At 57.1% G+C, this 113,960-nt stretch carries 104 protein-coding genes and 1 tRNA gene (2 of these 105 cut by a window edge); 78 read left to right on the top strand and 27 right to left on the bottom strand.

Going from position 1 to position 113,960, the window contains the following annotated elements:
* The 4 genes from tssJ to NKJ21_RS16175 all read left to right on the top strand — a co-directional run.
* Nucleotides 1-189, top strand: the 3' portion of a protein-coding gene (tssJ, locus tag NKJ21_RS16190; protein ID WP_086631341.1) for a type VI secretion system lipoprotein TssJ. It extends 282 nt beyond the left edge of the window; 189 of the gene's 471 nt are visible here — the last part of the coding sequence; the start codon falls outside the window, past its left edge; its stop codon occupies nucleotides 187-189.
* 502 nt (nucleotides 190-691) lie between these two features.
* Entirely contained in the window at nucleotides 692-859 is a 168-nt protein-coding gene (locus tag NKJ21_RS16185) for a hypothetical protein (protein WP_158512113.1), read from the top strand.
* A gap of 660 nt (nucleotides 860-1,519) precedes the next feature.
* The gene (locus NKJ21_RS27855; RefSeq protein WP_072057619.1) at nucleotides 1,520-1,918 is read left to right on the top strand and encodes a hypothetical protein; all 399 of its coding nucleotides are present in this window, start codon (nucleotides 1,520-1,522) and stop codon (nucleotides 1,916-1,918) included.
* A gap of 71 nt (nucleotides 1,919-1,989) precedes the next feature.
* Complete coding sequence (locus NKJ21_RS16175) at nucleotides 1,990-3,213, top strand: GIY-YIG nuclease family protein (protein ID WP_254733001.1); 1,224 nt, start codon at nucleotides 1,990-1,992, stop codon at nucleotides 3,211-3,213.
* Between the two features lie 232 nt (nucleotides 3,214-3,445).
* On the opposite strand, the gene NKJ21_RS16170 is transcribed toward NKJ21_RS16175, so the two are convergent.
* A tRNA-Arg gene (locus tag NKJ21_RS16170) sits at nucleotides 3,446-3,520 on the bottom strand.
* Between the two features lie 89 nt (nucleotides 3,521-3,609).
* Complete coding sequence (locus NKJ21_RS16165) at nucleotides 3,610-4,539, bottom strand: formate/nitrite transporter family protein (protein ID WP_008803900.1); 930 nt, start codon at nucleotides 4,537-4,539, stop codon at nucleotides 3,610-3,612.
* Nucleotides 4,540-4,828: 289 nt separating this feature from the next.
* Between NKJ21_RS16165 and mlaA the strand changes: the two genes are divergently transcribed.
* Nucleotides 4,829-5,590: a phospholipid-binding lipoprotein MlaA gene (gene mlaA / locus NKJ21_RS16160; RefSeq protein WP_008803901.1), complete on the top strand. Its 762-nt coding sequence runs from the start codon at nucleotides 4,829-4,831 to the stop codon at nucleotides 5,588-5,590.
* Between the two features lie 61 nt (nucleotides 5,591-5,651).
* Here the strand turns inward: mlaA and fadL are convergent, their stop codons facing one another.
* The gene (fadL, locus tag NKJ21_RS16155) at nucleotides 5,652-6,974 is read right to left on the bottom strand and encodes a long-chain fatty acid transporter FadL (protein ID WP_012967490.1); all 1,323 of its coding nucleotides are present in this window, start codon (nucleotides 6,972-6,974) and stop codon (nucleotides 5,652-5,654) included.
* Between the two features lie 373 nt (nucleotides 6,975-7,347).
* Between fadL and NKJ21_RS16150 the strand changes: the two genes are divergently transcribed.
* The 4 genes from NKJ21_RS16150 to sixA all read left to right on the top strand — a co-directional run bounded on the left by NKJ21_RS16150 (nucleotide 7,348) and on the right by sixA (nucleotide 11,939).
* Nucleotides 7,348-7,632 carry a YfcZ/YiiS family protein gene (locus tag NKJ21_RS16150; protein WP_012967491.1) on the top strand — a complete coding sequence of 95 codons (285 nt, stop codon included), beginning with the start codon at nucleotides 7,348-7,350 and terminating at the stop codon, nucleotides 7,630-7,632.
* 157 nt (nucleotides 7,633-7,789) lie between these two features.
* Complete coding sequence (gene fadI, locus NKJ21_RS16145; protein WP_117123188.1) at nucleotides 7,790-9,100, top strand: acetyl-CoA C-acyltransferase FadI; 1,311 nt, start codon at nucleotides 7,790-7,792, stop codon at nucleotides 9,098-9,100.
* Complete coding sequence (gene fadJ, locus NKJ21_RS16140) at nucleotides 9,100-11,244, top strand: fatty acid oxidation complex subunit alpha FadJ (protein ID WP_254732999.1); 2,145 nt, start codon at nucleotides 9,100-9,102, stop codon at nucleotides 11,242-11,244. Before fadI ends, fadJ begins: the two co-directional genes overlap by 1 nt.
* Before the next feature lie 209 nt (nucleotides 11,245-11,453).
* On the top strand, nucleotides 11,454-11,939 hold the full coding sequence (gene sixA / locus NKJ21_RS16135; RefSeq protein ID WP_008803906.1) for a phosphohistidine phosphatase SixA: 486 nt from the start codon (nucleotides 11,454-11,456) through the stop codon (nucleotides 11,937-11,939).
* A gap of 18 nt (nucleotides 11,940-11,957) precedes the next feature.
* Here the strand turns inward: sixA and smrB are convergent, their stop codons facing one another.
* Entirely contained in the window at nucleotides 11,958-12,509 is a 552-nt protein-coding gene (smrB, locus tag NKJ21_RS16130) for an endonuclease SmrB (protein WP_008803907.1), read from the bottom strand.
* A 167-nt stretch (nucleotides 12,510-12,676) separates the two neighbouring features.
* On the opposite strand from smrB, the gene prmB reads away from it, so the two are divergent.
* Genes prmB through NKJ21_RS16100 form a run of 6 tightly spaced genes read left to right on the top strand, consistent with a single transcriptional unit; the run spans nucleotide 12,677 to nucleotide 17,233 of the window.
* Nucleotides 12,677-13,609 (top strand): 50S ribosomal protein L3 N(5)-glutamine methyltransferase, encoded by a 933-nt coding sequence (prmB, locus tag NKJ21_RS16125; protein WP_002913346.1) that lies wholly within the window; start codon nucleotides 12,677-12,679, stop codon nucleotides 13,607-13,609.
* Nucleotides 13,610-13,650: 41 nt separating this feature from the next.
* On the top strand, nucleotides 13,651-14,736 hold the full coding sequence (aroC, locus tag NKJ21_RS16120; protein WP_008803909.1) for a chorismate synthase: 1,086 nt from the start codon (nucleotides 13,651-13,653) through the stop codon (nucleotides 14,734-14,736).
* Nucleotides 14,737-14,738: 2 nt separating this feature from the next.
* Nucleotides 14,739-15,563 carry a penicillin-insensitive murein endopeptidase gene (mepA, locus tag NKJ21_RS16115; RefSeq protein ID WP_008803910.1) on the top strand — a complete coding sequence of 275 codons (825 nt, stop codon included), beginning with the start codon at nucleotides 14,739-14,741 and terminating at the stop codon, nucleotides 15,561-15,563.
* Nucleotides 15,563-16,372 (top strand): sulfite exporter TauE/SafE family protein, encoded by an 810-nt coding sequence (locus NKJ21_RS16110; protein WP_008803911.1) that lies wholly within the window; start codon nucleotides 15,563-15,565, stop codon nucleotides 16,370-16,372. The genes mepA and NKJ21_RS16110 overlap by 1 nt, the downstream gene beginning before the upstream one ends.
* A complete protein-coding gene (locus NKJ21_RS16105) occupies nucleotides 16,372-16,920 on the top strand; it encodes an elongation factor P hydroxylase (protein WP_012540963.1) in 549 nt (182 codons plus the stop codon). The genes NKJ21_RS16110 and NKJ21_RS16105 overlap by 1 nt, the downstream gene beginning before the upstream one ends.
* A 31-nt stretch (nucleotides 16,921-16,951) precedes the next feature.
* Entirely contained in the window at nucleotides 16,952-17,233 is a 282-nt protein-coding gene (locus tag NKJ21_RS16100) for a YfcL family protein (RefSeq protein ID WP_008803913.1), read from the top strand.
* Between the two features lie 61 nt (nucleotides 17,234-17,294).
* On the opposite strand, the gene mnmC is transcribed toward NKJ21_RS16100, so the two are convergent.
* Complete coding sequence (gene mnmC, locus NKJ21_RS16095) at nucleotides 17,295-19,283, bottom strand: bifunctional tRNA (5-methylaminomethyl-2-thiouridine)(34)-methyltransferase MnmD/FAD-dependent 5-carboxymethylaminomethyl-2-thiouridine(34) oxidoreductase MnmC (protein WP_038422740.1); 1,989 nt, start codon at nucleotides 19,281-19,283, stop codon at nucleotides 17,295-17,297.
* 158 nt (nucleotides 19,284-19,441) lie between these two features.
* On the opposite strand from mnmC, the gene fabB reads away from it, so the two are divergent.
* Nucleotides 19,442-20,662, top strand: a complete 1,221-nt coding sequence (gene fabB, locus NKJ21_RS16090; RefSeq protein WP_008803915.1) for a beta-ketoacyl-ACP synthase I — start codon at nucleotides 19,442-19,444, stop codon at nucleotides 20,660-20,662.
* 209 nt (nucleotides 20,663-20,871) lie between these two features.
* Nucleotides 20,872-22,053, top strand: a complete 1,182-nt coding sequence (locus tag NKJ21_RS16085; RefSeq protein WP_012540965.1) for an MFS transporter — start codon at nucleotides 20,872-20,874, stop codon at nucleotides 22,051-22,053.
* 1 nt (nucleotide 22,054) lies between these two features.
* Here the strand turns inward: NKJ21_RS16085 and NKJ21_RS16080 are convergent, their stop codons facing one another.
* Nucleotides 22,055-22,792 carry a GntR family transcriptional regulator gene (locus NKJ21_RS16080; RefSeq protein WP_012540966.1) on the bottom strand — a complete coding sequence of 246 codons (738 nt, stop codon included), beginning with the start codon at nucleotides 22,790-22,792 and terminating at the stop codon, nucleotides 22,055-22,057.
* A gap of 195 nt (nucleotides 22,793-22,987) precedes the next feature.
* Here NKJ21_RS16080 and NKJ21_RS16075 point away from each other — a divergent pair, with 195 nt between their 5' ends.
* From NKJ21_RS16075 to NKJ21_RS16060, 4 genes are all read left to right on the top strand, one after another.
* Nucleotides 22,988-23,302, top strand: coding sequence for a PTS sugar transporter subunit IIB (locus NKJ21_RS16075; protein ID WP_008803918.1), 315 nt, complete (start codon nucleotides 22,988-22,990; stop codon nucleotides 23,300-23,302).
* Between the two features lie 108 nt (nucleotides 23,303-23,410).
* Complete coding sequence (locus NKJ21_RS16070; RefSeq protein ID WP_016161599.1) at nucleotides 23,411-24,757, top strand: PTS sugar transporter subunit IIC; 1,347 nt, start codon at nucleotides 23,411-23,413, stop codon at nucleotides 24,755-24,757.
* The gene (locus tag NKJ21_RS16065; RefSeq protein ID WP_016161598.1) at nucleotides 24,744-25,055 is read left to right on the top strand and encodes a PTS lactose/cellobiose transporter subunit IIA; all 312 of its coding nucleotides are present in this window, start codon (nucleotides 24,744-24,746) and stop codon (nucleotides 25,053-25,055) included. The genes NKJ21_RS16070 and NKJ21_RS16065 overlap by 14 nt, the downstream gene beginning before the upstream one ends.
* A 60-nt stretch (nucleotides 25,056-25,115) precedes the next feature.
* Nucleotides 25,116-26,789 carry a carbohydrate porin gene (locus NKJ21_RS16060; RefSeq protein ID WP_254732997.1) on the top strand — a complete coding sequence of 558 codons (1,674 nt, stop codon included), beginning with the start codon at nucleotides 25,116-25,118 and terminating at the stop codon, nucleotides 26,787-26,789.
* 58 nt (nucleotides 26,790-26,847) lie between these two features.
* Here NKJ21_RS16060 and flk read toward each other — a convergent pair whose 3' ends face one another.
* Complete coding sequence (gene flk, locus NKJ21_RS16055; RefSeq protein WP_008803922.1) at nucleotides 26,848-27,828, bottom strand: flagella biosynthesis regulator Flk; 981 nt, start codon at nucleotides 27,826-27,828, stop codon at nucleotides 26,848-26,850.
* 110 nt (nucleotides 27,829-27,938) lie between these two features.
* Here flk and pdxB point away from each other — a divergent pair, with 110 nt between their 5' ends.
* The 10 genes from pdxB to NKJ21_RS16005 all read left to right on the top strand — a co-directional run bounded on the left by pdxB (nucleotide 27,939) and on the right by NKJ21_RS16005 (nucleotide 37,762).
* Nucleotides 27,939-29,075, top strand: coding sequence for a 4-phosphoerythronate dehydrogenase PdxB (pdxB, locus tag NKJ21_RS16050; RefSeq protein WP_022066026.1), 1,137 nt, complete (start codon nucleotides 27,939-27,941; stop codon nucleotides 29,073-29,075).
* A 63-nt stretch (nucleotides 29,076-29,138) separates the two neighbouring features.
* Entirely contained in the window at nucleotides 29,139-30,152 is a 1,014-nt protein-coding gene (locus NKJ21_RS16045; RefSeq protein WP_012967501.1) for an aspartate-semialdehyde dehydrogenase, read from the top strand.
* On the top strand, nucleotides 30,152-30,964 hold the full coding sequence (gene truA, locus NKJ21_RS16040; protein ID WP_008803925.1) for a tRNA pseudouridine(38-40) synthase TruA: 813 nt from the start codon (nucleotides 30,152-30,154) through the stop codon (nucleotides 30,962-30,964). The genes NKJ21_RS16045 and truA overlap by 1 nt, the downstream gene beginning before the upstream one ends.
* A 26-nt stretch (nucleotides 30,965-30,990) precedes the next feature.
* Nucleotides 30,991-31,650, top strand: a complete 660-nt coding sequence (locus tag NKJ21_RS16035) for a DedA family protein (RefSeq protein WP_008803926.1) — start codon at nucleotides 30,991-30,993, stop codon at nucleotides 31,648-31,650.
* A gap of 186 nt (nucleotides 31,651-31,836) precedes the next feature.
* A complete protein-coding gene (gene accD / locus NKJ21_RS16030; RefSeq protein WP_002913220.1) occupies nucleotides 31,837-32,757 on the top strand; it encodes an acetyl-CoA carboxylase, carboxyltransferase subunit beta in 921 nt (306 codons plus the stop codon).
* 75 nt (nucleotides 32,758-32,832) lie between these two features.
* Nucleotides 32,833-34,101 (top strand): bifunctional tetrahydrofolate synthase/dihydrofolate synthase, encoded by a 1,269-nt coding sequence (folC, locus tag NKJ21_RS16025; RefSeq protein WP_022066028.1) that lies wholly within the window; start codon nucleotides 32,833-32,835, stop codon nucleotides 34,099-34,101.
* Nucleotides 34,091-34,786 (top strand): cell division protein DedD, encoded by a 696-nt coding sequence (gene dedD / locus NKJ21_RS16020; protein WP_008803928.1) that lies wholly within the window; start codon nucleotides 34,091-34,093, stop codon nucleotides 34,784-34,786. Before folC ends, dedD begins: the two co-directional genes overlap by 11 nt.
* A 216-nt stretch (nucleotides 34,787-35,002) precedes the next feature.
* Complete coding sequence (gene cvpA / locus NKJ21_RS16015; RefSeq protein ID WP_002913214.1) at nucleotides 35,003-35,491, top strand: colicin V production protein; 489 nt, start codon at nucleotides 35,003-35,005, stop codon at nucleotides 35,489-35,491.
* A 33-nt stretch (nucleotides 35,492-35,524) separates the two neighbouring features.
* On the top strand, nucleotides 35,525-37,042 hold the full coding sequence (gene purF, locus NKJ21_RS16010; RefSeq protein WP_002913213.1) for an amidophosphoribosyltransferase: 1,518 nt from the start codon (nucleotides 35,525-35,527) through the stop codon (nucleotides 37,040-37,042).
* Between the two features lie 135 nt (nucleotides 37,043-37,177).
* Nucleotides 37,178-37,762 (top strand): UbiX family flavin prenyltransferase, encoded by a 585-nt coding sequence (locus NKJ21_RS16005; RefSeq protein WP_008803929.1) that lies wholly within the window; start codon nucleotides 37,178-37,180, stop codon nucleotides 37,760-37,762.
* A 65-nt stretch (nucleotides 37,763-37,827) separates the two neighbouring features.
* Here NKJ21_RS16005 and NKJ21_RS16000 read toward each other — a convergent pair whose 3' ends face one another.
* Nucleotides 37,828-37,989, bottom strand: a complete 162-nt coding sequence (locus NKJ21_RS16000) for a hypothetical protein (RefSeq protein WP_012540975.1) — start codon at nucleotides 37,987-37,989, stop codon at nucleotides 37,828-37,830.
* A gap of 45 nt (nucleotides 37,990-38,034) precedes the next feature.
* Here NKJ21_RS16000 and argT point away from each other — a divergent pair, with 45 nt between their 5' ends.
* The 5 genes from argT (at nucleotide 38,035) to hisP (ending at nucleotide 42,112) form a co-directional block, all read left to right on the top strand.
* Nucleotides 38,035-38,817: a lysine/arginine/ornithine ABC transporter substrate-binding protein ArgT gene (argT, locus tag NKJ21_RS15995; RefSeq protein ID WP_008803930.1), complete on the top strand. Its 783-nt coding sequence runs from the start codon at nucleotides 38,035-38,037 to the stop codon at nucleotides 38,815-38,817.
* A 267-nt stretch (nucleotides 38,818-39,084) separates the two neighbouring features.
* On the top strand, nucleotides 39,085-39,867 hold the full coding sequence (gene hisJ / locus NKJ21_RS15990; protein ID WP_002913209.1) for a histidine ABC transporter substrate-binding protein HisJ: 783 nt from the start codon (nucleotides 39,085-39,087) through the stop codon (nucleotides 39,865-39,867).
* A 64-nt stretch (nucleotides 39,868-39,931) separates the two neighbouring features.
* Nucleotides 39,932-40,618: a histidine ABC transporter permease HisQ gene (locus NKJ21_RS15985; RefSeq protein ID WP_004201769.1), complete on the top strand. Its 687-nt coding sequence runs from the start codon at nucleotides 39,932-39,934 to the stop codon at nucleotides 40,616-40,618.
* Entirely contained in the window at nucleotides 40,615-41,331 is a 717-nt protein-coding gene (hisM, locus tag NKJ21_RS15980; protein ID WP_002913207.1) for a histidine ABC transporter permease HisM, read from the top strand. Before NKJ21_RS15985 ends, hisM begins: the two co-directional genes overlap by 4 nt.
* A gap of 7 nt (nucleotides 41,332-41,338) precedes the next feature.
* The gene (gene hisP / locus NKJ21_RS15975; RefSeq protein ID WP_008803931.1) at nucleotides 41,339-42,112 is read left to right on the top strand and encodes a histidine ABC transporter ATP-binding protein HisP; all 774 of its coding nucleotides are present in this window, start codon (nucleotides 41,339-41,341) and stop codon (nucleotides 42,110-42,112) included.
* A 5-nt stretch (nucleotides 42,113-42,117) separates the two neighbouring features.
* On the opposite strand, the gene NKJ21_RS15970 is transcribed toward hisP, so the two are convergent.
* The gene (locus NKJ21_RS15970; RefSeq protein WP_080923861.1) at nucleotides 42,118-42,645 is read right to left on the bottom strand and encodes a GNAT family N-acetyltransferase; all 528 of its coding nucleotides are present in this window, start codon (nucleotides 42,643-42,645) and stop codon (nucleotides 42,118-42,120) included.
* Nucleotides 42,646-42,764: 119 nt separating this feature from the next.
* On the opposite strand from NKJ21_RS15970, the gene NKJ21_RS15965 reads away from it, so the two are divergent.
* Complete coding sequence (locus tag NKJ21_RS15965; protein ID WP_162822962.1) at nucleotides 42,765-42,881, top strand: hypothetical protein; 117 nt, start codon at nucleotides 42,765-42,767, stop codon at nucleotides 42,879-42,881.
* Here the strand turns inward: NKJ21_RS15965 and NKJ21_RS15960 are convergent.
* The 3 genes from NKJ21_RS15960 to yfcG form a co-directional block, all read right to left on the bottom strand.
* Complete coding sequence (locus tag NKJ21_RS15960; protein ID WP_022066031.1) at nucleotides 42,861-43,754, bottom strand: TIGR01777 family oxidoreductase; 894 nt, start codon at nucleotides 43,752-43,754, stop codon at nucleotides 42,861-42,863. The two genes, NKJ21_RS15965 and NKJ21_RS15960, sit on opposite strands and share 21 nt — an antisense overlap.
* A gap of 18 nt (nucleotides 43,755-43,772) precedes the next feature.
* Nucleotides 43,773-44,135, bottom strand: coding sequence for a dihydroneopterin triphosphate 2'-epimerase (folX, locus tag NKJ21_RS15955; protein ID WP_002913200.1), 363 nt, complete (start codon nucleotides 44,133-44,135; stop codon nucleotides 43,773-43,775).
* A gap of 65 nt (nucleotides 44,136-44,200) precedes the next feature.
* A complete protein-coding gene (yfcG, locus tag NKJ21_RS15950; protein WP_008803935.1) occupies nucleotides 44,201-44,830 on the bottom strand; it encodes a GSH-dependent disulfide bond oxidoreductase in 630 nt (209 codons plus the stop codon).
* Nucleotides 44,831-45,020: 190 nt separating this feature from the next.
* Here yfcG and yfcF point away from each other — a divergent pair, with 190 nt between their 5' ends.
* From yfcF to yfcD, 3 genes are read left to right on the top strand one after another with little or no spacing between them, the layout of a single operon-like run.
* Nucleotides 45,021-45,665, top strand: a complete 645-nt coding sequence (gene yfcF / locus NKJ21_RS15945; RefSeq protein ID WP_110193243.1) for a glutathione transferase — start codon at nucleotides 45,021-45,023, stop codon at nucleotides 45,663-45,665.
* Between the two features lie 56 nt (nucleotides 45,666-45,721).
* Nucleotides 45,722-46,273 carry a phosphodiesterase gene (yfcE, locus tag NKJ21_RS15940; RefSeq protein WP_254732995.1) on the top strand — a complete coding sequence of 184 codons (552 nt, stop codon included), beginning with the start codon at nucleotides 45,722-45,724 and terminating at the stop codon, nucleotides 46,271-46,273.
* A 57-nt stretch (nucleotides 46,274-46,330) separates the two neighbouring features.
* Entirely contained in the window at nucleotides 46,331-46,876 is a 546-nt protein-coding gene (gene yfcD / locus NKJ21_RS15935) for an NUDIX hydrolase YfcD (RefSeq protein ID WP_012540981.1), read from the top strand.
* Nucleotides 46,877-46,966: 90 nt separating this feature from the next.
* On the opposite strand, the gene pta is transcribed toward yfcD, so the two are convergent.
* Both pta and ackA read right to left on the bottom strand, forming a co-directional pair.
* The gene (gene pta / locus NKJ21_RS15930) at nucleotides 46,967-49,114 is read right to left on the bottom strand and encodes a phosphate acetyltransferase (RefSeq protein ID WP_012967509.1); all 2,148 of its coding nucleotides are present in this window, start codon (nucleotides 49,112-49,114) and stop codon (nucleotides 46,967-46,969) included.
* Nucleotides 49,115-49,314: 200 nt separating this feature from the next.
* Nucleotides 49,315-50,517: an acetate kinase gene (gene ackA, locus NKJ21_RS15925; protein ID WP_008803940.1), complete on the bottom strand. Its 1,203-nt coding sequence runs from the start codon at nucleotides 50,515-50,517 to the stop codon at nucleotides 49,315-49,317.
* A gap of 338 nt (nucleotides 50,518-50,855) precedes the next feature.
* Here ackA and yfbV point away from each other — a divergent pair, with 338 nt between their 5' ends.
* The 4 genes from yfbV to NKJ21_RS15905 all read left to right on the top strand — a co-directional run bounded on the left by yfbV (nucleotide 50,856) and on the right by NKJ21_RS15905 (nucleotide 54,473).
* Nucleotides 50,856-51,311 (top strand): terminus macrodomain insulation protein YfbV, encoded by a 456-nt coding sequence (yfbV, locus tag NKJ21_RS15920; RefSeq protein WP_239270705.1) that lies wholly within the window; start codon nucleotides 50,856-50,858, stop codon nucleotides 51,309-51,311.
* An 87-nt stretch (nucleotides 51,312-51,398) separates the two neighbouring features.
* Nucleotides 51,399-51,893 carry a YfbU family protein gene (locus tag NKJ21_RS15915; protein ID WP_012540982.1) on the top strand — a complete coding sequence of 165 codons (495 nt, stop codon included), beginning with the start codon at nucleotides 51,399-51,401 and terminating at the stop codon, nucleotides 51,891-51,893.
* A gap of 11 nt (nucleotides 51,894-51,904) precedes the next feature.
* Nucleotides 51,905-52,564, top strand: coding sequence for a sugar phosphatase (locus tag NKJ21_RS15910; protein WP_008803942.1), 660 nt, complete (start codon nucleotides 51,905-51,907; stop codon nucleotides 52,562-52,564).
* A 76-nt stretch (nucleotides 52,565-52,640) separates the two neighbouring features.
* Nucleotides 52,641-54,473, top strand: coding sequence for an SLC13 family permease (locus NKJ21_RS15905; protein ID WP_008803943.1), 1,833 nt, complete (start codon nucleotides 52,641-52,643; stop codon nucleotides 54,471-54,473).
* Between the two features lie 45 nt (nucleotides 54,474-54,518).
* Here NKJ21_RS15905 and yfbR read toward each other — a convergent pair whose 3' ends face one another.
* Complete coding sequence (yfbR, locus tag NKJ21_RS15900; protein ID WP_002913188.1) at nucleotides 54,519-55,118, bottom strand: 5'-deoxynucleotidase; 600 nt, start codon at nucleotides 55,116-55,118, stop codon at nucleotides 54,519-54,521.
* A gap of 81 nt (nucleotides 55,119-55,199) precedes the next feature.
* Nucleotides 55,200-56,417: an alanine transaminase AlaA gene (alaA, locus tag NKJ21_RS15895; RefSeq protein ID WP_008803944.1), complete on the bottom strand. Its 1,218-nt coding sequence runs from the start codon at nucleotides 56,415-56,417 to the stop codon at nucleotides 55,200-55,202.
* Nucleotides 56,418-57,293: 876 nt separating this feature from the next.
* Here alaA and NKJ21_RS15890 point away from each other — a divergent pair.
* From NKJ21_RS15890 to nuoN, 14 genes are all read left to right on the top strand, one after another.
* Entirely contained in the window at nucleotides 57,294-58,220 is a 927-nt protein-coding gene (locus NKJ21_RS15890; RefSeq protein ID WP_032740184.1) for a LysR family transcriptional regulator, read from the top strand.
* A 649-nt stretch (nucleotides 58,221-58,869) separates the two neighbouring features.
* On the top strand, nucleotides 58,870-59,316 hold the full coding sequence (gene nuoA / locus NKJ21_RS15885) for an NADH-quinone oxidoreductase subunit NuoA (protein WP_002913181.1): 447 nt from the start codon (nucleotides 58,870-58,872) through the stop codon (nucleotides 59,314-59,316).
* A 15-nt stretch (nucleotides 59,317-59,331) separates the two neighbouring features.
* Nucleotides 59,332-60,006 (top strand): NADH-quinone oxidoreductase subunit NuoB, encoded by a 675-nt coding sequence (gene nuoB / locus NKJ21_RS15880; RefSeq protein ID WP_002913178.1) that lies wholly within the window; start codon nucleotides 59,332-59,334, stop codon nucleotides 60,004-60,006.
* An 87-nt stretch (nucleotides 60,007-60,093) separates the two neighbouring features.
* A complete protein-coding gene (gene nuoC, locus NKJ21_RS15875; protein WP_008803946.1) occupies nucleotides 60,094-61,902 on the top strand; it encodes an NADH-quinone oxidoreductase subunit C/D in 1,809 nt (602 codons plus the stop codon).
* A 2-nt stretch (nucleotides 61,903-61,904) separates the two neighbouring features.
* Nucleotides 61,905-62,405 carry an NADH-quinone oxidoreductase subunit NuoE gene (nuoE, locus tag NKJ21_RS15870; protein ID WP_002913160.1) on the top strand — a complete coding sequence of 167 codons (501 nt, stop codon included), beginning with the start codon at nucleotides 61,905-61,907 and terminating at the stop codon, nucleotides 62,403-62,405.
* On the top strand, nucleotides 62,402-63,739 hold the full coding sequence (gene nuoF, locus NKJ21_RS15865) for an NADH-quinone oxidoreductase subunit NuoF (RefSeq protein ID WP_061153791.1): 1,338 nt from the start codon (nucleotides 62,402-62,404) through the stop codon (nucleotides 63,737-63,739). Before nuoE ends, nuoF begins: the two co-directional genes overlap by 4 nt.
* A 31-nt stretch (nucleotides 63,740-63,770) precedes the next feature.
* A complete protein-coding gene (gene nuoG / locus NKJ21_RS15860) occupies nucleotides 63,771-66,497 on the top strand; it encodes an NADH-quinone oxidoreductase subunit NuoG (protein WP_254732993.1) in 2,727 nt (908 codons plus the stop codon).
* The gene (nuoH, locus tag NKJ21_RS15855) at nucleotides 66,494-67,471 is read left to right on the top strand and encodes an NADH-quinone oxidoreductase subunit NuoH (RefSeq protein WP_002913156.1); all 978 of its coding nucleotides are present in this window, start codon (nucleotides 66,494-66,496) and stop codon (nucleotides 67,469-67,471) included. Before nuoG ends, nuoH begins: the two co-directional genes overlap by 4 nt.
* A 14-nt stretch (nucleotides 67,472-67,485) precedes the next feature.
* On the top strand, nucleotides 67,486-68,028 hold the full coding sequence (nuoI, locus tag NKJ21_RS15850; RefSeq protein WP_008803948.1) for an NADH-quinone oxidoreductase subunit NuoI: 543 nt from the start codon (nucleotides 67,486-67,488) through the stop codon (nucleotides 68,026-68,028).
* Between the two features lie 10 nt (nucleotides 68,029-68,038).
* Nucleotides 68,039-68,593, top strand: a complete 555-nt coding sequence (nuoJ, locus tag NKJ21_RS15845) for an NADH-quinone oxidoreductase subunit J (RefSeq protein ID WP_004201743.1) — start codon at nucleotides 68,039-68,041, stop codon at nucleotides 68,591-68,593.
* Complete coding sequence (gene nuoK, locus NKJ21_RS15840) at nucleotides 68,590-68,892, top strand: NADH-quinone oxidoreductase subunit NuoK (RefSeq protein ID WP_002913148.1); 303 nt, start codon at nucleotides 68,590-68,592, stop codon at nucleotides 68,890-68,892. Before nuoJ ends, nuoK begins: the two co-directional genes overlap by 4 nt.
* A complete protein-coding gene (nuoL, locus tag NKJ21_RS15835; protein WP_012540986.1) occupies nucleotides 68,889-70,730 on the top strand; it encodes an NADH-quinone oxidoreductase subunit L in 1,842 nt (613 codons plus the stop codon). The genes nuoK and nuoL overlap by 4 nt, the downstream gene beginning before the upstream one ends.
* Nucleotides 70,731-71,031: 301 nt before the next feature.
* The gene (gene nuoM / locus NKJ21_RS15830; protein ID WP_254732991.1) at nucleotides 71,032-72,561 is read left to right on the top strand and encodes an NADH-quinone oxidoreductase subunit M; all 1,530 of its coding nucleotides are present in this window, start codon (nucleotides 71,032-71,034) and stop codon (nucleotides 72,559-72,561) included.
* 6 nt (nucleotides 72,562-72,567) lie between these two features.
* Nucleotides 72,568-74,025 (top strand): NADH-quinone oxidoreductase subunit NuoN, encoded by a 1,458-nt coding sequence (nuoN, locus tag NKJ21_RS15825; RefSeq protein ID WP_008803951.1) that lies wholly within the window; start codon nucleotides 72,568-72,570, stop codon nucleotides 74,023-74,025.
* 54 nt (nucleotides 74,026-74,079) lie between these two features.
* Here nuoN and rnz read toward each other — a convergent pair whose 3' ends face one another.
* Complete coding sequence (gene rnz, locus NKJ21_RS15820; RefSeq protein WP_012967513.1) at nucleotides 74,080-75,000, bottom strand: ribonuclease Z; 921 nt, start codon at nucleotides 74,998-75,000, stop codon at nucleotides 74,080-74,082.
* 57 nt (nucleotides 75,001-75,057) lie between these two features.
* On the opposite strand from rnz, the gene NKJ21_RS15815 reads away from it, so the two are divergent.
* The 7 genes from NKJ21_RS15815 (at nucleotide 75,058) to menE (ending at nucleotide 82,662) form a co-directional block, all read left to right on the top strand.
* Nucleotides 75,058-75,519 carry a GNAT family N-acetyltransferase gene (locus NKJ21_RS15815; RefSeq protein WP_032730853.1) on the top strand — a complete coding sequence of 154 codons (462 nt, stop codon included), beginning with the start codon at nucleotides 75,058-75,060 and terminating at the stop codon, nucleotides 75,517-75,519.
* A 135-nt stretch (nucleotides 75,520-75,654) separates the two neighbouring features.
* On the top strand, nucleotides 75,655-76,944 hold the full coding sequence (gene menF / locus NKJ21_RS15810; protein WP_023323053.1) for an isochorismate synthase MenF: 1,290 nt from the start codon (nucleotides 75,655-75,657) through the stop codon (nucleotides 76,942-76,944).
* 82 nt (nucleotides 76,945-77,026) lie between these two features.
* Nucleotides 77,027-78,697, top strand: a complete 1,671-nt coding sequence (menD, locus tag NKJ21_RS15805; RefSeq protein ID WP_032733388.1) for a 2-succinyl-5-enolpyruvyl-6-hydroxy-3-cyclohexene-1-carboxylic-acid synthase — start codon at nucleotides 77,027-77,029, stop codon at nucleotides 78,695-78,697.
* Nucleotides 78,694-79,452: a 2-succinyl-6-hydroxy-2,4-cyclohexadiene-1-carboxylate synthase gene (gene menH / locus NKJ21_RS15800; RefSeq protein ID WP_094955064.1), complete on the top strand. Its 759-nt coding sequence runs from the start codon at nucleotides 78,694-78,696 to the stop codon at nucleotides 79,450-79,452. Before menD ends, menH begins: the two co-directional genes overlap by 4 nt.
* 14 nt (nucleotides 79,453-79,466) lie before the next feature.
* Entirely contained in the window at nucleotides 79,467-80,324 is an 858-nt protein-coding gene (menB, locus tag NKJ21_RS15795) for a 1,4-dihydroxy-2-naphthoyl-CoA synthase (protein WP_254732989.1), read from the top strand.
* On the top strand, nucleotides 80,324-81,289 hold the full coding sequence (menC, locus tag NKJ21_RS15790; RefSeq protein WP_094955065.1) for an o-succinylbenzoate synthase: 966 nt from the start codon (nucleotides 80,324-80,326) through the stop codon (nucleotides 81,287-81,289). Before menB ends, menC begins: the two co-directional genes overlap by 1 nt.
* Entirely contained in the window at nucleotides 81,286-82,662 is a 1,377-nt protein-coding gene (menE, locus tag NKJ21_RS15785; RefSeq protein WP_049157185.1) for an o-succinylbenzoate--CoA ligase, read from the top strand. The genes menC and menE overlap by 4 nt, the downstream gene beginning before the upstream one ends.
* A 55-nt stretch (nucleotides 82,663-82,717) precedes the next feature.
* On the opposite strand, the gene nudI is transcribed toward menE, so the two are convergent.
* Nucleotides 82,718-83,143, bottom strand: coding sequence for a nucleoside triphosphatase NudI (gene nudI / locus NKJ21_RS15780; protein ID WP_254732987.1), 426 nt, complete (start codon nucleotides 83,141-83,143; stop codon nucleotides 82,718-82,720).
* A gap of 133 nt (nucleotides 83,144-83,276) precedes the next feature.
* Between nudI and NKJ21_RS15775 the strand changes: the two genes are divergently transcribed.
* The 7 genes from NKJ21_RS15775 (at nucleotide 83,277) to yfaU (ending at nucleotide 90,679) form a co-directional block, all read left to right on the top strand.
* Entirely contained in the window at nucleotides 83,277-84,206 is a 930-nt protein-coding gene (locus tag NKJ21_RS15775; RefSeq protein ID WP_032733383.1) for an Rpn family recombination-promoting nuclease/putative transposase, read from the top strand.
* A gap of 274 nt (nucleotides 84,207-84,480) precedes the next feature.
* Nucleotides 84,481-85,023, top strand: a complete 543-nt coding sequence (locus tag NKJ21_RS15770) for a YfaZ family outer membrane protein (RefSeq protein ID WP_004201712.1) — start codon at nucleotides 84,481-84,483, stop codon at nucleotides 85,021-85,023.
* 102 nt (nucleotides 85,024-85,125) lie between these two features.
* Complete coding sequence (locus NKJ21_RS15765) at nucleotides 85,126-86,322, top strand: nicotinamide mononucleotide deamidase-related protein YfaY (protein ID WP_008803962.1); 1,197 nt, start codon at nucleotides 85,126-85,128, stop codon at nucleotides 86,320-86,322.
* Between the two features lie 205 nt (nucleotides 86,323-86,527).
* Nucleotides 86,528-87,313, top strand: a complete 786-nt coding sequence (locus tag NKJ21_RS15760) for an IclR family transcriptional regulator (protein WP_008803963.1) — start codon at nucleotides 86,528-86,530, stop codon at nucleotides 87,311-87,313.
* A 10-nt stretch (nucleotides 87,314-87,323) separates the two neighbouring features.
* Nucleotides 87,324-88,529: an L-rhamnonate dehydratase gene (gene rhmD / locus NKJ21_RS15755; protein WP_016161581.1), complete on the top strand. Its 1,206-nt coding sequence runs from the start codon at nucleotides 87,324-87,326 to the stop codon at nucleotides 88,527-88,529.
* A 42-nt stretch (nucleotides 88,530-88,571) separates the two neighbouring features.
* Complete coding sequence (locus tag NKJ21_RS15750; RefSeq protein WP_008803965.1) at nucleotides 88,572-89,861, top strand: MFS transporter; 1,290 nt, start codon at nucleotides 88,572-88,574, stop codon at nucleotides 89,859-89,861.
* 14 nt (nucleotides 89,862-89,875) lie between these two features.
* Complete coding sequence (gene yfaU / locus NKJ21_RS15745) at nucleotides 89,876-90,679, top strand: 2-keto-3-deoxy-L-rhamnonate aldolase (protein WP_164728645.1); 804 nt, start codon at nucleotides 89,876-89,878, stop codon at nucleotides 90,677-90,679.
* 28 nt (nucleotides 90,680-90,707) lie between these two features.
* Here the strand turns inward: yfaU and glpC are convergent, their stop codons facing one another.
* From glpC to glpA, 3 genes are read right to left on the bottom strand one after another with little or no spacing between them, the layout of a single operon-like run.
* Nucleotides 90,708-91,886, bottom strand: coding sequence for an anaerobic glycerol-3-phosphate dehydrogenase subunit GlpC (glpC, locus tag NKJ21_RS15740; protein ID WP_008803967.1), 1,179 nt, complete (start codon nucleotides 91,884-91,886; stop codon nucleotides 90,708-90,710).
* Complete coding sequence (glpB, locus tag NKJ21_RS15735) at nucleotides 91,883-93,142, bottom strand: glycerol-3-phosphate dehydrogenase subunit GlpB (RefSeq protein ID WP_164728646.1); 1,260 nt, start codon at nucleotides 93,140-93,142, stop codon at nucleotides 91,883-91,885. Before glpB ends, glpC begins: the two co-directional genes overlap by 4 nt.
* Nucleotides 93,132-94,754 carry an anaerobic glycerol-3-phosphate dehydrogenase subunit A gene (gene glpA, locus NKJ21_RS15730; protein ID WP_022064823.1) on the bottom strand — a complete coding sequence of 541 codons (1,623 nt, stop codon included), beginning with the start codon at nucleotides 94,752-94,754 and terminating at the stop codon, nucleotides 93,132-93,134. Before glpA ends, glpB begins: the two co-directional genes overlap by 11 nt.
* A 271-nt stretch (nucleotides 94,755-95,025) precedes the next feature.
* Here glpA and glpT point away from each other — a divergent pair, with 271 nt between their 5' ends.
* Nucleotides 95,026-96,372 (top strand): glycerol-3-phosphate transporter, encoded by a 1,347-nt coding sequence (glpT, locus tag NKJ21_RS15725; protein ID WP_002913019.1) that lies wholly within the window; start codon nucleotides 95,026-95,028, stop codon nucleotides 96,370-96,372.
* Between the two features lie 9 nt (nucleotides 96,373-96,381).
* The gene (gene glpQ / locus NKJ21_RS15720) at nucleotides 96,382-97,452 is read left to right on the top strand and encodes a glycerophosphodiester phosphodiesterase (RefSeq protein WP_023323046.1); all 1,071 of its coding nucleotides are present in this window, start codon (nucleotides 96,382-96,384) and stop codon (nucleotides 97,450-97,452) included.
* Nucleotides 97,453-97,788: 336 nt separating this feature from the next.
* Here glpQ and yfaE read toward each other — a convergent pair whose 3' ends face one another.
* From yfaE to ubiG, 4 genes are all read right to left on the bottom strand, one after another.
* Nucleotides 97,789-98,043: a class I ribonucleotide reductase maintenance protein YfaE gene (gene yfaE / locus NKJ21_RS15715; protein WP_002913017.1), complete on the bottom strand. Its 255-nt coding sequence runs from the start codon at nucleotides 98,041-98,043 to the stop codon at nucleotides 97,789-97,791.
* Nucleotides 98,043-99,173 (bottom strand): class Ia ribonucleoside-diphosphate reductase subunit beta, encoded by a 1,131-nt coding sequence (gene nrdB, locus NKJ21_RS15710; protein WP_004140835.1) that lies wholly within the window; start codon nucleotides 99,171-99,173, stop codon nucleotides 98,043-98,045. Before nrdB ends, yfaE begins: the two co-directional genes overlap by 1 nt.
* A gap of 101 nt (nucleotides 99,174-99,274) precedes the next feature.
* On the bottom strand, nucleotides 99,275-101,560 hold the full coding sequence (gene nrdA / locus NKJ21_RS15705) for a class 1a ribonucleoside-diphosphate reductase subunit alpha (protein WP_008803972.1): 2,286 nt from the start codon (nucleotides 101,558-101,560) through the stop codon (nucleotides 99,275-99,277).
* A 344-nt stretch (nucleotides 101,561-101,904) separates the two neighbouring features.
* Nucleotides 101,905-102,633, bottom strand: coding sequence for a bifunctional 2-polyprenyl-6-hydroxyphenol methylase/3-demethylubiquinol 3-O-methyltransferase UbiG (gene ubiG / locus NKJ21_RS15700; RefSeq protein WP_008803973.1), 729 nt, complete (start codon nucleotides 102,631-102,633; stop codon nucleotides 101,905-101,907).
* Between the two features lie 146 nt (nucleotides 102,634-102,779).
* Here ubiG and gyrA point away from each other — a divergent pair, with 146 nt between their 5' ends.
* Both gyrA and rcsC read left to right on the top strand, forming a co-directional pair.
* Complete coding sequence (gene gyrA / locus NKJ21_RS15695; RefSeq protein ID WP_008803974.1) at nucleotides 102,780-105,413, top strand: DNA topoisomerase (ATP-hydrolyzing) subunit A; 2,634 nt, start codon at nucleotides 102,780-102,782, stop codon at nucleotides 105,411-105,413.
* A 131-nt stretch (nucleotides 105,414-105,544) separates the two neighbouring features.
* Nucleotides 105,545-108,385 carry a two-component system sensor histidine kinase RcsC gene (gene rcsC / locus NKJ21_RS15690; protein ID WP_016161575.1) on the top strand — a complete coding sequence of 947 codons (2,841 nt, stop codon included), beginning with the start codon at nucleotides 105,545-105,547 and terminating at the stop codon, nucleotides 108,383-108,385.
* Nucleotides 108,386-108,430: 45 nt separating this feature from the next.
* On the opposite strand, the gene rcsB is transcribed toward rcsC, so the two are convergent.
* Nucleotides 108,431-109,081, bottom strand: coding sequence for a response regulator transcription factor RcsB (gene rcsB / locus NKJ21_RS15685; RefSeq protein WP_004201684.1), 651 nt, complete (start codon nucleotides 109,079-109,081; stop codon nucleotides 108,431-108,433).
* Between the two features lie 15 nt (nucleotides 109,082-109,096).
* A complete protein-coding gene (gene rcsD, locus NKJ21_RS15680) occupies nucleotides 109,097-111,754 on the bottom strand; it encodes a phosphotransferase RcsD (protein ID WP_109910090.1) in 2,658 nt (885 codons plus the stop codon).
* 771 nt (nucleotides 111,755-112,525) lie between these two features.
* Between rcsD and NKJ21_RS15675 the strand changes: the two genes are divergently transcribed.
* Together NKJ21_RS15675 and apbE are read left to right on the top strand one after the other, a co-directional pair.
* Nucleotides 112,526-113,617 (top strand): porin OmpC, encoded by a 1,092-nt coding sequence (locus NKJ21_RS15675; protein WP_008803977.1) that lies wholly within the window; start codon nucleotides 112,526-112,528, stop codon nucleotides 113,615-113,617.
* 103 nt (nucleotides 113,618-113,720) lie between these two features.
* Nucleotides 113,721-113,960: the 5' portion of an FAD:protein FMN transferase ApbE gene (gene apbE / locus NKJ21_RS15670; protein ID WP_254732985.1), read on the top strand. Its footprint extends 813 nt past the window's final position; the window shows 240 of its 1,053 coding nt (coding positions 1-240); its start codon is at nucleotides 113,721-113,723; its stop codon lies beyond the right edge, outside the window.

Here is a 113,960-nt window from a genome sequence, read left to right as displayed (position 1 = left end):
GCGTCAAAGGAGCTGCTGGTGATGCCCAGTGGTAGCGTGACGCTCAATATGCCCATGGATGAAGAGGCGCAGTTCGTGGCTGTGGTGGGGCTGTTTAACCGCCCCGATCAGCAGGACAACCGCGGGCGCCTGGTACTGACCCGTGACGATCTTGACCCGGACAAACCGTTCACGATTGAGCTAGTGTAAAGATCCTAGTGAAAAGATCCTAGTGGTCCTGTTTCAATGATTATGGCTGCATATGGGAATACTATTATCCCAAAACACATGGATGGCTTATGGCTATTGAAGCAAATGATATTTTAATGAATGAGGTTTAAAGGGGAGAACTATATGCAATATAGTCTACTATTAAGTTTATGTACTTTATTATATACAGCTATCTCTATAGCAGAGAGACCTAAAATAGCAGAGAATGATTTTTTTACCATTAGTGTTAGTTGTAACGGTCAGAGAGAGTGTATCTACAATCGTCAGAGTGAAATACCTGTCGTTGTGAGCCTTCGAAATATTTATTCTAAAGGTTTCTATATATCTTTGGGGTATATTGAAAAGACAGGGCCTAGTGTCAAGTTAACTGACCGCGACAATAAAAAAACATGCCACTAAAGCCAAATCTTGTCAGTTGGGATTTAAAGAAAAGAATGGTTTATATCCCTGAAGGAAAAATGTTGAATTTACCTGGGCTCTATTGGATAGAGATATTTCACCATTTATAAATGATGGTGCCGTTAATGTTGATGCTGATTTTAAGATCAGAACTAAAATATATGACATCGAGGAAAATGAAATGGGTGAGTTTATTTCGTTATCAAGAATAATAATAAAGGGAAGTGATTTGAATGAAAATAAACGCTGAGCAATTCGCATTGTTAGATTCGTACTCTACATGATTTTTATGTTCGTAAACTAGTGGGATATTGCAAATCTATTTTTTCGTGGATATATTTGTCCTTGCGTGAAAAAAATCAAGAAATTATTTCTTAAGCAGATATGCTGAAAGATTGGCTAGGGAATTAGGTATTAAAACGCGTTATCTAAGTGTTATTGACTAAACTTTTTACTCTATCGGTTTGATGCGCTTCTTCCGAACAGTGAGCTATCGGGTCTGTTCGATAGTGCGGCATAATCGGTCCGTGGGGACGGACCCGGCACAACATTGCCACCGTGACCACACAGGATTACAACTACCAGAACGCCACCACACCGATGGGTGCCTCAGTATTTGTGCGTCATTATGCGGTCACCACAGAAGTCGTGGTTGCGTACAGCAACAGTAATATTGACCTGCCGTACATCGCGTATGCACTGCACGACTCTCCGGCGTAATGGATATCCTGACCACGTTAACCGGAATAACCACACCCGCCATGTCCTGCGCACACCGGCCACCAATAAGCTGAAAACGGAAGAAGTGATAATTTATCTGTCAGTTAATCATTGCGTATTCTCTGGCGAATCAGTTAATAACTGACAGGGAACAGAACCCCAAATAACGAAATACAACACGGATATGGAAATGAAAAAATTAATTCTTCTCTTGCTTTCAGGCATTTTGTTGACCACTCAGGCTGACGCTGCTCGTGGAAGAAAGCCCTGCTCCGGTTCAAAAGGCGGGATAGCGCATTGTACATCCGATGGCCGGTTTGTCTGTAATGACGGAAGCCTGAGTCAATCAAAGCGATTTTGCGCTGGATATGGTGATTCTGTAACTCGCGAGCGGGTTAAACCTTCCACCCCCTCCCATAAAACACGAATCAAAAAGGCGACAACAGCGAAAAAGCAAGAGCCACAACGCGTTATTGAAAGCGATGAGCCGGTCGAAACACCAGCCCGCCAGCCCACCTGTGCACCTCTTTATATGGCCAGTAAGCCCGGCTTTACCCATTTACCGATTTGTTCCGGAAATCAGTATTAACAGGGAGCGGAGCATCATTTTTCTGTTATTCCGCGTAATTCATCAAGATTAAAATAAAACAGGAAGTAAATATGGCACGAAGAAAAAAGGATGATAATGTTGCAATTCTCATTTTGGTCATTATAGGCGTGATGGTCTGGGGAGTTTATGTTGCGGTAAATGCATTAATCTATCTTAATGAGCGATTCATTGAATCCGTATCGAATCCGGCAGGCGTTATTGGTTTGTTCTTTGGGTTACTGCTAGCCATTGCACTGATAATACGGATTATTATTTATCGCGGCTTTAGAAAAAAAGCCGCAGACCTGGCAAAAAAAGAGAAAGCCTTTGACGAAGTCGTCAGTACCGAAGTGGCTTGCAAGCTGTATCAGGAAAAGCAACAGCTTGCCGGTCAGTGGGATGAATTTCGCAATGCCAGAAATAAAGCCTCCAGGGCATTGCAGCGTATTGTGGACTCCGCGTATAAATTCAAAGTCAAAACACTACTTTCCGGCACCACGGTAAATAACTGGCAAAGCAAATACGACCAGCTCAGGAAGGAGAGAGACGCTTACGCGGCCATTAGCGAGAAAATCACCTTTCTGGAACTTGAAGATAACGCCGACTGGGAAGGTGTAAAGCAGCAGTTTCTGGATAAGGTCGCCCTGCTGGAAAAAGCGCAGGGAGAAAAAGAGTATCAGGCTGAGCTTAAGCGTCAGATGCGGGAAGAAAAACAGCGTCAGGATGAACTGGAGCAGCAGCAGCGCGAAGCGGAAGAAGAGGAGCAACGCCTTGCTGAGCAGCAGCGTTTATTGGAGGAAGCCCTTCTCGCCGCTGAAGGCACACACCGGGAAGAGCTGGAAAGACAGCGTCTGGAGCTGGAGCAGAAAATCCAGGAAGTACATCAGCAGTATGAACGCGCCAAATCCATGGCCCAGCTCACCAGACAGGGACATGTGTATGTGATTTCGAATATCGGCTCCTTCGGTGAAAATGTCTTCAAAATTGGTATGACCCGACGGCTGGAACCTATGGAGCGAGTGAAAGAGCTAAGTGGAGCGGCGGTACCTTTTGATTTTGACGTCCATGCCATGATTTCCTGCGACGATGCCCCCGCACTGGAAATAACGCTGCACGATCGCTTGGAAAATTATCGCATTAATAAAGTTAATCTGCGCAAGGAGTTTTTTCGGGTTGAGCTTAGTCGGATTATTGATGAAGTTGAGCGCCATCATGGTCAGGTTGAATATGTTGCCGACCCGATAGCATTGCAATATCTGCAGAGTCTTGAATATGCAGAAAGCGAAGCTGCATAAAATAGGAGGCTGGATAGTTACACGTGTGTGAAAGCGCTTTTGGCAGTGATGATATCATTTCCTGTAGCGACCGACTTGGCGTGGGAAGCAAAATGAACCCCATGAAAACACCGCTGTCTTAACCAGATAAGAGCGGAAAAAGGGCGAGGCGGAAGGACGATTGTAGATTGCAGGTAATGGCGATGTAACGCAACGGATGTCGATCGAGAGAGAAGATTATTGCGGCTGGGCATGGTGTCCCCTGCAGGAATCGAACCTGCAACTAGCCCTTAGGAGGGGCTCGTTATATCCATTTAACTAAGGGGACAAGGCGGTGCGAGTATAGCGTTTTTTGCCCGCCTGAGTAAGAGCCATACCGTCTGACTGCTTAAACCCTCGCCACTCAGGGCGCTTTTTTTATGCCCGGTCGGCGTTTTTGGCTTTCTCCGCGGCCTGGGCGCGGGCTTCCGCTTTTCGCTTGCTGCTCATATCGTTACGGATCTGCGCATGGCTCAGCAGCGCGAAGATGAAGGTCCCGCCGCAGATATTTCCCGCCAGCGTCGGCAGGGCGAACGGCCAGATAAAGTCGCTCCAGGGCAGGCTTCCGTTAAACACCAGATAAAGGATCTCGACCGATCCCACCACGATATGAGTCGTATCCGCCAGGGCGATAAGCCAGGTCATGAGAATAATCACCACGATCTTGGCCGCACCGGCGACAGGAAACATCCAGACCATTGTGGCGACCAGCCATCCGGAAATAATCGCATTAGCGAACATCTCCGTCGGGCTGTTTTTCATTACATCTTCGGCGATGCTGACAAAGGCCTGACGAGTTGGTTCATCAAAGACGGGCATAAAATTGAAGGCCCATGCGGCCACTGCGGTACCGATGAGGTTGCCAGCCAGCACCACCGACCACAACCGCATCAGCAAACCGATGTTACCTGGGGTGGGATTGTGCATCACCGGCAGAACGGCGGTAACCGTATTTTCAGTGAACAGCTGCTGGCGGGCCATGATCACGATAATAAAGCCGAAGGTATACCCGAGATTTTCCAGTAAAAACCCGCCCGGGATCCCCTCCAGTTTGACATGAAAAATCCCTTTTGCCAGCAGGGAGGCGCCCATCGACAGACCGGCCGCAATGGCTGACCACAACAGGGCCAGCGCATCGCGTTCCATCTCTTTTTCCCCTTCCTGGCGAATATGTTCATGGATGGCCATCGCCCGCGAGGGCAGGCGATCTTCATCCACTTCTATTTCCTCGCCGCGCTGTTTTTCTTCACTTTCGACTTCTCGCTCGTCATCCGCTGGTTTTAATTTGTTATTGTCTAGTTCATCCATTTCGTGGCCCTCGCTATCAATCTATATAGATATAGCGTAGCGGCTTTCCCTGCCGTCTGGCTGGGCATACTCTGAAATCGCAAAAATGGTAACGTCAGATTTTTGTTGCTCCGGTAGAATAGGAGTCCCGCGATCTCGTTATTCCCAGGCTATGATCAAATCAACAACTTGGGTGATATAGACATCGTTCAACGTGCTGTTACAATCGCTCACATCTATACGGGCGGAAACGTTGTCTTTCCGTCATGGATGGCAACTCGCGATAGCCATAAAAACCAGGGAGACACCTATGAATTATCGCCTGTCGGCGCTTGCGCTTGGCGCCACATTGCTGGTGGGATGTGCCAGTTCCAGCTCTGGCGATCAGCCGCAGGGGCGTTCAGACCCGTTAGAAGGGTTTAACCGCACGATGTTCAATTTCAACTTTAACGTGGTTGATCCTTACGTGCTTCGCCCGGTGGCGGTGGCATGGCGTGACTACGTCCCGCAGCCGGCGCGCAATGGTTTGAGCAACTTCACCAGCAACCTTGAAGAGCCGGCGGTAATGGTGAACTCCTTCCTGCAGGGCGACCCCTATAAAGGTATGGTGCACTTTACCCGTTTCTTCCTGAACACCATCCTCGGGATGGGCGGTCTGATCGATGTCGCGGGCATGGCGAATCCGCAGCTGCAGCGCGTTGAACCGCATCGTTTCGGCAGCACGCTCGGCCATTATGGCGTCGGCTATGGTCCGTATGTGCAACTGCCATTCTACGGTAGCTTTACGCTGCGCGATGAAGGCGGTGATATGGCCGATGGCCTCTACCCGGTACTCTCCTGGTTGACCTGGCCGATGTCGATTGGTAAATGGGCTGTCGAAGGGATTGAAACGCGTGCTCAACTGCTGGATTCCGACGGCCTGCTCCGTCAGTCTTCCGATCCTTACATTTTGGTGCGTGAAGCTTATTTCCAGCGCCATGACTTTATCGCCAACGGCGGTAAGCTGACCCCGGCGGACAACCCGAATGCCCAGGCTATTCAGGATGAGCTGAAGGATATTGATTCACAGTAATCTGCGAATGATAAAAAAAGGGTGAACATGTTGTTCACCCTTTTTTGTTGCGTGCGGCTTATCAGAAGCGGTAGTTGAAGTTGGCGCCGTACAGCCAGGCGGTCCCTTCGGAACGGAAGGTATACGGTCCTTCCTTAATTTCAACGTGCTGGCCGTGCATATAGGAAAGACCGACGTCAACCGACGCATCCTTGTTGAACGCGTAAGTGGTACCCGCGCTCAGCCACAGGCGATCCTGGTCAGGAATGGAGATGGAGCGGTTGTTGGCCGGCACCGGGCTGTCATCGAAAGCGATACCGGTGCGGAAGGTCCAGTTATCGTCGTAATAATACGTGGTCCCCAGCGCAAGACGGTAGGCGTCTTTAAAGCCTTCCTCTTTATAGAACAGCGTCTGGCCGTTGCTGCCGGTGGCTTTCAGCTCCTGGAACTGACTCCAGCTGGTGTAGGTCAGGCTATAGTGGACCGCCCACTGCGGTGCCACGCGGTTATAGCCCGACAGCTCCCACATTTCCGGCAGGTTAAGGGTCAGTGAACCGCCAGTGGTCTGGCCGTTAGTGCCCGCTGGCAGACCGAAGTTGCCGAGGATTTGGTTATAGGCCGCCGGCAGGCTGCTGCGGTAGTTACCGTCGAAGTCGATCTTCACCTCGGAACGGTAGGTAAAACCGTAGCGGTTGTTCTTATCCAGCTCATAGAGGATACCGGCATTCCAGCCAAAGCCCCAGGCGTTGCCGTTAAGATGGGCGATCTGCGTGTCGGCAGGGATCTTCGCCACCTGGCCTGCCAGCGCCGGCGGCAGTGCGCCAGAACCAGCGACAATCTGACCCAGGTCACCGGCATAGCGCTCGATCTTCGCCTTGGCGTAGACCGCGTCAAAACCTAAGCCAAAGCTCCAGTTGCTGTCGAGACGGTAGGCGCCGCTCAGGTTGAAGTTCGCGGTGGTCAGGTCGGTTTTACCGCCCATGCTGCCAGCCGCATAGTCATCGTTGTATTCCGTTGCCAGGCCGTAGTTGGAGGTAATGGATGCCCCCCAACCGAATTGATCGTTAATCGGCGCGACAAAGTGGAAGTTGGGAACCCACGCCGTCGGGGCGATATTGTCCGCATTCAGGCTCTTGCCGGTGGGAGAGGTGCCGGAGACATTGACACCCGGGTCAACAAAAACGGCGCCCGCCGACATAGTTGGACGGTCAAACATCATAATTAATGCCGGGTTACGACTGGCATTGCCTGCATCGTCTGCGATAGCCCCTTCACCGGAATAGGCCCGACCCAGCCCTGATGAAGAGAATTCGTTGAGCTGGAAGCCTGCTGACCAGGCCTGGGTGGAAACAAGTGCTACAGCCACTGCAAGGGCAGATTGGGTAAAGCGGGTTTTCTGGCTCATGCCCATAACCTCATTGAGTTATTTTTTTTTAAACTATGTTACATGCTGTAACAGAAGCGCGGAAGTGTAGGGTCTGTGGTACAACAGAGAAATCAGACCAGTGCGCTGAGTATAGGTCTGACCAGATGAGTTGTTGCAAGTTTGTTTATGAAGTTTTTCAATTGTGATAACAGAAACGCGATCCAGCTGGCAAAATTGTCGGGGGGAGTAAGAGGCAGAAAAGCTGATTTTTGTTTTAGATCATTTTTAAGTGTGATTTCTGTCACTTAACGCGGTGATGGCGATTCTCGGCTGGAGGCTCACCGGGGGCAGGGCGTAAAATAGGCACATTATTTGTCTGGCACCGAAGGTGCCTATACAGAGGAAATCTACGATGAGTAAATGTAGCGCTGATGAAACCCCGGTATGCTGCTGTATGGATGTTGGCACCATTGTGGACAACACCGACTGCACCGCCTCATACAGCCGCGTGTTCGCCAACCGCGCTGAAGCGGAGCAAACGCTCGCTGCGCTGAGCGAGAAAGCGCGTAATGTGCAATCTGAACCGTGCAAAATCAACCCGACCTTCACCGATGTTGACGGCGGCGTACAGCTGGATATCGATTTTATTTTTAGCTGCGAAGCCGAATCGCTGATCTTCCAGTTAGGATTACGTTAATCCCTCCGTTTAACGCCCCGTAGAAGGGGCGTTACCTTTCTGTTCAATGTGTTTTGGCTCGCAATTTTTCGCTTCCCCGATTGGCTTAATGTAAAAAATTAGTTAAGACTGTTATCAGGTCAGACCACTTGGTTGTTTTGCTTAACAGGGGAGCGTTATGAGTCAGGCATTACCGCTTATCACCCGTCAGGGCGATCGCATTGCCATTGTCAGGGGTTTACGCACGCCATTTGCGCGCCAGGCGACGGTTTTTCATGGCGTTCCGGCCGTTGATTTAGGGAAAATGGTGGTTGGCGAAATGCTCGCCCGGAGTGACATTCCCGCGGACGTCATTGAGCAACTGGTTTTTGGCCAGGTGGTGCAGATGCCGGAAGCGCCGAATATCGCCCGGGAAATCGTGCTCGGCACTGGAATGAGCGTGCACACCGATGCCTATAGCGTCAGTCGCGCCTGCGCCACCAGCTTCCAGGCCGTGGCGAATGTTGCTGAAAGCCTGATGGCCGGCACCATCCGCGCCGGTATTGCCGGCGGCGCCGACTCCTCTTCTGTATTGCCCATTGGGGTCAGTAAAACACTGGCCCGCACGCTGGTGGATGCCAATAAAACCCGCACGCTGAGCCAAAAGCTGAAGCTGTTTTCCCGTCTGCGGCCGCGCGACCTGCTGCCGGTCCCCCCGGCGGTGGCGGAATATTCAACCGGTTTGCGGATGGGCGATACCGCGGAACAGATGGCGAAAAGTTGGGGCATCACCCGGGAACAACAGGATGCGCTGGCGCATCGTTCGCACCAGCTGGCGGCCAAAGCCTGGGAAGAGGGAAAGTTGTCAGCTGAGGTGATGACGGCCTACGCGCCCCCTTTCCGCGAGCCGCTGGAGCAGGACAACAATATTCGTAAAAATTCAACCCTCGCAGATTACCAAAAGTTACGCCCTGCCTTTGACCGCAAGCATGGCACCGTCACCGCTGCCAACAGCACGCCGCTGACGGACGGCGCGGCGGCGGTGATCCTGATGACCGAGTCCAGGGCCAAAGAGCTGGGTCTGACGCCGCTGGGTTATCTGCGCAGCTATGCCTTTACCGCCATCGACGTCTGGCAGGATATGCTGCTGGGGCCCGCATGGTCCACGCCGCTGGCGCTGGAGCGGGCAGGTCTGACGCTGGCGGATCTGACGCTTATTGATATGCACGAAGCTTTTGCTGCGCAGACGCTGGCCAATCTCCAGTGTCTGGCAAGCGAGCGCTTTGCCCGTGAAGTGCTGGGACGCTCGCAGGCCACCGGTGAGGTGGATGAGAGCAAGTTTAACGTCCTCGGCGGATCTATTGCTTATGGCCATCCTTTTGCTGCCACCGGCGCGCGGATGATCACCCAGACGCTGCATGAGCTACGGCGACGGGGCGGGGGATTCGGTCTGGTGACGGCCTGCGCGGCAGGTGGTCTGGGTGCGGCGATGATCGTGGAGGCTGAATAATGGATGCTGTTTCCGCTTTTAAGCTTGAGGTCTGTGCGGACAAGATCGCGGTGATCACCATCGATGCCCCGGGTGAGAAAATGAATACCCTGAAAGCTGAGTTCGGCAATCAGGTGCGGGGGCTGATACGTCGGGTTCGTGATGATAAGTCGGTGCGCGGCGTGGTGTTTATCTCCGCCAAAGCGGATAACTTTATCGCCGGCGCAGACATTAACATGATTGCCCGCTGCCGCAGCGCGCAGGAAGCGGAAGCGCTGGCGCGCCAGGGACAGCAGATTATGGCTGAGATCCATGGCTTGTCGATCCCGGTGATTGCCGCCATCCACGGCGCCTGCCTTGGCGGCGGTCTGGAACTGGCGCTGGCCTGTCATGGCCGGATCTGTAGCGATGACGAAAAAACCCGACTCGGTTTGCCGGAAGTGCAGCTTGGCCTGCTGCCGGGCTCCGGGGGAACGCAGCGTTTACCGCGGCTGATTGGCGTCAGTACAGCGCTGGATATGATGCTTACCGGCAGGCAGCTGCGTGCGCGCCAGGCGCTGAAGGCCGGTCTGGTAGACGAGGTGGTTCCGCAGGCGATTTTATTGCAGGCGGCGGTGGAGCTGGCGCTGAAGGGGCGACCGGCCAGTCGGGATATGCCCGTACGCGAACGCGTGCTGGCGGGGCCTTTGGGCCGCCATCTGTTATTCCATTTCGTCGGCAAACAAACGCAGCGCAAGACCCAGGGGAACTATCCGGCGGTGAAGCGAATTCTGCAGGTTGTCGAGAATGGCCTGGCCCACGGTTGCAGCAGCGGTTACGCCGAAGAAGCTCGCGCGTTTGGCGAACTGGCGATGACCCCGCAGTCGCAAGCGCTGCGATCGATCTTCTTTGCCAGTACCGATCTGAAAAAAGACCGTGGCGCCGAAGCCGAGCCCGGACCGCTGACAAGCATTGCGGTGCTGGGCGGCGGCCTGATGGGCGGGGGGATCGCCTATGTGACCGCCTGTAAGGGCGGGCTGCCGGTGCGCATTAAAGATATCCAGCCGCGCGGGATTAACCATGCCTTAAAGTACAGCTGGGATCTACTGAATAAACAGGTCCGCCAGCGTCGTCTGCGCCCCAGCGAGCGCGATCGCCAGATGATGCTGATCTCCGGCGCCACCGACTATCAGGGCTTTGCTCATCGCGACGTGGTGATCGAGGCGGTATTTGAGGACCTGGCCCTGAAGCAGCGGATGGTCAGCGAAGTGGAGCAATATTGCGGGCCGCAGACCATCTTTGCGTCGAACACCTCATCGTTACCGATAGGCGATATTGCCGCCCAGGCCCGTCGCCCCGGGCGGGTGATCGGCCTGCATTTCTTCAGTCCGGTGGAAAAAATGCCGCTGGTTGAAGTGATCCCGCATAAGGGAACCGATCCGCAGGCTATCGCCACCGTGGTGCAACTGGCTAAACGTCAGGGGAAAACGCCGATTGTGGTGGCGGATAAAGCGGGCTTCTATGTGAACCGCATCCTCGCGCCCTATATCAATGAAGCGATGCGCCTGCTGGTGGAGGGCGAACCGGTTGAAGAGATTGATAAGGCCCTGGTTAAATTCGGTTTCCCGGTAGGGCCAATCCAGCTACTGGATGAGGTTGGCATCGATACCGGCACCAAAATTATCCCCGTGCTGGAGAGCGCGTTTGGAGAACGTTTTAGCCCACCTGCAAACATCATTGACGCGATTTTGAAGGACGATCGCAAAGGTAGAAAAAATAATCATGGTTTCTATCTTTATGAGACAAAAGGGCGTAAAAGCAAAAAACGGCCCGACCCGGCAGTCTATCCGCTGCTCGGCATCGACCGCCCCCAGTCGCGGCTCTCCGCGCAGCAGGTGGCGGAACGCTGTGTGATGATGATGCTTAACGAGGCGGCGCGCTGCTTTGATGAGCAGATTATCCGTAGCGCGCGCGATGGCGATATCGGCGCCGTCTTTGGTATAGGCTTTCCGCCATTTCTTGGCGGCCCGTTCCGGTATATGGATACTATCGGCGCGGGTGAAGTTGCCGCGATCCTGCAGCGCCTGGCCGCCCAGTACGGCCCACGTTTTACACCCTGTGACACTTTATTACGCATGGCCGAACAGGGGACAACCTTTTGGCCAGCGGATGAACGGCTGACCTAAGTTGTGGTCAAAGAAGATAAATCCGGCTGCGGATGACGCTGTTGATTGGCTGTTTTGTAAACAATGATTGACTATACTTACGCCATTGAGGTAAAAAACAGCGTTTCATTCGTTGAATGGATCAGGCACAATGCCCGGCCACCGGTTCACCTGCGTATTGTCTTCGCAGGCCAAACTACGGTGCTTCTGGTTAACAAAAGCGGTGCAATATGCAAGTTTTTATTATGCGTCACGGCGACGCTGCCCTCGATGCAGCCAGCGACTCAGTTCGTCCATTAACCGTATGCGGTTGTGATGAGTCTCGTCAGATGGCAACCTGGCTGAAAGGTCAAAAAGTGGATATTGAGCGCGTTCTTGTCAGTCCCTATCTGCGTGCAGAACAGACGCTGGATATTGTTGGGGAGTGCATGAACCTGCCGAAACATGTCGACGTGATGCCGGAACTCACGCCGTGCGGCGACGTAGGCCTGGTTAGCGCCTATCTGCAGGCGCTGGCGAATGAAGGCGTGGCGACGGCGCTGGTCGTCTCCCACCTGCCGCTGGTGGGGTACCTGGTCTCAGAGCTGTGTCCGGGGGAAACGCCTCCGATGTTCACCACCTCGGCTATCGCCTGCGTGACGCTGGACGCCGACGGCAAGGGTGAATACCTCTGGCAGAAAAGCCCCTGCAATCTCAAGATGGCCAACGCCATCTGACGGCCCCGGAGCCCGCCGTTAAGGCAGCTCCGGCGGTTGCCACTCCTCTACCTCAATCAGCACCAGCAGTGCGGCGTCACCGCCGTACTCTTTTGGTGCCTGGTGAAACGCCATTATATGCGGATGTTGCGCCAGCCACAGCGGGGTTTGCTGTTTGAGAATATGTTTGCCGTGCCCGTGCATCACACAGGCGCAAAACACATGTTCGCGGCGGCAGGCGGCAATCAGCGCGCCCAGTTCCTGTTTGGCCTGCTGCTGGGTGAGCCCATGCAGATCGAGAAACAGTTCCGGCGAATAATCCCCACGGCGCAGCTTTTTCAGCTCAAAATGGCTGACGTCGGCGCGGACATATTTCGTCGAGCCTTCAGTATTCAGTAGCGGCTGAAACTCATCAGAGAAATAGTGGCTGTTATCGGCCTGTTCCTGCAGCAAACGCTTCGGAGCAACCTCAGTGACTTTCTTGCGCTGCGGACGGTGAACGATGGTGTCCTGCTTGATCTTTCGCGTGCCGGTCATTAACTGACGGAACAGCGCCTGATCCTCCTCGCTTAGCGATGTCTTCTTTTTCATTGTCCACTCTCATTAATACTTTGCGCTAGTTTACCCGACTCAATATCCCTTCGGGCAAGGAAAACCTGTTTTTTCCCCGGTCACCCCACGCAAGAATGCTGATTTATCGCCGTCTTCATGGCACACTAGCCGCCGAATTTATAGCAGAGTGTGCCCTGGAGGTTGTCGTGGATAAAATTTTTGTTGATGAGGCAGTCAATGAGCTGCATACCATTCAGGACATGCTGCGCTGGGCGGTAAGCCGTTTCAGTGCTGCTAATATCTGGTACGGTCACGGGACTGATAACCCGTGGGACGAGGCAGTACAGCTGGTGCTGCCGTCGCTCTACCTACCGCTGGATATCCCGGAAGATATGCGGACTGCGCGTCTGACCTCCAGCGAGAAACACCGCATCGTTGAGCGGGTGATCCGCCGCGTGAACGAGCGCATTCCCGTCGCCTATCTGACCAACAAAGCGTGGTTCTGCGGGCATGAGTTTTACGTCGATGAGCGGGTGCTGGTCCCGCGCTCCCCGATTGGCGAACTGATCAACAATCAGTTTGCCGGGCTGATTAACCATAAGCCGCAGCATATCCTTGATATGTGCACCGGCAGCGGCTGCATCGCCATCGCCTGCGCCTATGCTTTCCCGGAAGCCGAAGTCGACGCCGTGGATATCTCCCCGGACGCGCTGGCCGTCGCCGAGCACAACGTGGAGTCCCATGGCCTGATCCATCACGTGACGCCGATCCGCTCCGACCTGTTCCGCGATCTGCCGAAGCTGCAGTACGATCTGATCGTCACCAATCCGCCGTATGTCGATGAAGAGGACATGGCCGATCTGCCGGAAGAGTATGAGCATGAGCCGGTGCTGGGTCTGGCCTCCGGTAGCGACGGCCTGAAGCTGACGCGCCGCATCCTCGGCAACGCGCCGGATTATCTCAGCGATGACGGGATTCTGATTTGTGAAGTCGGTAACAGCATGGTACATCTGATGGAGCAATATCCGGACGTGCCGTTTACCTGGCTTGAGTTTGATAACGGCGGCGACGGTGTCTTCATGCTGACCAAACAGCAGCTGATTGACGCCCGCGCGCACTTCGGTATTTATAAAGACTAAAAAAACAACACGCCAACATAACGAAAAAGATTGGAGCCGTGATGGCAGGAAATACAATTGGACAACTCTTTCGCGTCACTACCTTCGGCGAATCGCACGGCCTGGCGCTGGGCTGCATCGTCGACGGCGTGCCGCCGGGCATCCCGCTGACCGAAGCCGACCTGCAGCACGACCTCGATCGTCGTCGCCCGGGCACCTCGCGTTACACCACGCAGCGTCGCGAGCCGGATCAGGTCAAAATTCTTTCCGGCGTCTTCGAAGGCGTTACTACCGGGACCAGTATCGGCCTGCTGATTGAGAACACCGATCAGCGTTCGCAGGATTACGGCGCAATCAAAGATCTGTTCCGTCCGGGCCACGCAGATTACACCTACGAGCAAAAGTATGGTCTGCGCGACTATCGCGGCGGCGGTCGTTCTTCTGCGCGCGAAACCGCGATGCGCGTAGCGGCCGGGGCGATTGCCAAAAAATACCTTGCCGCGAAGTTCGGCATCGTCATTCGCGGCTGCCTGACGCAGATGGGCGATATTCCGCTGGCCATCAAAGACTGGGATCAGGTCGAGCAGAACCCGTTCTTCTGCCCGGACCCGGATAAAATCGACGCCCTGGATGAACTGATGCGCGGCCTGAAAAAAGAGGGTGACTCCATTGGCGCGAAAGTGACGGTGGTGGCTGACGGCGTACCGCCGGGCCTCGGCGAGCCGGTCTTCGATCGCCTGGATGCCGATATCGCCCACGCGCTGATGAGCATCAACGCCGTGAAAGGGGTGGAAATTGGCGACGGCTTTGAAGTGGTGAAGCTGCGCGGCAGCGAAAACCGCGATGAAATCACCAAAGACGGATTCCAGAGCAACCACGCCGGCGGTATTCTTGGCGGCATCAGCAGCGGCCAGCAGATCGTTGCCAACATCGCGCTGAAGCCTACCTCCAGTATTACCGTTCCCGGTCATACGATTAACCGCTTTGGCGAAGAAGTGGAGATGATCACCAAAGGGCGTCACGATCCGTGCGTCGGCATTCGCGCCGTACCGATCGCTGAGGCGATGCTGGCGATCGTCCTGATGGATCACTTTATGCGTCAGCGCGCGCAGAATGGCGATGTGACGACGACAATTCCACGCTGGTAACCATGAAAAACACCGTTATCGCACTGCTCGCGCTGCTGGCCAGCGCCGGTAGCCTGGCCGCGACGCCATGGCAGAAAATATCCCAGCCGATCGGCGGCAGTGCCCAGTCAATCGGCGCATTTTCCAATGGCTGTATCGTGGGCGCCGAGGCGCTCCCTCTGAGCGCCACCGGCTATCAGGTGATGCGTACCGATCAGCGTCGCTACTTCGGTCATCCGGATCTGGTTCAGTTTATTCAGCGCCTGAGTAATCAGGTGCACAATAAAGGAATGGGAACCGTGCTGATTGGCGACATGGGGATGCCGGCGGGCGGGCGCTTTAACGGCGGTCACGCCAGTCACCAGACGGGCCTGGATGTCGATATTTTCCTCCAGCTGCCGCAAACGCGCTGGACATCGTCTCAGTTGTTGAAGCCGCAGGCGCTGGATCTGGTCGCCAGCGACGGCAAGCATGTGGTGCCGTCGCTGTGGAGCCCGCAAATCAGCCAACTGATCAAGCTGGCGGCGGAAGATAGCGAGGTCACCCGTATTTTCGTCAACCCGGCGATTAAACAGCAACTGTGCCTGGACGCGGGCAGCGACCGCCAGTGGCTGCGTAAAGTCCGTCCCTGGTTCCAGCATCGCGCTCATATGCACGTCCGACTGCGTTGCCCGGCGGGAAGTCTGGAGTGCGAGGATCAGGCGCCACCGCCGCCCGGCGATGGCTGCGGAGCGGAGCTGCAGAGCTGGTTCGAACCACCTAAACCCGGGTCTACCCCCCCTGTGAAGAAGACGCCGCCGCCGCTGCCGCCTTCCTGCCAGGCGCTACTGGATGAGCATGTGCTGTAATGGATAGTTTTATCGAGTTGTTTGCCGTATCGCCGTTGGTGCTGGTGGTACTCTTCTTTGTCGCCATCCTGGCCGGTTTTATTGACTCACTGGCCGGAGGCGGGGGCTTATTGACTGTCCCTGCACTGATGGCGGCCGGCATGCCGCCAGCGCAGGCGCTGGCGACCAATAAGCTGCAGGCCTGCGGCGGGTCGCTATCGGCGACCCTCTATTTTGTCCGCCGTAAGGTGGTCAGCCTCGCCGATCAGAAGCTGAATATTCTGATGACCTTTATCGGCTCAACCGCTGGTGCGCTGCTGGTCCAGCACGTCCAGTCCGATATTCTTAAGCAGATCCTGCCGTTGCTGGTGATCGGCATCGGTCTCTATTTTCTGCTGATGCCGAAACTGGGCGAAGCGGACCGGCAGCGTCGGCTGTACGGTCTGCCGTTTGCGCTGGTTGCTGGCGGCAGCGTAGGATTCTACGACGGCTTTTTTGGCCCCGGCGCCGGTTCGTTTTATGCACTGGCTTTTGTCACCCTGGCCGGATTTAACCTGGCGAAGTCGACGGCCCATGCCAAGCTGCTGAACGCGACCTCAAACGTCGGCGGTCTGCTGCTGTTTATCATCGGCGGGAAGGTCATCTGGGCCACCGGCTTTGTGATGATGGCCGGCCAGTTTATTGGCGCTCGCGCCGGCTCCCGGCTGGTGCTGAGTAAAGGGCAGTCGCTGATCCGGCCGATGATCGTTATCGTCTCGGCGGTGATGAGCGCGAAGCTTCTCTATGACAGCCACGGGGCTGAGATTTTGCAGTGGTTGGGAATTCATTAATGCAACAGCAACACCATTATCAGCAACTGATTGACCTTTTCGACAGTTGCTTTGCCGAAGAATTTAATACTCGCCTGGTAAAAGGCGACGATGAGCCGATCTACCTTCCGGCCGATGACGACACGCCCTATCACCGTATCGTGTTTGCGCACGGGTTTTTTGCCAGCGCCCTGCACGAGATTTCTCACTGGTGTGTCGCCGGCAAAGCGCGCCGCGAACGAGTCGATTTTGGCTACTGGTACTGCCCGGATGGCCGCGATGCGATGACTCAAAGCCAGTTTGAGGACGTCGAGGTGAAACCGCAGGCCTATGAGTGGCTGTTCTGCGTGGCGGCGGGATTTCCGTTTAACGTCAGCTGTGACAATCTGGAAGGAGACGTTGAGCCCGATCGCATCGCCTTCCAGCGCCGGGTTCATGCTCGGGTAATGACTTTGCTTGAACAAGGGATCCCCGAACGTCCGGCGCGTTTTATTCGCGCATTGCAACATTATTATCAAACGCCGACATTGACGGCGGAACACTTTCCGTGGCCGGAAGACCTGCACTAAGGCCACACATTACATGACAAGAGGTAAGATGATGATCGCGGAGTTTGAATCACGCATTCTGGCGCTGATTGACAACATGGTAGACCACGCCAGTGATGATGAATTGTTTGCCGGCGGTTATCTGCGCGGCCACCTGACGCTGGCGGTGGCTGAGCTGGAAGGTGAGGGCGAGCATTCTGCTGAAGCGGTAAACAGTAAGGTCAGCCAGAGCCTGGAGAAGGCCATCAGCGCTGGCGAACTGTCGCCGCCGGACCAAATTCTGGTGCAGGGGATGTGGCATAACCTGTATCAACAGGCGAAAAATCAGGCCTGAGCCATATTGTAGCCCGGGTCAGGCGTCAGCCGTACCCGGGAAATTGCCTGCCCTCGTGGTTTTATTTCACCGCTTTTCCCTTCAGCAGTTTTCTCACCCACAGCCGATTCGGATTCAGCGCCGCCAGAGTATCGCTATCCAGCGGCAGCGGTTCACCGCTCATCTGCGCCGCCAGCAGCTCAGCGCTTAACGGCGCGGTGCAAAGTCCGCGCGATCCGAGCGCCCCAAGCATAAACAGGTTGTGACAGACCGGCGCGCGACCGGCGTGATCCTGCTGTTCGTGGAGGCTGGCGTATTGCGTCAATGTTGCCTCATAGTCTGGCACGTTGCCGACCATTGGCAGGTGATCGCGGGTGGCGCAGCGCACGCCGCAGCGGGCGGCATTGGCGCTGATATCCACGTCCAGCGTCCACTCCGCGTTCGGGAAACAGTCGATCAACCGTTGCCGGTTGTGCTGCTGATCTTCCTCGCTGAAGGTGGTGTCGGTCTTCCCGCGATGGTAGCTGGCGCCAATACAGTGCTGCTGATTTTGCGGATTATGCGGCGTCAGGTAGCCATCGTAGCACAGCACCTGGCGCAGGGCGGAAAGCCGCGGGGTGGTAGGTATATGACTGACCTGGCCGCCAACAGGGTAGACCGGCAGCTGCGCGGTTTGCGCAAAATCCGCGATGCTGTGGCCGTTCGCCAGCACCACCGCCTGATGATTGCGCTGCTGATTGAGCAGCCAGCCATCGCCCTCCGCGCTGAGCGTTTCAACGTGATAACCATAGTGCACGTGCAGTCCGCGAGTGGCCGCCAGCGCCAGCAATTCGGCGGTGAGCTGCTGCGGGCACAGCCAGCCGCCGGCCGGATAAGTGATGCCGCCGCAGCCGGTATCGACGCCGGTCAACCCGACAACCTGTTCCGCCGTCACCGCGCAGGCGATGTCCGGGGGTAAATTCAGCGCCAGCATCTGGGCGATTTTGTGCGCGCTTTTTTCATCCCAGCCGAGCTGGGTGACACCGCACCATTGATGATCGAACATCACCGGCAGCGCGTCATACATTCGGCGGGCGAAGGTAAAGGCTGCCGGGAAAAAGCGCGCCAGCGCCGGATCGTGCTGGCTTAACAGCGGATACAGCGCACCCTGGCGATTGCCGGAGGCGCCCTGCGCCGGGGCGTCGTCGGCGCAGTAGAGGGTCACCTGCCAGCCGCGGCGCAGCAGCGCGAGGGAGAGCAGGGCGCTGGCGATCCCGCCGCCGATGATGGCTACCTCGCGGGCATCGCTGCTACTGCGAGCGAACCAGGGGACGCGCGCAGGAAAGCTCAGCGTTTGCGCCATCTCGCCGGTCAGCATCTCCCGCTTGCGGCCGAAGCCTTTGCTTTTACGCATGGTAAAGCCGGCCTCCTGCAGGCCGCGGCGGACAAACCCTGCGGAGGTAAAGGTGGCCAGCGTCCCGCCGGGCCGCGCCAGACGTGCCATGGCATTGAACAGATCCTGGGTCCACATGTCGGGATTTTTGGCCGGGGCAAAGCCGTCAAGAAACCAGGCGTCCACCTGCTGGTTCAGCGAATCATCCAGCTCCCTGGTCAGCTCATTGATATCGCCAAACCACAAATCGAGCGTCACCCGCCCGCCGTCGAGCAGCAGACGATGGCATCCGCCGAAGGCCGACGGCCATTGCGCCTGCAGCTGGTGCGCCCACGGAGCCAGCTCTGGCCAGCGCTGGTGCGCCAGGCGGAGATCCTCAGCCTTCAGCGGATATTTTTCAAAACTGATGAAATGTAACCTTTGCAGGGTAACGTCCGGGTTATCACGAACAAAAACGTCAAACGCCTGCCACAGGGTGAGGAAATTGAGCCCGGTACCGAAGCCGCTCTCCGCGACGATCATCAGCGGGCGAGGGTGGCTGGCGAAACGCTCCGGCAGGCGATTTCCACCGAGAAAAACGTAGCGAGTCTCTTCCAGACCGTTGTCATTGGAAAAGTAAACATCGTCGAAATCTCGGGAAACAGGTGTACCCTCAGCGTTGAATTCCAGGTTGGCGGGTTGTATGGCGTTTTGTTTCACGTAAGTTACTCGAATCACAAGGCGTAGCACGATCTTAACGATGTGTGCCTGAGGGCGCAAATTTATACACAAAATGTCTGATCGGACTTGTTCGGCGTACAAGTGTACGCTATTGTGCGACACGAAACTTAAAATAGTGCGACTTACAGAGGTATTTAATGAAACGTGCAGTGATTACTGGCTTGGGCATCGTTTCCAGCATCGGTAATAACCAGCAGGAAGTCCTGGCATCTCTGCGTGAAGGACGTTCAGGGATCACTTTCTCTCAGGAGCTTAAAGATTCAGGGATGCGCAGCCACGTATGGGGCAACGTCAAACTGGATACCACTGGCCTCATTGACCGCAAAGTAGTGCGCTTTATGAGCGACGCTTCTATCTATGCTTACCTGTCCATGGAACAGGCCGTTGCCGACGCAGGTCTGGCGCCGGAAGCATACCAGAGCAACCCGCGTGTTGGCCTGATCGCAGGCTCCGGCGGCGGCTCCCCGAAATTCCAGGTCTTCGGCGCTGATGCCATGCGTAGCCCGCGTGGTCTGAAAGCCGTGGGCCCGTATGTAGTCACGAAAGCGATGGCTTCCGGCGTTTCCGCCTGCCTCGCTACGCCGTTCAAAATCCACGGCGTTAACTACTCCATCAGCTCGGCCTGCGCCACTTCCGCCCATTGTATTGGTAACGCGGTAGAGCAGATCCAGCTGGGCAAACAGGACATCGTCTTTGCCGGCGGCGGCGAAGAGCTGTGCTGGGAAATGGCCTGCGAGTTCGACGCCATGGGCGCACTGTCCACCAAATACAACGACACCCCGGAAAAAGCGTCCCGTACTTATGATGCGAACCGTGATGGCTTCGTTATCGCCGGCGGCGGCGGTATGGTCGTGGTGGAAGAACTGGAACACGCCCTGGCGCGTGGCGCGCACATCTATGCCGAAATCGTCGGTTACGGCGCAACTTCCGATGGCGCGGACATGGTCGCCCCGTCTGGTGAAGGCGCAGTGCGCTGCATGCAGATGGCGATGCACGGTGTTGATACGCCGATCGATTACCTGAACTCCCACGGTACGTCTACTCCGGTCGGCGACGTGAAAGAGCTGGGCGCCATCCGCGAAGTGTTCGGCGACAACAGCCCGGCTATCTCGGCAACCAAAGCGATGACCGGCCACTCGCTGGGCGCGGCGGGCGTACAGGAAGCCATCTACTCCCTGCTGATGCTGGAGCACGGCTTTATCGCGCCGAGCATTAACGTCGAAGAGCTGGACGAGCAGGCTGCCGGCCTGAACATCGTCACCAAACCGACTGACGCTAAGCTGACCACCGTGATGTCCAACAGCTTCGGCTTCGGCGGCACCAACGCCACGCTGGTGATGCGTAAATACAACGCCTAATCAGCATGCGAAGTGCAGAGGGGAGCCACCGGCTCCCCTTTTTCGTTATCTTGACAGGGTAAGGGCCAGCAGGCACACTGCTGGCGGATCCATTAGTCTCTCCACTAATGCGTAAGCGTTTAACGTCAACCAACGCGCCTTAACCCTGATAATCAGGTGGAGGGGGCGTGTCGCTTTGCTCGCCTTACTCTGCGAATCTGGAGTAATGCATGTCCGCAGTTACTGAAACAACATCCCATTCTTCGGCGAATTTTTCGCTTTTCCGTATTACGTTTGCCGTCTTTTTGACCTATATGACTGTTGGTTTGCCGCTGCCGGTGATCCCGCTCTTTGTCCATCAGGAGCTGGGATTTGGCAACACCGTGGTTGGCGTGGCGGTAGGGATCCAGTTCCTCGCCACCGTTCTGACCCGCGGCTACGCCGGGCGCCTGGCAGACCAGTACGGCGCTAAACGCTCCGTCCTGCAAGGGATGCTGGCCTGCGCCCTTGCGGGCGCGGCATGGCTGGCCGCTGCGCTGTTGCCGTTGCCGGTGCTCGCCAGGCTTGGCCTGCTGCTGCTGGGCCGCCTGATCCTCGGGTTTGGCGAAAGCCAGCTGCTGACCGGTAACCTGAGCTGGGGGATGGGGCTGGTGGGGCCGGCCCGCTCCGGCAAAGTGATGTCATGGAATGGCATGGCGATGTACGGTTCGCTGGCGGTGGGCGCCCCGCTGGGATTATTGATCTATAGCCATTTCGGCGTGGCGGTGCTGGCCTGCGTCACCATGGGATTACCGCTCGTTGCCTGGCTTATTAACGGTACCGTGCGCAAAGTGGCGGCTCACGGTGGCGAGCGGCCTTCATTATGGAGCGTCATCGGCATGATCTGGCGGCCAGGCATTGGCCTGGGCCTGCAGGGCGTTGGTTTTGCGGTGATCGGCACCTTCGTTTCCCTCTATTTCGCCAGCCATAGCTGGCCGATGGCCGGCTTTACCCTGACGGCGTTTGGCGGCGCCTTCGTCGTGATGCGTATTCTGTTTGGCTGGATGCCGGACCGGTTTGGCGGCGTCAGGGTGGCGATGGTTTCGCTGATGATAGAGGCGGTTGGTCTGACCCTGCTGGGGCTGGCGCCGAATGCCTGGCTGGCGCTGGCCGGTGCGGCGCTAACCGGATGCGGTTGCTCACTGATTTTCCCGTCGCTCGGCGTGGAGGTGGTGAAGCGCGTCCCGGCGCAGGTGCGCGGCACCGCGCTCGGCGGCTATGCGGCCTTTCAGGACATCTCCTATGGCCTGACCGGGCCGCTGACCGGCCTGCTGGCGACCTCGCTGGGCTACTCGTCGGTGTTCCTTGCCGGCGCCCTCTGTGCGGCGCTGGGGATCCTCGTCACCCTCGTCTCTTTTCGCCGCCAGGGTTAAGTTATTGTCCGGTCTTGCTTGCGGGCAGACCGGACGCCGTCTGTCGCGGCAGATAATACTTCACCTGGAATTCAAACATATTGGTATACAGAATGGAATAATCGATAGGCTGGTGGTGTTCATCAATCGCCTGCGTCTGCATGCGGATAATCGGATCTTTAGCGCTGATATGCAGGAGGGTTGCCAGCTCAGGCGTTGGGAGCACCGGCACTATTGATTCGTAACATCCATTTATTCTTACTCCACATTCGTTTTCTATATATGAAAACTTCGATTTCTTCATATGCGCGATGGTCAGATCGGGAAAACGGGTCGCGGAGAGCCAGGTTTCTTCTAATTGCATGGCAATATTATCGATAAAACGTAATCTCTTAGCATAATATACCGCTTCGCCATGCTGCAATTGCAGTCCACGGGCAATTTCCTCCGACGCTGGCTGTAACTCGAATTTGAGGATCTGGCTGGAGGGCGTTTTCCCCTGATTACGGGCAATTTCGGTAAAACTGTCTAAGTGTGTCACCGACGCCTGGAAATGCTTATTTCTAATCCATGTACCTGAGCCATGTCGGCGTTCGATTAAACCATCCTCTTCCAGGGTTTTCAGCGCCTTACGTAACGTATTGCGTGAAACATCATAAAGTTCTGCCAACTCTTTTTCGGCCGGCAGAAGATCGCCAATGTTGTAAAACGGGCTATTAATTTTGTTTTTAAGCAAATTGACGATATTTTTGTAAACCACTTTTGAACCTCCACAATCCCTTTGGAAACATGGGTTTGCTAACGTATGTTGTTAAATACAGGGCAAGACGTTCATTTTTTGCTTTGCTTCTGCACCACTTTGGTATGGCTAACTGTGATCAAAACCGCGGTTAAGAAAATTAACAATTATTAAAGTGCTCGTCAATTGAGGTCATAAATAAAACAGGAAGGGGTAATGCAAAATATATTATTAGTATGTGCGGCGGGAATGTCGACCAGTATGCTGGTGAAACGCATGCAGGAGCAGGCTGAAAATATTAAGGCTCAGGTTAATATCAATGCGCTGGCCATTTCTGAAGCTAAAGAAAAAATTAAGAACAATGAAGTAGATGTCGTCCTTTTGGGACCACAGGTCCGCTTTCAAAAAAAGGAAATAGAAGAGGTGGCTCAGGGAAAAATACCCGTGGCGGTGATTGATATGAAATATTATGGGCAAATGGACGGTAAAGCTGTTCTGGAAAGTGCGCTGGCATTATTGGCAAACCAATAGTTTTCTCATTTATCCCCGTTATCGTGTGGGTACTTTCGTTGCTGCCCTGGGCTGCTGCGGCTAAAAAACACGATGACGTTAATAAATTATTATGAATAAGGGTTCGTCATGAGTTTCATGGATACCTTTGAGCGCGGCATGGAAAAAATCCTCGTGCCTGTCGCGATTAAGTTAAATTCTCAGATCCACGTTTCAGCGATTCGCGATGCGTTTATTCTTTCGTTTCCCATCGTCATGGCCAGTTCGCTGATTATTCTTATAAACTTTGCTATTTTGTCGCCTGACGGATTTATCGCCAGTATTCTGCATTTAGGGGCGATATTCCCCCACCTCGCGGAGGCGCAGCAGATTTTCACCCCGGTAATGAACGGTTCGGTCAATATTATGGCGATATTGATCACCTTTCTGGTGGCGCGCAATATGGCGATCAGCTATCAGCAGGACGATCTCCTGTGCGGCCTGACGGCGATCGGCGCCTTTTTTGTGGTGTACACGCCTTATACCATCATCGATGGCCAGGCCTATCTGGCGACCAAATATCTTGGCCCGCAGGGGTTGTTTGTGGCGATTATCGTCGCGCTGATTTCCAGTGAAGTCTTTTGCCGCCTGGCGCGCAACCCAAGGGTGACCATCACGATGCCGGCTGCGGTGCCGCCGGCGGTGGCGCGTTCCTTTAAGGTGTTGTTGCCGATTTTCTTCGTGATGATCTTCTTTTCGATCCTCAACTATCTGTTGACGCGTATTTCGCCTAACGGTCTTAACGATCTGATCTATACCCTTATTCAGGCCCCGCTGAAGGATATGGGGACCAACATCGTGACGGTTCTGGTGCTGGGGCTGGTGGCGAATTTCCTGTGGGTGCTGGGGATCCATGGGCCGAACACCGTGGCCGCCATCCGCGAGACCATCTTCTCGGAAGCCAACCTCGAAAATCTCTCCTATGCCGCCTCGCATGGCAGCACCTGGGGAGCGCCGTACCCCATCACATGGACTGGCATCAACGATGCGTTTGCCAACTGCGGCGGGTCGGGTATGACGCTGGGCCTGTTACTGGCCATCTTTATTGCCTCCCGGCGCAAAGACTACCGTGACCTGGCAAAAATGGCCTTCGTGCCGGGCCTGTTTAACATCAATGAACCGGTGATGTTTGGCCTGCCGATTGTGCTTAACCCTATCCTGGTGATCCCGTTTATTCTGGTGCCATTTGTGAATTCACTGATCGGTTATTTCTTTATTAGCATGGAGTTTATTCCGCCGATTGCTTACGCCGTACCCTGGACCACGCCCGGGCCGCTTATCGCCTTCTTTGGCACTGGCGGCAACTGGCTGGCGCTGTTTGTCGGCATTTTGTGTCTCGCGGTTTCAACATTGATTTACTTACCGTTTGTGATTGCCGCCAACAAGGTCAATACCGCGGCGGCGACGGATCAGGAGGATGGCGATGTTTGCAGATGAAAGTACGGTCATGGAGTTGCTGATTTATGCCGGTCAGGCGCGCTCAGACGCCATGGAGGCGATTGCCGCCTCCCGGCAGCGGGAATGGGAGCGGGCAGCGGATTTGATGGCCAGCTCGGAAGCGGCCTGTCGGGCAGCGCATCAGATCCAAACGGCGTTGATAGGTGAGGACGAAGGCTGCGGAAAAATCACCGTTAACCTTATTCTGGTGCACGCCCAGGATCACTTAATGACCGCGATGCTGTGCCAGGATTTAGCCAAAGAAATTATTGCCCTGCGCCAGGAGCGCTCTGCCTGATTTACCCGCCTTCAGCCGTTCTGGCTGAAGGCCAATTATAACAATATGTAAAGGTACCCTATGTATTCAAGTCAATTGAAGGTGAGCTTATTGTCTTTATCGGTACTGCTGGCTATTTCGACAAGTGATGTGATGGCGGCTAAATTAACCATCGAACAGCGTCTGGAATTACTGGAGTCTGAACTTTCGGCGAATAAAAAAGAGCTACAAAAAACGCAATCACAATTATCGACCTATAAAGGTAAGGTGGCCGAATTACAAAAAAGTATTAAGGAGAATGAAAAACGTCATGTCACGACGGGTTATCCAACAGCAACGTCGCCGGTGGCGGAAAATATAGCCAATGAAAATAATGAACTGAGTAAAAAAGCGGCCCCGGTGCAGGTGAAAGCCACTCAGCAGGTGGCGGTTATTGATACCGAAGGCCAGAAGCCGAAACTGGAAAGCGTCACCCTGAAGGACATCAGTAAATTTGTTAAAGATGATATTGGCTTTAGCTACCAGGGGTACTTCCGTTCCGGCTGGGGAACATCAAATCACGGATCGTCGCAGACCTACGCCCCCGGCTCGCTGGGTCGTTTCGGTAATGAAATGAGTGGCTGGTTCGACTTAACATTGAATCAGCGGGTCTATAACCAGGATGGCAAAACGGCGAATGCCGTTGTGACTTACGACGGTAACGTCGGCGAGCAGTATAACGACGCCTGGTTTGGTGGCAAAGATAACGACAGCATTTTGCAGTTTAGTGATATTTACCTGACCACCAAAGGTTTCCTGCCGTTCGCGCCAGAGGCGGATTTCTGGGTCGGCAAACATAAACTGCCCGAGTATGAAATTCAGATGCTGGACTGGAAGTCACTGACCACCGACGTTGCGGCCGGGGTCGGGATCCAGAACTGGGCGCTGGGGGTTGGTCAGCTGGATGCGTCCGTCAGCCGGAACGATGTCGACGTATATTCACGAGATTTCACACAAACCACTCAGATGAACACCAACTCAGTCGACCTGCGCTATCGCAATATTCCCCTGTGGCAGTCGGGGTCTCTGTCGCTAATGGGCAAATATGCGTTCGCGAATAAAAATGACGAGCAGGAGAGAAACGAGGATAACAACAGCTACTTCCGGTTCAAAGATACCTGGATGGCCACCGCCATTATTCGTCAGGAGCTGGAGCGCAAGGGCTTTAACGAATTTACGCTGCAGGTGGCGAACAACTCGTACGCCAGCAGTTTAGCCAACTTCTCCGGCGCCAGTAACTCCATGGCCAGCGGACGCTATTACTATGGTGATCATACCAACGGCGTGGCCTGGCGTCTGATCTCGCAGGGGGAAATGTATCTCGCCGATCGCATTATCATGGCCAATTCGCTGGTGTGGGCCCATGGCAATGATGTGTATAGCTATGAAAGCGGAGCGCACAGCGATTTCGACAGCCTGCGCGCGGTGATCCGCCCGGCGTGGATATGGGACACCTGGAACCAGACCGGGGTCGAGCTGGGGTGGTTTACCCAGAAAAACAACACCCGTCAGGGCGACGATCTGCAGGAGTCAGCGTATAAAACGACGCTGTACCATGCGCTGAAGGTTGGGCCGAGCCTGCTGGGGTCACGTCCTGAAATTCGCTTTTATGGTACGTATATCAATATTCTCGATAACCAGTTGTCGCAGTTTGCGTTCAACGACGACAGCAAAGATGAGTTTATGGTTGGCGTTCAGGCCGAGGTGTGGTGGTAACCGGCAAATCACTTAACGGGCGCCCGCATGAGGCGGGCGCGCTTTCCTACGGTGTGGGCTACAGCAGGAGCCAAAGCAGGAGGAGCAGGATCAGCACACCGCCCAGCGCCAGCGACCACGGCTTAGCGGCCCATGCTCGCGTCGGCGCGGGCTCTTCCTGCGGGATGGCCAGCGTCTCCTGGGCGCGGGCTACCCGCAGCACAAACACCTTGTTCAACAGCGCCAGGATCTGCGCTGGGCTCAGCGTCGTCTGCGGGGTGACCTGCCAGCTGCGACGGGCAAAGTCGACAATCTTTTGCCATTCTGCGGCCTCCAGCGGCTGCTTGAGCGCACCCTGCAGCGAGGTGAGCGTGGGCGCGCTTTGCGCACTCAGCGTTTGCCGCGCCTGCAGCCAGTATGAAAGCGGCGTGAAGTGCGTCGCCGGGATAAGCTCTCCGGATTTGACGCCGCAAAGTTCCAGCATGGATTGCCAAATCAGCTTGCTCGGTTCGCCGGTGGCAGCCGCCAGCTTAGTCACCAGCTGATTGAGCGTGTTGTGCTCGGCCGGCAACAGCGGGCGCAGGGTCGGCGGGCGCTGCTGCGGCTGCGGGATCGATAGCTGGCCGCGCTGCAGCAGGTGCAGAATGTTCTCCAGCTGCGGCTGGCTTAGCGCATGCAGCGCCGTTTGCCCATAATGTTGACGAATATAATCGCTGACCGCCTGACGGTTATTGCCCTGACCCAGCAGATCGCTGAGCTGCGCCAGCGTCTGGCGATGATGATGATTGTCCTGAGCGGCGGCTAAACGCTGATTGAGACTGGCCTCCGCGGCGCTGAAATGGCAGGCCAGCAGCGGCGTGTCGCCTTTCAGTCCGAGATCATGCTTGACGCAGGCCCACACTTCCGCATTCTGCTGCGAGGTCAGCGCCACCAGGCGCGTGATCAGTCGCTCCAGGACGGTGCGTTGCTGCATGGAAAGCGAAGGTTCGCCGGTGGCGGCAGTGCCTGATGGACCTCGCCCCGGAGGGCGGTCTGGCATATCTGCAAGGGGGTGCGTCATGATTCATCCTTTCGATATCGCGGTGCTGGAACCAGGTGATGAGTATGCCTGGCGGCCAGATTATGGCACACTTCCCCGGTTAACTCTCGTTCTCAGACAGGTACTGAACTGTGAAAATCCTCGTTGATGAAAATATGCCCTATGCCCGTGAGCTTTTTAGCCGTTTAGGCGATGTGCAAGCGGTTCCGGGGCGTCCGGTCCCGGCTGAGGCCCTGACCGATGCGGATGCCTTAATGGTGCGCTCGGTCACCCGGGTCAATGAAGCATTGCTCTCCGGTAAGGCCGTTAAGTTCGTCGGCACCGCTACCGCAGGCACCGATCACGTCGATCAGGCGTGGCTGCAGCAGGCAGGGATTGGTTTCTCCGCGGCGCCCGGCTGCAACGCCATTGCGGTGGTGGAGTATGTCTTTTCATCGCTACTGATGCTGGCCGAACGCGACGGTTTCGCGCTACGCGATCGTACCGTCGGGATCGTTGGCGTCGGCAACGTCGGTGGACGACTGCAAAAACGGCTGGAAGCGCTGGGGATCAAAACGCTGCTCTGCGATCCGCCGCGCGCCGATCGCGGAGACGAAGGCGATTTCCGCTCCCTCGATGCGCTGGTTCAGGAAGCTGATGTCCTCACCTTCCATACCCCACTGTATAAAGAAGGGCCATATAAAACCCTGCATCTGGCGGATGAGTCGCTGATTAGCCGTCTGAAGCCAGGATCGATTTTGATCAACGCCTGCCGCGGACCGGTGGTGGATAACGCTGCGCTGCTGAAACGGCTGGAAGCTGGACAGCCGCTGAGCGTAGTGCTGGACGTCTGGGAGCCGGAGCCGGATCTTAACGTAGAGCTTCTTAAGCGAGTGGATATCGGTACCGCGCATATCGCCGGCTACACCCTCGAAGGGAAAGCGCGCGGGACAACGCAGGTTTTTGAAGCCTACAGCGCCTTTATCGGCCATCCGCAGCAGGTGGCGCTGGATACCCTGTTGCCAGCGCCGGAATTTGGCCGCATCACCCTGCATGGGCCGCTCGATCAGCCGACGCTGAAAAGGCTGGTCCACTTGGTGTATGATGTGCGCCGCGATGATGCGCCGCTGCGGAAGGTGGCCGGCGTCGCCGGTGAATTTGACAAGCTGCGTAAAAACTATCAGGAACGCCGCGAATGGTCTTCGCTGTACGTACAGTGCAGCGATGCGCAGGCGGCGACGCTATTGCGCCAGCTCGGTTTTAACGCTGTGCATCATCCTGTTCGTTAATGTCTTCTTAATGCCCCTGCCGGATACTCCGGCAGGGCCGCTTTATTTCTGGAGTAAACCACCATGTCTGAAGGCTGGAATATTGCCGTACTGGGCGCAACGGGCGCCGTAGGCGAAGCCCTGCTCGAAACTCTTGCTGAACGCCAGTTCCCGGTGGGGGAGATTTTTGCTCTGGCGCGCAATGAAAGCGCGGGCGAACATCTGCGTTTTGGTGGCAAGTCAGTGATCGTCAAAGACGCTGCCGAGTTTGACTGGACCCAGGCCCAGTTGGCTTTCTTCGCCGCCGGCGTCGAAGCCAGCGCGGCGTATATTGAAGACGCCACCAACGCCGGGTGTCTGGTTATCGATCTCAGCGGCCTGTTTGCGCTGGAGCCAGACGTACCGCTGGTGGTGCCGGACGTGAATCCGTTCGTGTTAGGCGATTACCGCAACCGCAATCTGATTGCAGTGCCCAATAGCCTGACCAGCCAGCTGCTGACGGCGCTCAAGCCGCTTATCGACCAGGGCGGGCTGTCGCGGATCAGTGTCACCAACCTGCTCTCCGCCTCGGGGCAGGGGAAAAAAGCGGTGGATGCGCTGGCAGGGCAGAGCGCCAAGCTGCTGAACGGCATCCCCATCGATGAAGACGATTTCTTTGGCCGCCAGCTGGCGTTCAACATGCTGCCGCTGCTGCCGGATCGGGAAGGTAGCGTGCGCGAAGAGCGCCGTATCGTCGATGAAGCGCGCAAAATTCTTCAGGATGACGGGCTGATGATCTCCGCCAACGTGGTCCAGTCGCCGGTCTTCTACGGCCATGCGCAGATGGTGAACTTTGAAGCGATGCGTCCGCTGGCGGCGGAAGAGGCGCGTGACGCCTTTACCCGCGGTGAGGATATCGAACTTTCTGAAGAGGGAGAATTCCCGACCCAGGTTGGCGATGCCTCCGGCAACGCTCGTCTCTCCATCGGCTGCGTGCATAACGATTACGGCATGCCGGAGCAGATTCAGTTCTGGTCCGTCGCGGATAACGTGCGCTTCGGCGGGGCGCTGATGGCGGTGAAAATCGCCGAGAAGCTGATTGAGGAGTACCTGTACTGATGTCTGAGATGGAGCAACAGCCGATCTTTAAAATCGCGCTGGGCATCGAGTACGACGGCAGCAAATATTACGGCTGGCAGCGGCAAAACGAAGTGCGCAGCGTGCAGGAGAAGCTGGAAAAGGCGCTCTCGCAGGTGGCGAACGAACCGATTACCGTCTTTTGCGCTGGCCGCACCGACGCCGGTGTCCATGGCACCGGCCAGGTGGTGCATTTCGAAACCCGGGCGCAGCGTAAAGATGCCGCCTGGACGCTGGGGGTAAATGCGAATTTACCTGGTGACATCGCGGTGCGTTGGGTTAAACATGTGCCGGCGGATTTTCACGCCCGGTTCAGCGCCACGGCGCGCCGTTATCGCTACGTCATCTATAATCATCGCCTGCGCCCGGCGGTGCTAAGCCATGGCGTGACGCATTTTCACCAGCCGCTCGACGCCGAGCGCATGCAGCGCGCTGCGCAGTGTCTGCTGGGCGAGAATGACTTTACCTCGTTTCGCGCGGTACAGTGCCAGTCGCGTACCCCGTGGCGGAATGTGATGCATATTAACGTTACCCGCTACGGCGCGTATGTGGTGGTGGATATCAAAGCGAATGCCTTTGTACATCATATGGTCAGGAATATTGTGGGCAGCCTTATGGAAGTCGGGGCCGGAAACCAGCCGGAGAGCTGGATGGCAGAACTGCTGGCAGCAAAAGACAGGACGCTCGCTGCGGCAACGGCAAAAGCGGAAGGGTTGTATCTGGTGTCGGTGGATTACCCGGCCCACTATGATTTACCGGTGCTGCCAATGGGCCCGCTGTTTCTGGCGGACTAATAGAGTCATTAAGGGTAAATACAAACATGGACTTGATTCACTTTTTAATTGATTTCATCCTGCATATTGATGTGCACCTTGCCGAACTGGTTGCCCAGTACGGCGTCTGGGTTTATGCCATTCTGTTTTTGATTCTGTTCTGCGAAACCGGGCTGGTGGTGACGCCATTCCTGCCGGGCGATTCCTTGCTGTTCGTCGCGGGCGCGCTCTCGGCGCTGCCGACGAACGATCTCAATGTTCACCTGATGGTACTGCTGATGGTCATCGCAGCCATCGTCGGCGATGCGGTCAACTACACCATTGGCCGACTGTTCGGCGAGAAGCTGTTTAGTAATCCGAACTCGAAGATTTTCCGTCGTAGCTATCTGGATAAAACCCATAGCTTCTATGAACGTCACGGCGGAAAAACCATTATCCTGGCGCGCTTTGTGCCGATAGTCCGAACCTTCGCGCCGTTTGTGGCGGGAATGGGGCATATGTCCTATCGTCATTTTGCAGCCTATAACGTGGTCGGGGCGCTGCTGTGGGTGCTGCTGTTCACCTACGCCGGCTATCTGTTTGGCGATCTGCCGGTGGTGCAGGAGAACCTGAAGCTGCTGATCGTGGCGATCATTGTCCTCTCCGTCCTGCCGGGTGTGATTGAGATCATCCGCCATAAGCGGGCGGCGTCAAAGCAGGCGAAGTAGTTCGCCCTGCGCTGCGCGTGACCGAGCATGATCGTCGCGCGCAGCGGTTTGACCACTTTTTTATCCCATGTTCCGGGATGATATGATTTAATGTGCAACATTCATGGTCTGTAAGAGGCAAAAATGGCATTATGCGCCCCTTACGACAAAACTGGCATCGACCAGGTTCAGGCAGAAAGGTTATCAATGAGCTGGATTGAACGAATTAAAAGCAACATCACTCCCACCCGCAAGGCGAGCATTCCTGAGGGTGTATGGACCAAGTGCGATAGCTGCGGTCAGGTACTCTACCGCGCCGAGCTGGAGCGCAACCTGGAGGTTTGTCCTAAGTGCGATCACCATATGCGCATGTCGGCGCGTAATCGCCTGCATAGCCTGTTGGATGAAGGTTCTCTGGTAGAACTGGGTAGCGAACTTGAGCCAAAAGATGTGCTGAAGTTCCGCGATTCAAAAAAATACAAAGACCGCCTGGCGTCCGCTCAGAAAGAGACGGGCGAGAAAGACGCGCTGGTGGTAATGAAAGGTACGCTCTACGCGATGCCGGTGGTTGCCGCCGCCTTTGAGTTCTCCTTTATGGGGGGCTCGATGGGTTCCGTCGTCGGCGCACGTTTTGTGCGCGCCGTGGAGCAGGCGCTGGAAGACAACTGCCCGCTGATCTGCTTCTCCGCCTCCGGCGGCGCCCGTATGCAGGAAGCGCTGATGTCGCTGATGCAGATGGCGAAAACCTCCGCCGCACTGGCGAAAATGCAGGAGCGCGGGCTGCCGTACATCTCCGTGCTGACCGACCCGACCATGGGCGGCGTATCGGCGAGCTTTGCGATGCTGGGCGATCTGAACATTGCCGAGCCGAAAGCGCTGATCGGCTTTGCCGGTCCTCGCGTAATTGAGCAGACCGTACGCGAGAAGCTGCCGCCGGGATTCCAGCGCAGCGAGTTTCTGATTGAAAAAGGGGCGATCGATATGATCGTTCGCCGCCCGGAAATGCGTCTCAAGCTGGCCAGCATTCTGGCGAAGCTGATGAACCTGCCGGCACCGGTTGCCGTTTCGGAAGCGCCTCATGAAGGCGTGGTGGTGCCGCCGGCACCGGATCAGGAACCTGAGGCCTGATAAAGCAGAGGGCAGGGCCTGGCGGCGCTGCCCTTTTTTATTCATACGCGTTAACCGTCAATTCTTACGGGCATCATGGAAAAAGATCCTATTCCTCAGGCCACGTCGCCCCTGGCTACGTGGCTTTCTTATCTGGAACATCTGCACAGTAAAACCATCGACCTGGGGCTGGCACGCGTCAGCGAGGTCGCCGGGCAGATGGATATCGTTAAACCGGCGCCATTTGTTTTTACCGTCGCGGGCACCAATGGCAAAGGCACCACCTGCCGCACGCTGGAAACCGTCCTGATGGCGGCCGGCTATAAAGTGGGGGTCTACAGCTCCCCGCATCTGGTGCGCTACACCGAACGCGTGCGCATTCAGGGAGCGGAACTGCCGGAGGCCGCGCATACGGCCTCGTTTGCTGAAATCGAAGCCGCGCGCGGTGACATCTCGTTGACCTATTTTGAGTACGGCACGCTCTCGGCGCTATGGCTGTTTAAGCAGGCGCAGCTGGATGTGGTGATCCTTGAGGTCGGGCTGGGTGGCCGTCTCGACGCCACCAATATCGTAGATGCCGACGTCGCGGTGGTCACCAGCATCGCCCTCGATCATACCGACTGGCTGGGGCCGGATCGCGAAAGTATCGGCCGGGAAAAAGCGGGTATCTTTCGCGCCGGTAAACCGGCGGTGGTGGGTGAGCCGGATATGCCGCACACCATTGCCGACGTGGCCAGCGAGAAGGGCGCGCTGCTCCAGCGCCGCGGCGTCGACTGGTGCTATGAGGTGGAGGACGAGACTTGGTCCTTCCGCGACGCGGCCGGGGCGTTAAGCCGCCTGCCGTTGCCTCAGGTGCCGTTGCCGAATGCGGCGACGGCCGTGGCGGCGCTGCGCGCCAGCGGGCTTGCCGTGGATGACGCCATCCTACGCGATGGGATCCGCGACGCGATGCTGCCGGGCCGTTTTCAGATAATCAGCGATGCCCCGCGGGTGATCCTCGATGTAGCGCATAACCCGCACGCGGCGGCCTATCTCGCCGGGCGTCTCAAAACGTTAGCGAAAACGGGACGCGTGCTGGCGGTTATTGGTATGCTGCATGATAAGGACATTGCCGGTACGCTGGCCAATCTGGCCCCGGAAGTCGACGCCTGGTACTGCGCGCCGCTGGAAGGCCCGCGCGGCGCGACGGCGGAGCAGCTGTTGGAACATTTGCGTGGCGGCACAGTCTATACCAGCGTGGCGCAGGCGTGGCATGCGGCCATGGCTGACGCTAAAGTGGAAGATACCGTGCTGGTGTGTGGTTCGTTTCACACCGTAGCGCAGGTTATGGAAGAGATAGACGCGGGGAGAATCGGTGGCGAGTAAGTTTCAGAACCGTTTAGTCGGGACAATCGTGCTGGTGGCGCTGGGGGTGATTATCCTGCCAGGGCTGCTGGACGGGCAGAAAAAGCATTACCAGGATGAGTTTGCCGCGATCCCGCTGGTGCCGAAACCGGGCGATCGCGATGAACCGGATATGTTGCCAGCGGCGACCCAGGCGTTGCCTTCGCAACCGCCGGAAGGGGCGGCGGAAGAGGTGCGGGCGGGCGATGCCGCCGCGCCATCGTTAGATCCATCGCGTATTCCGGTGAACAGCAACAGCTTTGACGACGTTCAGGAGCCGGTGGTGGCCGCGAAACCGCAGCCCAAGCCGCAGCCGAAACCACAGCCGCAGCCGCAACAGCAGGCCGCGACGCCAACGCCGCCGCCGGCTAAGCCACAGCAGCAACAGCCACCGCAGCAGCAGGCGGCCCTGCCGGCGCCGACCGGGAAAGCCTATGTGGTTCAGCTGGGCGCGTTGAAGAACGCCGATAAGGTGAATGAGATTGTGGGTAAACTGCGGGCCTCGGGGTTCAAAGTCTATACGTCGCCTTCGACGCCGGTACAGGGTAAAATTACCCGCATCCTCGTCGGCCCGGATGCGTCAAAAGACAAGCTGAAAGGCCAGCTGGGCGATCTACAGCAGATCTCCGGGCTTAGCGGGGTCGTGATGGGCTTCACCCCAAACTGATTGTTTTTTCCGCCATGCGGAGAGAACGTGGCGGGGAGAAACGCCCCGCAAACCCTGTCTCAGCCGCCCTCAAGAGGCGAAAGGCAGTCTGGCGTTGAATGTTTTTTCAGCGCCATTTTTATTTCTGTAGGGCATGGAAATCCCTACGCAAACGTTTTCTTTTTCTGTTAGAATGCGCCCCGAACTGGACGACAGGGCGTAAATCGTGGGACGTATATGGTCTGGATTGATTACGCCATTATGGCGGTGCTGGGTCTTTCTTGCCTGGTCAGCCTGATCCGCGGCTTTGTTCGCGAAGCTTTATCGTTAGTGACGTGGGGTTGCGCGTTTTATGTCGCCAGCCATTACTACGCTGACCTGTCTGTCTGGTTTACGGGCTTTGAGGATGAACGGGTTCGAAATGGGATTGCTATTGCGGCGCTGTTTATCGTGACGCTCATCGTTGGCGCTATCGTGAACTATGTGATAGGCCAGCTGGTGGAGAAGACCGGTTTGTCAGGAACCGACAGGGTATTGGGGATCTGCTTCGGCGCGCTACGTGGGGTGCTGATCATCGCCGCTATCTTGTTCTTCCTGGACACCTTTACCGGAATGGCGAAGAGCGATGACTGGCATCAGTCGCAGTTTATTCCCTATTTTACCCCTGTCATCAGATGGTTTTTTGAATACCTGCAAAGCTCGTCAAGTTTCTTGCCTAAAGTATAGACTTTGGGTCGTTGCTGAACGAGGAAAAGACGTATGTGCGGTATTGTCGGTATCGCCGGTGTTATGCCGGTTAACCAGTCGATTTATGATGCGCTAACGGTGCTCCAGCACCGTGGACAGGATGCCGCTGGCATCATCACCATTGATGCCAACAACTGCTTCCGGTTGCGTAAGGCTAACGGGCTGGTAAGCGACGTATTCGAAGCCCGCCACATGCAGCGTATGCAGGGCAATATGGGTATTGGCCACGTGCGTTATCCTACGGCGGGCAGCTCCAGCGCCTCCGAGGCGCAGCCGTTTTACGTTAACTCGCCGTATGGCATCACATTGGCGCATAACGGCAACCTGACCAATGCGCACGAGCTGCGTAAAAAGCTGTTTGAAGAAAAACGCCGCCATATCAATACCACCTCTGATTCCGAAATCCTCCTCAATATTTTCGCCAGTGAGCTGGATAACTTCCGTCACTACCCGCTGGAAGCGGACAACATCTTCGCTGCGATTGCGGCGACCAACCGCCTGATCCGCGGCGCGTACGCGTGCGTCGCGATGATCATCGGTCATGGCATGGTGGCCTTCCGCGACCCTAACGGCATTCGTCCGCTGGTGCTGGGTAAACGTGACGTTGGCGACGGTCGCACTGAGTATATGGTGGCCTCGGAAAGCGTGGCGCTTGATACGCTTGGTTTTGAATTCCTGCGCGATGTCGCGCCGGGCGAAGCGGTCTATATTACTGAGAAAGGCCAGCTGTATACCCGTCAGTGTGCCGATAATCCGGTCAGCAACCCATGCTTATTCGAGTACGTCTATTTTGCCCGTCCGGACTCGTTTATTGACAAAATTTCCGTCTACAGCGCCCGCGTCAACATGGGGACTAAGCTGGGCGAAAAGATTGCCCGCGAGTGGGAAGATCTGGATATTGACGTCGTTATCCCGATCCCGGAGACTTCCTGCGACATCGCGCTGGAAATCGCCCGCATTCTCGACAAACCTTATCGTCAGGGCTTTGTGAAGAACCGCTACGTCGGCCGGACGTTTATCATGCCCGGTCAGCAGCTGCGTCGTAAATCTGTTCGCCGTAAGCTCAACGCCAACCGTGCGGAATTCCGCGATAAGAACGTGCTGCTGGTCGATGATTCCATTGTACGCGGCACCACCTCGGAGCAGATCATTGAGATGGCGCGCGAAGCGGGGGCGAAAAAAGTGTATCTGGCCTCCGCTGCGCCGGAAATTCGTTTCCCGAACGTGTATGGTATCGATATGCCGACCGCCAACGAACTGATCGCCCATGGCCGCGAAGTGGATGAGATCCGCCAGATCATCGGCGCCGATGGCCTGATTTTCCAGGATCTCAACGATCTGATCGACGCAGTGCGCGCGGAGAACCCGGATATTCAACAGTTTGAATGCTCGGTGTTCAACGGCGTATATGTGACCCGGGATGTCGACCAGCAGTACCTCGACTATCTTGACTCCCTGCGTAACGATGATGCCAAAGCGGTCCAGCTGCAGAACGAAGTCGAAAACCTCGAGATGCACAACGAGGGTTAACCCGTTCGCGCGTCACGGGCCCGCCGTACCTGAAGGACGGCGGGCTTTTTTTCGCCCCTCAACTGTGCGTCAATAGTTGCGCCAGAGGCTATAATCCGGCAAAGTCTGCGGCACACGCGCAAGGGGTAACAGAACGTGAAACGACTGATTATTGGCATTTCTGGCGCCAGCGGCGCTATCTATGGCGTGCGGATGCTGCAGGTGTTGCGGGATGTGCCGGAGATTGAGACCCATCTGATCCTCAGCCAGGCGGCACGGCAAACGCTGGCCCTCGAGACCGACTTCAGCGTGCGCGACGTGCAGGCGCTGGCCGATGTGGTGCATGACGCCCGCGATATCGCCGCCAGTATCTCTTCCGGTTCGTTTAAAACCGCCGGTATGGTGATTTTACCCTGCTCAATGAAAACGCTCTCTGGCATTGTCCATAGCTATACGGATGGCCTATTGACGCGGGCGGCCGATGTCGTGCTGAAGGAGCGTCGTCCGCTGGTGCTCTGTGTGCGGGAGACCCCGTTCCATCTCGGCCATCTGCGACTGCTGGTTCAGGCCGCGGAGCTCGGGGCGGTGATAATGCCGCCGGTGCCGGCCTTTTATCATCGGCCGCAAAGCCTGGATGATGTCATCAACCAAACCGTCAACCGGGTGCTCGATCAGTTCGATATTAGCCTGTCTCAAGACTTGTTTACTCGCTGGCAGGGGGCACAGGATTGCACTAAATAAGTGCAGTCAATGTACGCTTGCGCCGCAGTGGTGCAAATTTGTCGTCCCGATCAAATCCTCGACATTTATTTCGTCTTTTTGCGCTGAGGCACTGCGGTTTCGCCAGTAATGCTGGTATCTTCCCTTCCAAGACAATCCTGCAACTTTATTTTAACAAATTTAACCCTGTTCCCGGCACGCACCGGGAAGATGGCACAAAAACTGCAGGATTGATCGGCAATCACCATAACAAGCAACGCACCACATCACGACACGACACTTAAGGGTACTGTATGAAGAAGACGATTCTGGCTCTCTCTTTACTCGTGGGAATGAGCAGCACGGCCAGCGTGTTTGCTGCTCTGCCGCAGAGCATTCGCATTGGCACTGACGCGACCTATGCGCCATTTTCGTCGAAAGACGCAAAAGGGGACTTTGTTGGTTTTGATATCGATTTAGGCAACGAACTGTGCTCCCGAATTAAGGTGAAATGTACCTGGGTCGGCAGTGATTTTGACTCCCTGATCCCCTCCCTCAAGGCGAAGAAAATTGACGCCATCATCTCTTCGCTCTCCATTACCGAGAAGCGTCAGCAAGAGATCGCTTTCTCTGACAAGCTTTATGCCGCTGACTCGCGTCTGATCGCCGCCAAAGGGTCGCCGATCCAGCCGACGCTGGAGGCGCTGAAAGGCAAGCACGTCGGGGTGCTGCAAGGTTCTACTCAGGAAGCCTATGCCAATGACCGCTGGCGCAGCCAGGGCGTTGACGTGGTGGCCTACCAGAACCAGGATCTGATCTATTCAGATCTCGCAGCTGGCCGTCTGGATGCGGCGCTGCAGGATGAAGTCGCCGCCAGCGAAGGCTTCCTGAAACAACCTGCCGGGAAAGATTTCGCCTTCGCCGGCCCGTCGGTGAAAGATAAAAAGTACTTTGGCGATGGTACCGGTATCGGTCTGCGTAAGGACGACGTCGAACTGAAAGCTGCGTTTGATAAAGCGCTGGGCGAGATACGTAAAGACGGCACCTACGACAAAATGGCGAAGAAATACTTCGATTTTAACGTTTACGGCGACTAAGACTGCTGCAGGCCCGCACGATAGTGTGGGCCTGACGCCATACTCGTGATCCTGCCCCAGAACGGTGCAACAAAAAACGCTGTGGATCATTTCAGTGCAAAAGCAGCCAGTTTTTTGGCTAAAAAATGCATAGTTAAGCGTTTCTGATGCAAAAAATCGGCCTTTCTGGTGCATAAATCTTTGCCCTCAAGGGGCGAATAATGGCACGATAACTGGCGTAAATAGTTCTAATAAACCCGTTAGAATGACAGTCTGTCGAGGATAGTTATGAAAAAACTGGCGTTGTCTCTCTCTTTAGCGCTGGCCCTTTCCAGCGTTTCCACAGTCTTTGCCGCCATTCCGCAAAAAATTCGTATTGGCACCGATCCGACTTATGCCCCCTTCGAATCGAAGAATGCGCAGGGAGAATTGGTCGGTTTTGATATCGATCTGGCAAAAGAGCTGTGTAAGCGTATTAATACCCAATGTACCTTTGTTGAAAACCCGCTGGATGCGCTGATCCCCTCCTTAAAAGCGAAGAAAATCGACGCGATTATGTCTTCGCTGTCGATTACCGAAAAGCGCCAGCAGGAAATTGCCTTCACCGACAAGCTGTACGCGGCAGATTCGCGTCTGGTGGTGAAAAAGGGCAGCCCGGTAACGCCGGATCTCGCCACCCTGAAGGGTAAGCGCGTGGGCGTGCTGCAGGGGACGACTCAGGAAACCTATGGCAATGAGCACTGGGCGCCGAAAGGTATCGAAATTGTCTCCTATCAGGGGCAGGACAATATCTATTCCGACCTGACCGCCGGCCGTATCGACGCCGCGTTCCAGGATGAGGTTGCGGCCAGCGAAGGGTTCCTGAAACAGCCTATCGGTAAAGATTACCAGTTTGGCGGACCATCGATTAAAGACGAGAAGCTGTTCGGCGTCGGTACCGGTATGGGGCTGCGTAAGGAAGACAACGAACTGCGTGAAGCGCTGAATAAGGCGTTTGCAGAGATGCGTAAAGACGGCACCTACGACAAACTGGCGAAAAAATACTTCGATTTTAACGTATACGGCGAATAATTCTCACGCCTCACCATTGCGTGCGTTTCGCGCGCAATGGTGAATGACAGACAGGGTAGGCAGCATGCTGTATGGGTTTTCACAGGTTATTTTGCAGGGTGCGCTCGTCACCCTGGAGCTTGCGCTCAGCTCGGTCGTTCTCGCCGTCCTGATAGGGCTGGCGGGCGCTGGCGCAAAGTTATCGAGCAACCGTCCTCTGGCGCTGGTATTTGAAGGCTATACCACACTGATTCGCGGCGTGCCCGATCTGGTGCTGATGCTGCTGATTTTCTATGGCCTGCAGATTGCGCTGAACAGCGTCACCGATGCGCTGGGCATGGCGCAGTTTGATATCGATCCGATGATCGCCGGGATTATTACCCTCGGCTTTATCTATGGCGCCTATTTTACGGAAACTTTCCGCGGCGCCTACCTTGCGGTGCCGAAGGGGCATATCGAAGCGGCTACCGCCTTTGGCTTTAGCGGCGGGCAGACGTTCCGGCGTATTCTGTTCCCGGCGATGATGCGCTACGCGCTGCCGGGGATCGGCAACAACTGGCAGGTTATTCTCAAGGCAACGGCGCTGGTCTCGCTGCTGGGGCTGGAGGATGTGGTCAAAGCCACGCAGCTGGCCGGGAAAAGCACCTGGCAGCCGTTCTATTTCGCCATCGTCTGCGGCCTGATTTATCTGGTGTTTACCACCCTTTCTAATGGCGTACTGCTGCTGCTCGAACGCCGCTATACCGTTGGCGTGAAGAGGGCTGACCTGTGATTGAAATTATTCAGGAGTACTGGAAATCACTGCTGTGGACCGACGGCTATCGCTTTACCGGCGTGGCGATTACCTTATGGTTGCTGATCTCTTCGGTGGTGATGGGCGGCATTCTGGCGGTGTTTCTGGCCATTGGCCGCGTCTCAAGCAATAAATTTATCCAGTTCCCCATCTGGCTGTTCACTTACATCTTTCGCGGCACGCCGCTGTATGTGCAACTGCTGGTTTTTTACTCCGGCATGTATACCCTGGAAATCGTCAAAGGCACGGAGCTGCTGAACGCTTTTTTCCGCAGCGGGCTAAACTGCACGGTGCTGGCGTTAACCCTGAATACCTGCGCCTATACCACTGAAATTTTCGCCGGGGCGATCCGCTCAGTACCCGCCGGAGAAATTGAAGCGGCACGGGCCTACGGCTTCTCGTCCGTCAAACTGTACCGCTGCATTATTCTGCCTTCCGCGCTGCGCATTGCGCTACCGGCATACAGTAACGAAGTGATCCTGATGCTGCACTCCACCGCGCTGGCGTTTACCGCTACGGTGCCGGATCTGCTGAAAATCGCTCGCGATATTAACTCCGCGACCTATCAGCCGTTCACCGCCTTTGGCATCGCCGCGGTACTCTATTTAATTATCTCGTATGTGCTGATTAGCTTGTTCCGTAAAGCGGAAAAGCGCTGGTTGCAGCATATCAAACCTTCTTCGACGCATTGAGAACGCCATGTCCGACAATAAATTAAACGTTATCGATCTGCACAAACGCTATGGGGAACACGAGGTGCTGAAGGGCGTCTCCCTGCAGGCGAAAGCCGGGGACGTTATCAGTATCATCGGTTCATCGGGTTCCGGAAAAAGTACCTTTTTGCGCTGCATTAACTTCCTTGAAAAACCGAGCGAAGGCACGATCGTCGTCAGTGGCCAGAATATTGGCCTGGTGCGGGATAAGGACGGCCAGCTGAAGGTGGCTGATAAGAACCAGCTGCGCCTGCTGCGCACCCGCCTGACCATGGTGTTCCAGCATTTCAATCTGTGGAGCCATATGACGGTGCTGGAGAACGTCATGGAGGCGCCGATTCAGGTGCTGGGCTTAAGCAAACAGGAAGCGCGCGATCGCGCGGTAAAATACCTGGCCAAGGTCGGGATTGACGAACGTCAGCAGGCGAAATACCCGGTGCATCTCTCCGGCGGCCAGCAGCAGCGTGTCTCGATTGCCCGCGCGCTGGCGATGGAGCCGGAAGTGCTGCTGTTTGATGAGCCAACGTCCGCTCTGGATCCGGAACTGGTGGGCGAAGTGTTGCGTATCATGCAGCAGCTGGCGGAAGAGGGAAAAACCATGGTGGTGGTGACCCACGAAATGGGCTTTGCCCGCCACGTCTCTTCGCATGTTATTTTCCTGCATCAGGGCAAAATTGAAGAAGAAGGGCATCCGGACGCGCTGTTTGGCGCGCCGAAAAGCCCGCGCCTGCAGCAGTTTCTGAAAGGGTCGCTGAAATAACCGGCTCACCCGGCGTCTGTAGGCGTCGGGTGAGCTTCCCGCTCCAGCCGATAGATCCAGTCATCGTAATCGATGCCGTTCAGATGATAGGCTTTCTCCAGCACCTGGGTGCGCACAAAGCCTTGTTTCTCCAGCAGGCGCGATGAGCCATGATTTTCACTCAGCACCCAGGCATTGATGGCCTGCACCCCCAGCGTGCTGAAACCATAATCGCAGATCGTGCGCAGCGCTTCGCTGGCATAGCCTCTTCCCTGAGCCTGCGGTAACAGGGCGTAGCCGACGTCAGCCTCGTGCGGATTTTTCGGACTGATGCGGAGCCCAATATCGCCCAGCGCGTCGCCGCGTTTATCACGCAAAACAAACACCCCGGGATCGGCACAGCGGCTGGCAAACACGCTGCGTAGCGCCGTCTCGCTTAACACTTCCCCCATAAAACGCATCACCAGCGGATCCTGGCGCAGGCGCAGAAAAAAGGGCCAGTCATCGGTAACAAAGCGGGTAAGCGAAAGGCGTGGTGTGGTGATGGTTGTCATAAAGCAGTCAATACGCAGAAAGAAAAGCCTACCTTAGCACTTTGCTTCGCCAGGTAACATCGGCAAACCGGCCGGCTGGCGGTGAATTCAGGCGATTAAGGGCGCTGGTTGTCCTGAATATGGCGATGCTGCAGCGCCAGGGGGAGGCCATCCAGGCGTGGAGCATGAGCCAGCAGAATGGAATCAGGAGGGCCAATGCTCCCCTGTGTCAGCCATTAACTCAGCACATCCTTTAGCGCTTCTTCCAGATCGTACCAGCGGAAGGCGAAGCCAGCGGCTTCCAGTCGCTTAGGCAGCGCGCGCTGGCCACCGAGTACCAGGACGGCAGACTCACCCATCAGCAGGCGAATAGCAGCGGCAGGAACGCGGAAAATGGCTGGTCGATTGAGCGCATGACCCAAGGCGTGGGCGAACTGTTCGTTATGCACCGGGTAGGGAGAAACCATATTGAACGGACCGCGTAGATCGTTATCCAGCAGCCACAGAATGCCGTTAACCATATCGTCGATATGGATCCAGGCCAGATACTGTCTGCCGCTGCCGATAGGCCCACCGAGGCCGAGCTTAAAGGCGGGCGTCATTTTGCCGAGAATACCGCCCCGCGGGGCCAGTACCACGCCGGTGCGCAGCAGGCAGACGCGGGTACGTTCGCTTTGCGCTTCGCAGGCAATTTGCTCCCAGCGGGCGCAAAGCTTATGGGTAAACTCATTGTGCGGTGGTTCTTCTTCGGTCACCACCACCTCGCCGAGATCGCCGTAGTAGCCGGTGGCAGACCCGCTGATCAGCACGGAGGGAGGCGTGTCGCTGGCGTGGATCAGGCCCACCAGCCGCTGAGTGAGATCCCAGCGGCTATGGCACAAGCGTTGTTTCTGCTCGGCCGTCCAGCGTTTATCAGCTATGGGCTCACCTGCCAGATTAATAACGGCATCAATATCATTGAGGTGGTGATGGCCTTCGAAATCGCGCCACAGCGTGACGCGCGGATCGAGGCGGGCGCGGGCGCTATCCGGGTGCCGCGTGGAAACCGTGACGCTATGCCCCAGCTCCAGCAACCGGGGTATCAGATGTCGGCCAATCAGGCCGGTGCCACCCGTAAGCAGGATCTTCATACCACCTCCCTGACATCGTTATCGCCGCCAGCTCATGGTCATCGACACCGAGTCGGCATAGCGTAGCGCATGAAGTTTATCGATCTCCACTTCAGCATATGTGACCCAGTGATGTTCGCATGCGATATTCAGCACATCCTGAGTTAATTTTTCCAGCAACGAGAAACGGCCATTCTCAAGATGGCTGATGATGCGCTTGGTAATGGTGCGGTAGTTCAGCGCATCATTGATGTCTTCGCTATCGCGCGCCTTATCGGCGGGATAGTGAATCGCCACATTCACCACCACGTCCTGGCGGTTGGCGATCTCTTCCTCTTTAATTCCAATAAAAGTACGCAGGCGCAGGTTCTTAATACGAATAATGGCGTCTGGTTGAGACATTGCAGGCTTCCTCCGTGTTGTAAGTTCTGCAATCATACAACAAAGCGCGACGGGCGAGCAGGGGGTTAATAAGGCTGAATTTTTAGCATCGCTTCAATGGTCGCCGGTCGCTGCTTAATGCGCTCATACCAGTTATGCACCGCCGGATAGTTCGCCAGATCGATACGCTGTCGGACATGGCTGTTGACCCAGGGCCAGGCGGCAATATCGGCGATGCTGTAATGGTCGCCGCCAAGCCACGGACTGGCTTCGAGGCGGTGGTTGAGAACCCCGTACAGTCGCTGGGTTTCCACCTGAAAACGTTCAATGGCATAGGGCACCGTTTGCGGCGCCGAGTGGGCAAAATGCTGATTTTGTCCCAGCATCGGCCCAAGACCGCCGACCTGCCAGAATAGCCATTGCAGAGTAATATAGCGCTCCCGCAGTTCACCGCTCAGCAGCTTGCCGCTTTTCTCCGCCAGATAGAGCAGGATGGCGCCGGACTCGAAGACGCTCAACGGCGCCCCGCCATCGACAGGCATATGGTCGACAATCGCCGGGATTTTGTTATTCGGCGAAATCGCCAGAAACTGTGGATGAAACTGCTCCCCTTTGCCGATATCGACCCGAATTAGCCGATAGGCCAGCTGCGCCTCTTCGAGAAACAGGGTGATTTTGTGGCCGTTTGGGGTGGGTGCATAGTAGAGATCGATCATAATATTTCCCGCCGTCGTGGGTCGCAAACTGTTCGAGTATAGGTGAAGCTGCGCAACCCGGGTGGAAATCCGCGAGCGGCGCATCGGTCTGGAGGCAGCCAGGTGATGCTGACTCGCGGACGAGCAGTGACATCCCCGGCAAGCCAGGCTATGTTGGCTTATTGTCCTGTCTACCATCCTTGAGGAAGCCATGAGCCAGCCTGTGATTACCCTGTGGTCCGATGCCGATTTTTTCTCACCGTATGTGATGTCTGTCTATGTCGCCCTGCAGGAAAAGAGCCTGCCTTTTAGCCTTAAAACCGTCGACCTGAACCGCGGCGAACATCTGCAGGCCGGCTGGACGGGCTATACCGCCACCCGTCGCGTACCGCTGCTGGAGGTTGATGATTTCGCGCTGAGCGAGTCCTCGGCGATTACCGAGTATCTGGATGAGCGTTTCGCCCCGCCGGAGTGGGAGCGTATATACCCGCATGATCTGCAAAATCGCGCCCGCGCCCGGCAGATCCAGGCCTGGCTGCGCAGCGATCTGGTGCCGATTCGTGAAGAGCGATCGACCGCCGTGGTGTTTGGCGGGGTGAAAATGCCGGCCCTCAGCGAGGCAGGCAAGCAATCTGCGGAAAAACTGTTTACCACCGCCGCCATGCTACTGGCCCACGGCGGGCAAAATTTATTTGGCGAATGGTCCATTGCCGACGCCGACCTGGCGCTGATGCTCAATCGTCTGGTTCTCAATGGCGATGAGGTGCCGGAGACGCTGGCCGATTATGCGACTTTTCAGTGGCAACGGGCCTCAATCCAGCGTTACGCCGCGCTTTCCGCCAAACGCGCAGGCTGATCGCCCGCCGCGCTTCCGCTATCATAGTGGCATTGTAACCAGTGGAGATGGAATCTATGAAACTGATGTTTGCCTCCGATATTCACGGTTCGCTGCCCGCTACGGAACGCGTGCTTGAACGATTCGCGCAAAGCGGCGCCAGGTGGCTTATTATTCTCGGCGATGTGCTCAATCACGGGCCACGCAATGCGCTGCCGGAAGGGTATGCGCCGGCGGAGGTGGCCGAGCGGCTTAACAGCGTGGCGGAGCGCATTATTGTCGTTCGCGGCAATTGCGACAGCGAAGTGGATCAGATGCTACTTCGTTTTCCCATGACCGCGCCCTGGCAACAGGTGCTCAGCGAACGCTACCGCCTGTTTCTGACCCATGGCCATCTTTATAGCCCGGAAAATTTGCCGCCGCTGGACGCTGGCGATGTTCTGGCTTACGGCCATACTCATATTCCGGTTGCGGAAAAACGCGGTGCGATCTACCTGTTTAACCCTGGCTCAGTGAGTATCCCGAAAGGGGGATATTCCGCCAGCTATGGGCTGCTGGATCAGGGGCGTCTGCAGGTTTTAGCACTCAATGATAATCAGGTTATTGCAGAGGTCGCAATTTACCCGTAATTTAGCCCTCAATCATAAAGACGCGCCGCGAGAGCGCTTTCAAAGTAAGGTTTCCTGATGGCGGAACAGAATCATTTGGCAAGCACAGAATGGGTCGATATTGTTAATGAAAACAATGAGGTGATAGCACAATCCAGCCGCGAGCAGATGCGCGCGCAGTGCCTGCGTCACCGGGCGACCTATATCGTCGTTCACGACGGAATGGGAAAAATTCTGGTGCAGCGACGCACCGAGACAAAAGACTTTCATCCGGGCATGCTGGATGCCACCGCCGGCGGCGTCGTTCAGGCCGATGAGCAACTGCTGGAGTCTGCCCGTCGCGAGGCCGAAGAAGAGTTAGGCATCGCGGGAGTACCGTTTGCCGATCACGGTCAGTTTTACTACGAAGATAAGTTCTGTCGCGTCTGGGGAAGCCTGTTCAGCTGCGTCTCGCATGGGCCATTTGCGCTGCAGGAAGAAGAGGTCAGCGAGGTGTGTTGGTTAACGCCGGAAGAGATCACCGCCCGCTGCGATGAATTCACGCCGGACTCGCTGAAAGCGCTGGCGCTGTGGATGACCCGTAACGCGGGTAATGAGTATGATGACGCGGAAGAGGGCGAGTAATACCGCAATCGCGCAGCAGCAACAGCTGCTCGCCTCCTGACGAAAAAAGGCAGCCATCTGGCTGCCTTTTGCTTTTATCTCAGCGGGGAATTACTTCTGCTGCTGAGCTGACTGGATCGCGGTCAGAGCGATGGTATAGACGATATCGTCAACCAGGGCGCCACGAGACAGGTCGTTGACCGGCTTGCGCATACCCTGCAGCATCGGCCCGATGGAGATCAGGTCGGCAGAGCGCTGTACCGCTTTGTACGTGGTGTTACCGGTGTTCAGATCCGGGAAGATGAACACGGTCGCGCGGCCAGCAACCGGCGAATTCGGCGCTTTGGATTTCGCCACGTCAGCCATGACAGCGGCGTCGTACTGCAGCGGACCATCGATCATCAGGTCAGGACGTTTTTCCTGCGCCAGACGGGTCGCTTCGCGGACTTTCTCGACATCGCTACCCGCGCCGGAGGTACCGGTGGAGTAGGAGAGCATCGCTACGCGCGGTTCGATACCGAAAGCAATGGCGGAGTCAGCGGACTGAATAGCGATTTCCGCCAGCTGTTCTGCCGTCGGATCCGGGTTGATCGCGCAGTCGCCGTAGACATAAACCTGTTCCGGCAGCAGCATGAAGAATACGGAAGAGACCAGCGAGCTGCCCGGTGCGGTTTTGATCAGCTGCAGCGGCGGACGAATGGTGTTGGCGGTGGTGTGAACCGCGCCGGACACCAGGCCGTCGACTTCGTCTTGTTCCAGCATCAGGGTGCCGAGAACCACGTTGTCTTCCAGCTGCTCGCGAGCGACGGCTTCGGTCATGCCCTTGCTCTTACGCAGTTCGACCAGGCGAGCCACGTAGCTTTCGCGAACCACTTCCGGGTCGACGATTTCGATACCCGCGCCCAGCTCAACGCCCTGCGCTGCGGCAACGCGGTTGATCTCATCCGGGTTACCCAGCAGCACACAGGTGGCGATGCCACGTTCCGCACAGATAGCGGCGGCTTTCACGGTACGCGGTTCGTCGCCTTCCGGCAGGACAACGCGTTTGCCGGCTTTGCGCGCCAGCTCGGTCAGCTGGTAGCGGAAGGCTGGCGGGGAGAGACGGCGGCTGCGCTCGGAGGTCGCGGTCAGCGATTCGATCCAGTCGGCGTTGATGTAGTTGGCCACGTATTCCTGAACTTTCTCGATGCGCTCGTGATCGTCAACCGGTACTTCGAGGTTGAAGCTCTGCAGGCTCAGGGAGGTCTGCCAGGTATTGGTATTGACCATAAACACCGGCAGGCCGGTGGCGAAGGCACGTTCGCACAGCTTGCTGATGCGCGCGTCCATTTCATAGCCGCCGGTCAGCAGGATGGCGCCGATTTCCACGCCGTTCATCGCGGCCAGGCAGGCAGCGACCAGCACGTCAGGACGATCTGCCGAGGTGACCAGCAGCGAGCCTGCACGGAAGTGCTCCAGCATGTGTGGGATGCTGCGCGCGCAGAAGGTCACGGATTTCACGCGGCGGGTGTTGATATCGCCTTCGTTGATGATGGTGGCATTCAGGTGATGCGCCATGTCGATCGCGCGGGTGGCGATCAGATCGAAGCTCCACGGCACCGCGCCCAGTACTGGCAGGGAGCTGCCTTTCTGCAGCTGAGCCGGGTCGATCTTCACGACTTTCGCTTTCGACGAGTCGTCGAAGATTTCGGACAGGTCAGGACGGGTACGGCCCTGCTCGTCGACCGGGGCATTCAGTTTGTTGACGATAACGCCGGTAATGCTGGTGTTTTTCGCGCCGCCAAAGCTGTTGCGGGTCAGTTCAATACGCTCGTTCAGCTGCTCTGGCGTATCGGTGCCCTGCGACATCACGAAGACGATTTCCGCGTTCAGCGTTTTGGCGATTTCAAAGTTCAGCGCCTGCGCGAACTGATGCTTACGGGTCGGCACCAGGCCTTCCACCAGTACTACTTCCGCGTCCTGAGTGTTCGCGTGATAGTTGGCGATGATCTCTTCCATCAGCACATCTTTCTGATTGCTGGAGAGCAGAGATTCAACGTGGTTCATCTTCAGCGGTTCAGCGGCGGTGGTCGTGGAGGAGCTGGCGCGAACGATGGTGGTGGTCTGGTCTGGCGCATCGCCACCGGAGCGCGGTTGGGCGATTGGTTTAAAGACGCTCAGACGAACGCCTTTGCGTTCCATAGCACGGATCACACCGAGGCTGACGCTGGTCAGGCCTACGCTGGTACCGGTAGGAATTAACATGATAGTACGGGACACGGTATATCCTCTTTCGTTACCGCCAGTATCAGGCGGGATACAAAACAGCACCACCAGCTACCCGTCATACTTCAAGTTGCATGCGCGTTGGCTCTACTTGCTCACCCCGGTCGCGTACGCTGTGTACGTGACCGGGGATTTGCTGCGTCGCCGCCTTCCTGCAGCTCGAATTATTGAAGGTTATGGCTGGCGGTGTGGAATTAAGCGGTCAGACGGCTGGCGTCTTGCGCGATGACCAGTTCTTCATTGGTCGGGATAACCACGGCAGGACGGGTGCCTTCTTTGTTGATGAAGCCAGACTTGCCGAAACGGGCAGCCAGGTTACGTTCGTGGTCAACTTCGAAGCCCAGTACGCCCAGTTTGCCCAGCGACAGTTCACGCACCATCGCGGCGTTTTCACCGATACCGCCGGTGAAGATAACGGCGTCGAGACGACCGTCCATCAGCGCGGTGTAGGAGCCGATGTATTTCGCCAGGCGGTGGCAGTAGACATCCATCGCGCGTTTAGCGTCGGCTTTTTCCTGGTAGTTGTCTTCCACGTAGCGGCAGTCGCTGGTGACTTCGGTCAGACCCAGCAGGCCGGACTCTTTGGTCAGCATTTTGTTGATCGCGTCAACGCTCATGCCCAGGGTGTCGTGCAGATGGAAGATGATTGCCGGGTCGATGTCGCCGGAGCGGGTACCCATCACCAGACCTTCCAGCGGCGTCAGCCCCATAGAGGTATCAACGCATTTACCGTTACGGATAGCGGAAACAGAACCACCGTTGCCGAGGTGGCAGGTGATGATGTTCAGCTCTTCCACCGGCTTGTTCAGGATCTTAGCGGCTTCCTGAGTCACATAGAAGTGGCTGGTGCCGTGCGCGCCGTAACGACGAACGCCATGCTCTTTGTACAGGCTGTACGGCAGGGCGTAGAGATAGGATTCTTCCGGCATGGTCTGGTGGAACGCCGTATCGAATACGGCCACGTTTTTGTCTTTCAGATGCGGGAAGGATTTCAGCGCTTCAGCGATGCCGATCAGGTGTGCCGGGTTGTGCAGCGGTGCGAAAGACGCTGCGTCTTTAATACCCTGAATCACAGACTCGTCGATCACCACGGAGCTGGTGTATTTTTCACCGCCGTGTACGATACGGTGGCCGATTGCGGTCAGCTGAGCAGACAGTTCTGGTTTTTGTGCCAGAATAGTGTTAACGATAAAGTTCAGTGCTTCACTGTGCGCGGCACCGGCGCCTAATTCAGCTTCTTGCTTGCCGCCGTCAATTTTCCATTTGATACGGGCTTCCGGCAGGTGGAAGCATTCCGCTAAACCGGACAGATATTCGTCGCCGTTAACGGCATCAAGGATAGCAAATTTCAGAGAGGAGCTACCGCAGTTCAGAACCAGTACTAACTTACTCGACATGGAAGTACCTTTTTATGATACGTGGCTAAAAAAACGTCAGTGTGTCATTAGCGTAGCGCAGGATGACCTCGACATTTATGATTAACATCATGCCTTGTTCTGTTTTCGGGCACGATGAGAGAAGTACATTTGATTTTATGCCATTTTGCATAATTTTCAGCCAATGGCAGAATATGCGATAATTTGACTAGCCTGGCAAAAGAGTCTATCCGCCCTTTCAGGCGGGCACAGGATACCTGATTGCGGCATCCTTTGCCAAAATCTTTTGAACGATGTCATGCATAGTTGGTGTTTTGCACGAATTTTTTAAGTTTTATATGTAAAGTTGAGGTAAAGCCATGTCGACCCCTGAGAAACGCCCCGTTAGCTTCTTTAGCTTGTTCAACCGCGGGCAGCATTACGCAAAGACCTGGCCTCTCGACAAGCGCCTCGCGCCGGTGTTTATCGAAAACCGCATTATTCGTGCCACCCGCTATGCTATCCGTATCATGCCGCCGATCGCCATTTTTACGCTGTGCTGGCAGATAGCCCTGGGCGGCCAGCTGGGTCCCGCTGTCGCCACCGCGCTGTTTGCCCTGAGCCTGCCGATGCAGGGATTATGGTGGTTGGGTAAGCGTTCGGTGACGCCGCTGCCGCCCTCCATTCTTAACTGGTTTTACGAAGTGCGCGGCAAACTGCAGGAGGCGGGGCAGGCGCTGGCGCCGGTCGAAGGCAAGCCCGATTATCAGACGCTGGCTGACACGCTTAAGCGCGCCTTCAAACAACTGGATAAAACTTTCCTTGATGATTTGTAATTCACTACGGAAAACGCATATAAAAGAAGGCGCATGATTTATGCGCCTTCTTTATTTCACGCCCTACCGTGCTACAGGAGTCACAACATGGAAATGACCAATGCGCAGCGTCTGATTTTATCCAATCAGTACAAAATGATGACGATGCTCGACCCGGACAATGCGGAACGCTACCGTCGTCTGCAGACCATCATTGAGCGTGGGTATGGGCTGCAGATGCGCGAACTGGACCGCGAGTTTGGCCAGCTGACGGAAGAAACCTGCCGTACCGTTATCGATATCATGGAGATGTACCACGCGCTACATGTCTCCTGGACCAACCTGAAAGACGCGGCGGGTATCGACGAGCGTCGGGTTACCTTCCTCGGATTTGATGCCGCCACCGAAGCGCGTTTTCTCGGCTATGTACGCTTTATGGTCAATATTGAAGGCCGCTACAGCCATTTTGACGCCGGCACTCATGGCTTTAACTCGCAGACCCCGATGTGGGAGAAATATCAGCGGATGCTGAGCGTCTGGCACGCCTGTCCGCGCCAGTATCACCTGAGCAGTAATGAAATTAACCAAATTATCAATGCCTGAGGGAGGTGCCCGTGCAGTGTAAAGGTTTCCTGTTCGATTTAGACGGGACGCTGGTGGATTCCTTGCCGGTGGTGGAGCGTTCATGGTGTAAGTGGGGCGATCGTTTCGCCATTGACCATGATGAAATTCTCAGTTTTATTCACGGCAAGCAGGCCATTACCTCTATTCGCCATTTTATGCCGGGTCGTAGCGAGGAGGATATCCAGGCCGAATTCCGCTTCCTCGAGCAGATTGAAGCCACTGATATCGAGGGCATTGTCGCTCTGCCGGGGGCGTTAACCCTGCTGAGTACCCTCAATGAGGCTGGGATCCCATGGGCGATTGTCACTTCCGGGTCGGTGCCGGTTGCCCACGCGCGTCATCGCGCGGCAGGCCTGCCGATGCCGGAGGTCTTCATCACCGCTGAGCAGGTAAAACACGGAAAACCGGCGCCGGACGCCTATCTGCTGGGCGCCGAGCGGCTGGGACTACCGGCCGATCAGTGCGCGGTGGTAGAAGATGCGCCGGCGGGGTTGCTCTCCGGCCTGGCGGCGGGGTGTCGCACCATCGCGGTCAACGTGCCTGCCGATGCCCCTCGACTGGATGAAGCCGACCTCGTGCTGAGTAGCCTGGACGATCTGGTGATCGAACGCCAGGCGGACGGCTATGTTAATGTGCGTCTTAAAGCGTAAACGTATGATTTCGCCCCGCGTTGCCGGGGCTTTTTTATGCCACTATGTCGACTCCCACTTGTGACAAGGAAACGTTGTGAACGGTGAATTGATTTGGGTTTTATCCCTTCTGGCTATCGCGGTTGTGCTGTTTGCTACCGGCAAGGTGCGCATGGATGCTATCGCCCTGATGGTCATTGTCGCCTTCGTCCTCAGCGGCACGCTGACGCTGAATGAAGCCTTTTCCGGGTTCAGCGATCCTAACGTGATCCTGATTGCCGCCCTGTTTATTATCGGTGATGGCCTGGTGCGTACCGGGGTGGCCACCAAGATGGGGGCGTGGCTGGTGAGTGTGGCGGGCAACAGCGAAACCAAGATGCTGGTTTACCTGATGCTCACCGTCGCCGGGCTGGGTGCGTTTATGAGTTCAACCGGGGTGGTCGCCATTTTCATTCCGGTAGTGCTCAGCGTGTCGGCGCGGATGAATACCTCTCCCTCGCGGCTGATGATGCCGCTGAGCTTTGCCGGACTTATCAGCGGGATGATGACCCTGGTCGCAACGCCCCCCAACCTGGTCGTCAACAGTGAACTGCTGCGCGAAGGGCTGCACGGCTTCAGTTTTTTCAGCGTCACGCCGATTGGCCTGGTGGTGCTGATCCTGGGCATCGTCTATATGCTGGCGGTGCGCTTTATGCTGAAGACAGAGAATGGCGAATCCGCGCGTGATGGCCGTAAAAGAAGCACCTTCCGCGATCTGATCCGCGAATATCACCTCACTGGCCGCGCCCGCCGGCTGGCGATCCGTCCTGGTTCGCCGATGATCGGCCAGCGTCTTGATGATTTAAAACTGCGTGAGCGGTACTGTGCCAACGTCATCGGCGTCGAACGCTGGCGGCGGTTCCGTCGGGTGATTGTTAACGTCAACGGGGTATCGGAATTCCGCGCCCGCGACGTCCTGCTGATCGATATGTCCGCCTCCGATGTCGACTTACGCCAGTTCTGTGGTGAGCAGATGCTCGAGCCGATGGTGCTGCGCGGCGAGTATTTTGCCGATCAGGCGCTGGATGTGGGCATGGCGGAGGTGTCGCTGATCCCGGATTCGGAGATGATTGGGAAAACGGTGCGTGAGATAGCGTTCCGCACCCGGTTTGGTCTCAATATCGTCGGCATGAAGCGCGATGGCGAGGCGATGGATGGTTCCGTGGTCGATGAGCCGCTGCAGCTCGGCGATATCCTGCTGGTGGTCGGCAACTGGCGGCAAATTGCCCTGCTGGCGAAGCGTGGGCGTGATTTCGTGGTGCTCAATATGCCGGTTGAAGTGGATGACGCTTCGCCGGCACACAGCCAGGCTCCGCACGCGATTTTCTGTCTGGTGTTGATGGTAGCCCTGATGCTCACTGATGAAATTCCCAACCCGATTGCCGCGATCATCGCCTGCCTGCTGATGGGCAAATTCCGCTGCATCAACGCCGAAAGCGCCTATAAGGCGATCCACTGGCCAAGCATTATTTTGATTGTCGGGATGATGCCGTTTGCCCTGGCGTTGCAGAAAACCGGCGGGGTAGATCTGGTGGTCAAGGGACTGATGGACGTCGCCGGAAGCGAGGGGCCTTATCTGATGCTCGGCTGCCTGTTTGTAATGTGCGCAGCGATAGGCCTGTTCATCTCTAATACCGCGACCGCGGTCCTGATGGCGCCTATAGCCCTGGCAGCAGCGAAGTCAATGGGGGTGTCGCCCTATCCCTTCGCCATGGTGGTGGCGATGGCGGCTTCGGCGGCGTTTATGACTCCGGTTTCCTCGCCGGTCAACACCCTGGTGCTTGGCCCGGGTAAGTATTCCTTCAGCGACTTTGTGAAGATTGGCGTGCCCTTCACCGTACTGGTGATGGTGGTCTGCGTGCTGCTGATCCCGGTACTGTTTCCGTTTTAAGGGTGTCAGGCCGGGTAGGGCGCAACCGCTGCCCGGCCTGAAAAATTACAGTGGCGAATCCTGACTTATTTCATCCAGCGACAGCTGGAAGCTCGGGACAAACACCTGCATAAAGTAATCCATCTCTGCGCTTCGCCGCGACGCCAGCGTCTTTTCCAGACGGCCTTTGGCCAGCAGAAATTCGTTGTTACCCGCAGACAGCTCTTCGAGGCACTTCAGGTAAGCGCAGAGGGCGTCAGCCTGTTTAACGATCGACTGCTCTTCCTCACTGTAGTGATGCTCATCAATCAGCGGCTCGAAAATATCGCGCAGCTCGTCAGGGACCATATCCACCAGCTTTTGCTGAGCAATTTTCTCAATCGCCTTATATTCCTGGGCAATCTGGGAGTTGAAATATTTCACCGGGGTAGGGAGGTCGCCAGTTAATACTTCGGAGGCGTCATGGTACATCGCCAGCAGGGCGATACGTTCGGCGTTGACCTGGCCGCCAAATTTACGGTTTTTAATTGCCGCCAGCGCATGGGCGACCATCGCCACCTGCAGACTGTGTTCGGAGACATTTTCGGTGCGCACGTTGCGCATCAGCGGCCAGCGGTTAATCAGTTTCAGGCGGGAGAGGTGGGCAAAGAAATGACTCTGACTCATAGGAACCCTTAATCAGTGACAACATCGGGTTCCATTGTGCGCAGGGATCGCCGCCGGATGCAAATGCCGGCGGCGTAGCGATTAAAGCTGGTGGTAGCCGGAGAGGAAGCGGCCAAAGCGGGAGATCGCCATCTCCAGGTCGTCTTCACGAGGCAGCGTCACAATGCGCACATGATCCGGCCACGGCCAGTTGAACGCGGTACCCTGCACCAGCAGGACTTTCTCCTGCAACAGGAAGTCGAGCACCATTTTCTGGTCGTCGTGAATATTGAAGCGTTTGGCATCGATTTTCGGGAACATATACAACGCGCCTTTTGGCTTCATGCAGGAGACACCCGGAATATCGTTGATCAGCTCCCAGGCGCGGTTGCGTTGTTCATACAGGCGCCCGCCGGGAATGATGAATTCGCTGATACTCTGGTAGCCGCCCAGCGCCGTCTGGATAGCATGTTGTGCCGGCACGTTGGCGCACAGACGCATCGACGCCAGCATCTCCAGGCCTTCGATATAGCCCTTCGCGTGTTTTTTCGGGCCATTCAGCACCATCCACCCCTGACGGAAACCGGCAACACGGTAGGTTTTCGACAGTCCGTTGAAGGTCACGGTTAGCAGATCTGGCGCCAGAGCAGCAATCGAGTGATGCTGGGCTTCGTCGTAGAGGATCTTATCGTAGATCTCATCGGCGAAAATAATCAGGTTATGCTGCCGGGCGATCTCGACGATCTCCTGCAGCAGTTCTTTGGAATAGACCGCGCCGGTGGGGTTGTTGGGGTTAATGATCACGATCCCGCGGGTGCGCGGCGTGATTTTTGCGCGGATATCGTCAAGATCCGGGAACCAGTCAGCGGATTCGTCACACAGATAGTGGACCGCTTTGCCACTGGAAAGCGAGACCGCCGCCGTCCACAGTGGGTAGTCCGGCGCGGGAACCAGCATCTCATCGCCGCTGTTTAACAGCGCCTGCATCGCCTGCACAATCAGTTCGGACACGCCGTTGCCGATGTAAATATCTTCTACCGTGACATCACGCATTCCCCGGGCCTGGTAATGCTGCATGATGGCTTTGCGCGCCGAATACAACCCTTTCGAATCGCAGTAACCCTGGGCAGTAGGCAGATTGCGGATGACGTCGACGAGGATCTCGTCAGGGGCCTCGAAGCCGAATGGCGCCGGGTTGCCGATGTTCAGTTTCAGAACTTTATTGCCTTCTTCCTCAAGACGTTTCGCTTCTTTCAGAACCGGGCCACGGATGTCGTAACAGACGTTCTCTAACTTGCTGGATTTTTCGATGGGGGACATGAATCTTGACCTTTTAGCTGTTATCGCCACTCCCTGCCGTGGAAGTCAGCACGGAACAATGTACTCCGCATCCCCGCTGTTTTGAAGGCTTTGCAGGAGAAGATTTTGCTAACGCAGGATTTTAAGCGTAATTGATTTATCTGCCGCTTACGGTTTTAGGTTGTAGGTTATAACTGCTTATGATGCTTTTTTTGGTCGTATATGTAGACCATATGCCTTTTTTGCCATCATTTATCTGGTTTGTTTGTGTGACGAAGGGGCGAACGAAGAATGTTGGCAGACTAAACAACGCTATCCTTAATACAATAGGGACTGATTTGTAATTTTGATGTTAAATAATATCAATAAAAAACAGTCCGCGGGGGCATTATTATTATTTTTGACAGGTAATAATCTGAGGTTTGTTAATTTATATAAAACGTTGAAAAAAATTTAAAATTATCTGAGTTAATCCTTATTTAGGCTTATAAAAAGGGCGGGAATCGGTTAGAATATCGCCGTTAATATCAGTGATAGCCGGTAAGCACTCCGGTTGGATTGATGTTTAATATATTGTTATTACAGGATTTTATTGTTCATTCTTCCCTGTGTGAACGCGCGGTGGAAGAGAGACTTTCTCACCACCACTGGCCGCTTTTCCGGAGCGACGCATGACACCTGGCTGGCCGTGGTAATAAATAACAATGAGAAATACGAACAATATATTACTCCGTGGTTCTGCGCATTTGCCCAGACGAGTACTTTGGCATGTAATAACGTTCGTCCAGTTGTTTATCCGCCATCTGACGGTGAGCACGAGGCTCAGGGAATAGCCGGAAACCTGGCGTAAAGCATCAACAAGGCAGGTCAGCGTTAGCCACCTGTAAGTGAAGAAAGATGATTAATACAACACGTCCGATACTCAACCTTGATCTCGATCTGCTGCGCACCTTTGTGGCGGTCGCTGATTTGAACACCTTCGCCGCCGCCGCCGCCGCAGTGTGTCGTACCCAGTCCGCGGTCAGCCAGCAAATGCAACGCCTGGAGCAGCTGGTCGGCAAAGAGCTTTTCGCCCGTCACGGGCGTAATAAACTGCTGACTGAGCAAGGCATCCAGCTACTGGGCTATGCCCGCAAGATCCTGCGTTTTAACGATGAAGCCTGCATGTCGCTGATGTATGGCAGCCTGCAAGGTGGATTGACCATCGGCGCGTCGGAAGAAACGGCCGATACCATCCTGCCGTTTTTATTAAACCGCATCGGCTGCTTCTATCCCAGAATGACGCTGGAGATCAAAGTGCATCCCCATGCCGCCATCATGGCGATGCTGGCCGAGGGGCGGGTGGATCTGGCGCTGACCACCCATCAGCCTCCCGGCTTTACCTCTTTCATCCTGAGAACGTCACCGACCCTCTGGTACTGTGCGGCGGAATATGTGCTGGCGAAAGGGGAGTCTATTCCCCTGATCCTGCTCGAAGAGCCAGGTCCATTCCGCCAGGATATTATTGCCGCGCTGGAGGCGGCCCGCGTCCCATGGCATCTGGCCCATGGCGCGACGTCTCTCTCCGGGGTGAAAGCGGCGGTCAAAGCCGGGCTGGGCGTCACCGCGCGACCCGTCGAAATGATGAGCCCCGATTTGCGCGTGGCTGGCATCAGCGATGGATTGCCTGGCCTGCCGGATACCCGGTATGTGGTCAGTTGCAATCCGCAGACGGTGAGCGAGCTGCCGCAGGTGATTTTTCAGTCACTGAGTCAGGAGAGCGACCCCTGGCGAACGGGGCCGGCACTTACTCCGCAAGAGGGAGATAACACCTTCATTTTGTGAGGGCAATTTTCTAACAAAGATCACAAAAACTGGTAACAGAATGTAAGTGAGCAAAAAGAGCCTCAGGGGAGGGTTTCTCGCCTGGTGGCTCTTTTTTTTGCACTATTATTGATGTTTTGAAAGTTTTTTTTATTTCTTTCCTGAAAAATCAGCGTATTGGCGTGACCGGGCGCTCACCTTGTCGACTTTTCCCTGCACTTTCAACACTTCCTGCTAATGTTAAAAAACCGGACGGATTGTTGCCGATTTCCTGGGGTAATTAACAAAACCGTGTCACAGATCAAGAAAATACCCCTCTTTGGGGGGAGGAATCGAGGCTAAATCCTGTCAAAATAGAAGGGATTTTTGATTTACGACGGAAACGGACACGATTCAACAACACTAAAACCGAACAGTATGCAAGGTTATTTCGCATAAAAGGGCATTTAATGTTAATGAAAAGATTCCAATGTAAATTAATGTTATGAAAACTTTTGTTAAAGTTGACAAAAGGTTAAAGAAAGGGGTAAAAAGCCACGGCATCTGGGCTTCTCACATCAACCAGGGACGCTTTTTTGCACGGTTTTTTTTATTCCTCCCGTGAAACGCTGTGGCGTTCATCTGCCAGTAAGAGCAGAGGGTTTTGGCGCTACACTTTTTTGGTTAAGCAATGCGTATGTCAACATCCACTGAAGTCATCGCTCATCATTGGGCATTCGCTATATTTCTCATCATCGCTATCGGCCTGTGCTGCCTCATGCTCGTCGGCGGCTGGTACCTTGGCGGTCGCGCGCGCGCGCGTAGCAAAAACACGCCGTTTGAATCGGGGATCGACTCCGTTGGTTCGGCCCGCTTACGTCTTTCTGCGAAGTTTTATCTGGTTGCCATGTTCTTCGTTATCTTCGACGTGGAAGCCCTGTATCTCTACGCATGGTCGACTTCTATCCGCGAGAGCGGCTGGGTCGGCTTTGTGGAAGCCGCAATTTTCATTTTAGTGCTACTGGCTGGTCTGGTTTATCTCGTTCGCATCGGCGCACTGGACTGGACGCCTGCGCGTTCCCGTCGCACGCTGGTTAACCCGGAAACAGACAGTCCCACTAACCGTCATATGCAGTAAAAGCGAGGCAATAAGATGGATTATACGCTCACCCGCATAGATCCTAACGGTGAGAACGACCGTTACCCCCTGCAGAAACAGGAGATCGTCACCGACCCCCTGGAGCAGGAAGTCAATAAAAGCGTGTATATGGGGAAACTCGAGCACGCGCTGCATGACATGGTGAACTGGGGCCGTAAGAACTCAATTTGGCCGTATAACTTCGGCCTTTCTTGCTGTTATGTGGAAATGGTGACGTCATTCACTGCGGTGCATGACGTTGCGCGTTTTGGGGCAGAAGTTCTGCGCGCCTCTCCGCGTCAGGCGGACCTGATGGTGGTCGCTGGAACCTGCTTTACCAAAATGGCGCCGGTTATTCAGCGTCTGTACGATCAGATGCTGGAGCCGAAGTGGGTGATCTCCATGGGCGCCTGCGCTAACTCCGGCGGCATGTACGACATCTATTCCGTCGTCCAGGGCGTGGATAAATTCATTCCGGTCGATGTGTACATCCCGGGCTGCCCGCCGCGTCCAGAGGCCTATATGCAGGCGCTGATGCTGCTGCAGGAGTCCATTGGTAAAGAACGTCGTCCGCTCTCATGGGTGGTTGGCGATCAGGGCGTTTATCGCGCCAATATGCAGTCGGAACGCGAGCGTAAACGCGGCGAACGTATTGCAGTGACCAATCTGCGGACGCCGGACGAGATTTAATTTGCGCCTGCGGGCGGGAGTACCACTTCGCAAATCAATCTACAACAACGCGAAGTCTCGCCCGGCAGTCACCACGGACCTTTTGCAATGGTGAACAATATGACCGATTTAACCGCGCATGACGCCGCACCAGCCTGGCAAACCCGCGATCACCTTGATGACCCGGTGATCGGCGAACTGCGCAACCGCTTTGGGCCGGATGCCTTTACCGTTCAGCCAACCCGCACCGGCGTACCGGTGGTGTGGGTGAAGCGTGAGCAACTGCTTGAGGTGGGTGATTTCCTGAAGAAATTGCCGAAGCCTTACGTGATGCTGTTTGACCTGCACGGCATGGACGAACGTCTGCGCACCCACCGCGATGGCCTGCCCGCCGCGGATTTTTCCGTTTTCTATCATCTGATTTCTATCGACCGCAACCGCGACATCATGCTCAAGGTGGCGCTGTCTGAAAACGATCTGCATCTGCCGACTTTCACCAAACTGTTCCCCAACGCCAACTGGTATGAGCGTGAAACCTGGGAAATGTTTGGCATGACCTTCGATGGCCACCCGAACCTGCGCCGTATCATGATGCCGCCGACCTGGGAAGGCCACCCGCTGCGTAAAGACTATCCGGCGCGCGCTACCGAATTCGATCCGTTTGAGCTGACCAAAGCCAAGCAGGATCTGGAGATGGAAGCGTTGACCTTCAAACCGGAAGAGTGGGGCATGAAGCGCAGCACCGACAACGAGGACTTCATGTTCCTCAACCTCGGTCCGAACCACCCGTCGGCCCACGGTGCATTCCGTATTATTCTGCAGCTGGATGGCGAAGAGATCGTCGACTGCGTACCGGACATCGGTTATCACCACCGCGGCGCCGAGAAGATGGGCGAGCGTCAGTCCTGGCACAGCTACATCCCGTATACCGACCGTATTGAATACCTCGGCGGCTGCGTCAACGAGATGCCGTACGTGCTGGCGGTGGAAAAACTGGCCGGGATCACCGTGCCGGATCGCGTGAATGTGATCCGCGTGATGCTCTCCGAACTGTTCCGCATCAACAGCCACCTGCTGTATATCTCGACCTTTATTCAGGACGTCGGCGCGATGACGCCGGTCTTCTTCGCCTTTACCGATCGGCAGAAAATTTACGATCTGGTGGAAGCGATTACCGGGTTCCGTATGCACCCGGCGTGGTTCCGCATCGGCGGTGTCGCGCACGATCTGCCGCGTGGCTGGGATCGCCTGCTGCGGGAATTCCTCGAGTGGATGCCGAAGCGTCTGGATTCTTACGAGAAAGCCGCGCTGCGCAACACTATTCTGAAAGGCCGTTCCGTCGGCGTGGCAGCCTATACCGCCAAAGAGGCGCTGGAGTGGGGCACCACCGGCGCAGGCCTGCGCGCCACCGGTATCGGCTTCGACGTGCGTAAATGGCGTCCTTATTCTGGCTATGAAAACTTCGACTTCGAAGTCCCGACCGGGGGCGGCGTCTCTGACTGCTACACCCGCGTGATGCTGAAAGTCGAAGAGCTGCGCCAGAGCCTGCGCATTCTTCAGCAGTGCCTCGATAACATGCCGGAAGGCCCGTTCAAAGCGGATCACCCGCTGACCACGCCGCCGCCGAAAGAGCGCACGCTGCAGCATATCGAAACCCTGATCACCCACTTCCTGCAGGTATCGTGGGGCCCGGTGATGCCGGCCAACGAATCCTTCCAGATGATTGAGGCGACCAAAGGGATTAACAGTTACTACCTGACCAGCGACGGCAGCACCATGAGCTACCGTACCCGCGTGCGTACGCCGAGCTTTGCGCATCTGCAGCAGATCCCGTCGGCGATCCGCGGCAGCCTGGTATCCGACCTGATCGTCTATCTGGGTAGTATCGATTTTGTTATGTCAGACGTGGACCGCTAATTATGCACGAGAATCAACAACCACAAACCGAGGCTTTTGAGCTGAGTGCGGCTGAGCGTGAGGCTATTGAGCACGAGAAGCACCACTACGAAGACCCGCGTGCGGCGTCCATCGAAGCGCTGAAAATTGTCCAAAAACAGCGCGGCTGGGTGCCGGATGGCGCGATCTATGCGATCGCCGATGTGCTGGGGATCCCGGCCAGCGACGTCGAAGGCGTGGCAACATTTTACAGCCAGATTTTCCGTCAGCCGGTTGGCCGTCACGTGATCCGCTACTGCGACAGCGTGGTGTGCCATATCACCGGTTATCAAGGTATTCAGGCTGCGATTGAGAAGAAGCTCAATATCAAGCCAGGGCAGACCACCTTCGATGGCCGCTTCACGCTGCTGCCGACCTGTTGCCTGGGCAACTGCGACAAGGGACCGACCATGATGATTGATGAGGATACTCACAGTCATCTGACGCCGGAGGCAATTCCTGACCTGCTGGAGCAGTACAAATGAAAACCGTAATTCGTACTGCGGAAACGCATCCGCTCACCTGGCGTCTGCGCGACGACAAGCAGCCGGTATGGCTGGACGAATATCGCAGCAAAAACGGTTACGAAGGGGCACGTAAAGCCCTGACCGGGATGGCGCCGGATGAAATCGTTAATGCGGTAAAAGACGCTGGCCTGAAAGGGCGCGGCGGCGCGGGCTTCTCCACGGGTCTGAAGTGGAGCCTGATGCCAAAAGACGAATCCATGAACATCCGTTACCTGCTGTGTAACGCCGATGAAATGGAGCCGGGCACCTATAAAGACCGTCTGCTGATGGAGCAACTGCCGCACCTGCTGGTGGAAGGCATGCTGATCTCCGCGTTTGCGCTGAAAGCGTACCGCGGCTACATCTTCCTGCGCGGCGAATATATCGAAGCGGCACAGCATCTGCGTCGCGCGATTGCCGAAGCCACCGAAGCGGGCCTGTTGGGGAAAAACATCCTTGGCACCGGGTTTGACTTCGAACTGTTCGTGCACACCGGGGCAGGGCGCTATATCTGCGGTGAAGAGACGGCGCTGATCAACTCCCTGGAAGGTCGCCGTGCTAACCCGCGCTCCAAGCCGCCGTTCCCGGCGAGCTCCGGCGTGTGGGGCAAGCCGACCTGCGTCAACAACGTGGAAACCCTGTGCAACGTGCCGGCGATCCTCGCCAACGGCGTCGAGTGGTACCAGAACATTTCCACCAGCAAAGATGCTGGCACCAAGCTGATGGGCTTCTCCGGCCGGGTGAAGAATCCGGGCGTCTGGGAGCTGCCGTTCGGCACCACCGCGCGTGAGATCCTCGAAGATTACGCCGGCGGCATGCGCGATGGCCTGAAGTTTAAAGCCTGGCAGCCGGGTGGGGCAGGGACCGACTTCCTGACCGAAGCGCATCTTGACCTGCCGATGGAGTTCGAAAGCATTGGTAAAGCGGGCAGCCGTCTGGGCACCTCGCTGGCGATGGCCGTTGACCATGAGATCAATATGGTCTCGCTGGTGCGTAACCTCGAAGAGTTCTTTGCCCGCGAGTCCTGCGGCTGGTGTACGCCGTGCCGTGATGGTCTGCCGTGGAGCGTGAAGATCCTGCGCGCCCTGGAGCGCGGCGAAGGCCAGCCTGGCGATATCGAAACGCTTGAGCAACTGTGTCGATTCCTGGGCCCGGGTAAAACCTTCTGCGCGCACGCGCCGGGCGCAGTCGAACCGCTACAGAGCGCGATTAAATATTTCCGCGAAGAATTCGAGGCTGGCATTAAGCAGCAGTTCAGCAATACCCATGCAATCAACGGGATTCAGCCGAACCTGCTTAAGACGCGCTGGTAATCAAAGGTTTTTTATTTTTGGAAGCACGCAAATGGCTACGATTCATGTAGACGGCAAAGAATACGAGGTCAACGGGGCGGACAACCTGCTAGAGGCTTGTCTCTCTCTTGGTCTTGATATTCCCTACTTTTGCTGGCACCCGGCGCTAGGGAGCGTCGGTGCTTGCCGCCAGTGTGCGGTGAAGCAATATCAGAACGCGGAAGACACGCGTGGTCGCCTGGTGATGTCCTGTATGACTCCGGCATCCGACGGCACCTTTATTTCTATTGACGACGGCGAAGCGAAGCAGTTCCGCGAAAGCGTGGTGGAGTGGTTGATGACTAACCACCCGCACGACTGCCCGGTCTGTGAAGAAGGGGGCAACTGCCACCTGCAGGATATGACGGTGATGACCGGCCATAGTTTCCGCCGCTATCGTTTCACCAAGCGTACCCACCGCAATCAGGATCTGGGGACGTTTATTTCGCACGAAATGAACCGCTGCATCGCCTGTTACCGCTGCGTGCGCTACTACAAAGATTATGCCGACGGCACCGACCTGGGCGTCTATGGCGCGCACGACAACGTCTACTTCGGTCGCCCGGAAGATGGCACCCTGGAAAGCGAGTTCTCCGGCAACCTGGTGGAAGTCTGCCCGACCGGCGTCTTCACCGACAAAACGCACTCCGAGCGTTACAACCGTAAGTGGGACATGCAGTTTGCGCCGAGCATCTGCCAGCAGTGTTCCATCGGCTGCAACATCAGCCCGGGCGAACGCTATGGCGAGCTGCGTCGTATCGAAAACCGCTATAACGGGACCGTTAACCGCTACTTCCTCTGCGACCGCGGTCGCTTCGGCTATGGCTATGTCAACCTGAAAGACCGTCCGCGTCAGCCGGTGCAGCGCCGCGGCGACGATCTGATCACTCTCAACGCCGAGCAGGCGATGCAGGGCGCGGCAGATATCCTGCGCCAGTCGAAGAAAGTGATCGGTATTGGCTCCCCGCGCGCCAGCATCGAAAGCAACTTTGCGCTGCGTGAGCTGGTGGGCGCCGACAACTTCTATACCGGCATCGCCAAAGGCGAACAAGCGCGCCTGCAGATGATGCTGAAAGTGCTGCGTGAAGGTGGGGTCCATACCCCAAGCCTGCGCGATATCGAATCCTACGATGCGGTACTGGTGCTGGGCGAAGACATTACCCAGACCGGCGCGCGCGTGGCCCTGGCAGTCCGCCAGGCGGTGAAAGGGAAAGCACGCGAAATGGCAGCGGCGCAGAAAGTAGCCGACTGGCAGATCGCCGCGATCCTCAACATCGGGCAGCGCGCCAAGCACCCGTTATTCGTCACCAACATCGATGACACCCGCCTGGATGACATTGCCGCGTGGACCTACCGCGCGCCGGTGGAAGATCAGGCGCGTCTGGGCTTCGCTATCGCCCATGCGCTGGATGACAGCGCGCCGGCGGTTGATGGCCTGAGCCAGGACCTGAAGGGTAAGGTTGACGTGATTGTCCAGGCGCTGGCCGGGGCGAAAAAACCGCTGATTATCTCCGGTACTAACGCTGGCAGCATGGAGATCATCCAGGCCGCCGCTAACGTCGCAAAAGCCCTGAAAGGCCGCGGCGCCGACGTCGGCGTGACCATGGTCGCCCGCGCGGTGAACAGCGTCGGTCTGGGCATGATCGGCGGCGGCTCGCTTGAAGAGGCGCTGGACGAACTGGAAAGCGGCGCCGCCGACGCGGTTATCGTGCTGGAAAACGACCTTCACCGTCATGCTTCCGCCGCGCGCGTTGACGCTGCGCTGGCGAAAGCCCCGCTGGTGATGGTGGTTGACCATCAGCGCACCGCGATTATGGACAAAGCGCACCTGGTGCTCTCTGCCGCAAGCTTTGCGGAAAGCGACGGGACTGTGGTGAACAACGAAGGCCGCGCCCAGCGTTTCTTCCAGGTTTACGATCCGGCTTACTACGATGCGAAAACCGTGATGCTGGAGAGCTGGCGCTGGCTGCATTCGCTGCACAGCACCGTCAACAACCGTCAGGTTGACTGGACGCAGCTGGACCACGTCATCGATGCGGCGATTGCCGCGCTGCCGCAGCTGGCGGGCATTAAAGATGCCGCGCCGGATGCGACCTTCCGCATCCGCGGTCAGAAGCTGGCGCGTGAACCACACCGCTACAGCGGCCGCACGGCGATGCGCGCCAACATCAGCGTGCACGAGCCGCGTCAGCCGCAGGATAAAGACACCATGTTCGCCTTCTCCATGGAAGGGAACAACCAGCCGTCCGCCCCGCGTTCGCAGATCCCGTTCGCCTGGGCGCCGGGCTGGAACTCCCCGCAGGCATGGAACAAGTTCCAGGATGAAGTGGGCGGGAAACTGCGCCACGGCGATCCGGGTGTTCGACTGTTTGAAGCGTCCGCCAACGGGCTGGAGTATTTCACCGCGGTGCCGGCCAGCTTCCAGGCGGAAGAGGGCAAATGGCGTATCGCGCCGTATTACCACCTGTTTGGTAGCGATGAGCTGTCACAGCGCGCGCCGGTGTTCGAGAGCCGGATGCCTGAGCCGTACATCAAGCTGAATCCGGCGGATGCCGCGAAGCTGGGCGTTAACGCGGGGGCAATGCTCTCCTTTAGCGTGGAAGGCCAGACCCTGCGTCTGCCGCTGGTTATCTCTGAAGGCCTGACCGCAGGACAGGTTGGCTTACCGATGGGCATGCCGGGCATTGCGCCGGTGCTGACCGGATCGCGTATTGATTCACTGCAGGAGGCGAAAGCATGAGCTGGTTAACGCCGGATCTTATCGACATTCTGTTAAGCATCCTGAAGGCCGTGGTCATTCTGCTGGTGGTCGTCACCTGCGGCGCGTTCATGAGCTTCGGCGAGCGTCGTCTGCTCGGCTTGTTCCAGAACCGCTACGGACCTAACCGCGTCGGCTGGGGCGGTTCGCTGCAGCTGGTCGCTGACATGATCAAGATGTTCTTCAAAGAGGACTGGATCCCGCGCTTCTCCGATCGCGTGATCTTTACTCTGGCGCCGGTTATCGCCTTTACCTCGCTGCTGCTGGCCTTTGCTATCGTGCCGGTCAGCCCGACGTGGGTGGTGGCTGACCTGAACATCGGCATCCTGTTCTTCCTGATGATGGCAGGCCTGGCGGTCTATGCGGTGCTGTTCGCCGGCTGGTCGAGCAACAACAAATACTCGCTGCTGGGGGCGATGCGTGCTTCCGCGCAGACCCTGAGCTACGAAGTGTTTCTCGGTCTCTCCCTGATGGGCGTGGTGGCGCAGGCGGGGTCATTCAATATGACCGATATCGTCAACAACCAGGCGCATCTGTGGAACGTCATTCCGCAGTTCTTCGGCTTCGTCACTTTCGCCATCGCCGGCGTGGCGGTGTGTCACCGTCACCCGTTCGACCAGCCGGAAGCGGAGCAGGAACTGGCCGATGGTTACCACATTGAATATTCCGGCATGAAATTCGGTCTGTTCTTCGTCGGTGAATACATCGGTATCGTCACCGTTTCAGCGCTGATCGTCACGCTGTTCTTCGGCGGCTGGAATGGCCCGTGGTTACCACCTTTCATCTGGTTCGCGCTGAAAACCGCGTTCTTCATGATGATGTTCATTTTGATCCGCGCATCATTACCGCGTCCGCGCTATGACCAGGTAATGTCCTTTGGCTGGAAGGTATGCCTGCCGTTAACGCTGGTCAACTTGTTGGTAACGGCGGCTGTCATTCTCTGGCAGGCGCAATAAGGGGTGAATTGAACATGACCTTAAAAGAATTATTGGTGGGGTTCGGCACCCAGGTCCGTAGTATCTGGATGATTGGCCTGCATGCCTTCGCCAAACGTGAAACCCGGATGTATCCGGAAGAGCCGGTCTATCTGCCGCCGCGCTACCGCGGCCGCATCGTGCTGACCCGCGATCCGGACGGTGCAGAGCGCTGCGTTGCCTGTAACCTGTGTGCGGTAGCCTGCCCGGTGGGCTGTATCTCGCTGCAGAAAGCAGAGACCAAAGATGGCCGCTGGTATCCGGAGTTCTTCCGCATCAACTTCTCACGCTGCATTTTCTGCGGCCTGTGCGAAGAAGCGTGCCCGACCACGGCGATCCAGTTGACCCCGGACTTCGAACTGGGTGAATACAAGCGTCAGGATCTGGTGTACGAAAAAGAGGATCTGCTGATTTCCGGTCCGGGCAAATACCCGGAATATAACTTCTACCGGATGGCGGGTATGGCAATCGACGGCAAAGATAAAGGTGAAGCGGAAAACGAAGCTAAGCCAATCGACGTCAAGAGCCTGTTACCGTAAGGAGAGGGCAATGGAATTCGCTTTTTATATCTGTGGCCTGATAGCCATCCTCGCAACCTTGCGGGTCGTCACCCACACCAATCCGGTACATGCGCTGCTGTACCTGATTATTTCGCTGCTGGCGATTGCCGGGGTGTTCTTTTCGCTGGGCGCTTACTTTGCTGGTGCGCTGGAAATCATCGTCTACGCCGGGGCCATTATGGTGCTGTTCGTCTTTGTGGTGATGATGCTCAACCTGGGCGGCAGCGAGATCGAACAGGAGCGCAAATGGCTGCAGCCGGGGATCTGGATTGGCCCGGCCATCCTTTCCGCAGTGCTGCTGGTGGTTATCGTTTACGCCATCCTGGGTATTAACGACCAGGGTATCGACGGCGCGGCGATCAACGCCAAAGAAGTGGGTATTGCGCTGTTTGGGCCGTACGTCCTGGCGGTGGAGCTGGCCTCCATGCTGCTGCTGGCGGGCCTGGTGGTCGCCTTCCACATCGGCCGCGAAGAGCGTGCCGGCGAGGTGCTGAGCAACCGCGTGAACGACAGCGACAAAAGAAAAACGGAGGAACACGCATGATCCCCTTAACACATGGACTGATCCTCGCGGCCATCCTGTTTGTGCTTGGTCTGACGGGGCTGGTGATCCGCCGCAATCTGCTGTTTATGTTGATTAGCCTGGAAATCATGATTAACGCCGCCGCGCTGGCCTTTGTGGTGGCGGGTAGCTACTGGGGCCAGGCAGATGGTCAGATAATGTATATCCTCGCCATCAGCCTCGCGGCTGCGGAAGCGAGTATCGGCCTGGCGCTGCTGCTGCAGCTCCATCGTCGCCGCCAGAACCTGAACATCGATTCAGTAAGTGAGTTGCGTGGATGAACATGCTTGCCTTAACCATTCTTTTGCCATTGATTGGCTTTGTGCTGCTGGCCTTTTCCCGCGGGCGCTGGTCGGAAAACCTTTCCGCTACCGTTGGCATGGGGTCGGTAGGCCTGGCGGCGCTGGTCACCGCGTACGTTGGCGTCGATTTTTTCGCTAACGGCAAACAGGCGGTCAGCGTACCGCTGTGGAACTGGATGTCGGTCGGTGATTTCAACATCGGCTTCAACCTGGTGCTGGATGGCCTGTCGCTGACCATGCTCTCTGTGGTGACCGGCGTCGGCTTCCTGATCCACATGTTCGCCTCCTGGTACATGCGCGGCGAAGAGGGCTACTCTCGCTTCTTCGCTTACACCAACCTGTTTATCGCCAGCATGGTCGTTCTGGTGCTGGCCGATAACCTGCTGTTGATGTACCTGGGTTGGGAAGGCGTGGGTCTCTGTTCTTACCTGCTGATCGGCTTCTACTATACCGATCCGAAGAACAATGCCGCAGCGATGAAAGCCTTCGTGGTCACCCGCGTCGGCGACGTGTTCCTCGCCTTCGCGCTGTTCATTCTTTATAACGAACTGGGTACCCTGAACTTCCGTGAAATGGTTGAGCTGGCGCCGCAGCACTTCGCTAACGGCAGCACCACGCTGCAGTGGGCGACGCTGATGCTGCTCGGCGGCGCGGTAGGTAAATCCGCTCAGCTGCCGCTGCAAACGTGGCTTGCCGATGCGATGGCTGGCCCGACGCCGGTCTCCGCGCTGATCCACGCGGCCACCATGGTGACCGCGGGCGTGTACCTGATTGCCCGTACCCACGGCCTGTTCCTGATGACGCCGGAAGTGCTGCATCTGGTGGGTATCGTTGGTGCGGTAACGCTGGTGCTGGCGGGCTTCGCCGCGCTGGTGCAGACCGACATCAAACGTGTGCTGGCTTACTCGACCATGAGTCAGATTGGCTACATGTTCCTCGCGCTGGGCGTACAGGCATGGGATGCGGCGATTTTCCACCTGATGACCCACGCGTTCTTTAAAGCGCTGCTGTTCCTGTCGTCTGGCTCGGTCATTCTGGCCTGCCATCACGAACAGAACATCTTCAAGATGGGCGGCCTGCGCAAATCTATTCCGCTGGTGTATGTCTGCTTCCTGGTGGGGGGCGCGGCGCTGTCCGCTCTGCCGCTTATCACCGCAGGCTTCTTCAGTAAGGATGAGATTCTGGCGGGCGCGATGGCCAACGGCCATATCAATCTGATGGTGGCGGGCCTGGTCGGCGCCTTTATGACCTCGCTGTACACCTTCCGTATGATTTTCATCGTGTTCCACGGTAAAGAGCAAATTCACGCGCACGCAGGGAAGGGGATTACCCATCATCTGCCGCTGATCGTTCTGCTGGTGCTGTCCACCTTTGTTGGCGCGCTGATTGTGCCGCCGCTGGAGGGCGTACTGCCGCAGACCACTGAGCTTGCGCACGGCAGCGTGATGACGCTGGAAATTACCTCCGGGATTATCGCGATTGCCGGCATCCTGATCGCCGCATGGTTGTGGCTGGGTAAACGTACCCTGGTGACCTCCATCGCCAACAGCGCGCCTGGCCGCTTCTTCGGTACCTGGTGGTTCCATGCCTGGGGCTTCGACTGGTTATACGACAAGGTGTTCGTGAAACCTTTCCTCGGGATTGCCTGGCTGCTGAAGAGCGATCCGCTGAATGCGTTGATGAATATCCCGGCGATTCTGTCCCGCTTCGCAGGCAAAGGTCTGCTGGTGAGCGAGAACGGTTATCTGCGCTGGTATGTGGCATCAATGAGCATCGGCGCGGTGGTGGTGCTGGCGCTGCTGATGGTATTGCGTTGAGTTTGAGGATTGGGATTGTTTCGCCCGGCGGCGCGGTGCTTGCCGGGCCTACGGGACCGTAGGTCGGGCAAGCGTTAGCATCACCCGACAAAACAAGCCTCAATCCGAAGTGAATTTTCTGTGAGAATTCGTTGAAAATCAGGTCGTAAAGGACAGGCGTTATCGGCGAAGTCAGAGTGGACACCGCCTGCGCGGAGCAACCGGAGCGTATTAAAATGCGTGAGGATTGTGAGCACAGCCGACGTTCGCTATGACGAGTAAGATAGCCTGAACCGGACTTAAATAAGGAATAAAAATCACCATGTTATTGCCTTGGTTGATATTAATCCCCTTTATCGGCGGCTTCCTGTGCTGGCAGACCGAACGCTTTGGCGTGAAAGTGCCGCGCTGGATCGCGCTGATTACCATGGGACTGACGCTGGCGCTTGGCCTGCAGCTGTGGATGCAGGGCGGCTATTCTCTGACGCAATCCGCGGGTATTCCGCAATGGCAGTCGGAATTCGTGCTGCCGTGGATCCCACGCTTCGGCATTTGCATCCATCTGGCGATCGACGGCCTGTCGCTGCTGATGGTGGTGCTGACCGGTCTCCTCGGCGTGCTGGCGGTACTCTGTTCGTGGCGTGAAATCGAAAAATACCAGGGCTTCTTCCACCTCAACCTGATGTGGATCCTGGGCGGCGTCATCGGCGTGTTCCTCGCCATCGACATGTTCCTGTTCTTCTTCTTCTGGGAAATGATGTTGGTGCCGATGTACTTCCTGATCGCGCTGTGGGGCCACAAAGCCTCTGACGGTAAAACGCGTATCACGGCGGCCACCAAGTTCTTCATTTATACCCAGGCGAGCGGTCTGGTGATGCTGATCGCCATTCTGGCGCTGGCCTTCGTCCACTTCAACGCGACCGGCGTGTGGACCTTCAACTATGAAGATCTGCTGAAAACGCCGATGTCCCACGGCGTGGAATACCTGCTGATGCTGGGCTTCTTCATCGCCTTCGCGGTGAAAATGCCGGTGGTACCGCTGCACGGCTGGCTGCCGGACGCCCACTCCCAGGCGCCAACTGCCGGTTCCGTCGACCTCGCGGGCATCTTGCTGAAAACCGCGGCCTACGGTCTGCTGCGCTTTGCGCTGCCGCTGTTCCCGAACGCCTCCGCCGAGTTTGCGCCCATCGCCATGTGGCTGGGCGTGATCGGTATCTTCTACGGCGCGTGGATGGCCTTCGCCCAGACCGATATCAAACGTCTGATCGCTTATACCTCCGTTTCCCACATGGGCTTCGTGCTGATTGCTATCTACACCGGCAGCCAACTGGCTTATCAGGGGGCGGTGATCCAGATGATCGCCCACGGTCTGTCCGCGGCGGGTCTGTTTATTCTGTGCGGCCAGCTGTACGAACGTCTGCACACCCGCGATATGCGTCAGATGGGCGGTTTGTGGAGCAAAATTAAATGGCTGCCGGCGATGTCGATGTTCTTCGCTGTCGCCACCCTGGGGATGCCGGGCACCGGTAACTTTGTCGGCGAATTTATGATCCTGTTTGGCAGCTATAAAGTGGTGCCGGTGATCACCGTTATCTCGACCTTTGGTCTGGTATTCGCTTCCGTTTATTCGCTGTCGATGCTGCATCGCGCCTACTTCGGTAAAGCGAAAAGCGAAATCGCGGCGAAAGCGCTGCCGGGGATGTCCCTGCGTGAACTGTCTATCATCCTGCTGCTGGTGGTGCTGCTGGTGCTGTTGGGCTTCTTCCCGCAGCCGATCCTCGACACCTCGCATGCTGCGATGAGCAACATTCAGCAGTGGTTTGTTAATTCTGTTTCTACTACAAGGCCGTAATTCGCCATGACAATAACTCCACAACAACTGATCGCACTGCTACCGCTGCTGATCGTCGGCTTGACGGTGGTGGTTGTGATGCTCTCCATTGCGTGGCGACGCAATCATTTTCTCAATGCCACGCTGTCGGTTCTCGGACTTAACGCCGCGCTGGTCTCGCTCTGGTTTGTTGGTCAGAACGGGGCGATGGACGTCACGCCGATGATCCGCGTTGACGGCTACGCCATGCTCTACACCGGGCTGGTGTTGCTGGCGAGCCTCGCGACCTGTACTTTCGCCTACCCGTGGCTTGAGGGTTACAAGGACAACAAAGAAGAGTTCTACCTGCTGGTGCTGATCGCCGCGCTGGGCGGCATTCTGCTGGCCGGTGCGAATCATCTGGCGGCGCTGTTCCTCGGTATCGAACTGATTTCGCTACCGCTGTTCGGCCTGGTCGGCTACGCCTTCCGCCAGAAGCGTTCGCTGGAAGCGAGCATCAAATACACTATCCTCTCCGCTGCAGCCTCGTCTTTCCTGCTGTTCGGTATGGCGCTGGTGTATGCGAACTCCGGCAACCTGTCCTTCCTCGCGCTGGGTAAAAGCCTGGCGGACAATACGCTGCACGAGCCGCTGCTGCTGGCGGGCCTCGGTCTGATGATCGTCGGTCTTGGCTTTAAACTGTCGCTGGTGCCGTTCCATCTGTGGACGCCGGACGTTTACCAGGGCGCGCCTGCGCCGGTCTCCACCTTCCTGGCGACCGCCAGCAAGATCGCCATCTTCGGCGTGGTGATGCGTCTGTTCCTGTACATGCCGGTGGGCAACAGTGAAGCGGTACGCGTGGTGCTGGGCCTGATCGCCTTCGCCTCTATCATCTTCGGTAACCTGATGGCGCTGAGCCAAACCAACATTAAGCGTCTGCTCGGCTACTCTTCCATCTCCCACCTCGGCTATCTGCTGGTGGCGTTAATCGCCCTGCAGAGCGGCGAAATGTCGATGGAAGCCGTTGGCGTCTACCTGGCCGGTTATCTGTTCAGCAGCCTTGGTGCGTTCGGCGTGGTCAGCCTGATGTCCAGCCCGTACCGCGGTCCGGATGCGGACTCGCTGTTCTCCTACCGCGGCCTGTTCTGGCACCGTCCGATCCTGTCAGCGGTCATGACGGTGATGATGCTGTCGCTGGCCGGTATTCCGATGACCCTCGGCTTTATCGGTAAGTTCTACGTGCTGGCCGTCGGTGTGCATGCGCACCTGTGGTGGCTGGTTGCCGCAGTGGTTGTCGGCTCAGCGATTGGTCTCTACTACTATCTGCGAGTGGCAGTCAGCCTGTACCTGAGCGCACCCGAGCAACTGAACCGCGATGCGCCGTCGAACTGGCAGTACAGCGCTGGCGGTATCGTGGTGCTGATCTCCGCCCTGCTGGTGCTGGTGCTTGGTATCTGGCCGCAGCCGCTGATTAGCATCGTGCAGCTGGCGACGCCGCTGATGTAATCTGCGCTATAAATAAAAAAACCGCCGGGATGGCGGTTTTTTTATGCCCGGATTTTACGCCATCTTGTAGACCATAAAGTCTTCCGCCAATAGCGTATTGGCGAAAATCTCCCGGCATTCCGCCAGCATCTTCAGACAGCCTTCGGCATCGTAGCGCGAGCTAAAGTGGGTAGCGATTAGCGTGCCGACCCCCGCTTCTTTGGCAAGCGCCGCGGTCTGCTGGCTTGAGGAGTGGCCGCGGCTATTGGCTTTCTCCGCCATCGCCTGCTCAAGGGTGGTTTCGTGGACCATCACATCCGCCCCGCGAGCCATCTCCAGCGCCTGCGGGCAGGGGGCGGTATCGCCAAAGATGGCCAGCGTTTTACCCGGCGTCGCTGGCCCCAGATAGCGGCTGCCGTCGATGACCCGGCCATCTTCCAGCTCAACGCGCTGGCCGAGCTTGAGTTGATGAAACAGCGGCCCCGGACGCACGCCATCGGCAATCAGTTGGGCGGCGTCGAGGGTGCCGGGCTTGTCATGCTGCTCAATGCGATACCCGTAGCACTCCACCGGATGGCTGAGCGGGTACGCAGTGACCCGATAGCCCTCTTCGTCGAACACCAGACCAGGGCCGACTTCGATGATGGTGAGCGGATAGTCGGTCCACGAACCGCTCAGACGCAGCGCGGTCTCAACAAACTCTTTGAGCCCTTTTGGCCCGTAGAGGGTGAGGGGCAGAGAGTTCCCCTGCATCGAGCGGCTGCACAACAGGCCGGGCAGGCCGAACAGGTGGTCGCCGTGCAGGTGAGTGATGAAAATTTTATTCAGTTTGCCGGGGTGATAGGGCGTGCGAAGAAACTGATGCTGGGTCCCTTCACCGCAGTCAAACAACCACATTTCGGCGCGGGTCGGCTGTTGCAAATTGAGTATTATCGACGTCATATTACGCGTACGGGTCGGCACCCCGGCGGATGTTCCTAAAAAAGTTAATTCCATCGTCCAGTGTCCTCAGGGCGAGTCGCAAAGTATCAGTATATCAATAAGGAGCTACAGATGATGACCTGGCAGGATCTCCACCATAGTGAACTCACCGTTCCCCAGCTGTATGCGCTGCTGAAATTGCGCAGTGAAGTTTTTGTCGTGGAGCAGCAGTGCGCCTATCAGGATGTCGACGGCGATGATTTGGTCGGTGAAAATCGCCATCTGCTCGGCTGGCGCGATGGCGAACTGCTGGCCTACGCGCGGATCCTCAAAAGCGAAGAGGAGTTTGCGCCGGTGGTGATTGGCCGGGTTATCGTTAGCCCCGCCGCCCGCGGTGAGAAGCTCGGCTATCAGCTGATGGAGCAGGCGCTGGCCAGTTGTCAGCAGTACTGGCCGCAAAAGGCAATTTACCTCGGGGCGCAGGCGCACCTGCAATCCTTTTACGCCCACTTCGGTTTTACGCCGGTGACCGAGGTCTATGATGAGGATGGCATCCCCCACATTGGCATGGCGCGAGAAAAGCGCGCTATCTGACCCCTCTGCACCCTCGTCCACACGCTGCTTTGGCCCGGCGAGCGGGTAAGATAAAACCCGCTCCCTCGTCATGGGTACTGCTATTCCGCCGTCGAACCCCTTATAATGTGGGGTTTTACTACCGTGGAGGTTTGCGTGCTGTCTGTTTCCACTGCGCTGGCCCGTTTGCAAGACGGCCTGGGTGAGTCTTTTCCAGACTCGCCCGGCACGCGAATTATCGATATTGCCTTTCCGCTGAATGATGCCTTCGATCCGCTACTATGGTGCGGCCAGCAGGCGCAATGGCCGCAGTTTTACTGGCAGCAGCGCAATGGCGATGAGGAACTGGCGACGCTGGGGGCGGTAAAAACCTTTCCCTCGCTCGACGCGGCCAACCGCTTTTTACGCCAGACCGGGCGGCAGAATCTGCGCATCTGCGGCCTGAACGCGTTTGAACCGCAGCAGGGCAGACTGGTGCTGCCGCGTCTGGAGTGGCGCCGGTGCGGCGGCAGGGCCGTGCTGCGGCTGGTGCTGCATAGTGATATCTCCCTGCGTGAGGATGCCGCGACGGCCCGCGTGTTTCTCGCCAGTCTGACCACCACTCAGGCGACCCCTGGCGCTATCCCGCCGCTACTGAGCGAGCGCCATTCATCTGACTATTCTCAATGGCAGGCAATGATTGCGCGGGCGACTAAGGCGATTAGCGCCGGTGAAATGGATAAAGTGGTACTGGCGCGGGCAACCGACCTGCAGTTTGCCGCGCCGCTGGACGCCGTGAGCATCATGGCGGCCAGCCGCCGCAGCAATCTTAACTGTTTTCATTTCCTGATGGCGTTTAATGCCCGGCAGGCATTTTTCGGCTCCACGCCGGAACGGCTGTGGCGCCGGCGCGGCGCGCTGCTGCGCACCGAAGCGCTGGCAGGGACCGTCGCGAACCATCAGGAAGACGCGAAGGCGCAGCAACTGGCCGACTGGTTGATGAAAGATGACAAAAACCAGCGGGAAAATATGCTGGTGGTAGAGGATATCTGCCAGCGCCTGCAGAGTGAGGCCTCGACGCTGGACGTCCTGCCGCCGCAGGTGGTGAGACTGCGTAAGGTGCAGCATCTCAGGCGCTGCATCTGGACCGAGCTGGCGGCGCCTGACGACAGCCGCTGTCTGCTGCAGCTGCAGCCCACCGCCGCAGTGGCCGGCCTGCCGCGTCGGGCGGCGCTGGCATTCATTCAGCGCCATGAACCCTTTGCCCGCGAATGGTATGCCGGGTCCGCCGGCTATCTGTCGCTGGCGCAAAGCGAGTTTTGCGTGGCGCTGCGTTCGGCGAAAGTGGACCACGACACCCTGCGGTTGTATGCCGGAGCGGGGATCGTCAGCGGCTCCGATGCGCAGCAGGAGTGGCAGGAGATTGACAACAAAGCGGCCGGGCTGCGCTCGCTGCTGTGTCCATAAGGCGGGAATGACGATGCATATCAAAACGTCGTCACTTTGCCTTATCTATACTTAGCATCAATATTTGATACCGGACAATTTCATGTCAGTAAGCGCATTTAACCGACGCTGGGCGGCGGTGATCCTGGAAGCTTTAACGCGCCATGGCGTGCAGCATATCTGCATCGCGCCGGGTTCGCGCTCGACACCCTTAACCCTGGCGGCGGCGGAAAACCGCGCCTTTATCCATCATACCCATTTCGACGAACGCGGCCTCGGCCACCTGGCGCTCGGCCTGGCGAAGGCCAGCCGGCAGCCGGTGGCGGTGATAGTCACCTCCGGGACCGCCACCGCAAACCTCTATCCGGCGCTGATTGAGGCGGGCCTCACCGGCGAAAAGCTGATCCTGTTGACCGCCGACCGTCCACCGGAGCTGATCGACTGCGGCGCGAACCAGGCGATCCGCCAGCCCGGAATGTTTGCCTCCCATCCGTCGCAGACGATTTCTCTGCCGCGTCCCTCGCAGGATATTCCTGCCCGCTGGCTGGTCTCAACCATCGACCAGGCGCTGGGGGCGCTGCACGCCGGCGGGGTGCATATCAACTGTCCGTTCGCCGAACCGCTGTATGGCGATATGGATGAGACCGGCGTGGAGTGGCAGCAGCAGCTCGGCAACTGGTGGCAGAGCGATAAACCCTGGCTGCGTCAGGCGCTGCAGTTAGAGAGCGAGAAGCAGCGCGACTGGTTCTTCTGGCGGCAAAAACGCGGCGTCGTCGTGGCGGGGAGAATGAGCGCCGCGGAAGGGAAAAAAGTGGCTGAGTGGGCGCAAACTCTCGGCTGGCCGCTGATCGGCGATGTCCTGTCGCAGACCGGGCAGCCGCTGCCGTGCGCCGACCTGTGGCTGGGCAACGGTAAAGCGGTCAGCGAACTGGCGCAGGCGCAGATCGTGGTGCAGCTCGGCAGCAGCCTGACCGGCAAACGCGTCCTCCAGTGGCAGGCGACCTGTGAGCCGGATGAATACTGGCTGGTGGATAATCTGCCAGGCCGCCTCGACCCGGCGCAGCACCGCGGCCGCCGTCTGCTCGCCAGCGTTGAGCGCTGGCTTGAGCTGCATCCGGCGGAAAAACGTCAGCCGTGGGCGACGGTGATCCCACAGCTTGCCGGGCAGGCGTGGCAGGCGGCGGTTGCCAGCAATGAGCCTTTTGGCGAAGCGCAGCTGGCGCAGCGTATTCGGCGCTATCTGCCGGAGCAGGGGCAACTGTTTGTCGGTAACAGTCTGGTGGTGCGCCTGATCGACGCCCTGGCGCAGCTACCGGCCGGGTATCCGGTTTACAGCAACCGCGGCGCCAGCGGGATTGATGGTTTAATCGCCACCGCCGCCGGCGTGCAGCGCGCCAGTGCGCGGCCGACGCTGGCGATCGTCGGCGATCTGTCGGCCTTATACGATCTCAACTCGCTGGCCCTGCTGCGCCAGGCGTCGGCGCCGCTGGTGCTGATCGTGGTGAATAACAACGGCGGACAGATTTTCTCCATGCTGCCGACGCCGCATGACGAGCGCCGTCAGTTCTATTTAATGCCGCAGGACGTGGATTTCAGCCACGCGGCGGCGATGTTCGGCCTGGCCTATCATCGTCCTGATGACTGGCAGTCGCTGGATGAGGCGCTGGCGGGCGCCTGGCGCAGGGCGGGGGCGACGGTGATTGAGCTGGCGGTCAACGAGACTGACGGCACGCAGACTCTCCAGCAACTGCTGGCGCAGGTAAGCCGCCTGTGATACTCAGCGCGGCGGTCGACAATGGTCAGTCAGGTTATCCCTGGCTGGTGTTTCTGCACGGGTTTTCCGGCGACCGCGACGAGTGGCGGGGGGTGGGCGACGCCTTTCCCGCGTGGCCGCGGCTGTATCTCGATCTGCCGGGCCACGGCGGCTCCGCGGATATCGCGGTGCAGGACTTTGCCGGGGTCAATACTCTGCTGCTGGCTACGCTTAATAGTTACAACATCCTTAACTACTGGCTGATTGGCTACTCACTGGGCGGCCGGGTGGCGATGAACTTCGCCTGTCAGCCGCGTGCGGGCCTGCGCGGCCTGATCGTTGAAGGCGGCCATCCTGGCCTGCAGGATGCAGAAGCGCGGCTGGCGCGACGCAGCAATGACCGCGCCTGGGCAGAACGTTTTCGCCGCGAACCGTTAGCGCAGGTCTTCGCCGACTGGTATCAGCAACCGGTTTTTGCCTCACTGAATGCGGTGCAGCGCGCGTCATTGGTTGCCTTACGTAGCCGCAATAACGGCGCCACGCTGGCGGCGATGCTGCAGGCAACCTCCCTTGCCGGGCAGGCCGATCTGCGCGCGCCTCTGCAGGCTCGCGATTTTCCTTTTCACTACCTGTGTGGCGAACGCGACGCGAAGTTTCGCGCCATCGCGCAAGCGCTCGCTGCCGATACCCATATCATTCACCATGCCGGACACAACGCGCACCGGGACAACCCCGCCGCGGTGATTGCTTGTCTGGCGCAGATTCTGGCAAGTTAACTGAAGGACATTCTATGATCTCTCTTGATGAAGCAATGCTCTATGCCCCTGTGGAATGGCACGATTGTTCCGAAGGCTATACCGATATTCGCTATCACAAATCGGCCGACGGGATTGCCAAAATCACCATCAACCGCCCACAGGTACGCAACGCCTTCCGCCCGCTGACCGTCAAAGAGATGATTCAGGCGCTGGCGGATGCCCGCTATGACGACAATATCGGGGTGATTGTCCTGACCGGTGAAGGTGAGAAAGCCTTCTGCGCCGGCGGCGACCAGAAAGTTCGCGGCGACTACGGCGGCTATCAGGACGACTCCGGCGTTCACCACCTTAACGTGCTCGACTTCCAGCGCCAGATCCGCACCTGCCCGAAACCGGTGGTGGCGATGGTAGCCGGCTACTCTATCGGCGGCGGCCACGTGCTGCATATGATGTGCGATCTGACCATCGCGGCGGACAATGCCATCTTCGGCCAGACCGGGCCTAAAGTCGGTTCGTTTGATGGCGGCTGGGGCGCCTCCTATATGGCGCGTATCATCGGGCAGAAAAAAGCGCGCGAAATCTGGTTCCTGTGCCGTCAGTATGACGCCCAGCAGGCGCTGGACATGGGGCTGGTGAATACCGTAGTTCCGCTGGCGGAGCTGGAAAAAGAGACCGTGCGCTGGTGCCGTGAAATGCTGCAAAACAGCCCAATGGCGCTGCGTTGCCTGAAAGCGGCGCTGAACGCCGACTGCGATGGCCAGGCCGGTCTGCAGGAGCTGGCGGGTAACGCCACCATGCTGTTCTACATGACGGAAGAAGGGCAGGAAGGCCGCAACGCCTTCAACCAGAAACGTCAGCCGGACTTCAGCAAATTTAAACGGAATCCATAATGCGCGTTTCGCAGGTTTACCGCTGGCAGATCCCGATGGACGCGGGCGTGGTTCTGCGCGAACGGCGGTTAAAAACCCGCGACGGGCTGTTCATCCGCCTGCAGGAGGATGAACGGGAGGGCTGGGGGGAAATTTCTCCCCTGCCGGGATTCAGTGACGAGACGCTGGAAGAGGCGCAAACGGCGCTGCTGGCGTGGGCGCAGGCCTGGCGCGACGGCGCGGAACCGCCGCTTCCCACACTGCCTTCTGTCGCTTTTGGTATTAGCTGCGCGCAGGCGGAGCTTTACGGCGAACTACCGCAGGCCGCGGATTATCGCGCGGCGCCGCTCTGTTCCGGCGATCCGGATGAGCTGTTCGCCAAACTGGCGGCGATGCCCGGCGAGAAAGTCGCTAAGGTGAAAGTGGGGCTGTGGGAGGCGGTACGCGACGGCATGGTGGTTAATCTGCTACTGGAAGCCATCCCCGATCTCCAGCTGCGGCTGGATGCCAACCGGGCGTGGACGCCGCTTAAAGCGCAGCAGTTCGCCAAATACGTCAATCCCGCATATCGCCAGCGCATTGCGTTTCTTGAGGAACCCTGCAAAACGCGGGAGGACTCGCGGGCCTTTAGCCGCGAGACGGGGATCGCTATCGCCTGGGATGAAAGCCTGCGCGAGGCGGATTTCCGCTTTGTCACGGAGCCCGGCGTGCGCGCGGTGGTGATCAAACCGACGCTGACCGGCAGTGTGCAAAAGGTTCAGCAACAGGTCGCCGCGGCACACGCCCTGGGGCTGAGCGCGGTGATTAGCTCGTCAATCGAGTCCAGCCTCGGGTTAACCCAGCTGGCGCGGGTTGCCGCCTGGCTGACGCCGCAGACCATCCCCGGACTCGATACGCTGGCGCTGATGAGCGCCCAACTGGTACGGCCGTGGCCGGAAAGTACGCTGCCGATGATCAACATTGATGCGCTGGAGCCGCTGCTGTGATGTTTTCCGACTGGCCATGGCGCCACTGGCGCCAGTTACGCGGTGAGGCGCAGGCGTTACGCCTGAACGATCGGCTGCTGACCTGGCGTGAGCTATGCGCGCGGGTTGACGCGCTGGCGGCCGGCTTTGCCGCGCAGGGCGTTATGGAAGGTCAGGGCGTGGCGCTCCGGGCCTACAACCAGCCGGAGACGCTACTCGCCTGGCTGGCATTGCTGCAGTGCGGGGCGCGGGTGTTGCCGCTGAATCCGCAGCTGCCAGAGGTGTTGCTGCAGGAACTGCTGCCTGCGTTAACCGTCCAGCATCAGCTGGTGCTGAATGGTGCTGCGCTGCCGGGGGATTTACCGGCGTTAACTCTGCAGGCGGCCGAAGGCGTCCATGCCGTTTGCTGGCATGGCGAACGGCTGGTGTCGATGACGTTAACCTCCGGCTCAACCGGCCTGCCGAAAGCGGCGGTACATAGCGCCAGCGCCCATCTGGCCAGCGCCGCTGGCGTGCTGGCGCTGATGCCGTTTGCCGCAGAAGACGACTGGCTACTGTCGCTGCCGTTGTTTCATGTCTCCGGGCAGGGGATCATCTGGCGCTGGCTGCTGGCCGGCGCGCGAATGACGGTGCGCGACAAGCAACCGCTGGCGCAGATGCTGCAGGGCTGTACCCATGCTTCGCTGGTGCCGACTCAGCTGTGGCGCCTGCTGAATGATGATGCTGCGCATTCCCTCAAGGCGGTGCTGCTCGGCGGCGCAGCGATCCCGGTCGAATTGACTGAGCGTGCACTCGCGCAGGGAATACGCAGTTTCTGCGGCTACGGCCTCACCGAGTTCGCTTCCACGGTCTGTGCCAAAGCGGCCGACGGCGCGGCGGATGTGGGCGAACCGCTGCCGGGGCGGGAGGTGAAAATTGTCGCCGGCGAGATCTGGCTGCGGGCGTCGAGTATGGCGGCGGGTTACTGGCGCGACGGTCAGTTATTGCCATTAACCAATGATGAAGGCTGGTTTGCGACACGCGATCGCGGGGAATTACACAATGGTCGGCTGACGGTGGTTGGGCGACTGGATAATCTTTTTTTTAGCGGCGGCGAAGGTATTCAACCGGAAGAGGTCGAGCGCGTGATACTCGCATATCCAGCGGTACAACAGGTGTTTATTGTACCGCTGGATGATGTCGAATATGGTCAACGCCCGGTCGCGGTGGTGGAATGCGATGACGGCTGCGAGTTGAGCGCGCTGGCGACATGGAGCGCTGAGCGGTTAGCGCGCTTCCAGCAGCCAGTGCGTTGGCTACGGCTGCCGGACACGTTAAAGAACGGTGGGATTAAGATTTCCCGTCAGGCGCTGCGCGAATGGGCCAGACAGCAGACGTATGCGACCGTATCGTAGCCACCCGCCATATCCCGCGGCATAACGCCGGGTGGGTTGAACGCGGTATGCTGGACTAAAGTAGCCCTTTCTGGCTGAGAGTCACGCGGATGGCGGCATTGAGATCGTAGTTTTTGAGATCGTCGGCTTTGACCCAGGCGTAATTGTCAAACTCCTCGTTGATCGTCACGTCGCGATTGGCGCTGACGCAGTCGAAGATCAGGTAGATCATATAGATCGTTTCCTGCCGACCATCCGGGTAAGTTTTGACGCGGGTATCATCGCGAAAGCTCCACGGCGCGATATGGGTAAGGATGAGTTTTTCGCCAAGCTCTTCGCGTATTTCCCGCCGCAGCGCCTCTTCAATACGCTCCCCTGGCTCCACGCCGCCGCCGGATAAGGCCCATTGCCCGGGAAAAACACCGCGGTCGGCGGCCATTTTGCAGAGCAGATACTGACCTTCATTCTGGATAAGCGGGCAAACAATCGTCCTTTGGCGCATGGTTTTTCTCCTTCACAGGGGGCGGTATGCCGATGAAATAGTTTGCGAGCCGCCTCGGTAAACCGCAAGCGAAATGCGGCCCTGGCCCTGTTGAGTGTTAAGTTAGGTGAAAATAATCGCATGGAGTTTCGCCATGGACAGGGCGCCCCATTCCCCGCATGACGCCGTATTTAAACACCTGTTGTCGCACCGGGCGACGGCAAAGGACTTCCTTGACATTCATCTCCCCGGACCGCTGCGTGCGTTATGCAATCTGAATACGCTGCAACTGGAATCAGGGAGCTTTATAGACGATGAGCTACGAGCGAGTCATTCCGATATCCTTTACTCGCTGCAAACGCAGGCGGGGGAGGGCTATATCTATCTGTTGATTGAGCACCAAAGCTCGGCGGACCGCCATATGGCCTTTCGCCTGATGCGTTATGCCATCGCCGCGATGCAACGTCATCTGGATAAGGGGCATACGCAGCTGCCGCTGGTTATCCCCCTGCTGTTTTATCATGGCCGCGTTTCGCCCTGGCCGTACCCGATGTGCTGGCTGGCAGGCTTTGCCGATCCGGACGTTGCGCGGCGGATCTATGGTGATGATTTTCCCTTAATCGATATCACCACCACCCCGGATGATGAAATCATGCGCCACCGGCGCGTGGCGATGCTGGAGCTGCTGCAGAAGCATATCCGCCAGCGCGACATGATGGACCTGCACGAGCAGCTGGTCAGCCTGTTAGCACTGGGATACACTAGCCGCAGGCAGCTAAAGACGCTGCTGCATTATCTGTTACAGGCAGGAAATGCCGCCGATCCGGTCGCTTTTTTGCGCCATCTTGCGCAAAGCGTTCCCCGGCGGTCGCACAAGGAGACGCTCATGAATATTGCCCAGTTTCTGGAACAACGCGGCCATCAGCAAGGGTTAAAGCAAGGTCTGCAACAAGGTCTGGAGCAAGGTGAGCAGCAGACCGCGGAGCGTATTGCCCGGGCGATGCTCGCTAACGGGCTTGACCTGTCGCTGGTGGCGAAACTGACCGGCCTCGCCCCGGAATGTCTGGCCCGGCTGCAGCATTAATTATTCCCTTATCCACCCGCGCCGCGCCGATCGTGCGGCGTCAGTTCTCTGTTTTCGTCAATGTGTCAGCGTTAATCATAATAAACATGAATATTCATGGCGCTGAACGGGCGGTTCGTTATTCCGACAACGCCCGATGCCATAAAAAAACGCAACTGGTTACACTCTTGTGAAAATTCATTTCGCCAGGTCATTGATTCCTGACGGGTGCGCAGTAGAATTTTCAGGTTTTTTCGGGACTTCTTTGATTTTAATTTTCTGGATAGAGTAAATAATGAAAAAAAGCATTTTTATGGCGCTGGCTGGCGTCATGCTGGTTTCTTCCGCGGCCCATGCGATCAGCGTTACCGGTGAAGCAGGCGAGCATTACACCAATCTTGGCGTCGGGTTTGGCACGGAGTCTACCGGCCTGGCCGTTTCCGGTAACTGGCTGCATAGCGATAACGACGGCGACGCCGCGGGTTTAGGCCTGGGGCTCAATATTCCGCTGGGGCCGTTCCTCGCGACCGTGGGCGGTAAAGGCGTATACACCAACCCGAAACAGGGCGATGAAGGTTATGCAGCAGCGGTCGGCGGCGGCCTGCAGTGGAAAATTGGCGACAGCTTCCGCCTGTACGGCGACTACTACTACTCGCCGGATTCCCTCTCCAGCGGCATTGACAGCTATCAGGAAGCTAATGTCGGCGCCAGCTGGACCATCATGCGTCCGCTCAGCATCCAGGCAGGCTATCGCTATCTGAACCTGGCGGGCAAAGATGGCAACCGCGATAACACCATCGCCGACGGCCCGTACATCGGCGCCAGCGCCAGCTTCTAATCTCCTCCGGCGCGGTATCTTCTTGCCGCGCCAGATTTTCCTCCTCGTCAGCATCCCGCTTTGCGTTATAGTATTTGCCACCTGGCAGGCAAGGAGTGAGCAATGTTGAATGTGGAAATGCTGTCCACTGGCGATGAAGTGTTGCATGGTCAAATCGTTGATACCAATGCGGCATGGCTGGCGGATTTCTTTTTTAATCAGGGGTTACCGTTAACGCGCCGCCATACCGTTGGCGACGATCTTGATGCGCTGGTGGCGATTCTGCGCGAACGCAGCGAACAGGCGGATGTGCTGATCGTTAACGGCGGCCTTGGGCCGACCAGCGACGATCTGAGCGCGCTGGCCGCCGCCACCGCGAAAGGCGAAGGGCTTATTTTGCATCCGGAGTGGCTGGAAACCATGACCCGTTTCTTTGCCGAGCGCGGCCGGCCGATGGCGGAAAGTAACCGCAAGCAGGCGGAAATCCCCGCCAGCGCCGAGATGATCAATAACCCGGTCGGCACGGCCTGTGGCTTTGCCGTTCAGCTCAACCGCTGCCTGATGTTTTTCACCCCCGGTGTACCTTCTGAATTTAAGGTGATGGTCGAGCAGGAGATTTTACCGCGTCTGCGTCAGCGCTTTACGCTGCCGGAACCGCCGGTATGCCTGCGTTTGACCACCTTTGGCCGCTCGGAGAGCGAGCTGGCGCAAAGCCTCAATCCGCTGACGTTACCGCCTGGCGTGGTGATGGGTTACCGTTCGTCGATGCCGATTATCGAACTCAAGCTAACCGGACCGGCTGACCAGCGCGACGCCATGCTGGCCCTGTGGCCGGAAGTCCGCAAGGTGGCTGGCGACAGTCTGATTTTCGAAGGCACGGAAGGGTTACCGGCGCAGATTGCGCGCTGCCTGCAGGAGCGGCAGCTGAGCCTGACGCTCAGCGAGCAGTTTACCGGCGGCCTGCTGGCGCTGCAGCTGTCCCGCGCCGGCGCGCCGCTGCTGGCCAGCGAAGTGGTTCCGGCACAGGAGGAGACGCTGGCGCAGGCGGCTCGCTGGGCGGCCGAGCGGCGAATAAACCATTTTGCCGGCCTGGCCCTGGCGGTGAGCGGCCAGGAGAACGATCATCTTAACGTGGCCCTGGCCACCCCGGACGGCACCTTCGCGCTGCGCGTGAAGTTCAGCGTCACCCGCCACAGCCTGGCGGTACGCCAGGAAGTCTGCGCCATGATGGCATTAAACATGCTGCGTCGCTGGCTGAATGGTCAACCGCTGGCCAGCGAACATGGCTGGATTAACGTGGTGGATTCCCTCTCGCTGTAAGTCGTTTCCCCCGGCGCGCGGGCTTCTCCCGGGCGCCGGTTGTCCAGCCTGTTGTACTCTCCTGAAAAAAATCTGTGCGTTAGGTCGCAATATTCTGCACTACATCGTCCAGCATACGGGAAAACGATTGCCCCGCGATGCCGCTCACACTTTACCGCCCGCACAATCGCAACACTGATTCCAGTATTAAGGATTGGAGTCCAGTATGTTGGAATCAACAAAAGTCCCGGCGCTGACCCGCGCGATTGAGATCCTCAATTTAATCAGCCGCATTGGCCCCTGCAGCGCAGCCACCATCATTGCCGAACTGGGGATCCCGAAAAGCACGGTTTATCTGCTGCTGGGCGAGCTAAAAAAACAGCGCTTCATCAGTATGGATAATCAGGATAACTACTGCCTGTGGACCAAGCTGGTGGAGCTGGCCGGGCAGGCGCTGAGCAAAATGGATCTGCGCGAGCTGGCGCGTCCGCGCCTCACCCGACTGATGGATGAGTGCGGTCTGCTTTGTCATCTGGGCATCATCGATCAGGGTAACGCCTACTACATTCTTAAAATTGAGTCTCCCGCCACCATTAGCGTGCGTTCGCACGAAGGCAAGAGCCTGTCGCTTTATCGCTCCGGGATCGGCAAATGTTTGCTGGCCTGGCAGCCCGCCAGCGTTCAGGCGTCGATTATCGACGACCTGCAGTGGGAGCGGGCCACGCCAACGACCATCACCGATGCTCAACAGCTGCGGGAAGAGCTGGGGCGGATCCGCGCCCGAGGCTGGAGCTTTGATAATGGCGAGGACTATCCGGATGTGCGCTGTGTCGCCGCGCCGGTGTTTAACGCCAATAACGACCTGACCGCCGCCATCTCGGTGGTGGGCACCCGTCTGCAAATCAATGAAGACAATCGCGATTATCTGGCCGGTAAGGCGATTGCCTGCGCGAAAGATATTTCCCGTCTGCTGGGGTGGAAAAGCCCCTTCGAACAACTCGCCTCATCATAAGGAGAACATCATGACCCTACCGAAAATTAAACACGTCCGTGCCTGGTTCATCGGCGGCGCCACGGCAGAGCAGGGCGCCGGCGGCGGCGATTACCACGACCAGGGGGCTAACCACTGGATTGACGATCATATCGCCACCCCGATGAGCAAATATAAAGAGTATGAGCAGTCCCGGCAGTCGTTTGGCATCAACGTGCTGGGGACGCTGATTGTGGAAGTGGAAGCCGACAACGGACAGACCGGCTTTGCGGTGTCGACGGCTGGGGAGATGGGCTGCTTTATCGTGGAAAAACATCTCAACCGCTTTATCGAAGGCAAATGCGTCAGCGATATCAAACTGATCCATGACCAGATGCTTAACGCCACCCTTTACTACGCGGGATCCGGCGGCCTGGTGATGAATACCCTCTCCTGTGTCGACCTGGCGCTGTGGGATCTGTTCGGGAAAGTGGTTGGCCTGCCGGTCTACAAACTGCTGGGCGGGGCAGTGCGCGACGAAATCCAGTTCTATGCCACCGGCGCGCGTCCGGACCTGGCGCAGGAGATGGGCTTTATCGGCGGTAAAATGCCTACCCACTGGGGGCCGCACGATGGCGACGCCGGGATCCGCAAAGACGTCGCCATGGTGGCTGACATGCGTGAAAAATGCGGCCCGGATTTCTGGTTAATGCTGGACTGCTGGATGAGTCAGGACGTTAACTATGCCACCAAACTTGCCCATGCCTGCGCCCCTTATAACCTCAAGTGGATCGAAGAGTGCCTGCCGCCGCAGCAGTATGAAGGCTATCGCGAGCTGAAGCGCCAGGCGCCGGCCGGGATGATGGTGACCAGCGGCGAGCACCACGGCACACTGCAGTCCTTCCGCACCCTGTCGGAAACCGGCATCGATATTATGCAGCCCGACGTCGGCTGGTGCGGCGGCTTAACCACCCTGGTGGAGATCGCGGCCATCGCCAAAGCGCGCGGGCAGCTGGTGGTGCCCCACGGCTCGTCGGTGTACTCCCATCATGCGGTGATCACCTTCACCAACACGCCGTTCAGCGAGTTTCTGATGACCAGCCCGGACTGCGCCACGCTGCGTCCGCAGTTCGACCCGATCCTGCTCGGCGAGCCGGTGCCGGAGAGAGGGCGCATTCATAAATCGGTCCTGGATAAACCCGGCTTTGGCGTCGAGCTCAATCGCGACTGCAACCTGAAGCGTCCTTATCAACACTGATTGCGTCGGGCCGCCCGGCGGCCCGCGCCTGAGGATATTATGATGAGCAACACTCTGCTGGAGAGCGTGGTGAAGAAAAACCGCGCCCGCTTAATCCCCTTTATGCTGGCGCTGTACGTGCTGGCGTTTCTTGACCGTTCGAATATCGGTTTCGCCAAAGAGACCTACCAACTGGATACCGGGCTCAGCAATGAGGCCTACGCGCTGGGGGCGGGGATTTTCTTTGTGGTCTATGCCTTCCTCGGGGTGCCGGCCAATCTGCTGATGCGCAAATTTGGCGCCAGAAAATGGATCGGCTGCACCACGCTCCTGTGGGGCGTGCTGTCGGCGGCGATGGCGTGGGCGGATACGGAAGCGAAATTCCTGCTGGTACGTACCCTGCTGGGCGCGGCGGAGGCGGGCTTCTTTCCCGGAATGATCTACCTCACTTCGCAGTGGTTTCCCCAGCAAAACCGCGCCAGCATTATGGGGCTGTTTTATATGGGGGCGCCGCTGGCCCTGACGCTGGGATCGCCTTTATCCGGTGCGCTGCTGGAGATGCATGGGTTTATGGGCCATCCCGGCTGGTTCTGGATGTTTGTCATTGAAGGCTTGCTCGCCGTCGCCGCGGGAGCGTTCACCTTCTTCTGGCTGGACGATTCGCCGCAGCATGCCCGCTTCCTGAGCATGGAGGAGAAACAGGCGCTGATAAGCGAGCTGGCGCGCGAGGAGGAGAAAAAGATTGCCTCGCGCCTGTCCGATGCGCTGCGTAACGGGCGGGTCTGGCAGCTGGCGCTGATTTATCTGACCATTCAGGTGGCGGTCTATGGTCTGATTTTCTTCCTGCCCACCCAGGTTGCTGCGCTGCTGGGCACCAAAGTTGGCTTCGTTGCCTCGGTGGTGACGGCTATCCCGTGGGTGGCAGCGCTGTTTGGCACCTGGCTTATCCCTCGCTACTCCGATCGCACCGGCGAGCGGCGCAATATTGCCGCCCTGACGCTGCTGGCGGCGGCGGTCGGGATTGCGGTGTCCGGACTGGTGGCGCCGGTGCTGGCTATCATCGCGCTGTGCGTGGCGGCGGTTGGGGTGATTGCCGTGCAGCCGGTCTTCTGGACGATGCCGACGCAGCTGCTGTCCGGCACAGCGCTGGCCGCCGGGATTGGCTTTGTTAACCTGTTTGGCGCCATCGGCGGTTTTCTGGCGCCGATCGTGCGCGTGCAGGCCGAAAATTTGTTCGCCAGCAGCGCCGCCGGACTGTTAACCCTGGCCGGCGTCGCCATTGTCGGGGTGGTCATTATCTTTTCATTGAGCCTTACCCGCGCGGTACCCCAGCGCGGCAGCGTACAGCATTGAATAAAGGAATCGCTATGAACGCACTGTTATCTAACCCCTTCAAACGGGGATTATTACGCGGTGAGACGCAAATCGGCCTGTGGCTGAGCTCCACCTCCTCCTACATGGCCGAGATCGCCGCGACCTCGGGATACGACTGGCTGCTGATCGACGGCGAGCATGCGCCGAACACCATTCAGGACCTTTATCATCAGCTTCAGGCGATTGCCCCCTACGCCAGCCAGCCGGTCATTCGTCCGGTCGAGGGCAACCGCAGCCTGATAAAACAGGTGCTGGATATTGGCGCCAGAACGTTGCTGGTGCCGATGGTCGATACCGCCGAGCAGGCGCGGGAGGTGGTCTCAGCGACCCGTTATCCGCCCATCGGTAGCCGCGGTGTTGGCGCTGGCGTGGCGAGAGCGGCGCGCTGGGGAAGGATAGAGAATTATATGGCGGAGGCGAATGACGAACTCTGTCTGCTGATACAGGTCGAGAGCCGAACCGCGCTGGAGAATCTGGACGCGATTCTTGAGGTGGACGGCATTGACGGGGTGTTTATCGGTCCGGCGGATCTTTCCGCCTCACTGGGTCACCCGGACGATGCCGGCCATCCTGACGTGCAGCGGGTGATCGAGCAGAGCATCCGGCGCATTCGCGCGGCGGGGAAAGCGGCCGGATTTCTGGCGGTCGACCCGGCGATGGCAGAAAAATGTCTTGCCTGGGGGGCCAACTTCGTCGCCGTCGGGGTGGACACCATGCTGTACACCGAGGCGCTGGACCGCCGGCTGGCGATGTTCAAACCCACCTGCGCCCAGCCGCAGGAGAAAGCGAGCTATTAACTATTGATGGCGGAGGCTGGCGCTGGGCTCAGGCGAGCGCTTGCGCCAGTACCGTCAGCGGATGCTCGCAGCGTTTGCGGGTGGACATCTCAATCTGCCACTTGCAGGTCTCGCAGTCGGTCACGACGATGTCGGCGCCGCTCTCCTCAATCTGGCGGAACAGCGGGGCGCCGATAGCCTGGGATACCGCATAATTCTCAGTTTTAAACCCGTAGGTGCCCGCGATGCCGCAGCACTGTGAATCCAGCACCTCCAGCTGCAGGCCGGGGATCAGCCGCAGCAGCTCGAGGGTATACAGCGACCAGCCCATCTTTTCCATATGACACGGGGTGTGATAGACCACCTTCAGCGGCAGCCGGCGCAGCGGTAGCGTCTTGCCGGCATCCAGCTGTTTCCAGATCCAGCGGGTGGCCAGCTCGACCCGATCGCGAAGATCGCTGTTGTCGACATCGAGGAGATGAGGGTATTCATCACGTAGCGTAAAGGTGCAGGTCGAGGAGGTGGCAATGATCGGCAGCGTGTTTTCCCGCATCGCAGCGACGTTACTCTGCGCCTGTTTACGCGCCTTGTCGAAAAAGCCGTTGGCGATCAGCGGCACGCCGCAGCATTTTTCCTTCGATAACAACTGCACACCGGTACCCAGCGCGTTGACGACGCGGATCAGATCCTTACCCAGTTGCGGGTGGTTATAGTTGACGTAGCAGCCATGAAAGAAGACCACCTGCTCAGGATACTGCGCCTGTCTGGCCGCGAGCTGGCGGTAAGCGCGGCGGAAGGTGCCGAAGCCATATTTCGGCAGCGTACGTCGGTGATCGATTTTCAGCGCCGCGTCGAGCAGGCGGCGCACCGGTTTTAAACCGGTCGTGGCGTTGACCAGGGGGGCAAAGGGAGTGGAAAGGGTGCCCATCAGGTCGGTATGGCTGAGGATGGCGTCGCGCAGGGTCGGCTTTTGCTGGCCGTACTGTGCCCGGGCGCGCTGAATAATATCGCCAATTTTCACATCCGACGGACAGGCAACCTCACAGCGCTTGCAGTTAATGCAGTACTTCAGCGCCTCATCGTACAGCGCGCCATCCTTCAGACGCAGGCGTTCGCCGTCCGGCCCCGCCTGTTTCGGCCCGGGATAGCGTGGATTGACCCGACTTACCGGGCAGGTGGTGGTACAGACCGTGCACTTAATGCAGCTTTCAAAACGGGTATCGTTCATGGCCGGCCTCCGGCAAGGGCGTGGATCTGTCTGGCGGCGTGCAGCGCGGTGACGGCGCAGACACCGCCGCCACAGCCGAGCTGAATAGCATCGAACCCGCCGAGCAATGAGCCAATGGCGAACAGATTATGGAACGGCTGCCCATCCAGCAGGGGGCGCAGCAGGGCATCGGTTTTCACGCCGAACCGCTGCCACGGTTGTGAGGCGAAGAAATCGCGCTGGTACCAGCTTTCCCGTGGCAGGGTGTGCTGCAGATCGAGGCCGAGGATCGGCTCGCGCACGCTATCGCGAGTGGCAACAAGACCGTTGCTGAAAAAGCTGCCGCTGGCCAGCACGGTGAAACGCGGACGCAGTGCGACATCGCCGTGATTTCGCGTCCAGACGGCCTCGACGGCGTCCTGCTGATGGCTGATTTTCACCACTTCATCGCCAGCAAGCCAGGTGCCGCCCTCACGAATGAACTGGCGTTGCAGCTGAGAATGTAAACGCATCCCCGGCACCGAAGGCGGCAGCGTCGGCAGCAAACGCAGCGGGCAGGGCAGACGCGTCTGCAGCCAGCGGTACAGGCGATCGTCGGCGAGGCCAAAACAGGCGGGCATGATCAGCAGGTCATGCTGCTGCGCCAGCGGCAGCAGCGCTGCATGCAGGGCCGGCCATAGATTCTCATCATCCAGCACGCGGGCGATGTTAGCGGCGCGAAACTCGGTGGGGTTGTCACGCAGCACATCCAGCAGCGGTAACTCGATTTCCACCGCCGCGGCGGTAACTCCGTGTTGACCGAGTGCAGCGGCGGCGAGATATGGCTGAAAATCAGCAAAACCGCTAACCCCTACCAGGCATACGTGTTGCTGCGCGAAGGGTGCCAGCGGAACCTCTTCCGGCGACAGCCACGCCGGTCGCAACGTCCCCAGCGGGGTCACCCGCAGATGAGGTTGGCGCGCTTCGCCTTGCATGTTCGCGCCGCAGGCGGCCAGCAGGGCTTCGGTCTGTGTCGCGTATTCGAGTACCGCCCCGGCGCCGAGCCGGGAATAAGGGTGTTCAGGAAGCTGTTCAGCGAGTTGCTGCAGACCTTGTGCGACGTCAGTAACGTTATCGCCGTTCGGCAGCGCCGAGAGCAGGTCTAACGACGCGGAGGAAAAATGCAGCGCGCTCTGCCCGCGGCTGATAATGACGCTGCGCAGGCCGTACTGATTCAGCGCCAGCCCGCACAACAGGCCGGCGAGCCCGCCGCCGACAATTGCGCAATCAAACTTCATCCTGGTGCTCCTGTGGCAGTCCGCACAGGCCGAGGTAGACCCAGCGGGTAAATTCGCTTTCGCGCAGTGCATCGCCCCAGGCGATGGGCTGAACGCCCTTCCAGCGTTCATTGAGAAACGCCGAGAGCTGGGTTAATGACTGCGCGGGGGTGGTGACGTTAAAGCGCTGCAGCAGTCCGGCAGCGCGGCAGGCGCAGAGTTCCCCCTGGCAGGTGCCCATGCCAATCCGGGTGCGGCGGCGCAGGTCGAGCAGGGTGTTGACCGCCAGGTTTTCCACCGCGTATTTCACTTCGCCAGCGGTAACGGCTTCGCATTCGCAGACCAGGCTACGGTGCTGGCGGCTATCGCCAAGCCAGGCCGGAGTGCGATCGCCGTGACGGTAGACGGCCGAGCCGCGCAGCGGGGTGGGGAGGGAGATAATTTTTTGCAGGGTACTTTCCGTTGGCTCCTGTGAACCGGGCAGCGGGGTCTCGGCCGTGCTACAGGGGGTGGTGTTTCCCAGCTTACGACAGACGGCGTCGGTGGCCCACTCGGCCATCAGGCGATAGGTCATCAGCTTGCCGCCGGTGATAGTAATGAAGCCTTCCATACCGTCACGCTGGGCATGGTCGAGCAGGACGATGCCGCGGCTGACGCTGCGCCCGCTGGGATCGTTATCGCTGGCCACCAGCGGGCGGACGCCGGAGTAGGCGCGGAGGATCCGGGTGCGGCCCATGATCGGCGCCAGCTTTTCGCCTTCGCGCAGCAGGGTATCGACTTCCGCCGTCGTTACCCGGTTGTCGTCAATGTCGTCATAAGGAATATGCATTGAGGTGGTGCCGATCAGCGAGATGGTATCCCCGGGCACCAGAATATCGGCGTCGGCCGGCTTACGGCAGCGGTTGATCACCAGGTTGTTAATCCGGTGGTCAAGGATCAACAGCGATCCCTTCGCCGGGAACATGGTGATGCGCAGGTCGGCATATTCCGCAATGCGCTGCCCCCAGATCCCGGCGGCGTTAACCACCACCCCGGCGTACAGCGTGCGGGCCTGGTGAAGTTGGCGGTCGTATACCTGAACGCCGCAGACGCGATCGCCCTGGCGCAGCAGGCCTGTTACTTCGCAGCCGGTAAGGATCTGCGCGCCGTGTTCGCGGGCGTCGAGCATATTGGCTGCGGTGAGGCGAAACGGGTCGATGGTGCCGTCCGGGACCTGCACCGCGCCCAGCAGCGTCGGGTTGACGGCGGGCTCCTGGCGCAGCGCGTCCTGCGGCGAGAGCGGCGTGGCCTCTATGCCAGCCTGCTGACAGGCGTCGATAAAGGTTTGCTGCCAGGCCATGTCATCTTCAGGCAGGGTGATAAACAGCCCATTGGTCGGTTCAATGCAGTGGCGGGCGATGCGGCGCAGGATGCGGTTCTCACTGATGCATTCGCGGGCGGATTCGTTGTCGGTCACCGCATAGCGGGCGCCGCTGTGCAGCAGTCCATGATTACGGCCGGTGGCCCCGGTGGCGATATCATGGCGCTCAATGAGCAGCGTGCGTAATCCGCGCCGGGCGCAGTCGCGGGCGATACCGGCGCCGGTTGCTCCGCCGCCGATGATAATGACCTCGCTATCAAGACGTCCCGTCATCTTCAGCTCCTCTGCTTTCGTTTAACGCCATTTAGCCACAATTCATAAGGTTATTGTTTGATTTCGAGCATATTCGCGCGTTATTTGAGCGTGTTATGTGATTTCGTGCTCACATTAGAACGTTTTGTCATATTTCTGTAACAAATTGTGCGATGTTTCACAGTATCAACTCTACGTATTGCCTACCATCGCGACCATATTTGAAGTTGGTGATTAATCTGGGATTTTGTCGTGACGTCAGTAGAAAACAGCAAGGGCCACGGAGGCTGATATGTTAAGTATTTTTAAACCCGCCGCGCATAAAGCGCGTTTGCCAGCAGCGGAGATCGACCCGCTGTATCGTCGATTACGCTGGCAGATTTTTATTGGCATCTTTTTTGGTTATGCCGCTTACTATCTGGTTCGTAAGAACTTTGCCCTGGCGATGCCTTATCTGATTGAGCAGGGCTTCTCCCGTGGCGACCTCGGTTTCGCCCTTTCCGGCATCTCCATCGCCTACGGATTTTCGAAATTCATCATGGGCTCGGTCTCTGACCGCTCGAATCCGCGCATTTTCCTGCCGGCCGGCTTGATCCTCGCCGCGCTGGTGATGTTGGTGATGGGCTTCGTGCCGTGGGCGACTTCCAGCATCATGATTATGTTCGTATTGCTCTTCCTTTGCGGATGGTTCCAGGGGATGGGCTGGCCGCCGTGTGGTCGTACCATGGTGCACTGGTGGTCGCAGAAAGAGCGCGGCGGGATTGTCTCGGTGTGGAACTGCGCGCATAACGTCGGCGGCGGTATTCCGCCGCTGCTGTTCCTGCTGGGGATGGCGTGGTTTAACGACTGGCACGCGGCGCTGTATATGCCGGCTTTCGGCGCGATCCTGCTGGCGATTTTTGCCTTCGCGATGATGCGCGATACCCCGCAGTCCTGCGGTCTGCCGCCGATCGAAGAGTATAAAAACGACTATCCGGATGACTATAGCGAAAAACACGAAGAAGAGCTGACGGCGAAGCAGATCTTTATGCAGTACATTCTGCCGAACAAGCTGCTGTGGTACATCGCTATCGCTAACGTCTTCGTTTATCTGCTGCGCTACGGCATTCTCGACTGGTCGCCGACCTACCTGAAAGAGGTCAAACACTTCGCGCTGGATAAATCCTCCTGGGCCTACTTCCTCTATGAGTACGCGGGGATCCCGGGCACGCTGCTGTGCGGCTGGATGTCGGACAAAGTGTTTAAAGGCAACCGCGGCGCGACCGGCGTGTTCTTTATGACCCTGGTGACCATCGCCACTGTCGTTTACTGGCTGAACCCGCCGGGTAATCCGGGCGTGGATATGGCCTGTATGATTATTATCGGCTTCCTGATCTACGGCCCGGTGATGCTGATCGGTCTGCATGCCCTCGAGCTGGCGCCGAAAAAAGCCGCCGGTACCGCCGCGGGCTTCACCGGCCTGTTCGGCTATCTTGGCGGTTCCGTGGCGGCGAGCGCCATCGTCGGCTACACCGTCGATTTCTTCGGCTGGGACGGCGGCTTCATGGTGATGATCGGCGGCAGCGTGCTGGCGGTTATCCTGCTGGTTATCGTGATGCTTGGCGAGCGTCGTCATCATCAACAACTGAAACAAGCCTAAGGAGCGACGATGAACATGAAACTCACCGCGCTAATGAGCGGCATGATTTTGGCCAGTTCGGCACTGTGCTTCAGCGCTGTCGCAGCGGAGAAAATGGTCATCGCCCACCGCGGCGCCAGCGGGTATCTGCCGGAACATACCCTGCCGGCGAAAGCGATGGCTTACGCTCAGGGGGCGGATTACCTTGAGCAAGATCTGGTGATGACCAAAGACGACCGGCTGGTGGTGTTACACGACCATTATCTCGATCGGGTGACTGACGTTGCGCAGCGTTTCCCGCAGCGGGCGCGTCAAGATGGCCGTTTCTACGCCATCGACTTTACCCTGGCCGAGATTAAGTCGTTGAAGTTTACCGAAGGTTTTGAGCCGAAAAATGGTAAGAACGTGCAAACCTATCCCGGGCGTTTCCCGATGGGCAAATCCGATTTTCGTATTCATACCTTTGAAGAGGAGATTGAGTTTGTCCAGGGGCTGAACCATTCGACGGGTAAAAATATCGGTATCTACCCGGAAATCAAAGCGCCGTGGTTCCACCATCAGGAAGGGAAAGATATTGCTGCCAGTACCCTGAAAGTGCTGAAGGAGTATGGCTATACCAGCAAGCAGGATAAGGTTTATCTGCAGTGCTTTGACGCCAACGAGCTCAAACGCATCAAAAATGAGCTGGAACCGGAGATGGGCATGGATCTCAATCTGGTGCAGCTCATCGCCTACACCGACTGGAATGAAACTCAGCAGAAACAGGCGGACGGTAAATGGGTGAACTACAGCTATGACTGGATGTTTAAGCCGGGAGCGATGGCGCAGATCGCGCAGTACGCCGACGGTATCGGCCCGGATTACCATATGCTGGTAGCGGAAGGCTCGAAGCCGGGCGCGGTGAAGCTGACGGCGATGGTGAAAGAGGCGCATGCCAGCCATCTGCAGGTGCATCCGTACACCGTGCGCGCGGATCAGTTGCCGGAGTACGCCACTAACGTTAATCAGCTCTATGACCTGCTGTATCACCAGGCGGGCGTCGACGGCTTGTTTACCGATTTCCCGGATAAAGCGGTGCAGTTCCTGAACGCTAAACGCTAAAAAGCCGGGTGGCGGCTACGCCTTACCCGGCCTACGGTCTGGCTGAAACTGCCGGTGTTGGTGGCCTCAAAATCGCTGAGACGTTCCCGGCAGGCCGGGGCAGCCCGCATGGATGCGGCCAGAGCCCGGGAGTACAGAGGGCGGCGGCGACTGGCCGCCCTCTGTGCGCTCCCTGCGCCACGGAAAACATATTGCATAAAAATTAACCGGGAGCGCAATATCCTCTGAAGCGACACGCGATAAACGTTTTTCTCAAGCGAAAAAGTTGCAAACCGATAACAGTATCTACGAACTGCGGTTTTGTAGGTCAGGTAAGCGTAGCGCCACCTGACAAGACTACATCTCGATCTCAATATCGCCTTTCGCCCGGCAGCAGCAGGGCAAAATTTCCCCCGGCTGGATAAAGGCCAGCGGCTCGGTCAGCCAGTCAACCTGGCCGGAAACCAGACGCGTGCGGCAGGAACCGCAATAGCCTTCGCGGCACTGATACTCGACGTCGATATTATGCGACTCCAGCGCCGCCAGCAGGGAAGGATGTTCATCCTGACACTCAAGGCGAGTGTCAGAGATTTTCAGGAAAATCCGCTTCATTACAGCTGGAAGTTGCTCAGGTCGTCGGCATCGACTTCAGAATCGATCTGGCCGACGAGATACGAGCTGACCTCTACTTCCTGCGGCGCCACCTGGACGTTATCGGAGACCAGCCAGGTGTTGATCCATGGGATTGGGTTGGAGCGGGTCTGGAATGGCAGATCGAGGCCCACTGCCTGCATGCGGATATTGGTGATGTACTCGACGTACTGGCAGAGAATATCTTTGTTCAGGCCGATCATCGAGCCGTCGCGGAACAGATAGTCCGCCCACTCTTTCTCCTGCTGCGCCGCCAGCACGAACAGGTCATAGCACTCCTGCTTGCACTCTTCGGCGATTTCCGCCATCTCCGGATCGTCGCTGCCGGAGCGCAGCAGGTTCAACATATGCTGGGTGCCGGTCAGGTGCAGCGCTTCATCGCGAGCGATCAGGCGGATAATTTTGGCGTTACCTTCCATCAGCTTGCGCTCGGCGAAAGCGAAGGAGCAGGCGAAGCTAACGTAGAAGCGGATCGCTTCCAGCGCGTTGACGCTCATCAGGCACAGATAGAGTTTCTTTTTCAGCTCGCGCAGATTCACGGTCACGGTTTTGCCGTTGACGGTGTGGGTGCCTTCGCCCAGCAGGTGCCAGTAGCTGGTCATTTCGATCAGCGAATCGTAATAGTGAGAGATGCCTTCCGCACGTTTCTGGATCTGCTCGTTGGTCACGATATCGTCGAACACGGTCGCCGGATCGTTGACGATGTTGCGGATGATATGGGTGTAGGAGCGCGAGTGGATGGTCTCGGAGAAGGCCCAGGTTTCCACCCAGGTTTCCAGCTCCGGGATGGAGATCAGCGGCAGCAGCGCGACGTTCGGGCTGCGGCCCTGGATGGAGTCGAGCAGCGTCTGGTACTTCAGGTTGCTGATGAAAATATGTTTTTCATGTTCCGGCAGCGCCTGGTAGTCGATGCGATCGCGCGAAACGTCAACCTCTTCCGGACGCCAGAAGAAGGAGAGCTGCTTTTCAATCAGCTTTTCAAAGATGTCATATTTTTGCTGATCGTAGCGGGCCACGTTAACCGGCTGGCCAAAAAACATCGGTTCCAGCAGCTGATCGTTTTTCGTCTGTGAAAAAGTGGTGTATGCCATTGAAGTGAGTCCTGTTGAAATGTATTGCCCGGCGGTACTGCATTGGCCGGGCCTACACAATCGTAGGCCGGGTAAGCATCGCGCCACCCGGCAAAAATAACTTAGATCTTACAAGCGCCGCTTTCGCAGCCATCGTCCTGGATGGACGGGGCCAGGTCATCCTGAGCGTCTTCTGCGCCATCACGGGTGTTGTGATAGTACAGCGTTTTGACACCGAATTTATAGGCGTTGAGCAGGTCTTTGAGCAACTGCTGCATCGGCACTTTTCCGGACGGGAAGCGCGTCGGATCGTAGTTGGTGTTGGCAGAGATCGACTGGTCGATAAACTTCTGCATGATACCCACCAGCTGCAGATAACCGTCGTTGTTCGGCATTTCCCACAGCAGCTCATAGGCGTTCTGCAGATTTTCGTAATCCGGCACCACCTGGCGCAGGATACCGTCCTTGGACGCTTTGATACTGACGTGGCCGCGCGGCGGCTCAATGCCATTGGTGGCGTTGGAGATCTGCGACGAGGTCTCGGACGGCATCAGTGCGGAGAGCGTGGAGTTACGCAGACCGTGGGTTTTAATGGATTCGCGCAATGCTTCCCAGTCGAAGTGCAGAGATTCGCTGACGATGCCGTCCAGGTCTTTCTTATAGGTATCGATCGGCAGGATACCCTGCGCATAGGTGGTTTCATTGAACCACGGGCAGGCGCCCTGCTCGATAGCCAGCTCGTTGGAGGCCTTCAGCAGGTAGTACTGAATCGCTTCGAAGGTTTTGTGCGTCAGGTTGTTGGCGCTGCCGTCGGAGTAGCGTTTGCCATGCTTCGCCAGATAGTAAGCGAAGTTGATCACGCCGATGCCCAGCGTACGACGCCCCATCGCGCCGCGTTTGGCGGCCGGGATCGGGTAATCCTGATAGTCCAGCAGCGCATCCAGGGCACGCACCGCCAGCACCGCCAGCTCTTCCAGCTCGTCTAGGCTGTCAATCGCGCCGAGGTTGAAGGCCGACAGGGTGCACAGCGCGATTTCGCCGTTTTCGTCGTTGACGTCTTCCAGCGGTTTGGTCGGCAGGGCAATCTCCAGGCACAGGTTAGACTGACGCACCGGGGCGACCACCGGATCGAACGGGCTGTGGGTGTTGCAGTGGTCGACGTTCTGGATATAGATGCGGCCGGTAGAGGCGCGCTCCTGCATCATCAGCGAGAACAGCTCAACGGCTTTAATACGCTGCTTGCGAATGCTGTCGTCCTGCTCGTACTGGGTGTACAGGCGCTCAAACTCGTCCTGATCGGCAAAGAAGGCGTCATACAGGCCCGGGACATCGGAAGGGCTGAACAGGGTAATGTCGCCGCCTTTCAGCAGACGGGTGTACATCAGTTTGTTGATCTGCACGCCGTAGTCCATATGACGAACGCGGTTGGCGTCGGTACCACGGTTGTTTTTCAGCACCAGCAGGCTTTCCACTTCCAGATGCCACATTGGGTAGAAGAGGGTCGCCGCGCCGCCGCGAACGCCGCCCTGCGAGCAGGATTTCACCGCGGTCTGGAAATGTTTATAGAATGGAATGCAGCCGGTGTGGAAGGCTTCGCCGCCGCGGATCGGGCTGCCCAGCGCGCGAATGCGCCCGGCGTTGATGCCGATACCGGCGCGCTGGGAAACGTATTTCACAATCGCGCTGGAGGTGGCGTTGATGGAATCCAGGCTGTCGCCGCACTCGATCAGCACGCAGGAGCTGAACTGACGGGTTGGGGTGCGCACGCCGGACATGATTGGCGTCGGCAGCGAGATTTTAAAGGTCGATACCGCGTCGTAGAAACGCTTAATGTAGTCCAGACGGGTTTCGCGCGGGTAGTTAGAGAACAGGCAGGCAGCCACCAGAATATAGAGGAACTGTGCACTCTCATAAATTTCGCCGGTAACGCGGTTTTGTACCAGATACTTGCCTTCCAGCTGCTTAACGGCTGCGTAGGAGAAGTTCATGTCGCGCCAGTGGTCGAGGAAACCGTCCATCTGCTGGAACTCTTCTTCCGTGTAGTCTTCCAGCAGATGATGATCGTATTTACCCTTCTCGACCATCTTCACCACGTGATCGTAGAGCGCCGGCGGCTCAAACTGGCCGAAGGCTTTTTTACGCAAATGGAAAATCGCCAGACGCGCGGCGAGGTACTGGTAATCCGGCGCGTCGCGGGAGATCAGATCCGCAGCGGCTTTAATAATGGTTTCGTGGATGTCCGCGGTTTTGATGCCGTCATAGAACTGGATATGAGAGCGCAGCTCTACCTGGGAAATCGAAACGTTATTCAGTCCTTCTGCCGCCCAATCCAGTACGCGATGGATTTTGTCGAGATTGATGCGCTCGGTGGTCCCGTCGCGCTTTGTCACCAGCAGACTCTGATTCATGTGGATTTTACCTGTCCGTGAAAGAAAATATCCCCCGTTTATCCACAGAAGGCCGTTGTGACTAACTCTGTGGATAAATACTATATGTAGGGGGTTGTCGATAAAAGAAACGCTATATGGTGAGTATTTTAGTAAGGAATCTTTTGAGTACAAGGGTTGATTTTGACGTTAAATTGAGGTTGCGGAAGGGTAATAATCCGCAAGTCCACGTCGCATAAGGCCTGGAGAAGAAGTCAATAAAACAGAAAAAAAAATGAAAATTTGATCGAGTGCTGATTTCTTCATCGGAAGAAATAATCACGCGGCTTGATGCCGCGCAATCATCATAAGCGCAGGTGCTGACCTCAGTCCTGTTTGGCGGTCGTATGCAACATATAGTTAACATCAACCCCCGGCGCTAACTTGAAGGTGTTGGTCAGCGGATTGTAATGCAGACCGATGATATGCTGCTCTTTCAGAGTAGTCTGATCTACCCAGCTCAGCAGCTCGGCCGGTTTGATAAACTTCTTCACATCATGAGTGCCCTTAGGCACCATCTTCATGACATATTCCGCACCGACCACCGCCATCAGCCAGGCCTTGCCGTTGCGGTTGATGGTGGAGAAGAAGACCTGGCCGCCGGGCTTCACCAGCCGCGCGCAGGCATGTACCACCGACTGCGGGTCGGGCACGTGCTCCAGCATCTCCATGCAGGTCACGACGTCATACTGCTGCGGATGCTTCGCGGCATGTTCCTCAACCGTTTCCTGAACATAGTCCACCTGAATACCGCTCTCCAGGGCGTGCAGCTTCGCGACCTGCAGCGGTTCGGCACCCATGTCCAGTCCGGTGACCGTCGCACCTTCGCGCGCCATGCTCTCGGCGAGAATGCCGCCGCCGCAGCCGACATCGAGGACTTTTTTACCGAACAGGCCGCCGGAGCGTTCGGCGATATAACCCAGCCGCAGCGGGTTGATGCGGTGGAGCGGTTTGAACTCGCCCTCCAGATCCCACCAGCGAGAGGCGACGGCTTCGAATTTGGCGATTTCAGCATGATCGACGTTAGGGGCTACCGACGTTTTTTCGGCATTCATGGGCGCTTTTACTCCTTTTCTGTTCAGACCTGCGAGTATATCAGCAGCGCGCCATGAATAAACCGTATTGCTTTACCTCTATTAGCGCGGCTGTGTTATAATTTGCGACCTTTGAATCCGGGATACAGTAGAGGGATAGCGGTTAGATGAGCGACCTTGCGAGAGAAATTACACCGGTCAACATTGAGGAAGAGCTTAAGAACTCTTATCTGGATTATGCGATGTCGGTCATTGTTGGCCGTGCGCTGCCGGATGTCCGAGATGGCCTGAAGCCGGTACACCGTCGCGTACTTTACGCCATGAACGTATTGGGCAATGACTGGAACAAAGCCTATAAAAAATCAGCCCGTGTCGTTGGTGACGTAATCGGTAAATACCACCCGCACGGCGACTCCGCGGTATACGACACCATCGTTCGTATGGCGCAGCCGTTCTCGCTGCGTTACATGCTGGTGGACGGCCAGGGTAACTTCGGTTCCATCGACGGCGACTCCGCCGCGGCGATGCGTTATACCGAAATTCGTCTGGCGAAAATCGCTCATGAGCTGATGGCCGATCTTGAAAAAGAGACGGTCGATTTCGTCGACAACTATGACGGTACGGAGCGTATTCCGGACGTCATGCCGACCAAAATTCCTAACCTGCTGGTGAACGGCGCCTCCGGGATCGCCGTAGGGATGGCGACCAATATACCGCCGCATAACCTGACGGAAGTGATCAACGGCTGTCTGGCGTATGTTGACGATGAAGACATCAGCATTGAAGGGCTGATGGCGCATATTCCAGGCCCTGATTTCCCGACCGCCGCCATTATCAATGGCCGTCGTGGCATTGAAGAGGCCTACCGCACTGGTCGCGGTAAAGTGTACATCCGCGCGCGCGCGGAAGTGGAAGTGGACGCGAAATCCGGCCGCGAAACCATCATCGTGCACGAAATTCCGTATCAGGTGAACAAAGCGCGCCTGATTGAGAAAATCGCCGAGCTGGTCAAAGAAAAACGCGTGGAAGGCATCAGCGCGCTGCGTGACGAGTCTGATAAAGACGGGATGCGCATCGTGATTGAAGTGAAGCGCGATGCGGTAGGGGAAGTGGTGCTCAACAACCTCTATTCCCAGACTCAGCTGCAGGTCTCCTTCGGCATCAACATGGTTGCTCTGCACCATGGTCAGCCGAAGATCATGAACCTGAAGGACATCATCGCCGCGTTTGTACGCCACCGCCGCGAAGTGGTGACCCGTCGTACGATTTTCGAACTGCGCAAAGCGCGCGACCGGGCGCATATCCTCGAAGCGCTGGCCGTTGCGCTGGCCAACATCGACCCGATTATCGAACTGATCCGTCGCGCGCCGACCCCGGCAGAAGCGAAAACGGCGCTGGTTGCCCAGGCGTGGGATCTCGGTAACGTTGCGGCGATGCTGGAGCGCGCCGGTGATGACGCCGCGCGTCCGGAATGGCTGGAGCCAGAGTTCGGCGTGCGCGACGGTAAATACTATCTGACCGAGCAGCAGGCTCAGGCGATTCTGGATCTGCGTCTGCAGAAACTGACCGGCCTTGAGCATGAAAAACTGCTCGACGAATATAAAGAGTTGCTGGAGCAGATCGCGGAACTGCTGCACATTCTCGGCAGCGCCGATCGTCTGATGGAAGTGATTCGCGAAGAGCTGGAACTGATCCGTGACCAGTTCGGCGACGAACGTCGTACCGAAATCACTGCCAACAGCGCTGATATTAACATCGAAGATCTGATCAACCAGGAAGACGTGGTGGTCACCCTGTCGCATCAGGGCTATGTGAAGTATCAGCCGCTGACCGACTACGAAGCACAGCGTCGTGGCGGTAAAGGCAAGTCAGCAGCGCGCATTAAAGAAGAAGACTTTATCGACCGCCTGCTGGTGGCTAACACCCATGACACTATCCTCTGCTTCTCGAGCCGTGGCCGTCTGTACTGGATGAAGGTCTATCAGCTGCCGGAAGCCAGTCGCGGCGCGCGCGGTCGTCCGATCGTCAACCTGCTGCCGCTGGAAGCCGATGAGCGTATCACCGCCATCCTGCCGGTCCGCGAGTACGAAGAGGGCGTCAACGTCTTTATGGCGACCGCCAGCGGTACCGTGAAGAAAACCGCGCTGACCGAGTTCAGCCGTCCGCGTTCCGCCGGTATCATCGCGGTCAATCTGAACGAAGGCGATGAGCTGATCGGCGTCGATCTGACCTCTGGTCAGGACGAAGTGATGCTGTTCTCCGCGGCCGGTAAGGTTGTGCGCTTCAAAGAAGACGCCGTTCGCGCCATGGGCCGTACCGCCACCGGCGTACGCGGCATCAAGCTGGCGGAAAACGACAGCGTCGTCTCGCTGATTATTCCGCGCGGCGAAGGCGCGATCCTGACGGTAACGCAAAACGGTTACGGTAAACGTACCGCAGCGGCGGAGTATCCGACCAAATCGCGTGCCACTCAGGGCGTTATCTCGATCAAAGTCACCGAGCGTAACGGCTCCGTTGTGGGCGCCGTGCAGGTGGATGACTGCGATCAGATCATGATGATCACCGACGCCGGGACGCTGGTTCGTACCCGCGTTTCCGAAGTGAGCATCGTGGGCCGTAACACCCAGGGTGTGATCCTCATCCGCACCGCGGAAGATGAAAACGTGGTGGGTCTGCAGCGCGTGGCAGAGCCGGTGGACGACGAAGAACTGGATGCCATCGACGGTAGCGTAGCGGAAGGCGATGACGATATCGCCCCGGAAGCGGATACCGATGACGACATCGCCGAAGACGAAGAGTAATCGTCGCAGGTAAATGTTCTGAAAGGGCCGGGTATTCTCCCGGCCCTTTTTGCATTAAGATTGCGGCAAAGCCGGTTTACCGCTACTTTAACCCCATTCTGTTGAGTCCCTGACGGCCGAGCATCGCCACATTGAAATATCTTGCCTCGTTTCATACAACCCTGAAGGTTTCACGTTATCTGTTCAGAGCGCTGGCGGTATTACTGTGGCTGCTGATTGCGTTTGTCTCTGTGTTCTATATCGTCAATGCCCTGCACGAGCGGGAAGCCGAGATCCATCAGGAGCTCAATCTCAACGCCGATCAGGCCCAGCGCTATATTCAGCGTACGGCGGACGTGATTAAAGAGCTGAAGTACGTCGCCGGTAACCGCTTGTCGGCAGGGGACGCGGTAGCGCAAGGGCAAAACGGCGATATAGCGGTGCCCAACTTTGAACCCCTGTACCCAGATTCCGACTGCAGCGCGATGAGCAGCACCTGGCGTAATTCGCTGCAATCACTGGCGTGGTTTATGCGCTACTGGCGGGATAATTTTACCGCTGCCTACGACCTTAACCGCATCTTTCTCATTGGCAGCGATAACCTCTGCATGGCCAACTTTGGCCTACGGGACGTGCCGATTGAGCGCGATCAGGCGCTGAAAGTCCTGCATCAGCGCATTGAGCAATATCGCAACGCGCCGCAAAACGAGCGCGGCAACAACCTGTTCTGGATAAGCCAGGGCATGCGCCCCGGCGTGGGCTACTTTTATGCCCTGACCCCGGTCTATATGGCCAACCGTCTGCAGGCGATGCTCGGCGTGGAGCAGACCATCCGTATGGAGAGCTTCTTCACGCCAGGCAGTTTGCCGATGAGCGTGACGATTTTTGACGATAACGGCCAGCCGCTGATCTCGTTGGCCGGCGCGGAAGGCAAAATCCAGAGCGAAGCGAAGTGGATGCAGGAGCGGATGTGGTTTGGCTACAGCGCAGGTTTTCGCGAGCTGGTGCTGAAAAAAAGCCTGGCGCCGTCCTCCTTAAGTATCGTCTATTCCGTTTCGGTGGACCAGGTGCTGGAGCGGATCCGCATGCTCATCATCAACGCCATCATTCTCAATATTCTGACCGGAGCAATGCTGTTTGCGCTGGCGCGAATGTATGAGCGGCGCATTTTTATCCCGGCGGAAAATGATGCGCAGCGACTGGAAGAGCATGAACAGTTCAACCGCAAAATCGTGGCCTCAGCCCCGGTGGGGATCTGTATTCTGCGCACCGTCGACGGGACCAATATTCTCAGTAACGAGCTGGCGCACAACTACCTGAATATGCTGACCCATGAGGATCGCCAGCGGCTGACGCAGATCATCTGCGGCCAGCAGGTCAACTTTGTCGATGTGCTGACCAGCAACCATACCAACCTGCAGATTAGCTTTGTCCATTCGCGTTATCGCAATGAAAACGTCGCCATTTGCGTGCTGGTGGACGTTTCCGCCCGCGTGAAAATGGAGGAGTCGCTGCAGGAGATGGCCCAGGCGGCTGAACAGGCCAGCCAGTCGAAATCGATGTTCCTTGCGACCGTCAGCCATGAGCTGCGTACCCCGCTATACGGCATCATCGGTAACCTCGATCTGCTGCAGACGAAGGCCCTGCCGAAGGGCGTTGATCGCCTGGTGACGGCGATGAACAACTCTTCCAGCCTGCTGCTGAAAATCATCAGCGATATTCTCGATTTCTCGAAAATCGAGTCTGAGCAGTTGAAGATCGAGCCGCGGGAGTTTTCCCCGCGCGAAGTGATGAACCATATCTCTGCTAACTATCTGCCGCTGGTGGTACGCAAGCAGCTGGGTCTGTACTGTTTTATCGAGCCGGATGTCCCGGAGCAGATGTCCGGCGACCCGATGCGCCTGCAGCAGGTGATCTCTAACCTGCTGAGCAATGCGATTAAGTTCACCGACACCGGCTGTATTATCCTGCACGTCCAGTGTGCGGGGGATTATCTGCAGATCAGCGTCCGCGATACCGGGGAGGGGATCCCGGCGAAAGAGGTGTTGCGCCTGTTCGATCCCTTCTTCCAGGTGGGGACCGGCGTGCAGCGAAACTTCCAGGGCACCGGCCTTGGCCTGGCGATCTGTGAAAAGCTGATCAGCATGATGGATGGCGATATCGCCGTGGAAACGGAGCCGGGGATGGGCAGCCGTTTTACCATCCGTATCCCGCTGTATGGCGTGCAGAACACACCGCAGGTGACGGCGGACGGTTTCGCAGGCAAGACCTGCTGGCTGGCAATCCATAATACTTCGCTGGCGATGTTCGTCACGTCGCTGCTCAGCTATCACGGCCTGACGGTACGCCGCCATGCCGGAGAAACGCCGGACGCCGACGATGTCTTGCTGACTGACGATGAAGCGCAGAGGGGCTGGCAGGGGAGTGCGATGGTCATCTTCTGCCGCCGCCATATCGGCATCCCGCAGGAGCGAGCCGCCGGAGAGTGGCTGCACAGCGTGACGACGCCGCATGAACTGCTGCCGCTGCTGGGGCGTATTTTCCACGTCGCCCTCGACAGCGCGGAGAATAGCCGGGCGCTGATGGCGCCGGACGCGCAGATCGGTAATAACGACGACATGATGATCCTCGTGGTCGACGATCACCCGATTAACCGCCGTCTGCTGGCGGATCAACTGGGATCGCTCGGCTACCAGTGCGTGACCGCTAACGACGGGGTCGACGCGCTCAACGTACTTAGCAAACAGCATATCGATATCGTGCTCAGCGACGTCAACATGCCCAATATGGATGGTTATCGTCTGACGCAGCGCATTCGTCAGCTTGGCCTGACGCTGCCGGTGATCGGCGTCACCGCCAATGCCCTGGCGGAAGAGAAGCAGCGCTGTCTTGAATCGGGGATGGACAGCTGCCTGTCCAAGCCGGTCACCCTCGACGTGCTGAAGCAAACGCTGACGGTGTATGCGGCGCGGGTACGTAACGGGCGGGAATAACGGGGAGCTCCGTCTCGCCGGGGCGAGACGGAGAAAACAAAGGGATTACTCTTTATCCGTCGAACTTAGCGAGACGGAGGAGAGGTAGTTCAGCAGCGCAATGTCGTTTTCCACGCCCAGCTTCATCATTGCCGACTTCTTCTGGCTACTGATGGTTTTGATGCTGCGGTTGAGCTTTTTGGCGATCTCGGTCACCAGGAAGCCTTCAGCGAACAGACGCAGCACTTCGCTCTCTTTCGGCGACAGGCGTTTATCGCCATAGCCGCTGGCGCTGATTTTTTCCAGCAGACGAGAGACGCTTTCCGGTGTGAATTTCTTCCCTTTCTGCAGCGCGGCCAGCGCTTTTGGCAGGTCGGTCGGCGCACCTTGCTTGAGAACGATCCCTTCGATATCCAAATCCAGCACCGCGCTGAGGATCGCCGGGTTGTTGTTCATGGTCAGAACAATGATCGACAGATCCGGGAAGTGGCGCTTGATGTATTTAATCAGCGTGATCCCGTCGCCGTATTTATCACCGGGCATGGACAGATCGGTGATCAGCACATGGGCGTCCAGCTTCGGAAGATTGTTGATAAGGGCCGTGGAGTCTTCAAACTCGCCAACGACGTTCACCCACTCAATTTGCTCAAGTGACTTACGAATACCGAACAGTACGATCGGATGGTCATCGGCAATAATTACGTTCATAGTGTTCATGTATAAGGCTACCTTCTACAGCAAGCTCTTGACGTAAACGTCAATGTCGCTGATATATTTTTCTATGCCTTGCGCATCCTTTTCGCGAATCAGATGCTCAAGCGTTTCACATAACTGCTTGCCGGGTATCAGATTAAGCATAGCAAATGCCCCTTTGAGGCGGTGGGCGGTTTGCGCCAGAGCAGCAAAATCGCCCGCTTCGATTTCAGTATACAATCTCTGAACATCATCCGGTACCGTATCGGCAAACAGTGCGTAATAGCCGCTGGCATGGAGTTCGGCGTTACTCTCGTTTCCTGAGGTGGCGGGCTGAACCGCCTCCTCCGCCAGCTGCTGCTCAATAAGCTGCAGGATAGCCTCCTGCATCGCCGTGCTAATATTAAAGTTGACCCGCAGTTGTCCCGGGCCGATCTTGCGTATCCCGACCTCATCATCGCTTAAAAGCAAGCCCGAAGCAGTAAGATTAGACGGATTATCTGTTAAATACAGATCGAACGCTTGACTTGTCGCCCGATCGTCCGGCGTGATGCACGACGCCCCCCAGCTCTCCAGCTGGCGGGTGACAATCCGCCGCACTTCACTGGAAGTCACATCCAGCAGGACGATAACGTCATCCAGCAGATGTTCGCCCGCCTCTGGCGCCTCTTCGCTGGCCGGCATTTTCAGGTGCAGGGTATAACGCGTTCCCAGCGACTCCCGCGCTTTGATGGTCAACTGCCCACCCAGTTTGCGCGTCATGCGGTCGCACAGCCAGAAGGTGAGGGCGTTCGCCTTGCCGTACAGATCGCTCTGGGTCTCGTTGAGATACGGGAAGTGCAAATTGTCGATCTCGTTTGCCGAGACGCCGTTGCCAGTATCCAGAATGCGGAAGGTCAAACGATCGCTGGCCGACTCGTCCTGGCAAACGTCGAGGGTGATCTTGCCGATAGGCGTGGTGGTGATGGAATACTGGATTAACAGCACCAGTGTGCGTCGCAGGGCTTCACGGTCACCGTAGCGCTGCTCACCGGCAGGGAGCGCGTTATTGATCAGCAGCTGCAGACCCTTGCGCTTCATCGCCGGCAGAACTTCCGGTACAACGTCATCGATCAGTTCCTGAACCGAGAACAGCGCCTGGCTGGTTTTCCAGGTGTCGCTTTCCAGCAGATTGGCGAGCTGAATGTCATCGATCAGTTTGACCAGCTCATCGGCATGCTGCGCCAGCGTCCGGTTCTCTGCGCTGTCGAGCGCCGCCGCCTCTGCCGCCAGGTTCAGCGCGGGCTGCTTCAGGGCGCTGCCAATATGCTGCATAAAGGCCGCCCGCCCCTGCTGGTTTTTCTCATACAAGCGCTGGGCCTGCTTGAGCTTTTTATTGACCAGCACTTCGCGGTCCTGGTCTCGGATAATCAGGATCTGCGTGCGCGGGGCTACCTGGCTGCGATACTGGCGGATTTCATACTGCTCATTATTGACGGTAGCCTGAATCACCCCCTGATGCTGGTCCGCCATATTGGTGATGTTTTGCAGATTCAGGTGCGGAAGCAGATGGTCGGCAATAGGGTTGCTGATAAGGGTTCGGTTGGCTTCCTGATCGTGAACCAGCAGCCCCAGCGGCAGCAAAGAAACAATTTCTTCATTTATAGCGCGTAGCAGACGCAGTTCGCTGTTGGCGGCGGAAGGGAGCCCGGCGCCAGACGGATTGCTGCGTCCTTTAAAGTGACGAAAGGTGGTAAAACCAAACAGCGCTAGCGCCAGCAGGCCAATGTTGAGCAGCAGCGGCAGAAGAATATTCTGCAGGGCGGCCAGCAGCATGCTGCTCAGCGGTACCGTCCAGAGCAACTGCATACCGGTAGTGCTGATATCGGTGGCGATGTCGATCTGCATGCCGTTAAAGGTGATCCCGATATGGTCGGTCGTCTCTTTGTCAGGATTGGTGGCAAGGTTTTGCGACGGGTCTGGCTCGATACGGAAGCTGTCCAACGCCATGCCTGGCGGGATCAGATCGTTAATCGGCAGGTCGAAAGCGACCACCGTGGCCAGATGTCCAGGCTGGTTGAAGGTGGTGCGTAACGTAAAGTAGTGCGCGTTCTGCCAGGCGAGATGGCGCAGCGGCGAGAAGGTCTCGCGCTCATCAAGGGTATTGGCCTGCAGCAGCATCTCCGCGCGCCGGGATTCCACGACGCTACTGATCGTTGACTCTTTAAAGCTTGAGGAGAGGTCCTTCAACGGCAGGGTTGAGACCAAAATCAGGCTATTGTCCAGACCATTGAGATAGTACATCGACCATGGGATGGTTTCCGCACCCCACAAAATATCGAGATAATCGGACATTTTCTGCGTCATCTCGAGGGTCGAGCTATCGTGGGAGCCAAAAATCAGCGCTTCGGTTTTACGCCGGGGCTTCTCAAGGTAGTAGACGTCCTGTTTTAAACGCGTCTCCTGCAAGCCACCGCTCGCAGCGTTAGCCGAGGTCGCGGCGATATTGTCGTAGATCTGCCAGGTGGCATAGCGCCAGGTGTCAATGCGCTGGTGCAAGGCGTGGGAGACATCAACCACCTGATAGCTCTTCTCTTTCAGCCAGGCATTGACGGCACTTTGAATCATCACCCCCATCGTCGCCAGCAGGACAATAACCATCAAAATGAAGAAGCGGCTGATGTTGCCGGGGATCAGGGAGAATTTTTTCGGGGTCATCTTGTGGCTGAACGACTCATCATTGTTTGTAAACAGGATGTAGCGCCAGAGTAACTGGCAACAAAGCAGATGCTGCAGGCAGTATAAAGGCTAATGGCGTAAATCCATACTACAGAATGGTGCCAGCGGCGCGATACTCTCCAGGAATTATCTTAGAATCGAAGCGCCAATGAAACCGCGCCAACAACGCTGACCAGTCGCGATATTGACAAAGTACAGGCGGAAGAATCGCACGAAATAACAAGACATTGGCTGAATAAGGGCAATTGACAGGCTAATTGATTGATTAATAGTCGTTAGGGAATTTTTTGCCGTAGCACAGATAAATTAAAGTTGTGTAAAGAAGGGTAAAAAAAACCGGATGCGAGGCATCCGGTTGAAATAGGGATAAACAGACATTCAGAACTGAATGACGGTAATAAATAAAGTTAATGATGATAGCGACTGTTATTTTAGTCACCAATGATAGTTTTGTTTTACCATTCAGTGCTATAGAGTTATTTGTGTGTATGTGATTGATTGTGAACCAATAAATATTTTTTTTGATTATTAGTGCGTATTTCCCAGACCATTTTGTGGTGCAAAAAGTTCCGCCATTTTTACAAATTGAAACATCTTGTGGGTATTTTGAAACATCTTAGAAGTTTTAGTATCATATTCTTGTTGGATTATTCTGCATTTTGCAGCACAATGAAATAGCCGACTGATTAGAAGGGTAATCAGTAAGCAGTGGCATAATAAAAGGCATATAACAAACAGAGGGTTAATAACATGAAAGTTAAAGTACTGTCCCTCCTGGTACCGGCTCTGCTGGTAGCAGGCGCAGCAAATGCGGCTGAAATTTATAACAAAGATGGCAACAAATTAGACCTGTACGGTAAAATCGATGGTCTGCACTACTTCTCTGACGACAAGAGCGTAGACGGCGACCAGACCTACATGCGTGTAGGCGTTAAAGGCGAAACTCAGATCAACGACCAGCTGACCGGTTACGGCCAGTGGGAATACAACGTTCAGGCGAACAACACTGAAAGCTCCAGCGATCAGGCATGGACTCGTCTGGCATTCGCCGGTCTGAAATTTGGTGACGCGGGTTCTTTCGACTACGGTCGTAACTACGGCGTGGTATACGACGTAACGTCCTGGACCGACGTTCTGCCGGAATTCGGCGGCGACACCTACGGTTCTGACAACTTCCTGCAGTCCCGTGCTAACGGCGTTGCAACCTACCGTAACTCTGACTTCTTCGGTCTGGTTGACGGCCTGAACTTTGCTCTGCAGTACCAGGGTAAAAACGGCAGCGTCAGCGGCGAAGGCGCGACCAACAACGGTCGTGGCGCGCAGAAACAGAACGGCGACGGCTACGGTACTTCTGTAACTTATGACATCTTTGATGGCATCAGCGCTGGTTTCGCATACTCTCACTCTAAACGTACCGACGATCAGAACAACCTGGTTCTGGGTAACGGCGACAACGCTGAAACCTACACCGGTGGTCTGAAATACGACGCGAACAACATCTACCTGGCCACTCAGTACACCCAGACCTACAACGCGACCCGCGCCGGTTCCCTGGGCTTTGCTAACAAAGCACAGAACTTCGAAGTGGTTGCTCAGTACCAGTTCGACTTCGGTCTGCGTCCGTCCGTGGCTTACCTGCAGTCTAAAGGTAAGGATCTGGAAGGCTACGGCGACCAGGACCTCCTGAAATATGTTGATGTTGGCGCGACCTACTACTTCAACAAAAACATGTCCACCTATGTTGACTACAAAATCAACCTGCTGGACGACAACAGCTTCACCCGTAACGCCGGTGTTTCTACCGACGACGTGGTTGCACTGGGCCTGGTTTACCAGTTCTAAGTCGCAAGCTGCACAAGAAAAAGGCGCCTCTGGCGCCTTTTTTTATGTCTGGTTTAACCTCGCTGGTATACTCTTGTCGCCCTGGTAAGAGGAGCCTCGACTAATGGACATGACTTTCTTTCGCGCCGCACTGCTGGGCGCCTGCGTACTGCTCTCTGGCTGCGATTCAGCCACCACCCCTGCGACCCCAGCTTCGACGGCCACCGTGCTGGATGGCAAAACCATGGGCACCTTCTGGCGGGTCAGCGTCATTGGCGTGGATAAGGCAAAGGCCGAGGCGTTGCGCGCCAAGGTTCAGGCCCAGCTGGATGCCGACGATCGCCTGCTGTCGACCTGGAAAAAC

Origin of the sequence: Klebsiella sp. SWET4 (genome assembly GCF_024296565.1) — a bacterium.
Classification (GTDB): Bacteria; Pseudomonadota; Gammaproteobacteria; order Enterobacterales; family Enterobacteriaceae; genus Klebsiella; species Klebsiella variicola.
Note: the sequence above shows the minus strand (reverse complement) of the source record. Positions and strands in the feature narration are given on the sequence as shown.

What these genes read in the sequence shown, in the direction of transcription:
- NKJ21_RS27855 (WP_072057619.1), top strand. Translation starts at nt 1,520, where the DNA reads ATGAAAAAATTAATTCTTCTCTTGCTTTCAGGCATTTTGTTGACCACT.
- NKJ21_RS16175 (WP_254733001.1), top strand. Translation starts at nt 1,990, where the DNA reads ATGGCACGAAGAAAAAAGGATGATAATGTTGCAATTCTCATTTTGGTC.
- NKJ21_RS16165 (WP_008803900.1), bottom strand. Translation starts at nt 4,539, where the DNA reads ATGGATGAACTAGACAATAACAAATTAAAACCAGCGGATGACGAGCGA.
- mlaA (WP_008803901.1), top strand. Translation starts at nt 4,829, where the DNA reads ATGAATTATCGCCTGTCGGCGCTTGCGCTTGGCGCCACATTGCTGGTG.
- fadL (WP_012967490.1), bottom strand. Translation starts at nt 6,974, where the DNA reads ATGAGCCAGAAAACCCGCTTTACCCAATCTGCCCTTGCAGTGGCTGTA.
- NKJ21_RS16150 (WP_012967491.1), top strand. Translation starts at nt 7,348, where the DNA reads ATGAGTAAATGTAGCGCTGATGAAACCCCGGTATGCTGCTGTATGGAT.
- fadI (WP_117123188.1), top strand. Translation starts at nt 7,790, where the DNA reads ATGAGTCAGGCATTACCGCTTATCACCCGTCAGGGCGATCGCATTGCC.
- fadJ (WP_254732999.1), top strand. Translation starts at nt 9,100, where the DNA reads ATGGATGCTGTTTCCGCTTTTAAGCTTGAGGTCTGTGCGGACAAGATC.
- sixA (WP_008803906.1), top strand. Translation starts at nt 11,454, where the DNA reads ATGCAAGTTTTTATTATGCGTCACGGCGACGCTGCCCTCGATGCAGCC.
- smrB (WP_008803907.1), bottom strand. Translation starts at nt 12,509, where the DNA reads ATGAAAAAGAAGACATCGCTAAGCGAGGAGGATCAGGCGCTGTTCCGT.
- aroC (WP_008803909.1), top strand. Translation starts at nt 13,651, where the DNA reads ATGGCAGGAAATACAATTGGACAACTCTTTCGCGTCACTACCTTCGGC.
- mepA (WP_008803910.1), top strand. Translation starts at nt 14,739, where the DNA reads ATGAAAAACACCGTTATCGCACTGCTCGCGCTGCTGGCCAGCGCCGGT.
- NKJ21_RS16110 (WP_008803911.1), top strand. Translation starts at nt 15,563, where the DNA reads ATGGATAGTTTTATCGAGTTGTTTGCCGTATCGCCGTTGGTGCTGGTG.
- NKJ21_RS16105 (WP_012540963.1), top strand. Translation starts at nt 16,372, where the DNA reads ATGCAACAGCAACACCATTATCAGCAACTGATTGACCTTTTCGACAGT.
- NKJ21_RS16100 (WP_008803913.1), top strand. Translation starts at nt 16,952, where the DNA reads ATGATCGCGGAGTTTGAATCACGCATTCTGGCGCTGATTGACAACATG.
- fabB (WP_008803915.1), top strand. Translation starts at nt 19,442, where the DNA reads ATGAAACGTGCAGTGATTACTGGCTTGGGCATCGTTTCCAGCATCGGT.
- NKJ21_RS16085 (WP_012540965.1), top strand. Translation starts at nt 20,872, where the DNA reads ATGTCCGCAGTTACTGAAACAACATCCCATTCTTCGGCGAATTTTTCG.
- NKJ21_RS16075 (WP_008803918.1), top strand. Translation starts at nt 22,988, where the DNA reads ATGCAAAATATATTATTAGTATGTGCGGCGGGAATGTCGACCAGTATG.
- NKJ21_RS16070 (WP_016161599.1), top strand. Translation starts at nt 23,411, where the DNA reads ATGAGTTTCATGGATACCTTTGAGCGCGGCATGGAAAAAATCCTCGTG.
- NKJ21_RS16065 (WP_016161598.1), top strand. Translation starts at nt 24,744, where the DNA reads ATGTTTGCAGATGAAAGTACGGTCATGGAGTTGCTGATTTATGCCGGT.
- NKJ21_RS16060 (WP_254732997.1), top strand. Translation starts at nt 25,116, where the DNA reads ATGTATTCAAGTCAATTGAAGGTGAGCTTATTGTCTTTATCGGTACTG.
- flk (WP_008803922.1), bottom strand. Translation starts at nt 27,828, where the DNA reads ATGACGCACCCCCTTGCAGATATGCCAGACCGCCCTCCGGGGCGAGGT.
- NKJ21_RS16045 (WP_012967501.1), top strand. Translation starts at nt 29,139, where the DNA reads ATGTCTGAAGGCTGGAATATTGCCGTACTGGGCGCAACGGGCGCCGTA.
- truA (WP_008803925.1), top strand. Translation starts at nt 30,152, where the DNA reads ATGTCTGAGATGGAGCAACAGCCGATCTTTAAAATCGCGCTGGGCATC.
- NKJ21_RS16035 (WP_008803926.1), top strand. Translation starts at nt 30,991, where the DNA reads ATGGACTTGATTCACTTTTTAATTGATTTCATCCTGCATATTGATGTG.
- accD (WP_002913220.1), top strand. Translation starts at nt 31,837, where the DNA reads ATGAGCTGGATTGAACGAATTAAAAGCAACATCACTCCCACCCGCAAG.
- folC (WP_022066028.1), top strand. Translation starts at nt 32,833, where the DNA reads ATGGAAAAAGATCCTATTCCTCAGGCCACGTCGCCCCTGGCTACGTGG.
- cvpA (WP_002913214.1), top strand. Translation starts at nt 35,003, where the DNA reads ATGGTCTGGATTGATTACGCCATTATGGCGGTGCTGGGTCTTTCTTGC.
- purF (WP_002913213.1), top strand. Translation starts at nt 35,525, where the DNA reads ATGTGCGGTATTGTCGGTATCGCCGGTGTTATGCCGGTTAACCAGTCG.
- NKJ21_RS16000 (WP_012540975.1), bottom strand. Translation starts at nt 37,989, where the DNA reads ATGGTGATTGCCGATCAATCCTGCAGTTTTTGTGCCATCTTCCCGGTG.
- argT (WP_008803930.1), top strand. Translation starts at nt 38,035, where the DNA reads ATGAAGAAGACGATTCTGGCTCTCTCTTTACTCGTGGGAATGAGCAGC.
- hisJ (WP_002913209.1), top strand. Translation starts at nt 39,085, where the DNA reads ATGAAAAAACTGGCGTTGTCTCTCTCTTTAGCGCTGGCCCTTTCCAGC.
- NKJ21_RS15985 (WP_004201769.1), top strand. Translation starts at nt 39,932, where the DNA reads ATGCTGTATGGGTTTTCACAGGTTATTTTGCAGGGTGCGCTCGTCACC.
- hisP (WP_008803931.1), top strand. Translation starts at nt 41,339, where the DNA reads ATGTCCGACAATAAATTAAACGTTATCGATCTGCACAAACGCTATGGG.
- NKJ21_RS15970 (WP_080923861.1), bottom strand. Translation starts at nt 42,645, where the DNA reads ATGACAACCATCACCACACCACGCCTTTCGCTTACCCGCTTTGTTACC.
- NKJ21_RS15965 (WP_162822962.1), top strand. Translation starts at nt 42,765, where the DNA reads ATGGCGATGCTGCAGCGCCAGGGGGAGGCCATCCAGGCGTGGAGCATG.
- NKJ21_RS15960 (WP_022066031.1), bottom strand. Translation starts at nt 43,754, where the DNA reads ATGAAGATCCTGCTTACGGGTGGCACCGGCCTGATTGGCCGACATCTG.
- folX (WP_002913200.1), bottom strand. Translation starts at nt 44,135, where the DNA reads ATGTCTCAACCAGACGCCATTATTCGTATTAAGAACCTGCGCCTGCGT.
- yfcG (WP_008803935.1), bottom strand. Translation starts at nt 44,830, where the DNA reads ATGATCGATCTCTACTATGCACCCACCCCAAACGGCCACAAAATCACC.
- yfcF (WP_110193243.1), top strand. Translation starts at nt 45,021, where the DNA reads ATGAGCCAGCCTGTGATTACCCTGTGGTCCGATGCCGATTTTTTCTCA.
- yfcE (WP_254732995.1), top strand. Translation starts at nt 45,722, where the DNA reads ATGAAACTGATGTTTGCCTCCGATATTCACGGTTCGCTGCCCGCTACG.
- yfcD (WP_012540981.1), top strand. Translation starts at nt 46,331, where the DNA reads ATGGCGGAACAGAATCATTTGGCAAGCACAGAATGGGTCGATATTGTT.
- ackA (WP_008803940.1), bottom strand. Translation starts at nt 50,517, where the DNA reads ATGTCGAGTAAGTTAGTACTGGTTCTGAACTGCGGTAGCTCCTCTCTG.
- yfbV (WP_239270705.1), top strand. Translation starts at nt 50,856, where the DNA reads ATGTCGACCCCTGAGAAACGCCCCGTTAGCTTCTTTAGCTTGTTCAAC.
- NKJ21_RS15915 (WP_012540982.1), top strand. Translation starts at nt 51,399, where the DNA reads ATGGAAATGACCAATGCGCAGCGTCTGATTTTATCCAATCAGTACAAA.
- yfbR (WP_002913188.1), bottom strand. Translation starts at nt 55,118, where the DNA reads ATGAGTCAGAGTCATTTCTTTGCCCACCTCTCCCGCCTGAAACTGATT.
- alaA (WP_008803944.1), bottom strand. Translation starts at nt 56,417, where the DNA reads ATGTCCCCCATCGAAAAATCCAGCAAGTTAGAGAACGTCTGTTACGAC.
- NKJ21_RS15890 (WP_032740184.1), top strand. Translation starts at nt 57,294, where the DNA reads ATGATTAATACAACACGTCCGATACTCAACCTTGATCTCGATCTGCTG.
- nuoA (WP_002913181.1), top strand. Translation starts at nt 58,870, where the DNA reads ATGCGTATGTCAACATCCACTGAAGTCATCGCTCATCATTGGGCATTC.
- nuoB (WP_002913178.1), top strand. Translation starts at nt 59,332, where the DNA reads ATGGATTATACGCTCACCCGCATAGATCCTAACGGTGAGAACGACCGT.
- nuoC (WP_008803946.1), top strand. Translation starts at nt 60,094, where the DNA reads ATGGTGAACAATATGACCGATTTAACCGCGCATGACGCCGCACCAGCC.
- nuoE (WP_002913160.1), top strand. Translation starts at nt 61,905, where the DNA reads ATGCACGAGAATCAACAACCACAAACCGAGGCTTTTGAGCTGAGTGCG.
- nuoF (WP_061153791.1), top strand. Translation starts at nt 62,402, where the DNA reads ATGAAAACCGTAATTCGTACTGCGGAAACGCATCCGCTCACCTGGCGT.
- nuoG (WP_254732993.1), top strand. Translation starts at nt 63,771, where the DNA reads ATGGCTACGATTCATGTAGACGGCAAAGAATACGAGGTCAACGGGGCG.
- nuoH (WP_002913156.1), top strand. Translation starts at nt 66,494, where the DNA reads ATGAGCTGGTTAACGCCGGATCTTATCGACATTCTGTTAAGCATCCTG.
- nuoI (WP_008803948.1), top strand. Translation starts at nt 67,486, where the DNA reads ATGACCTTAAAAGAATTATTGGTGGGGTTCGGCACCCAGGTCCGTAGT.
- nuoJ (WP_004201743.1), top strand. Translation starts at nt 68,039, where the DNA reads ATGGAATTCGCTTTTTATATCTGTGGCCTGATAGCCATCCTCGCAACC.
- nuoK (WP_002913148.1), top strand. Translation starts at nt 68,590, where the DNA reads ATGATCCCCTTAACACATGGACTGATCCTCGCGGCCATCCTGTTTGTG.
- nuoL (WP_012540986.1), top strand. Translation starts at nt 68,889, where the DNA reads ATGAACATGCTTGCCTTAACCATTCTTTTGCCATTGATTGGCTTTGTG.
- nuoM (WP_254732991.1), top strand. Translation starts at nt 71,032, where the DNA reads ATGTTATTGCCTTGGTTGATATTAATCCCCTTTATCGGCGGCTTCCTG.
- nuoN (WP_008803951.1), top strand. Translation starts at nt 72,568, where the DNA reads ATGACAATAACTCCACAACAACTGATCGCACTGCTACCGCTGCTGATC.
- rnz (WP_012967513.1), bottom strand. Translation starts at nt 75,000, where the DNA reads ATGGAATTAACTTTTTTAGGAACATCCGCCGGGGTGCCGACCCGTACG.
- NKJ21_RS15815 (WP_032730853.1), top strand. Translation starts at nt 75,058, where the DNA reads ATGATGACCTGGCAGGATCTCCACCATAGTGAACTCACCGTTCCCCAG.
- menD (WP_032733388.1), top strand. Translation starts at nt 77,027, where the DNA reads ATGTCAGTAAGCGCATTTAACCGACGCTGGGCGGCGGTGATCCTGGAA.
- menB (WP_254732989.1), top strand. Translation starts at nt 79,467, where the DNA reads ATGATCTCTCTTGATGAAGCAATGCTCTATGCCCCTGTGGAATGGCAC.
- menC (WP_094955065.1), top strand. Translation starts at nt 80,324, where the DNA reads ATGCGCGTTTCGCAGGTTTACCGCTGGCAGATCCCGATGGACGCGGGC.
- nudI (WP_254732987.1), bottom strand. Translation starts at nt 83,143, where the DNA reads ATGCGCCAAAGGACGATTGTTTGCCCGCTTATCCAGAATGAAGGTCAG.
- NKJ21_RS15775 (WP_032733383.1), top strand. Translation starts at nt 83,277, where the DNA reads ATGGACAGGGCGCCCCATTCCCCGCATGACGCCGTATTTAAACACCTG.
- NKJ21_RS15770 (WP_004201712.1), top strand. Translation starts at nt 84,481, where the DNA reads ATGAAAAAAAGCATTTTTATGGCGCTGGCTGGCGTCATGCTGGTTTCT.
- NKJ21_RS15765 (WP_008803962.1), top strand. Translation starts at nt 85,126, where the DNA reads ATGTTGAATGTGGAAATGCTGTCCACTGGCGATGAAGTGTTGCATGGT.
- NKJ21_RS15760 (WP_008803963.1), top strand. Translation starts at nt 86,528, where the DNA reads ATGTTGGAATCAACAAAAGTCCCGGCGCTGACCCGCGCGATTGAGATC.
- rhmD (WP_016161581.1), top strand. Translation starts at nt 87,324, where the DNA reads ATGACCCTACCGAAAATTAAACACGTCCGTGCCTGGTTCATCGGCGGC.
- NKJ21_RS15750 (WP_008803965.1), top strand. Translation starts at nt 88,572, where the DNA reads ATGAGCAACACTCTGCTGGAGAGCGTGGTGAAGAAAAACCGCGCCCGC.
- yfaU (WP_164728645.1), top strand. Translation starts at nt 89,876, where the DNA reads ATGAACGCACTGTTATCTAACCCCTTCAAACGGGGATTATTACGCGGT.
- glpC (WP_008803967.1), bottom strand. Translation starts at nt 91,886, where the DNA reads ATGAACGATACCCGTTTTGAAAGCTGCATTAAGTGCACGGTCTGTACC.
- glpB (WP_164728646.1), bottom strand. Translation starts at nt 93,142, where the DNA reads ATGAAGTTTGATTGCGCAATTGTCGGCGGCGGGCTCGCCGGCCTGTTG.
- glpA (WP_022064823.1), bottom strand. Translation starts at nt 94,754, where the DNA reads ATGACGGGACGTCTTGATAGCGAGGTCATTATCATCGGCGGCGGAGCA.
- glpT (WP_002913019.1), top strand. Translation starts at nt 95,026, where the DNA reads ATGTTAAGTATTTTTAAACCCGCCGCGCATAAAGCGCGTTTGCCAGCA.
- glpQ (WP_023323046.1), top strand. Translation starts at nt 96,382, where the DNA reads ATGAACATGAAACTCACCGCGCTAATGAGCGGCATGATTTTGGCCAGT.
- yfaE (WP_002913017.1), bottom strand. Translation starts at nt 98,043, where the DNA reads ATGAAGCGGATTTTCCTGAAAATCTCTGACACTCGCCTTGAGTGTCAG.
- nrdB (WP_004140835.1), bottom strand. Translation starts at nt 99,173, where the DNA reads ATGGCATACACCACTTTTTCACAGACGAAAAACGATCAGCTGCTGGAA.
- nrdA (WP_008803972.1), bottom strand. Translation starts at nt 101,560, where the DNA reads ATGAATCAGAGTCTGCTGGTGACAAAGCGCGACGGGACCACCGAGCGC.
- ubiG (WP_008803973.1), bottom strand. Translation starts at nt 102,633, where the DNA reads ATGAATGCCGAAAAAACGTCGGTAGCCCCTAACGTCGATCATGCTGAA.
- gyrA (WP_008803974.1), top strand. Translation starts at nt 102,780, where the DNA reads ATGAGCGACCTTGCGAGAGAAATTACACCGGTCAACATTGAGGAAGAG.
- rcsB (WP_004201684.1), bottom strand. Translation starts at nt 109,081, where the DNA reads ATGAACACTATGAACGTAATTATTGCCGATGACCATCCGATCGTACTG.
- rcsD (WP_109910090.1), bottom strand. Translation starts at nt 111,754, where the DNA reads ATGACCCCGAAAAAATTCTCCCTGATCCCCGGCAACATCAGCCGCTTC.
- NKJ21_RS15675 (WP_008803977.1), top strand. Translation starts at nt 112,526, where the DNA reads ATGAAAGTTAAAGTACTGTCCCTCCTGGTACCGGCTCTGCTGGTAGCA.